Source organism: Streptomyces sp. DF42 (assembly GCF_058267695.1).
The window spans coordinates 8,047,309-8,160,770 of record NZ_CM177859.1 but is presented as its reverse complement, the minus strand read 5'-3'; the positions used below and the strand labels follow the sequence as shown (position 1 = coordinate 8,160,770).

Annotated in this window: 121 protein-coding genes and 5 pseudogenes (2 of these 126 only partly in view); 77 read left to right on the top strand and 49 right to left on the bottom strand. The window is 69.8% G+C overall.

The window, feature by feature from the left end; translation table 11 throughout:
• Positions 1-289, top strand: partial view of an NADP-dependent oxidoreductase gene (locus ACYUED_RS37435; protein ID WP_050399393.1) — the end only. Its footprint begins 800 nt before the window's first position; the window shows 289 of its 1,089 coding nt (coding positions 801-1,089); its start codon lies beyond the left edge, outside the window; the stop codon is at positions 287-289.
• A 126-nt stretch (positions 290-415) separates the two neighbouring features.
• Here ACYUED_RS37435 and ACYUED_RS37430 read toward each other — a convergent pair whose 3' ends face one another.
• The 3 genes from ACYUED_RS37430 to folD form a co-directional block, all read right to left on the bottom strand.
• Positions 416-1,480, bottom strand: coding sequence for a maleylacetate reductase (locus ACYUED_RS37430; protein ID WP_233443629.1), 1,065 nt, complete (start codon positions 1,478-1,480; stop codon positions 416-418).
• A gap of 2 nt (positions 1,481-1,482) precedes the next feature.
• On the bottom strand, positions 1,483-2,319 hold the full coding sequence (locus ACYUED_RS37425) for a dioxygenase family protein (protein ID WP_233443630.1): 837 nt from the start codon (positions 2,317-2,319) through the stop codon (positions 1,483-1,485).
• Positions 2,320-2,380: 61 nt separating this feature from the next.
• Positions 2,381-3,238: a bifunctional methylenetetrahydrofolate dehydrogenase/methenyltetrahydrofolate cyclohydrolase FolD gene (gene folD / locus ACYUED_RS37420; protein ID WP_046915465.1), complete on the bottom strand. Its 858-nt coding sequence runs from the start codon at positions 3,236-3,238 to the stop codon at positions 2,381-2,383.
• Positions 3,239-3,482: 244 nt separating this feature from the next.
• On the opposite strand from folD, the gene ACYUED_RS37415 reads away from it, so the two are divergent.
• The 7 genes from ACYUED_RS37415 to ACYUED_RS37385 all read left to right on the top strand — a co-directional run bounded on the left by ACYUED_RS37415 (position 3,483) and on the right by ACYUED_RS37385 (position 11,016).
• Positions 3,483-4,952: a hypothetical protein gene (locus ACYUED_RS37415; protein WP_050399394.1), complete on the top strand. Its 1,470-nt coding sequence runs from the start codon at positions 3,483-3,485 to the stop codon at positions 4,950-4,952.
• A gap of 72 nt (positions 4,953-5,024) precedes the next feature.
• On the top strand, positions 5,025-5,864 hold the full coding sequence (locus ACYUED_RS37410; RefSeq protein ID WP_046915464.1) for an SDR family NAD(P)-dependent oxidoreductase: 840 nt from the start codon (positions 5,025-5,027) through the stop codon (positions 5,862-5,864).
• Entirely contained in the window at positions 5,861-6,805 is a 945-nt protein-coding gene (locus ACYUED_RS37405; protein WP_046915501.1) for a PDR/VanB family oxidoreductase, read from the top strand. The genes ACYUED_RS37410 and ACYUED_RS37405 overlap by 4 nt, the downstream gene beginning before the upstream one ends.
• Before the next feature lie 30 nt (positions 6,806-6,835).
• Positions 6,836-7,987, top strand: coding sequence for a serine hydrolase domain-containing protein (locus ACYUED_RS37400; RefSeq protein WP_046915463.1), 1,152 nt, complete (start codon positions 6,836-6,838; stop codon positions 7,985-7,987).
• Between the two features lie 14 nt (positions 7,988-8,001).
• Positions 8,002-9,180, top strand: a complete 1,179-nt coding sequence (locus ACYUED_RS37395; protein WP_050399396.1) for a cytochrome P450 — start codon at positions 8,002-8,004, stop codon at positions 9,178-9,180.
• 39 nt (positions 9,181-9,219) lie between these two features.
• Positions 9,220-9,966, top strand: coding sequence for an SDR family NAD(P)-dependent oxidoreductase (locus ACYUED_RS37390; RefSeq protein WP_046915462.1), 747 nt, complete (start codon positions 9,220-9,222; stop codon positions 9,964-9,966).
• Positions 9,967-10,008: 42 nt separating this feature from the next.
• Complete coding sequence (locus ACYUED_RS37385) at positions 10,009-11,016, top strand: NADP-dependent oxidoreductase (protein ID WP_063778526.1); 1,008 nt, start codon at positions 10,009-10,011, stop codon at positions 11,014-11,016.
• A 247-nt stretch (positions 11,017-11,263) separates the two neighbouring features.
• Here ACYUED_RS37385 and ACYUED_RS37380 read toward each other — a convergent pair whose 3' ends face one another.
• Together ACYUED_RS37380 and ACYUED_RS37375 are read right to left on the bottom strand one after the other, a co-directional pair.
• On the bottom strand, positions 11,264-11,935 hold the full coding sequence (locus ACYUED_RS37380; protein WP_159026150.1) for an alpha/beta fold hydrolase: 672 nt from the start codon (positions 11,933-11,935) through the stop codon (positions 11,264-11,266).
• A 388-nt stretch (positions 11,936-12,323) separates the two neighbouring features.
• Positions 12,324-13,175, bottom strand: a complete 852-nt coding sequence (locus ACYUED_RS37375; RefSeq protein ID WP_046915459.1) for an oxidoreductase — start codon at positions 13,173-13,175, stop codon at positions 12,324-12,326.
• A 186-nt stretch (positions 13,176-13,361) separates the two neighbouring features.
• Here ACYUED_RS37375 and ACYUED_RS37370 point away from each other — a divergent pair, with 186 nt between their 5' ends.
• Positions 13,362-14,360: an AraC family transcriptional regulator gene (locus tag ACYUED_RS37370; RefSeq protein ID WP_046915458.1), complete on the top strand. Its 999-nt coding sequence runs from the start codon at positions 13,362-13,364 to the stop codon at positions 14,358-14,360.
• Between the two features lie 183 nt (positions 14,361-14,543).
• Here ACYUED_RS37370 and ACYUED_RS37365 read toward each other — a convergent pair whose 3' ends face one another.
• Positions 14,544-14,735, bottom strand: a complete 192-nt coding sequence (locus ACYUED_RS37365; RefSeq protein WP_050399397.1) for a hypothetical protein — start codon at positions 14,733-14,735, stop codon at positions 14,544-14,546.
• A gap of 69 nt (positions 14,736-14,804) precedes the next feature.
• Positions 14,805-15,038 (bottom strand): TetR/AcrR family transcriptional regulator, encoded by a 234-nt coding sequence (locus tag ACYUED_RS37360; RefSeq protein WP_225966545.1) that lies wholly within the window; start codon positions 15,036-15,038, stop codon positions 14,805-14,807.
• Between the two features lie 10 nt (positions 15,039-15,048).
• Between ACYUED_RS37360 and ACYUED_RS37355 the strand changes: the two genes are divergently transcribed.
• Together ACYUED_RS37355 and ACYUED_RS37350 are read left to right on the top strand one after the other, a co-directional pair.
• Positions 15,049-15,474: a hypothetical protein gene (locus ACYUED_RS37355; RefSeq protein WP_159026149.1), complete on the top strand. Its 426-nt coding sequence runs from the start codon at positions 15,049-15,051 to the stop codon at positions 15,472-15,474.
• 132 nt (positions 15,475-15,606) lie between these two features.
• Positions 15,607-17,031: an FAD-binding protein gene (locus ACYUED_RS37350; protein WP_046915457.1), complete on the top strand. Its 1,425-nt coding sequence runs from the start codon at positions 15,607-15,609 to the stop codon at positions 17,029-17,031.
• 68 nt (positions 17,032-17,099) lie between these two features.
• Here the strand turns inward: ACYUED_RS37350 and ACYUED_RS37345 are convergent, their stop codons facing one another.
• Positions 17,100-17,294, bottom strand: coding sequence for a hypothetical protein (locus tag ACYUED_RS37345; RefSeq protein WP_491288939.1), 195 nt, complete (start codon positions 17,292-17,294; stop codon positions 17,100-17,102).
• A 20-nt stretch (positions 17,295-17,314) separates the two neighbouring features.
• Complete coding sequence (locus ACYUED_RS37340) at positions 17,315-18,037, bottom strand: MFS transporter (RefSeq protein WP_078907533.1); 723 nt, start codon at positions 18,035-18,037, stop codon at positions 17,315-17,317.
• Positions 18,038-18,238: 201 nt separating this feature from the next.
• Between ACYUED_RS37340 and ACYUED_RS37335 the strand changes: the two genes are divergently transcribed.
• Positions 18,239-19,741 (top strand): aldehyde dehydrogenase family protein, encoded by a 1,503-nt coding sequence (locus tag ACYUED_RS37335; protein WP_050399425.1) that lies wholly within the window; start codon positions 18,239-18,241, stop codon positions 19,739-19,741.
• Here ACYUED_RS37335 and ACYUED_RS37330 read toward each other — a convergent pair.
• A complete protein-coding gene (locus ACYUED_RS37330) occupies positions 19,714-20,361 on the bottom strand; it encodes a TetR/AcrR family transcriptional regulator (RefSeq protein WP_078907534.1) in 648 nt (215 codons plus the stop codon). The two genes, ACYUED_RS37335 and ACYUED_RS37330, sit on opposite strands and share 28 nt — an antisense overlap.
• 114 nt (positions 20,362-20,475) lie before the next feature.
• On the opposite strand from ACYUED_RS37330, the gene ACYUED_RS37325 reads away from it, so the two are divergent.
• The 7 genes from ACYUED_RS37325 to ACYUED_RS37295 are packed head-to-tail and all read left to right on the top strand — an operon-like array spanning position 20,476 to position 27,542.
• Positions 20,476-21,285: an enoyl-CoA hydratase/isomerase family protein gene (locus ACYUED_RS37325; RefSeq protein ID WP_491288938.1), complete on the top strand. Its 810-nt coding sequence runs from the start codon at positions 20,476-20,478 to the stop codon at positions 21,283-21,285.
• Complete coding sequence (locus ACYUED_RS37320; RefSeq protein ID WP_491288937.1) at positions 21,282-22,400, top strand: CoA transferase; 1,119 nt, start codon at positions 21,282-21,284, stop codon at positions 22,398-22,400. Before ACYUED_RS37325 ends, ACYUED_RS37320 begins: the two co-directional genes overlap by 4 nt.
• The gene (locus tag ACYUED_RS37315; RefSeq protein WP_491288936.1) at positions 22,397-23,596 is read left to right on the top strand and encodes a CaiB/BaiF CoA transferase family protein; all 1,200 of its coding nucleotides are present in this window, start codon (positions 22,397-22,399) and stop codon (positions 23,594-23,596) included. The genes ACYUED_RS37320 and ACYUED_RS37315 overlap by 4 nt, the downstream gene beginning before the upstream one ends.
• A 14-nt stretch (positions 23,597-23,610) precedes the next feature.
• Positions 23,611-24,738, top strand: a complete 1,128-nt coding sequence (locus ACYUED_RS37310; protein WP_491288935.1) for a thiolase family protein — start codon at positions 23,611-23,613, stop codon at positions 24,736-24,738.
• Positions 24,735-25,160: a Zn-ribbon domain-containing OB-fold protein gene (locus ACYUED_RS37305; protein WP_491288934.1), complete on the top strand. Its 426-nt coding sequence runs from the start codon at positions 24,735-24,737 to the stop codon at positions 25,158-25,160. Before ACYUED_RS37310 ends, ACYUED_RS37305 begins: the two co-directional genes overlap by 4 nt.
• 10 nt (positions 25,161-25,170) lie before the next feature.
• Positions 25,171-26,070 (top strand): alpha/beta fold hydrolase, encoded by a 900-nt coding sequence (locus ACYUED_RS37300; RefSeq protein WP_491288933.1) that lies wholly within the window; start codon positions 25,171-25,173, stop codon positions 26,068-26,070.
• 2 nt (positions 26,071-26,072) lie between these two features.
• Positions 26,073-27,542: a CoA transferase gene (locus ACYUED_RS37295; RefSeq protein WP_063778529.1), complete on the top strand. Its 1,470-nt coding sequence runs from the start codon at positions 26,073-26,075 to the stop codon at positions 27,540-27,542.
• 210 nt (positions 27,543-27,752) lie between these two features.
• Here ACYUED_RS37295 and ACYUED_RS37290 read toward each other — a convergent pair whose 3' ends face one another.
• Positions 27,753-28,022: a site-specific integrase gene (locus ACYUED_RS37290; protein ID WP_046915449.1), complete on the bottom strand. Its 270-nt coding sequence runs from the start codon at positions 28,020-28,022 to the stop codon at positions 27,753-27,755.
• A gap of 454 nt (positions 28,023-28,476) precedes the next feature.
• Between ACYUED_RS37290 and ACYUED_RS37285 the strand changes: the two genes are divergently transcribed.
• From ACYUED_RS37285 to ACYUED_RS37270, 4 genes are read left to right on the top strand one after another with little or no spacing between them, the layout of a single operon-like run.
• The gene (locus tag ACYUED_RS37285) at positions 28,477-29,700 is read left to right on the top strand and encodes a cytochrome P450 (protein WP_078907539.1); all 1,224 of its coding nucleotides are present in this window, start codon (positions 28,477-28,479) and stop codon (positions 29,698-29,700) included.
• Complete coding sequence (locus tag ACYUED_RS37280) at positions 29,697-30,584, top strand: SDR family NAD(P)-dependent oxidoreductase (RefSeq protein ID WP_078907540.1); 888 nt, start codon at positions 29,697-29,699, stop codon at positions 30,582-30,584. The genes ACYUED_RS37285 and ACYUED_RS37280 overlap by 4 nt, the downstream gene beginning before the upstream one ends.
• A gap of 32 nt (positions 30,585-30,616) precedes the next feature.
• Positions 30,617-30,940, top strand: a complete 324-nt coding sequence (locus ACYUED_RS37275; protein ID WP_046915446.1) for a 2Fe-2S iron-sulfur cluster-binding protein — start codon at positions 30,617-30,619, stop codon at positions 30,938-30,940.
• The gene (locus ACYUED_RS37270; protein WP_046915445.1) at positions 30,937-32,190 is read left to right on the top strand and encodes an NAD(P)/FAD-dependent oxidoreductase; all 1,254 of its coding nucleotides are present in this window, start codon (positions 30,937-30,939) and stop codon (positions 32,188-32,190) included. The genes ACYUED_RS37275 and ACYUED_RS37270 overlap by 4 nt, the downstream gene beginning before the upstream one ends.
• 269 nt (positions 32,191-32,459) lie before the next feature.
• On the opposite strand, the gene ACYUED_RS37265 is transcribed toward ACYUED_RS37270, so the two are convergent.
• The 14 genes from ACYUED_RS37265 to ACYUED_RS37200 form a co-directional block, all read right to left on the bottom strand.
• On the bottom strand, positions 32,460-32,615 hold the full coding sequence (locus ACYUED_RS37265; protein WP_225966546.1) for a hypothetical protein: 156 nt from the start codon (positions 32,613-32,615) through the stop codon (positions 32,460-32,462).
• Between the two features lie 352 nt (positions 32,616-32,967).
• A complete protein-coding gene (gene ltrA / locus ACYUED_RS37260; protein WP_046915444.1) occupies positions 32,968-34,434 on the bottom strand; it encodes a group II intron reverse transcriptase/maturase in 1,467 nt (488 codons plus the stop codon).
• 627 nt (positions 34,435-35,061) lie between these two features.
• Positions 35,062-36,069, bottom strand: a complete 1,008-nt coding sequence (locus tag ACYUED_RS37255) for an IS3 family transposase (RefSeq protein WP_491288932.1) — start codon at positions 36,067-36,069, stop codon at positions 35,062-35,064.
• 17 nt (positions 36,070-36,086) lie between these two features.
• Entirely contained in the window at positions 36,087-36,470 is a 384-nt protein-coding gene (locus ACYUED_RS37250) for a hypothetical protein (protein WP_046915442.1), read from the bottom strand.
• Between the two features lie 297 nt (positions 36,471-36,767).
• The gene (locus ACYUED_RS37245; protein WP_046915441.1) at positions 36,768-37,748 is read right to left on the bottom strand and encodes an aldo/keto reductase; all 981 of its coding nucleotides are present in this window, start codon (positions 37,746-37,748) and stop codon (positions 36,768-36,770) included.
• Positions 37,749-37,770: 22 nt separating this feature from the next.
• Positions 37,771-38,598, bottom strand: a complete 828-nt coding sequence (locus ACYUED_RS37240) for an MBL fold metallo-hydrolase (protein WP_050399403.1) — start codon at positions 38,596-38,598, stop codon at positions 37,771-37,773.
• A gap of 190 nt (positions 38,599-38,788) precedes the next feature.
• Complete coding sequence (locus ACYUED_RS37235) at positions 38,789-39,895, bottom strand: zinc-binding dehydrogenase (RefSeq protein ID WP_046915440.1); 1,107 nt, start codon at positions 39,893-39,895, stop codon at positions 38,789-38,791.
• Between the two features lie 90 nt (positions 39,896-39,985).
• Positions 39,986-41,005, bottom strand: a complete 1,020-nt coding sequence (locus ACYUED_RS37230; RefSeq protein ID WP_046915439.1) for an alcohol dehydrogenase catalytic domain-containing protein — start codon at positions 41,003-41,005, stop codon at positions 39,986-39,988.
• A gap of 52 nt (positions 41,006-41,057) precedes the next feature.
• Positions 41,058-42,134 (bottom strand): hypothetical protein, encoded by a 1,077-nt coding sequence (locus ACYUED_RS37225; protein WP_046915438.1) that lies wholly within the window; start codon positions 42,132-42,134, stop codon positions 41,058-41,060.
• Positions 42,131-42,652 carry an HtaA domain-containing protein gene (locus tag ACYUED_RS37220; protein ID WP_046915437.1) on the bottom strand — a complete coding sequence of 174 codons (522 nt, stop codon included), beginning with the start codon at positions 42,650-42,652 and terminating at the stop codon, positions 42,131-42,133. Before ACYUED_RS37220 ends, ACYUED_RS37225 begins: the two co-directional genes overlap by 4 nt.
• Positions 42,649-43,941 (bottom strand): NAD(P)/FAD-dependent oxidoreductase, encoded by a 1,293-nt coding sequence (locus ACYUED_RS37215; RefSeq protein ID WP_046915436.1) that lies wholly within the window; start codon positions 43,939-43,941, stop codon positions 42,649-42,651. The genes ACYUED_RS37220 and ACYUED_RS37215 overlap by 4 nt, the downstream gene beginning before the upstream one ends.
• Positions 43,942-43,947: 6 nt before the next feature.
• Positions 43,948-44,271 (bottom strand): 2Fe-2S iron-sulfur cluster-binding protein, encoded by a 324-nt coding sequence (locus ACYUED_RS37210; protein WP_046915492.1) that lies wholly within the window; start codon positions 44,269-44,271, stop codon positions 43,948-43,950.
• A gap of 5 nt (positions 44,272-44,276) precedes the next feature.
• Positions 44,277-45,539: a cytochrome P450 gene (locus tag ACYUED_RS37205; protein ID WP_050399405.1), complete on the bottom strand. Its 1,263-nt coding sequence runs from the start codon at positions 45,537-45,539 to the stop codon at positions 44,277-44,279.
• Between the two features lie 31 nt (positions 45,540-45,570).
• Positions 45,571-46,866: an alpha/beta fold hydrolase gene (locus tag ACYUED_RS37200; RefSeq protein ID WP_050399406.1), complete on the bottom strand. Its 1,296-nt coding sequence runs from the start codon at positions 46,864-46,866 to the stop codon at positions 45,571-45,573.
• A gap of 212 nt (positions 46,867-47,078) precedes the next feature.
• Here ACYUED_RS37200 and ACYUED_RS37195 point away from each other — a divergent pair, with 212 nt between their 5' ends.
• Positions 47,079-47,780 carry a TetR/AcrR family transcriptional regulator gene (locus ACYUED_RS37195; RefSeq protein WP_020276842.1) on the top strand — a complete coding sequence of 234 codons (702 nt, stop codon included), beginning with the start codon at positions 47,079-47,081 and terminating at the stop codon, positions 47,778-47,780.
• A 16-nt stretch (positions 47,781-47,796) separates the two neighbouring features.
• On the opposite strand, the gene ACYUED_RS37190 is transcribed toward ACYUED_RS37195, so the two are convergent.
• From ACYUED_RS37190 to ACYUED_RS37100, 19 genes and pseudogenes are all read right to left on the bottom strand, one after another.
• On the bottom strand, positions 47,797-48,432 hold the full coding sequence (locus ACYUED_RS37190; RefSeq protein ID WP_020276841.1) for a TetR/AcrR family transcriptional regulator: 636 nt from the start codon (positions 48,430-48,432) through the stop codon (positions 47,797-47,799).
• 188 nt (positions 48,433-48,620) lie between these two features.
• Entirely contained in the window at positions 48,621-50,165 is a 1,545-nt protein-coding gene (locus ACYUED_RS37185; RefSeq protein ID WP_225967069.1) for an MFS transporter, read from the bottom strand.
• Between the two features lie 246 nt (positions 50,166-50,411).
• Complete coding sequence (locus ACYUED_RS37180; protein ID WP_491288931.1) at positions 50,412-50,612, bottom strand: hypothetical protein; 201 nt, start codon at positions 50,610-50,612, stop codon at positions 50,412-50,414.
• Between the two features lie 281 nt (positions 50,613-50,893).
• Complete coding sequence (locus ACYUED_RS37175; protein WP_234317464.1) at positions 50,894-51,265, bottom strand: helicase associated domain-containing protein; 372 nt, start codon at positions 51,263-51,265, stop codon at positions 50,894-50,896.
• Between the two features lie 200 nt (positions 51,266-51,465).
• Positions 51,466-51,591: pseudogene (locus tag ACYUED_RS37170) on the bottom strand (MFS transporter); the annotation flags it as partial.
• The gene (locus ACYUED_RS37165) at positions 51,588-52,841 is read right to left on the bottom strand and encodes an ATP-grasp domain-containing protein (protein WP_107446558.1); all 1,254 of its coding nucleotides are present in this window, start codon (positions 52,839-52,841) and stop codon (positions 51,588-51,590) included. The pseudogene ACYUED_RS37170 and the gene ACYUED_RS37165, both read right to left, overlap by 4 nt.
• Before the next feature lie 55 nt (positions 52,842-52,896).
• Positions 52,897-53,199 carry a hypothetical protein gene (locus ACYUED_RS37160; protein ID WP_307047082.1) on the bottom strand — a complete coding sequence of 101 codons (303 nt, stop codon included), beginning with the start codon at positions 53,197-53,199 and terminating at the stop codon, positions 52,897-52,899.
• Positions 53,200-53,233: 34 nt separating this feature from the next.
• Positions 53,234-54,469: an MFS transporter gene (locus ACYUED_RS37155; protein WP_491288930.1), complete on the bottom strand. Its 1,236-nt coding sequence runs from the start codon at positions 54,467-54,469 to the stop codon at positions 53,234-53,236.
• The gene (locus tag ACYUED_RS37150; protein ID WP_061334519.1) at positions 54,466-54,987 is read right to left on the bottom strand and encodes a hypothetical protein; all 522 of its coding nucleotides are present in this window, start codon (positions 54,985-54,987) and stop codon (positions 54,466-54,468) included. The genes ACYUED_RS37155 and ACYUED_RS37150 overlap by 4 nt, the downstream gene beginning before the upstream one ends.
• Complete coding sequence (locus tag ACYUED_RS37145) at positions 54,984-55,826, bottom strand: winged helix-turn-helix transcriptional regulator (RefSeq protein WP_061334517.1); 843 nt, start codon at positions 55,824-55,826, stop codon at positions 54,984-54,986. Before ACYUED_RS37145 ends, ACYUED_RS37150 begins: the two co-directional genes overlap by 4 nt.
• Before the next feature lie 42 nt (positions 55,827-55,868).
• Positions 55,869-56,282 (bottom strand): hypothetical protein, encoded by a 414-nt coding sequence (locus ACYUED_RS37140; RefSeq protein WP_173985779.1) that lies wholly within the window; start codon positions 56,280-56,282, stop codon positions 55,869-55,871.
• A 10-nt stretch (positions 56,283-56,292) separates the two neighbouring features.
• A complete protein-coding gene (locus ACYUED_RS37135; RefSeq protein ID WP_061334513.1) occupies positions 56,293-56,736 on the bottom strand; it encodes a hypothetical protein in 444 nt (147 codons plus the stop codon).
• The gene (locus ACYUED_RS37130) at positions 56,733-57,215 is read right to left on the bottom strand and encodes a hypothetical protein (RefSeq protein ID WP_491288929.1); all 483 of its coding nucleotides are present in this window, start codon (positions 57,213-57,215) and stop codon (positions 56,733-56,735) included. Before ACYUED_RS37130 ends, ACYUED_RS37135 begins: the two co-directional genes overlap by 4 nt.
• A 101-nt stretch (positions 57,216-57,316) precedes the next feature.
• Positions 57,317-57,631 carry an SH3 domain-containing protein gene (locus ACYUED_RS37125; protein WP_491294607.1) on the bottom strand — a complete coding sequence of 105 codons (315 nt, stop codon included), beginning with the start codon at positions 57,629-57,631 and terminating at the stop codon, positions 57,317-57,319.
• Positions 57,632-57,812: 181 nt separating this feature from the next.
• Positions 57,813-58,560, bottom strand: a pseudogene (locus ACYUED_RS37120) (hypothetical protein).
• A 17-nt stretch (positions 58,561-58,577) separates the two neighbouring features.
• Positions 58,578-59,276 carry a helix-turn-helix domain-containing protein gene (locus ACYUED_RS37115; RefSeq protein WP_307047077.1) on the bottom strand — a complete coding sequence of 233 codons (699 nt, stop codon included), beginning with the start codon at positions 59,274-59,276 and terminating at the stop codon, positions 58,578-58,580.
• 18 nt (positions 59,277-59,294) lie between these two features.
• Positions 59,295-59,780, bottom strand: coding sequence for a hypothetical protein (locus ACYUED_RS37110; RefSeq protein WP_061334895.1), 486 nt, complete (start codon positions 59,778-59,780; stop codon positions 59,295-59,297).
• Positions 59,777-60,316, bottom strand: coding sequence for a DUF4913 domain-containing protein (locus tag ACYUED_RS37105; protein WP_061334896.1), 540 nt, complete (start codon positions 60,314-60,316; stop codon positions 59,777-59,779). Before ACYUED_RS37105 ends, ACYUED_RS37110 begins: the two co-directional genes overlap by 4 nt.
• Positions 60,317-60,555: 239 nt before the next feature.
• Positions 60,556-61,311, bottom strand: a complete 756-nt coding sequence (locus tag ACYUED_RS37100) for a DNA-methyltransferase (RefSeq protein WP_061334897.1) — start codon at positions 61,309-61,311, stop codon at positions 60,556-60,558.
• 513 nt (positions 61,312-61,824) lie between these two features.
• On the opposite strand from ACYUED_RS37100, the gene ACYUED_RS37095 reads away from it, so the two are divergent.
• From ACYUED_RS37095 to ACYUED_RS37020, 16 genes are all read left to right on the top strand, one after another.
• Complete coding sequence (locus ACYUED_RS37095; RefSeq protein ID WP_491288928.1) at positions 61,825-62,958, top strand: C40 family peptidase; 1,134 nt, start codon at positions 61,825-61,827, stop codon at positions 62,956-62,958.
• A 72-nt stretch (positions 62,959-63,030) separates the two neighbouring features.
• Positions 63,031-63,399: a hypothetical protein gene (locus ACYUED_RS37090; RefSeq protein ID WP_107446550.1), complete on the top strand. Its 369-nt coding sequence runs from the start codon at positions 63,031-63,033 to the stop codon at positions 63,397-63,399.
• 245 nt (positions 63,400-63,644) lie between these two features.
• Positions 63,645-63,953, top strand: a complete 309-nt coding sequence (locus tag ACYUED_RS37085) for a DUF6112 family protein (protein WP_061334899.1) — start codon at positions 63,645-63,647, stop codon at positions 63,951-63,953.
• A complete protein-coding gene (locus ACYUED_RS37080) occupies positions 63,953-64,639 on the top strand; it encodes a hypothetical protein (protein WP_061334900.1) in 687 nt (228 codons plus the stop codon). Before ACYUED_RS37085 ends, ACYUED_RS37080 begins: the two co-directional genes overlap by 1 nt.
• A 36-nt stretch (positions 64,640-64,675) precedes the next feature.
• Positions 64,676-66,049 (top strand): SCO6881 family protein, encoded by a 1,374-nt coding sequence (locus tag ACYUED_RS37075; protein WP_210594868.1) that lies wholly within the window; start codon positions 64,676-64,678, stop codon positions 66,047-66,049.
• An 80-nt stretch (positions 66,050-66,129) separates the two neighbouring features.
• Complete coding sequence (locus tag ACYUED_RS37070; protein ID WP_491288927.1) at positions 66,130-67,602, top strand: SCO6880 family protein; 1,473 nt, start codon at positions 66,130-66,132, stop codon at positions 67,600-67,602.
• Between the two features lie 94 nt (positions 67,603-67,696).
• On the top strand, positions 67,697-68,158 hold the full coding sequence (locus ACYUED_RS37065) for a DUF6238 family protein (protein ID WP_319648392.1): 462 nt from the start codon (positions 67,697-67,699) through the stop codon (positions 68,156-68,158).
• Positions 68,159-68,186: 28 nt separating this feature from the next.
• On the top strand, positions 68,187-69,722 hold the full coding sequence (locus tag ACYUED_RS37060; RefSeq protein ID WP_491288926.1) for a VirB4 family type IV secretion system protein: 1,536 nt from the start codon (positions 68,187-68,189) through the stop codon (positions 69,720-69,722).
• Positions 69,719-70,285: a hypothetical protein gene (locus ACYUED_RS37055; protein WP_491288925.1), complete on the top strand. Its 567-nt coding sequence runs from the start codon at positions 69,719-69,721 to the stop codon at positions 70,283-70,285. Before ACYUED_RS37060 ends, ACYUED_RS37055 begins: the two co-directional genes overlap by 4 nt.
• Positions 70,286-70,552: 267 nt before the next feature.
• Complete coding sequence (locus ACYUED_RS37050; protein ID WP_491288924.1) at positions 70,553-71,470, top strand: hypothetical protein; 918 nt, start codon at positions 70,553-70,555, stop codon at positions 71,468-71,470.
• A 213-nt stretch (positions 71,471-71,683) separates the two neighbouring features.
• Positions 71,684-72,457: a hypothetical protein gene (locus ACYUED_RS37045; protein WP_491288923.1), complete on the top strand. Its 774-nt coding sequence runs from the start codon at positions 71,684-71,686 to the stop codon at positions 72,455-72,457.
• Positions 72,441-73,412 (top strand): hypothetical protein, encoded by a 972-nt coding sequence (locus tag ACYUED_RS37040; protein WP_491288922.1) that lies wholly within the window; start codon positions 72,441-72,443, stop codon positions 73,410-73,412. The genes ACYUED_RS37045 and ACYUED_RS37040 overlap by 17 nt, the downstream gene beginning before the upstream one ends.
• Before the next feature lie 158 nt (positions 73,413-73,570).
• Complete coding sequence (locus ACYUED_RS37035; protein ID WP_319320048.1) at positions 73,571-74,080, top strand: hypothetical protein; 510 nt, start codon at positions 73,571-73,573, stop codon at positions 74,078-74,080.
• 6 nt (positions 74,081-74,086) lie between these two features.
• Positions 74,087-75,163, top strand: coding sequence for a DUF8094 domain-containing protein (locus ACYUED_RS37030; protein WP_491294606.1), 1,077 nt, complete (start codon positions 74,087-74,089; stop codon positions 75,161-75,163).
• Between the two features lie 237 nt (positions 75,164-75,400).
• Positions 75,401-75,847: a hypothetical protein gene (locus ACYUED_RS37025; protein WP_319320057.1), complete on the top strand. Its 447-nt coding sequence runs from the start codon at positions 75,401-75,403 to the stop codon at positions 75,845-75,847.
• 47 nt (positions 75,848-75,894) lie between these two features.
• Complete coding sequence (locus ACYUED_RS37020) at positions 75,895-76,644, top strand: glycosyltransferase (RefSeq protein ID WP_319320065.1); 750 nt, start codon at positions 75,895-75,897, stop codon at positions 76,642-76,644.
• A gap of 83 nt (positions 76,645-76,727) precedes the next feature.
• On the opposite strand, the gene ACYUED_RS37015 is transcribed toward ACYUED_RS37020, so the two are convergent.
• Positions 76,728-77,087 carry a hypothetical protein gene (locus ACYUED_RS37015; protein WP_319320060.1) on the bottom strand — a complete coding sequence of 120 codons (360 nt, stop codon included), beginning with the start codon at positions 77,085-77,087 and terminating at the stop codon, positions 76,728-76,730.
• A gap of 297 nt (positions 77,088-77,384) precedes the next feature.
• Here ACYUED_RS37015 and ACYUED_RS37010 point away from each other — a divergent pair, with 297 nt between their 5' ends.
• The 29 genes and pseudogenes from ACYUED_RS37010 to ACYUED_RS36870 all read left to right on the top strand — a co-directional run bounded on the left by ACYUED_RS37010 (position 77,385) and on the right by ACYUED_RS36870 (position 99,818).
• Positions 77,385-77,918 (top strand): hypothetical protein, encoded by a 534-nt coding sequence (locus tag ACYUED_RS37010; RefSeq protein ID WP_491288921.1) that lies wholly within the window; start codon positions 77,385-77,387, stop codon positions 77,916-77,918.
• A 276-nt stretch (positions 77,919-78,194) separates the two neighbouring features.
• On the top strand, positions 78,195-78,647 hold the full coding sequence (locus tag ACYUED_RS37005) for a hypothetical protein (protein ID WP_319648467.1): 453 nt from the start codon (positions 78,195-78,197) through the stop codon (positions 78,645-78,647).
• Positions 78,644-79,831, top strand: coding sequence for a hypothetical protein (locus ACYUED_RS37000; RefSeq protein ID WP_491288920.1), 1,188 nt, complete (start codon positions 78,644-78,646; stop codon positions 79,829-79,831). Before ACYUED_RS37005 ends, ACYUED_RS37000 begins: the two co-directional genes overlap by 4 nt.
• 18 nt (positions 79,832-79,849) lie before the next feature.
• Positions 79,850-80,470: a hypothetical protein gene (locus ACYUED_RS36995; protein ID WP_491288919.1), complete on the top strand. Its 621-nt coding sequence runs from the start codon at positions 79,850-79,852 to the stop codon at positions 80,468-80,470.
• 235 nt (positions 80,471-80,705) lie between these two features.
• The gene (locus ACYUED_RS36990) at positions 80,706-81,200 is read left to right on the top strand and encodes a hypothetical protein (RefSeq protein ID WP_173985775.1); all 495 of its coding nucleotides are present in this window, start codon (positions 80,706-80,708) and stop codon (positions 81,198-81,200) included.
• Positions 81,201-81,299: 99 nt separating this feature from the next.
• Positions 81,300-81,725, top strand: a complete 426-nt coding sequence (locus ACYUED_RS36985) for a hypothetical protein (protein ID WP_329407325.1) — start codon at positions 81,300-81,302, stop codon at positions 81,723-81,725.
• Complete coding sequence (locus tag ACYUED_RS36980) at positions 81,722-82,567, top strand: relaxase/mobilization nuclease (RefSeq protein ID WP_491288918.1); 846 nt, start codon at positions 81,722-81,724, stop codon at positions 82,565-82,567. Before ACYUED_RS36985 ends, ACYUED_RS36980 begins: the two co-directional genes overlap by 4 nt.
• Positions 82,568-82,580: 13 nt before the next feature.
• Positions 82,581-83,276, top strand: coding sequence for a hypothetical protein (locus ACYUED_RS36975; protein ID WP_491288917.1), 696 nt, complete (start codon positions 82,581-82,583; stop codon positions 83,274-83,276).
• 22 nt (positions 83,277-83,298) lie between these two features.
• Complete coding sequence (locus tag ACYUED_RS36970; RefSeq protein ID WP_491288916.1) at positions 83,299-84,057, top strand: hypothetical protein; 759 nt, start codon at positions 83,299-83,301, stop codon at positions 84,055-84,057.
• A complete protein-coding gene (locus ACYUED_RS36965; RefSeq protein WP_491288915.1) occupies positions 84,054-84,701 on the top strand; it encodes a hypothetical protein in 648 nt (215 codons plus the stop codon). Before ACYUED_RS36970 ends, ACYUED_RS36965 begins: the two co-directional genes overlap by 4 nt.
• Before the next feature lie 16 nt (positions 84,702-84,717).
• On the top strand, positions 84,718-85,125 hold the full coding sequence (locus ACYUED_RS36960; protein WP_319322155.1) for a hypothetical protein: 408 nt from the start codon (positions 84,718-84,720) through the stop codon (positions 85,123-85,125).
• Positions 85,126-85,134: 9 nt separating this feature from the next.
• Positions 85,135-85,377: a hypothetical protein gene (locus ACYUED_RS36955; protein ID WP_200747325.1), complete on the top strand. Its 243-nt coding sequence runs from the start codon at positions 85,135-85,137 to the stop codon at positions 85,375-85,377.
• Positions 85,378-85,400: 23 nt separating this feature from the next.
• A complete protein-coding gene (locus ACYUED_RS36950; protein WP_107446532.1) occupies positions 85,401-85,784 on the top strand; it encodes a hypothetical protein in 384 nt (127 codons plus the stop codon).
• A complete protein-coding gene (locus ACYUED_RS36945; RefSeq protein ID WP_491288914.1) occupies positions 85,781-86,584 on the top strand; it encodes an SPDY domain-containing protein in 804 nt (267 codons plus the stop codon). The genes ACYUED_RS36950 and ACYUED_RS36945 overlap by 4 nt, the downstream gene beginning before the upstream one ends.
• Before the next feature lie 27 nt (positions 86,585-86,611).
• Positions 86,612-86,968, top strand: coding sequence for a hypothetical protein (locus ACYUED_RS36940; RefSeq protein WP_491288913.1), 357 nt, complete (start codon positions 86,612-86,614; stop codon positions 86,966-86,968).
• Positions 86,959-87,780: an SPDY domain-containing protein gene (locus tag ACYUED_RS36935; protein WP_491288912.1), complete on the top strand. Its 822-nt coding sequence runs from the start codon at positions 86,959-86,961 to the stop codon at positions 87,778-87,780. The genes ACYUED_RS36940 and ACYUED_RS36935 overlap by 10 nt, the downstream gene beginning before the upstream one ends.
• A 74-nt stretch (positions 87,781-87,854) precedes the next feature.
• Positions 87,855-88,373: a hypothetical protein gene (locus ACYUED_RS36930; RefSeq protein WP_491288911.1), complete on the top strand. Its 519-nt coding sequence runs from the start codon at positions 87,855-87,857 to the stop codon at positions 88,371-88,373.
• 2 nt (positions 88,374-88,375) lie between these two features.
• Positions 88,376-89,155, top strand: a complete 780-nt coding sequence (locus ACYUED_RS36925; protein WP_491288910.1) for an SPDY domain-containing protein — start codon at positions 88,376-88,378, stop codon at positions 89,153-89,155.
• Between the two features lie 38 nt (positions 89,156-89,193).
• Positions 89,194-90,987, top strand: coding sequence for a type IV secretory system conjugative DNA transfer family protein (locus ACYUED_RS36920; protein ID WP_491288909.1), 1,794 nt, complete (start codon positions 89,194-89,196; stop codon positions 90,985-90,987).
• Positions 90,984-91,440: pseudogene (locus ACYUED_RS36915) on the top strand (XF1762 family protein). Before ACYUED_RS36920 ends, ACYUED_RS36915 begins: the two are co-directional and overlap by 4 nt.
• A gap of 5 nt (positions 91,441-91,445) precedes the next feature.
• A complete protein-coding gene (locus ACYUED_RS36910; protein WP_491288908.1) occupies positions 91,446-91,955 on the top strand; it encodes a hypothetical protein in 510 nt (169 codons plus the stop codon).
• A gap of 65 nt (positions 91,956-92,020) precedes the next feature.
• A complete protein-coding gene (locus ACYUED_RS36905; protein WP_491288907.1) occupies positions 92,021-92,710 on the top strand; it encodes a hypothetical protein in 690 nt (229 codons plus the stop codon).
• A gap of 26 nt (positions 92,711-92,736) precedes the next feature.
• On the top strand, positions 92,737-93,585 hold the full coding sequence (locus ACYUED_RS36900; protein ID WP_491288906.1) for a hypothetical protein: 849 nt from the start codon (positions 92,737-92,739) through the stop codon (positions 93,583-93,585).
• Positions 93,582-93,761 (top strand): hypothetical protein, encoded by a 180-nt coding sequence (locus ACYUED_RS36895; protein ID WP_491288905.1) that lies wholly within the window; start codon positions 93,582-93,584, stop codon positions 93,759-93,761. The genes ACYUED_RS36900 and ACYUED_RS36895 overlap by 4 nt, the downstream gene beginning before the upstream one ends.
• A 339-nt stretch (positions 93,762-94,100) precedes the next feature.
• Positions 94,101-94,700, top strand: coding sequence for a hypothetical protein (locus ACYUED_RS36890; protein WP_491288904.1), 600 nt, complete (start codon positions 94,101-94,103; stop codon positions 94,698-94,700).
• 349 nt (positions 94,701-95,049) lie between these two features.
• The gene (locus ACYUED_RS36885; RefSeq protein WP_307047040.1) at positions 95,050-96,015 is read left to right on the top strand and encodes an alpha/beta fold hydrolase; all 966 of its coding nucleotides are present in this window, start codon (positions 95,050-95,052) and stop codon (positions 96,013-96,015) included.
• 23 nt (positions 96,016-96,038) lie between these two features.
• Positions 96,039-96,566 (top strand): annotated as a pseudogene (locus tag ACYUED_RS36880) (adenine nucleotide alpha hydrolase family protein); the annotation flags it as partial.
• Positions 96,567-96,600: 34 nt separating this feature from the next.
• Complete coding sequence (locus tag ACYUED_RS36875; RefSeq protein ID WP_491288903.1) at positions 96,601-97,644, top strand: tyrosine-type recombinase/integrase; 1,044 nt, start codon at positions 96,601-96,603, stop codon at positions 97,642-97,644.
• Positions 97,641-99,818, top strand: a complete 2,178-nt coding sequence (locus ACYUED_RS36870) for a tyrosine-type recombinase/integrase (RefSeq protein WP_491288902.1) — start codon at positions 97,641-97,643, stop codon at positions 99,816-99,818. Before ACYUED_RS36875 ends, ACYUED_RS36870 begins: the two co-directional genes overlap by 4 nt.
• 6 nt (positions 99,819-99,824) lie before the next feature.
• Here ACYUED_RS36870 and ACYUED_RS36865 read toward each other — a convergent pair whose 3' ends face one another.
• A complete protein-coding gene (locus ACYUED_RS36865) occupies positions 99,825-100,628 on the bottom strand; it encodes a GNAT family N-acetyltransferase (protein WP_491288901.1) in 804 nt (267 codons plus the stop codon).
• Positions 100,629-100,756: 128 nt separating this feature from the next.
• Here ACYUED_RS36865 and ACYUED_RS36860 point away from each other — a divergent pair, with 128 nt between their 5' ends.
• From ACYUED_RS36860 to ACYUED_RS36825, 8 genes and pseudogenes are all read left to right on the top strand, one after another.
• A complete protein-coding gene (locus tag ACYUED_RS36860) occupies positions 100,757-101,038 on the top strand; it encodes a hypothetical protein (RefSeq protein ID WP_491288900.1) in 282 nt (93 codons plus the stop codon).
• Positions 101,035-102,309, top strand: a complete 1,275-nt coding sequence (locus ACYUED_RS36855) for a DNA cytosine methyltransferase (RefSeq protein ID WP_491288899.1) — start codon at positions 101,035-101,037, stop codon at positions 102,307-102,309. Before ACYUED_RS36860 ends, ACYUED_RS36855 begins: the two co-directional genes overlap by 4 nt.
• Positions 102,309-103,439 carry a DnaB-like helicase N-terminal domain-containing protein gene (locus ACYUED_RS36850; RefSeq protein WP_491288898.1) on the top strand — a complete coding sequence of 377 codons (1,131 nt, stop codon included), beginning with the start codon at positions 102,309-102,311 and terminating at the stop codon, positions 103,437-103,439. Before ACYUED_RS36855 ends, ACYUED_RS36850 begins: the two co-directional genes overlap by 1 nt.
• Before the next feature lie 67 nt (positions 103,440-103,506).
• Positions 103,507-104,268, top strand: a pseudogene (locus ACYUED_RS36845) (DUF317 domain-containing protein); the annotation flags it as partial.
• Positions 104,269-104,282: 14 nt separating this feature from the next.
• Positions 104,283-105,890, top strand: coding sequence for a site-specific integrase (locus ACYUED_RS36840; RefSeq protein ID WP_491288897.1), 1,608 nt, complete (start codon positions 104,283-104,285; stop codon positions 105,888-105,890).
• A 59-nt stretch (positions 105,891-105,949) separates the two neighbouring features.
• Positions 105,950-107,641, top strand: coding sequence for a hypothetical protein (locus tag ACYUED_RS36835; protein WP_491288896.1), 1,692 nt, complete (start codon positions 105,950-105,952; stop codon positions 107,639-107,641).
• Positions 107,638-109,749 carry an integrase gene (locus ACYUED_RS36830; protein WP_491288895.1) on the top strand — a complete coding sequence of 704 codons (2,112 nt, stop codon included), beginning with the start codon at positions 107,638-107,640 and terminating at the stop codon, positions 109,747-109,749. The genes ACYUED_RS36835 and ACYUED_RS36830 overlap by 4 nt, the downstream gene beginning before the upstream one ends.
• Complete coding sequence (locus tag ACYUED_RS36825; protein ID WP_491288894.1) at positions 109,746-110,144, top strand: hypothetical protein; 399 nt, start codon at positions 109,746-109,748, stop codon at positions 110,142-110,144. The genes ACYUED_RS36830 and ACYUED_RS36825 overlap by 4 nt, the downstream gene beginning before the upstream one ends.
• 248 nt (positions 110,145-110,392) lie before the next feature.
• On the opposite strand, the gene ACYUED_RS36820 is transcribed toward ACYUED_RS36825, so the two are convergent.
• The 3 genes in view from ACYUED_RS36820 to ACYUED_RS36810 are tightly spaced (each overlapping or abutting the next) and all read right to left on the bottom strand, a layout consistent with a single transcriptional unit that may run on beyond the window.
• Positions 110,393-112,690, bottom strand: a complete 2,298-nt coding sequence (locus tag ACYUED_RS36820) for an FtsX-like permease family protein (protein ID WP_491288893.1) — start codon at positions 112,688-112,690, stop codon at positions 110,393-110,395.
• Positions 112,687-113,385 (bottom strand): ABC transporter ATP-binding protein, encoded by a 699-nt coding sequence (locus ACYUED_RS36815; RefSeq protein ID WP_491288892.1) that lies wholly within the window; start codon positions 113,383-113,385, stop codon positions 112,687-112,689. Before ACYUED_RS36815 ends, ACYUED_RS36820 begins: the two co-directional genes overlap by 4 nt.
• Positions 113,382-113,462 carry the 3' end of a PadR family transcriptional regulator gene (locus ACYUED_RS36810; protein WP_069762004.1) on the bottom strand. 444 nt of this gene lie beyond the right edge of the window, so the window shows 81 of its 525 coding nt (coding positions 445-525); its start codon lies off the right edge, out of view; the stop codon is at positions 113,382-113,384. Before ACYUED_RS36810 ends, ACYUED_RS36815 begins: the two co-directional genes overlap by 4 nt.

Below are 113,462 nucleotides of genomic sequence, written 5' to 3'. Positions count from 1 at the left end.
CGACCTTCCCGATCCGTCCCAGCACTACGGGCTGAAGAACACGTTCCGCCTCGTGCTGGCCAGTGCCCGGATGGAGGGCTTCATCCCGCCGGACCACGTCGACCGCTACGAGGCGATCTTCGGTGAGCTGGGTCGGCTGTCCATGACCGGGGCCGTCCGGCACCGTCCGCACGTCGTGGCCGGCATGGAGCAGGTGGCGTCCGCGCTGCAGCTGCTCCTCACCGGCGGCAACCAGGGCAAGCTCATGGTTCAGGTGTCGCACGACCCGTGGGATGGCGTCTCCGGCTGACTTGGCGCGAACACAAGTTGCGCACTGAGGCGCCGCTGACCAACGGAGAGATGACCCGGGTGGTCAGCGGCGCCTCTACCTGTCCGTCACACGGGTGTGTCCGGCACACGGGTTCGGCGGCCGCGGTCACAGACTGCCGGGAACGGAACCGCGCCACGCGCGTTCGAGAAGGGCGCGCACCGCCGTCTCCTCCACGGGGGCCGGATTGGCGTAGGGGGAGGCCAGCACGCCGCGGGCCACGTCGTCGAGGGCGTCGTGGCGCAGTCCGAGATCGCGCAGCCGGGTCGGTGCCGCCATGGTCACGGCGAGCTCGTGCAGCGCGAGACCGGCCTCCGCGCCCGGCCTGCCCAGGGCCGTTGCGACCACGTCCGCGGCCTGCGGGGCGGCGCCGGCGTTGTAGGCGAGCACGTGCGGCAGCACGACTGTGTGCGCCGAGGCGTGCGACAGGCCGAGCCCACCGAGTACATGACACAGCTTGTGGTGCAGGGACATCGTGGTCGAGTCCAGGGCGGCCCCGGACAGCCACGCTCCGCGAAGGGCCTCCGACCGGGCCTCTGGATCGGTCGCGAGTCGTGGCAGGGCACCGATGATCCGCCGTACCGCCTCCCCCGCAACCAGGTCGGTCATGGGCGTGCGGTCCGGGGCGTAGAGCGCTTCCACCGCGTGCGCGAGGGCATTGAAGGCCGAGGGGACCGCCAGTACGGCCGGGAACGTGGCGAACAGGGCCGGGTCGTACAGGACGGTGCGCGGCGCGACCACGGGGTCGCGGCCGGTGCGCTTGACGCCGTCCCGGGATATGCCCCACACCCGGGTCATCTCAGAGCCCGAGTACGTCGTCGGAACGGCCACGATCGGGATGCCCAGGGTGAGCGCGACGGCCTTGGCCAGGCCGACCGCCGAGCCGCCGCCCACGGCCACGAGTCCGTCGGCCTCCGCGTCGGCACACTGGGCCCGCACCGCCTCGGCCTGCTCCACGGGAACGTGCATACGCGCGTCCTCGACGGCGGTCACCAGCCGGGAACTGAGAACGTCCGCCGTGCGCCCGGCATGGCGGGGGCCGGCGATTGCCGCCACCCTGGTCAGTCCGAGCCGGTCCGTCTCGGCCGCGAGGTCGTCGAGCGCGCCGTCACGGAAGACCACCCGGCCCGCTCGCTGCTCGTGGACGAACACGTCCTTCGGGAGGTCAGGCACCCTCATCCCTCCTCGGGTCGCAGGGCGATCTCGACATGCGCGTGCCGGAACGGCACGGGGAGGTCGTGCGCGGCGGCCAACTCGCCTCCGCTCACCTCCTCGAAGTCCAGCACCAGACTCTCTTTGACCCCGAACACCGCGTCGGAGTCCAGGTAGTCGGAGCCCGCGACGAACACATGGGTGGTCAGCGGCTGGTGGCCCTCGGCGCCGACGATGAAGTGGATGTGCGCCGGTCGGTAGGGATGCCGGGCAGTGGCTTCGAGCAGCTGCCCGACCGGGCCGTCGTCGGGGATCGGGTAAGCCGCGGGCAGGATCGTCCGGAAGTGGAACCGGCCCTGCTCGTCGCAGGTGAACAGGCCGCGCAGATTGCGGTCCGGGACCTCGCCGGGACGCTGGACGTCGTAGAACCCCTTCTCATCCGCCTGCCACACGTCGATGAGCGCCCCTCCGAGCGGGCGGCCGTCGGGACCGAGGACCTGGCCGGTGACCAGGGTGGGTTCGCCGCCCTCGGCGAGGGAGATGGAGTCGCCGAGGGCGCGCGGCGGGGAGTCGACCATGTGGAACGGGCCGAGCACCGTCGACTCGGTCGTCGTCGGGCCGGGGCCTGCGTGGTCGAGGGAGTCGACGAGCATCGACATGCCGAGGACGTCGGAGAGCAGTTGGAACTCCTGCCGTACGTCGGTGCAGGCGTGGCCGGTCCGGGTCAGGAAGTCGATCGCGGTGTCCAGTTCCGCCTGAGTGAGGTCGACTTCCTTCGCGAAGGCATGCAGGTGCTCGACCAGTGCGGTGATCACCGTACGCAGTCGTGCATCCGGCGTGTCGCTGAAGGCCTGGGTCACGACCTCGGCGGATCGCTCTGCGGAGAACAACGGGCGGCTACGGGGCGCTGGGGGCACGATGTCAGTCCCTCGGGTGTGCGGCGGTCGCGGCCGCCAGGGTGTTGGACAGCAGCATGGCGATGGTCATCGGGCCGACTCCGCCGGGCACGGGGGTCAGCAGGCCAGCGACCTCGGCGACGGCCGGTGCGTCCACGTCGCCGATCAGACCGTCGGGGGCGCGGTGGATGCCGACGTCGATCACGGTGGTGCCCGGGGCGACCGCATCGGCGCCGATGATCCCCGGCTTGCCGGCGGCCACCACGAGGACGTCGGCCGACCGGCACATCCCCACAAGATCGCGGGTGCGCGAGTGACACACGGTGACCGTGGCGTTCCGCTGCTGGAGCAGCTGTGCCATGGGCTGCCCCACGAGCACCGACCGGCCCACGACCACGGCGTGGGTTCCCTCCAGGGGAACGTCGTACGCGTCGAGGATCCGCATCACGCCGGCCGGGGTGCAGGGGCGCAGGCCTGGGCGCCCCTGGGCCAGAAGGCCGGCGCTCGTCGTGGTCAGGCCGTCGACGTCCTTGGCCGCCGGGATGCGCTCGACCAGCGTCGGTGCGTCCAGGTGCGCCGGGAGCGGCAGCTGGAGCAGGATGCCGGAGACGGCCGGGTCCGCCGCCAACTCGTCGATGAGCGCTGCGACTTCGGCCTGCTCGGCAGTGGCGGGAAGACGGCGGTGCAGGTCGAGCATGCCCGCCTCGACGCACAGCCGACGCTTGTTGCGGACGTACACCTCCGATGCCGGGTCGTCGCCCACGAGCACGGTGGCGAGTCCGGGCGTCGTACCGCCCGCGGCCCGGAACGCCGCCACTCCCTTCGCGACCTCTTCGCTCACCTGGCGGGCCAGGGCGGTGCCGTCGAGTCTTCCTGCAGTCATGCGTCGTCCTTCGAAGTGTCCCCGCGTCGGTCTGCCCAGCGGCCCGCAAAGATGTCTGACAGCTGACAGCCGACGATTGTCTGCCGTCGCACGCTAACCGACGCCTGCGTCCCGCGGCGGGCCTCGTACCTGGAGCAGGTACCGCTAACGCGTAGTTCTGCCCTATCTGGCGGTCCTGGGCCGGGCGCAGCATCCACGGGACTTCTCCGCAGGACTTCATCCAGGGAGAGGGAGCCGTTCACCGGTGCCGACCACAGCGTCGTACCGCACCGAGCCAGAGAGGTTCGACATGGCCGAGATGCCGCAGAGCAAGACCTTTCCCCACACCCCGTTCGTGCCGTACGACCCCATCGTCCAGTTCCACGAGACGGCGGCCTGGTGCTTCGGCGGCGACGCGGAGGCGTGGGAGTACACGGGCTGGCGGGACGAGGTGCTGGCCGCGACGACGACCGTGTCGCTGCACGGCCACCTGAACCCCTCGCCGACGCTGCGGCTGACCGGACCGGACGCGCTGGCCTTCCTGTCCAGTGTGTGCGTCAACAGCCTCGCCACCTTCCGGGTGGGCGCGTCCCGGCACGCGATCATGACGGACGATCAGGGCCGGGTCGCCGCGCACGGGATGCTGCTGCGGCTGGCCGAGGACGACTTCGTCACGTACTGGCTCTCGCCCTACCTGGGCTACCGGCTGGCGCAGCGCCCCGACCTCGATGTGACCGCCGAGGACCTCACCGGCCGGGTCTTCCTCTTCCAGCTCAGCGGCCCGCGTTCGCTGGAGGTGCTGGAGGGCGCCGCCGAGGAGAACCTGCACGACATCAAGTTCCTCCGGCACCGCCTGGCGACGATCGCCGGCGCGGAGGTCCGGGTCATCCGGATTGGCATGTCGGGCACCCTCGCCTACGAGGTGCACGGTCCGGTGGAACACGCCATCCCCGTGTACGAGGCGCTGATGGCGGCCGGCGAGGAGTACGGGATCCGCAAGATGGGCGTGCAGGCCTACATGTGCCAGCACACCCAAGGCGGCTTCGGGCAGATGTACTACCACTTCCCGCTGCCCTGGGGCGAGGACGAGAACCTCCAGGCGTTCTTCGCAGGCCTCGGCTTCCCGCCGATCGGCAAGGACCTGCGGCTGCACGGCAGCGCGGGTAAGGACCTGGACCGCCGGTACCGGACCCCGTACGAGCTGGGCTGGGGGCACATGGTCAAGTTCGACCACGACTTCATCGGGTGCGAGGCGCTGGCGCGGGAGGCCGCGGCGGCGGCCAGGACCATGGTCACCCTGGTCTGGAACCCCGAGGACATCGCCGATGTGTACCAGTCGCAGTTCCGCAAGGGCGCGGAGCACCCGTACATGAACATGCCCAATCACTTCATGTACGAGGTCGGCGACCGCGAGCACCAGCAGAGCCTGTGGGCGGACCGCGTCCTGGTGGGCGGGCGGGACGTCGGCACGTCGTCCGGCCGGTGCTTCAGCGTGCACTCCGGCGAGATGCTCTCGCTCGCCACGGTGGAGACCGCCGTCGCCGACGAGGGCACCGAGGTCGTCGTGCTGTGGGGCGATCCCGGCACCCGCCAGAAGGAAATCCGGGCCACCGTCGCCCGCTTCCCGTACCTCGTCGATCCGGTCCGCAACGAGAAGTTCGACGTGTCGACGATCCCGAGCAAGTACGAGCCGGCGGCGGCCGCCGCGGGCGAAACGCGTACTGCCAACGCGTAGTTCTGCGCTACGGCGCCATGCGGCAGGAATTCGAGGATCACCTCACCACCGGGTAATGACGGAAGGAAGACGATGAAGTCGTTGCGGGGCAAGGTCGCCGTCGTGACAGGAGCCGCGAGTGGTGTGGGCCTGGGCCTGGCCGAGAGGTTCGCGAAGGAGGGGATGAAGGTCGTCCTCGCCGATGTCGAGGACACGCCCCTGCAGGAGGCCGTCGAGCGGATCCGTGCCCGGGGCAGCGAGGCGATCGCGGTCCGTACGGACGTGCGCTTTGAGGAGGAGGTCCAGCGGCTGGCCGACGCGGCCGTGGAGGCGTTCGGCGGCGTGCACGTCCTGTGCAACAACGCGGGCGTCGAGACCGGCGCCGAGTTCTCCGCCATCGCGGCGGAGAGCTGGAAGTGGGTCCTGGACGTCAACCTCTGGGGCGTCATCCACGGCTGCCGGGTCTTCCTGCCCCTGCTGCGGCAGCAGGAGGAGGCGCACATCGTCAACACCGGTTCCGGTGCCTCCTTCTCGGCCCAGCTGCCGACCTTTGCCCCGTACATCACGTCGAAGTTCGCCGTCCTCGGTCTGAGCGAGAGCCTCGACATGGAGCTGCGGGCCAACAACGAATCCGTGCGGGTGTCGTTCCTCGCGCCGATCGCCAAGACCCGGATGCCGGAGGCGGAGCGCAACCGGCCCGAGAACGTTCCCTCCAGCGAGGGAGACGCGCTGCGCGGCAAGGTGCTGGACACGATTCGCGCGGTCACCGCCCAGATCGGGCTGGAGCCCGCGGAGTTCGCCGAGCTGGTCGTGGACGCTCTTCACGAGAACCGGTTCTTCGTCGTCGTACGCCCTGAGGACTCCGTAGCAGCGCTGGAGCAGCGCATCGCATGGCTGAAGGGCGGCCCGGCACCCGAGCAGGCCAGGCCGTGACCATCGACAAACTGCGCCTGCGGGTACGGGACCGCTTCGCCGCCTCGTCGACGGTGGCCGGGATCGTGCTGGAGCACCCGGAGGACGCCGCGTTGCCGGCCTGGGCTCCCGGCGCTCACCTGACGCTGCATCTGCCGACCGGTCTGGAACGCCAGTACTCGCTGTGCGGAGACCCGTCCGACCCCACCACGTACCGCCTCGGCGTGCTCCTCGAACCGGCCGGGCGCGGCGGGTCGGCCTGGGTGCACGAGCACCTGCACCTCGGTGAGCACATCACCGTCAGCGGGCCGCGCAACAACTTCGAGCTGGTCCCGGCCGCCCGCCACCACTTCATGGCGGGCGGCGTCGGGATCACACCGATCCTGCCGATGGTGCGGGAGTGCGTGGAGCGCGGAACGGACTGGCGGCTCACCTATCTGGGCCGGTCCCGTGAATCGATGGCGTTCCTCGACGAGTTGGGCCCGTTCGACGGGCATGTGCGTGTGCACGTCGACGAGGAGTCCGGCGTCGCCGACATCGAAAAGCTCCTCGACGGCGTCGACGAGGACTGTCTCATGTACGCCTGTGGGCCGGAAGGCCTGCTGCGGGCCGTGGAGGCCGCCATGACCTCTCGGCCGGCGGGGAGCCTGCGCGTCGAACGGTTCGCGCCCCGGGAGCCCGGCCCCTCCGTCGACCGGCCCTTCACCGTGACCTTCGCGAGCTCCGGGATCACGGCGGAGGTGCCCGCCGACGCGTCGATCCTCGACGTGGCCGAGCGGCACGGGCTGCCCGTCGACTACTCGTGCCGCGAGGGCACGTGCGGCACCTGCGAGACGGCGATCCTCCGCGGTCGGGCGGACCACCGGGATTCGGTGCTGTCGGCCGAGGAGAAGGGAATCGGCGAGACGATGCTGATCTGCGTCTCCAGGGCCCTGACCGCCGAGATCGCACTCGATCTCTAGTTCCGGAACTTGTGAGGAGAACACCCACCGATGGGCCAGACAGGTTTCGCCCAGGACCGCCTAGACCACTTCTGCGAGGTCGTCGAACGTGATGTGCGGTCAGGGCTCTACTACGGCGGCGCCTTCCGCATCGCGCGGGGCGGGGAGACCGCCCTGGACGTCGCGATCGGCCACGGCGATGCCGACGGCACCGTCCCGGTCCGCACGGACTCCGTCTTCTCAGTGTTCTCGGTGACGAAGGCGTTCATCAATGTCCTCGTGCTACGGGCCGTCGAGCGGGGCCAGTTCGGGCTGACCACCAAGATGGTCGACCTGGTGCCCGAGTTCGCCGGCCCGCCCCGGGACCGGGCCACGATCCTGCACTTCCTCACTCACACCACCGGCATGCCGGGTGTCTGGGAGCCGAAGGCCGGGCAGCCCTGGGACCGTCTGGACGAGACGTTCGCCGCCGTGTGCGAGCTGATCCACGGCACCAGCGAGCCCGGCACCCGGTGCGACTACGCGCCCATGGCCAACCACGCCCTGCTCGCCACGGCCCTGGTCCGCACCGACCCGCAGCAACGCTCCATCACCGAGATCCTGCACCAGGACCTCTTCGACCCGCTGGACATGCGCGACACGACTCTGGGCATCCGCCCCGAGTCCCGGGCCCGGCACCTCGTCCCCGACACGCGCGGCACCGTCCCGATCAAGGTGCTGTCCCACGAGAACGACGACGAGTTCGGGCTCTTCACCGCGGAGCGCAACGAGTGCACCTGGGCGGGCGCCTCTTCCACCTCGGGCGACCTGTTCCGTCTCGCCGAGATGCTGCGGGGCGAGGGCGCCCTCGGGGAGGCGCGCATCCTCTCCCCCCGGACCGTGCGCATGGCCCGTCGGGTGTGGACCGGGGACCTGCCCAACGAGCTGTACAAGGCGGTCGCCCTGCGCGCGGGCTACCCGCCGCCCCCGGCCAACATGGGCCTGGGCTTCAACGTCCGCGGCTCCGAGCTCGTCAACCACCAGCTCGGCACGCTCACTTCGCCGGAGACCTTCGGCAACTACGGTGCGGGCAGCATGGTCTTCTGGATCGATCCCGAGCTGGACATCACGTTCGTCGGCCTGACCGCCGGTCTGCTGCCCCAGGCCCGCAACATCGAACGCTTCGAACGACTCGCCGACATCGTCGTCGGCGCCGCCCTGTGACCCGGGAGCCACCGATGACCCTCACCGACGTGCCCTGGATCACCGCGGGCACCACCGATCTGCGCGAACTGGAAAAGGCCCGTGTCAAGAGTTGGATCGCGCGCAGCGACCGGGGTTACGAGGTGCTCAGGTACGGCCCCGGCCTGGGCGTCCTGGAGCACCCGTCCCTCCTCAAGGGCCCCTCGTTCCTGAAGCGGCTCGACGACCTGGGCATCGTCGACGGTGAGCTCCGCAGGTTCTGGAACCAGGTCGTCACCACCACCGAGGGCGATCAGCGCAAGCGGATGCGGGTGCCGCTGGCGAAACTCCTGCGGCCGATGCAGATCTCGAAGCTCAAGGACACCGTCCGGCAGACCGTCCACGACATCCTCGACGAGGTCGACGACCCCACCGACGTCGCTCTGCTCGACGGGCTCGCGTGGAAGATCCCCTCCCGCCTCTACTGCCACCTGGTCTCGGCCCCCGTCGAGCTGGCCCCGACGGTGGCCCGGCTCTCGGACAGCGTGCTCGGCCCGCTACTCAACAACGAACTCGACCGCAGGCAGGAGTTCATCGACGCCACCTGGGAGGCGATCGCTCTCGCCCGTGACCACATCGGGGCCCGGCGCCGGGACCTCGGGGACGACTTCACCTCGGCGATGATCAGGCAGGAGGAGGCCGGTGATCTGACCGAGGAGGAGGTCCACGCAGAAGCGGTGGCCATCCTGACGGCCAGCATCGACAACACGGTCCACCAGATCGGCATCACCTTCGGCAAGCTCCTCGAAGAGCCCTCCCGCTGGCAGGACGTCGTCGCCGATCCGGCGAAGATCCCCGCCGCCACCGAAGAGGCCATCCGACTGCGCCCGCGCTTCAACACGATCTTCCGGCTCGCCGCCGAGGACGTGGAGATCGACGGGTTCCCGATCGAAGCCGGCGCCTGGGTGTACGTGTCGGTCCGCGCCTCGCAACGGGACCCCGAGGTGTTCAACGACCCCGGGACCTGGCGCCTGGACCGTCCGACCGTGCGGCAGATGATGTTCGGCGCCGGCCCTTACAACTGCCTGGGCCAACACCTGGCGCGCCTGGAGATCAACGAAGCGGTGCTGGCCGTTGCCCAGCGCTTCCCGGGACTACGGCTCACCGAGGACTTCACGACCCGGGAGAACAACGCGGTTACGGAGGTCACACGTCTCCAGGTCTCGCTCGTCTGACTCCCCACTCCGTCAAAGATCTCCTCAAGGAAACGATCAATGACCATCACTTCCAAGGTCGCCGTGGTGACCGGTGCCGGACGCGGGATCGGCCGAGCCGTCGCCGCTCGGCTGTCCAAGGACGGCTTCCACGTCGTCGCGGCGGACCTCGACGCACAGGGCGCGCACGACTGCGCCGAAAGGGTACGGGATTCGGGCGGACAGGCCGAGGCCCTGGCCCTGGACGTCACCGACCGCACCGCCGTCCGGGCCGCGTTCGCCGACATCCACCAGCGCCTGGGACGTATCGACGCGCTGGTCAACAACGCCATGTGGATCAAGTACGCACCCCTCGTCGACTTCGACGAGGACGCCGTCGACGCGATGTTCGGCATCGGGGTGAAGTCCTCGATCTGGACCATGCAGGCCGCCATCCCCGTCATGAAGGCACAGGGCGGCGGAGCGATCGTCAACCTGTCCTCCCCAGCCGCCATACGCAGTGTTCCCGGCGGCGCCCTGTACTCGGCGGTCAAGGGCGCGGTCACCAGCCTGACCCTGCAGTCGGCGGGCGAACTGGGCCGGGACGGGATACGGGTCAACGCCGTCATGCCCGGCTCCGTGCCCACCGAGGGAGCCAGGGCCGTGGTCGACGACTCCGGGTTCGAACTCCGCAAGACCCGCACACCGGTGGGCCGCCTCGGCCGCCCCGAGGACATCGCCGCCGCCATCGCGTTCATCGTCTCCCCCGACGCCGACTTCGTCACCGGGCACGTGCTGGCGGCGGACGGCGGATTCAGCGTCACCTGAGCCAGGCGTCAACGGTGACGCCCACGAAGAAAGCAGATACTCATGAAGACTCATGCCTGGGTTGTCGCGGAAGCTTCCGTGGGCAAGTACGACCCCAAGTGCCTGCGCTGGGAGGAACGCGAAGTGCCTGAGCTGGCCGACGGTCAAGTCCTGGTCAGAACCACCCTGCTCTCCATCGACCCCACCTCCCGCAACTGGCTCAAGCTCGACCCCGAAACGACGCTCATCCCGATCGGCGTGGGCGACGTCATGATCGGCGCGGCCGTGGGAGAGGTGGTCGCATCACGCGTCGCGGGGTTCGAGCGGGGTGACCTGGTCAGCGGTCTGTGGGGCTGGGCGCGGTACTCCCTCGCCGACCCCCGGTACATCCAGCGCCACGACCGGGACGAACGCATCCCCGAAGAGGCGTATCTGTCCGTCTTCTCCCACGTCGGCCGGGCGGCCGCGATCGGCCTCGTCGAGATCGGCCGGCTCAAGCCCTCGGACACGGTCGTCGTCTCCGCGGCGGCGGGGGCGACCGGGTCGCTCGCAGTGCAGATCGCCAAGGCGAGGGGCTGCCGGGTCATCGGCATCGCCGGCGGGGAGCGCAAGTGCCGCCAGATCGTGGAGGAGTTCGGAGCCGACGACGCCATCGACTACCGGACGGCGGACGTGCGAGCGGCTATCGCCGAGAAGTGCCCGCAGGGTGTGGATCTCTTCTTCGACAACGTCGGCGGCCCGATCCTCGACGCTGTTCTGGCGAACATGGCGTGGAACTGCCGGATCGTCGTCTGCGGCGCGATGTCGCAGTACGACCTCTCGGGCCCCGAAGCGGCGTACGGCCTCACCAACGTCCCGCTCCTGCTGTACAAGTGCGCCCGCATGGAGGGCTACGTGGCCGCCGCGTACGCCGACCGCTACGAGGAGTTCGACGCCGTCCTGCGCACTCTGTACCTCGACGGTTCCCTCACCGCCCGCTCTCACATGATCCAGGGCTTGGAGAACGCACCGGACTCGATCTCTCTGCTGCTTGACGGCAGCAATGAGGGAAAGCTCATGGTGAAGGTCTAGAAGCCCACCGCGGCGGGGCCAGTCCGCTGTCCCCGCCGCCTGGTTGCTACGGCTCATCTCCGGCTCACCCGCCCCAGTAACCCTGCCAGACGGTCAGCGCTCTGCGGCGTTTCGGTGGCGCCCTCCCTTCTTGGCATTGCCGAAGCGGACCCGCAAGGTCTCGAGGAGCTACCGATAGGTGGGCGTCATCGTTCTACGCCCGCCGAGCGAAGCGCGACGTTGGTGACGAACTTTGCGATCGAGTCGTTCACGACCGCCTCTGCCTCGTCCATGATGAAGTGCCCGGCATCGCGAATGAGAACGGCTCGGAAGTCCGCGATGCGACCGGCAAGATCGTCCAGGTATGGCGTGGAGGTCTCGTCGCTGCGAACACGACGCATCGGGGTTGCGGCGTCGACGTAGGTCGCCTGCAGGGCGAGTACGGGAACGGTCGGCCCGATGCGGTCGATCGCAGCGTCGAACTGGTTGAGTCCCAGTGCTCGATGGCCTGACCGTAGCTCATGAACTCCGGGGCGGGCGTGCGGTCCATTTCCGCGAGCATCTTGGCGCGGCCCTTCGCGTCCGGGTCGGTGTGCAAGGCAGCGAAGGCGCTGCGCACGAAGCCCTTGAACTGCTCGTCCGTAAGATCAGACACGTCAGTGAGATCGGCCATCCTGCTCCCATCGAGGAGAACGACCCCGAGCGTGCGATCCGGCCGGTCTGCGGCTATCTGCAGCGCAACGCGGGAACCGAGGCTGTGACCGGCCACAACGACATCTCTGAGGTCGAGCGTGTCGATGAGGTCCTCGATGTCACGCGCCGACTGGTCGACGCTGAAGTCCACATACTCGCCTGAGGATTCGCCATGACAGCGCTGATGCGCGGCGATCACGGTGAACCGATCGCTCAGCCTCGTCTCCCGAGCCGTCGTCGTCGCCACCGGCATCACCGAAGACGGCAATCGCGAGGTCCTAGGGCGGCCTCCGACTACCTCAGTGATGAGGACTATGACCAGCTCGCTGATGACTGGGCCGAGAAGGCAAGAACCGCTCCTACCTGAAGATATGAGGGCCGGGCCCCCTTCCGTGCTAAGCCCGGTGGATTCTGTATCCGGGTCCCATGCGAACTCGGGAAGGAGGCCCGGGAGCCGACCAAGGCGGTGGGATCAACGTCAACAGGAAGCCGTCAGCCGGTCCTGTTTTGCCAGGGCGGTGTGCGGCGAGTTGTGCCCGCACAGGTACACGTGCTCGGCAAGGCGTAGGGGAAAGGGATCAAGTGCCGGGGGCGGTCCGCGCGTGCCGTGCCGGATCGATCGGGTGTGGCATACGTCAGTTGTTCGCGGGCACGTAGTTCGCGGGCACGCCGGTGGCGCGGCGCATGAAGGCGTCGAAGGTGCGGTTGGGCAGCGTGTTGTGCAGGAAGATCATGGGCTTGGCGCCGAAGCCGACGGCGTAGCGCGTCTTGGGCCGGCGTGCCCGGACGGACTTGACGATGGTCTTGGCGATCAAGTCCGGCGAGGACAGGCGGCGTTCGTTGGCCTCCGAACTGAGCGAGTCGGCCACGGCGTTGGCCTGCGGGGCGTACGGGCCGGTGCCGGAGACGGCCCGGGCCTTCTGCGCGGCGATGCCGCCCCACTCGGACTTGACCCCGCCCGGTTCGATCACCACGACGTCGATCCCGAAGGGCTTGAGCTCCATGCGCAGGCAGTCGCTGAGCGCTTCCAGCGCGTACTTCGTGGCGTGGTACCAGCCTCCCAGTGAGGTGCACATGCGGCCACCCACCGAGGTGATGTTGACGATGGTTCCCGAGCGCTGCGCCCGCATGTGCGGCAGGACAAGCTGGGTCAGGCGCGCCGCGCCGAACACGTTGACCTCGAACTGTTCCCTGGCCTCCTGCAGGGGGACGTCCTCGACGGCGCCGTAGGAACCGTAGCCGGCGTTGTTGACGAGGACGTCGAGCCGGCCGGTGTCGGCGATGAGCTTCTCGACGCCTTCCCGCATGGAAGTGTCGTCGGTGACGTCCATGGCCAGCAGCCGGATCCCCTGCTCGGTCAGGTGTTGCATGCGCTGCACACGCCGCGCCGCGCCGTAGACGGTGTAGCCGGCCTCGCGCAGCTTGAGCGCGGTGGCCTCGCCGATCCCCGACGAAGCTCCGGTGACGAGTGCGACCTTGCGGGTCATGGTGGCGATCCTTTCGGTGGACGTGGTGACCTTTCGCCGTGAACGCTAGAAGTGGATCTGCGGCCAGGCACTAGCGTGGTGCGCCAACTCACTTGCATATGACGCCAGCTTTCGGCGGCGCGTTTGGCGAGAGGAATGGCGCCATCTGTTGGTGACAGGCCTGTCGGCGGCCGTTACGCTCCCGTCGTGAGCACCGGACGATTCACCCTGGATCCCAGCATCAAAGCCCTGCTGAAGGACCTCGGCGTGTCATCCACCCGGGTGCTCCGGCGCGCCCAGCTGCCTGCCGACCTGTTCGGCCGCGGCCCGGTCGACCTCCCCCTCGAGGAGTACTTCCGGCTGTGGGAGGCGCTCGACGCCGAGAGTGGCGATCCGGACCTGGCTGTCGCGATCGGCCGGTCGATCTCGGTCGAGATGTTCAACCCGCCGATCTTCGCCGCCCTGTGCAGCCCCGACCTGCGGACCGCAGCTGAGCGCATCGCCCTCTACAAGCCCCTCATCGGCCCCCTGCACCTGCGGCTCGACAACGGCGACGAAGGCTTGACGATCAGCTTCCGGTGGCCGCCGGACACGCCCCCGCCGCCCCAGCTGGCCGCCGCCGAGATGGTGTTCTGGGTCGCTCTGGCCCGGATCGCGACCCGCCACGACGTCCGGCCGGTCCGGGCCGTCGATCCCTGGCTGCCTGCCGAGCACGCCGGCCTGGACGACTACCTCGGCGTAGAAGTCCACAAGGGACAGACGCACGCGATCACCTTCGCGCCCGCCGACGCGAACCGCCCGTTCCTCACCGAGAACGAGCAACTCTGGCGGTTCTTCGCCCCGGAACTCCGCCGACGCCTGTCCGACCTGCAGGCGACGGCCAGCGTCGCCGAGCGGGTGCGGGCCGCGCTGCACGAAACACTTCCCGCCGGCGGCAGCTCCATGACCGCGGTCACCCGTCACCTCGCCGTCAGCAACCGCACCCTGCAACGACAACTGCAGCTCGAAGGAACCAGCTTCCAGGAAATCCTCGCCACGACCCGCGAAAACCTGGCCCGCCACTACCTCGGCAACAGCACCATGCGCATCGCCGAAATCGCCTACCTACTCGGCTACGACGACACCAACTCCTTCTACCGCGCCTTCCGCACCTGGACCGGAACCACCCCCGACGCCCTCCGGACCGCAGCAGTCGCCGGAGTCTGAATGGGCCGTCGCGGGACCTCGACCGGCTCGCTCATGCGGCCCATCGGATCGCGAGCGACGAGATGGCGGCGGAGTCATCAACGAGTACAGGCACGCCGCGTGAGGTGCCGCGATGACTTATCGAGCGGCGCATGATCGGGCGACCTCGTCCACCTTCCGGGAGCAGGGTGCCGACCTGGCCTGTCACTCCGCGGGGCTCGGAACCTCCGGTACCGGGAGCAGGCGTCGCAGCAAGGACTCCTCCAGTTCGATCAGGATGGCCTCATTGCCGGCGGCGGAACTCGGCAGGGTGCGCCACAGAACGAGCTGACCGTGCAGGGCGGTCCACAGGTGGACACCCAGGTCCTGCGCCTCGGCCCGACGGCCGGGGACCACTTCGGCGAGGTAGGCGTGGTCGGTGGTCGGTGGTCGGTGGCCGGTCGGGCTCGTACTCCAGGCTGAACATCAGCCGGTAGCGGCCGACCCGCCGGCCTCGCTCATCACGACGGCCAGTGCGCGGTAGGTGACGTCGAGCACTGTGGTCACCAGTTCGGCCTTGTTCTTGAAGTGCCGGTAGACGCTGGGTGCGGAAATGCCGACCTCGCGGGCGCCTCCCCCGCAGGGAGAGCGCTTCCTCGCAACCCCGGGCTGGTCAGGGCTGGAACCCCTCCCTGGTCGGGGCTGGTTCCCGCGGCACAAGCCAAGGCGGTTGCGGGCGACCTACCACCGCACCCGCGGTGTTCGGCACCTGCTCGGTGTGCTGGATCTGGCTACCGGGAAGATCCACTACCGGATCCGTGATCGTAAGCGGCGTCAGGAGTTCCTCGGGTTGTTGAAGTCGCTGCGAGTCCGCTGGCCCGACGACAAGCTCTACGTCATCGCCAACACCTTCTCGGCCGATGTCCGGGACTGGGCCGCAACTCATGACGTGGAACTGGTGTTAACGACTCCCGATGCACCTGGGGGCGGGGAGGCCGAGTGCGGCGGCCTCGTCGCGAACGGCGACGAACTCGTCGCGCAGGAGGCGCGCGTGTCGTTCGGCAATGCTGTGGTCGAGCTGGCTCATGAAATCCCTCGGGTCGGCGGCGCAGTGCGTCGAGCCTCGCACGCGAGCGACACGCGGTCAACTATCTAGTTGATTTCAATCAACTAGATAGTTGTAGTCGCGCTCGAGCGGCCTTATGGTCGCCGCACAGGCTCGATCGTGCGACGTGCCCGACCTCGAAGTCACCTGTGCTTTTGTCAGCGACGACAAGAAAGAGTGATCATGGGGATCATCGATGAACTGAAGGGTCCGTGGGACCTGGTCGTGGTGGGACACGGTTTCGCCGGTCTGTCCGCCGCGCGCGCCGCCCTCGAGGACGCGGCAGCCGAGGGGCGGTCGCTCCGGGTCGCGGTGCTCGAGCGTGCCGCCGCGGCGGACCGCGGCGGCTCGACGGCGTGGACGCACGCGTACCTGCGACTCACCGGCGACGGAGAGCTGGACCCGTCGTGGCAGCGGAACGTGCGGGAGAACGCCGGTGCCCGCGCCAACGAGGACTACATCGAGGCGTTCGGCAGCAACGTGCCCACCACGCTGCGGTGGCTGCGCGAGGCGGGGGTGCGTACCCCGAGCTCGCCGAGCCCCTTCTCGCCGTCGGGTCACAGCTGGAACATCGAGGGCGGCGGCCGGGCGGTCATCGAGGCGTACGTGCCCCGAATCACCGCCGCGGGCGGTTCGTTCTTCTACGAGACGACCGCGCGCGAGCTCGTCGTGGCCGAAGACGGCTCGATCGCCGGTCTCGTCGTGACGGCCCTCAACGGCGCCATCGTCACGATGGAGTCCCGCGCCGTCGTGCTGGCGTGCGGCGGATTCGAGGGCAACCCGGAGATGCTGACCCGCTACCTTCCCAATGCACACCAGCTCACGACGGTGTCGCCGGGAACCGACAACAACCGCGGCGACGGCATCCGGATGGCGGTCGGGGCGGGAGCGGACACGGCCGGACAGTTCGACGGTGCGCACATCGAGCCGTGCGACCCGCGGGTCACCGGTCCGGAACCGCTCGTGGGTGCGTGGTACTACGGCATCCTCGTCGACGGCGACGGCCGTCGGTTCATGGACGAGGCTTGCCAGGGGTACGACCTGCAGTTCGACCGGGTGGCCAACGAGATCTTCCGCAAGCAGATCGGCACCGCGTACGCCATCATCGACGTCGGCGCCCAGCGCACCGTGCCCTGGGCGACCGCGATGAACGACGGCGCGGCGGAACCCGTCGTGGCCGAGACGATCGCGGAGCTCGCGACGCAGCTGGGCATCGACGCCGCCGCCCTCACGCAGACGGTGGAGGAGTTCAACGCGGCGGTCCAGGGGAACATCATCAACCCGTTCACGCCCCTGGACGGCATCGGCACGCGCGGCCTGTCGCCGGCCAAGAGCAACTTCGCCGCGCCTCTCACCGAGGGGCCCTACTCGGCGTGGCCGATCGCCCCGCGCATCTGCTTCACCTACGGGGGGCTCCGCGTCGACGGCTCGAGCCGCGTGCTCACCCCGGCGGGCAAGCCGGTCCCCGGCCTGTACGCGGCGGGGGAGATCGCCGGCATCTTCTACAACGAGTACCCCGCGGGCAGCTCGGGCCTGCGGTCGATGACCTTCGGGCGCCTCGCGGGCAAAGCGGTCGTCAGTGACGCCGCCGTCGCGCTGACGGTCTGAGCCGTCGCGCGAGGGGTCGGGTGCGAAAGCGCCCGGCCCCTCGTCTTTCCGCGGCTCGCGCCGCACCGCTATTCCCGAGTCGCCGCGTTGCGCGCCGCCCGGTCTCTGTCAAGGATGACTCCCGGCGGCATCGTGACCACGCCGGCCCCGATGAGCGACAGGCCGAAACCTCCGACGCTCTGGGGCCTCTCGAGCAGCTGCGGATGGACGATGCTCGAGGCGAAGAGCGAGAACCCGACCGCGAACGAGGTCAGATCGGTCACGACCCACCCGGCCAGCACCATCAGCGCCGCCGCGGACGTGAGGAAGGTGGCCGGCGAGGTCCAACCCCACGTGGCCCCGTAGGACAGCAGCACCAGGAGCGCACTGGTGACGAGGGCCAACCCCGCCGCGTCCAGGGCGTCGAACCGTCCGCCGCTGCGCCGCGCGCTCTCGGGGACGGCCGCCACCACGAGCGCCGCGAAACCGCGGTCGCCCCGAACGTCCAGCGCCAGCCGGTGAGCTGATTGACGATCGCGCTGATCGGCAGTCCGAGGACGCCTCCGACGCCGAGCGTCGCGCTCATCAGAGCGATCGAGGTGTCGAGGCGGCGCGCGGGAACGGTGTCGCGGAGGATGGCGATCCTCACCGGGATGATGCCGGTCGTCGCCCCCTGCAGTCCGCGGCCGAGGACGAGCATCCACAGCTCTTGTGCGCCCGCCAACACGACGACGGAGCCGAGGGCCAGCAGCGCGAGGAGCGCGAGCACGACGCGGCGTTTGCCGATCATGCCGGCCAGACGCCCCGAGATCGGGGTGAGGACCGCCGCGACGAGGAGCGTCGCCGTGACGGCCCACGCGGTCTCTTCGCGTCCCGACGCGAAGAGGTCGAGCAGGTGCGCCTGGATGGGGGTGATCGCGGTGAAGGCGAACGACGATCCGAGGCCCGCCACGGCGAGCAAGGCGACCACCCTACCCGGGTGCGGGTGATGGTCATCCGCTCGGCGCGCATCGAACGGCTCGTCCACGGTGGCTCCTCTGTGTCGGCGTCGGCCGCGCGCGACCCGGCTTGGCGGGTGCGACCGCCGAGCAGGTCCTTGAGGGCGCGTCCTCGACGATCGACCACCGCGAGACTCGACGGTGTCGAATGACGGCCCTAGTATGAAGAAATCAACTAAGCGGTTGAAGTGGCCGTGGTGGCCCTCGCCGCATCGAAGAAAGGCCGGTCGATGACGACTTCACCCGCCACCGCCCCGACCCGCTTCCCGGAGATGGACCCGGAACGGCGATACGGAATGATCATCGACGGTCGCAGCACGCAGGCCGCCGACGGCGCCGTCTTCCGCTGCTTCGACCCGTACGAGGAAGCCGAGTGGGGGTACGTCCCGGAAGCGTCGGCGCACGACGTCGACCGCGCCGTCGCGGCTGCCCGTGCCGCCCAACCCGCGTGGGCGGCGACCTCCCCGTTCCAGCGCCTCGCGCTGTTCCAGCGCTGGGCGGCTCTCGTGCGCGAGCATGTGGCGGAGATCGCGCGCATCCAGGTGCACGAGAACGGCAAGACGCTGACCGAGATGACCCTGGCGATGGGCTCGATCGCCAACGCGATCGAGTTCTGCGCGCACTACGCCACGACGCTCCACGGCGACACGGTGACCCCGATGATGCCGGGGCACCGGGCGTGGACGACGAAGGTGCCCGTCGGCGTCGTCGCGGCGATCACCCCGTGGAACAACCCCATCGGTCTGCTCGGGTGGAAGCTGTTCCCGGCCCTGGCGGTCGGCAACGCGGTGATCGTGAAGCCGAGCGAGGTCACTCCGGTCTCGACGGTCCGGCTCGTCGAGCTCGCCGTCGAGGCGGGCTTCCCCCCGGGCGTCATCAGTGTCGTCACCGGCGCTGGCGCGGCGGGCGCGGCGCTCGTCGAGCACGAGGGGATCGACAAGATCGCCTTCACCGGCTCGACCGCGACCGGTCGCCGGATCGCGCAGGCCGCCTCCGGCCGTCTCGTTCGCACGACCCTCGAGCTGGGCGGCAAGGGGGCCAACATCGTCTTCGCGGATGCCGACCTGGATCGCGCCGTCGAGGGTATCGTCGTCGGCCTCACCGCGGGGACCGGTCAGGCCTGCAACGCGGGCTCGCGCGTCCTAGTCCACGAAGACGTCAAGGACGAGGTGCTCGAGCGGCTCACGAAGGCCCTGGCGGCGCTACCCATCGGCGACCCGCTCGACCCCGGCACAGCGATCGGGCCGATCGCGTCGCGCCCTCAGTACGCGAAGGTGTGCGGCTACCTTGACGTCGCCGAGTCGGAGTCCACGACGCGGCTCGTCGCCGGTGGGCGCCGCGGAGCGGAGCCGTTCGGTATCGCCCGGGGGCTCTTCGTGGAACCCACGCTGTACGAGACCCCGGACGAGCAGTCGCGCCTGCGGCGGGAGGAGATCTTCGGCCCCGTCGGTTCGCTCATCACCTTCGCCACCGATGACGAGGCCGTGCGCATCGCGAACGAGAGCGAGTACGGCCTCGTGGGCGGACTGTGGACCACGGACGTGGACCGGGCGCGCCGCGTGTCGGAGCGACTCGACGTCGGCGTCGTGTGGATCAACACCTGGCGCGCCTTCAGCGGAAACGTGCCGTTCGGGGGACGCAAGAACAGCGGTGTCGGTCACGAGATGGGCCTCGACCTGTTCGACGAGTACACCCATGTCAAGGCCTACTGGCTGGGGCCGGAGGGGCGCTGATCCTCTGAGGTGCGCGCCAGCAGCGCAGCGATGACCTGATCGACCCCGTCGGCGACCGCGGGGTCGTCGGGCTCGAGCCCCGTCACGAGCTTGGTGATCTGGGGGAAGGCGGCGGAGCCCAACGAGGCGAAGATCAGCAGCAGCGAGGCGAAGCGCGCATCGACGTCGGCGGGGAACGCGCCGCTCTGCTGCGCGCGCTCCAGCACTTCCCGCTGATTGTCGTACGCGGCCTTGCGGATGTCTTCGCGATGCACCGGACTGTCGCGGTTCTCCCAGTACTCCAGGCCTTCCCAGGCCAAGAGGCGCCGCCACATGATGCCGTCGCGCGCGTGCTGGGCGCGCAGGCGGATCATGTCGTCGAGGCTGCCCTCGCGCATCGCGGCCCACATCGGTCGATACGTGTCGACGAGCCGATCGAGGACGGCGTCGTACAGGCCCGACTTCGACGAGAAGTAGTAGTAGATCAGCTGCTTGTTCGCGTTGGCCCGCGCAGCGATCGAGTCGATGCGCACCGCCGCGAACCCCTTCGAGGAAAACTCCTCTACGGCCACGTCCAGGATGCGCTCGCGCGCGGAGGCGTTTTCCGATTCCGTGGACGCGCGTGTCGAAGAAGAAGACATGAGGTCATTCAACCATCGGGTTGGACGGTTCCGTGTCGCCAGGGGCCTCGTCGTTGCGGAACTTTCGCTGCTCCACTATGTTTCAACTATCTAGTTGATTGACCGAGGATGATCATGACTGAAGCTCCCTTGTCTGCACAGACGCAGAATCCCGACGAGCCGCTGGTGCTCATCGATGACCACGACGGGTACGCCGTGCTGACCCTGAACCGCCCGGCCAAGCGCAACGCGATGAGCCGCGAGGCGGTGCGACAGCTGCGCGAAGCCCTGGCCGTGGTCCGCGACAAGCAGGCCGTCGTGCTGACGGGTGCCGGGCCGGCCTTCTGCGCCGGAGTCGACCTCAGTGAGCAGACGGGAGACGGGTTCTCCTCGCGCTCGAGCCAGCAGACGCACTACTGGACCGAGGTGCAAGCCGACATCCGCTCGCATCCCGCGATCTTCATCGCCGCCGTCAACGGCTACGCCCTCGGCGGAGGATCGACGCTCATCCACAGCTGCGACCTCGCCATCGCGGCGGAATCGGCGCAGATCGGCGCACCAGAGATGGGCTTCGGCGGATTCCCCTCTCACGCCGGCCCGGCGGCGGTGAAGCGGCTCGCGCCCAAGCACGCGGCACAGATCATCTTGCTGGCGCGCCGGGTCGACGCCCACGAGGCCCTTCGTATGGCGATCGTCAACAAGGTCGTGCCCGACGACCAACTGCTGGCCGAGGCCACGGACTGGGCCAAGCAGCTCGCGACGTTCAACCCGGTGGCGCTGGACTGGGGCAAGCGCACCATCCAGGCGATGGAGAACCTCTCGTGGGACGACGCGGTCGCCTACACCGAGATGACGGGTCGCATCGTCAGCGGTCAGACGCCGGCCTCCCGCGACGGCATCGAGGCGTTCCTCCGCGGTCACCGAGGAGTGGGGCAGGGAGCGTGAGCACCGCCGACTCGACGCGTGTCACCGGGCTGTTCCCGGCCTCCACCCGTGTCGTCGAGCTGGGGGAGACCTTCTCGACGGCTCTCGCCGGGCGTCTCCTCGAGCGACTGGGCGCCCACGTGACGCGCGTCGTGCCCACCGGCGAGGAGGCCGAACTCGACACCCTCGGGCCGCGGCTCGGCGACGATGAGCACGGCCCGTCGGCGGCCGGAGTCTGGCTGCGCCAGAACAAGGACACCATCAACCTCGATCCGCGCGCGCCCGAGGCGCGCGCTCGCCTCGACGACCTGCTGGACGACGCTGACGTCGTGCTCATCGCCGGGACTACCTCGCGGTGGAGCGAGAGAGGGATCGACCTCGACGACGTGCGTCGACGGGCCAGTGGGGCCGTCATCGGCCATGTGACGGCGTGGGGCGATGACGGACCGCGCACGCACCTGCGCTCGAACGAACTCCTCCTGCAGGCAGCGGGCGGCTTCATGAACCTCATCGGCTCGGCGAGCCGCGAGCCGGTGCGCCTGGGCAGTCACCCCCTGCAGGCGACGGCGGGACTGCTCGTCCTGGACGGCGTGATGATCGGACTCTTCCACCGTCAGTCGACCGGCCAGGCCACGTCGTTCGAGACGTCGGAGTTCGAAGCGGCGACGCACGTGGAGTGGAAGATCGCCAGCACCTTTCAGACCGGCCGGCCCATCGAACGGCGGGGCGACGAAGGCGGGGGACCGCTGGTCGCGCGCACGCGCGACGGGCACTTCGGCTTGTTCTTCACCCCCCGCGACTGGGACGGCGTGAAGGAGATGCTGGGCGACCCGCGCCTCGACGATCCCCGTTTCGCGACCAGCCGTTCTCGAGCGCTCCACGAGAGAGAGCTCAAAGAGTTCGTCGAGGAGACCACCCTTCCGATGTCGAAGAAAGAGCTGTACGCCCACACACAGGCGAGGAGCATCCCGTCGGGGTACGTCGCGACGATGTCGGATCTGCTGGATTCTCCCCAGTACCGCGCGCGCGACTTCTTCCAGCGGGTCGAGGTGCCCGGGGTGGGATCGGGGGAGATCCCGGACGCCCCGTGGATGGTTCGGACCATCGACGATCTCGACGAGGAGGATGCCGTATGAGCGGGCTGTTGCAGGGGCTGAAGGTCGCCGATCTCTCGATCGTCACCGCGGGAGCGGCGGCCACGCAGGTGCTCGCCGACTTCGGAGCGGACGTCGTGAAGATCGAGAGCGGGAACCGGCCGGATCTCTACCGGCTGGGCTTCACCGGCGACAAGGGCGGCTCGAGCGACCTCGCTTTCCCCCCCTTCCGCGTCGCCAACCGCAACAAGCGGGGCCTTGCGGTGGATCTGAAGACCGAGGAGGGGCACGGGATCGCCCGCCGGCTCATCAGTCGCAGTGATGTCGTGGTCGAGAACTTCCGCCGGGGAGCGATCGAGCGGCTCGGGTTGGGATTCGCCGATCTGGTTGCTCTGCGCCCCGACATCGTTCTCGTCTCGATCTCCAGCCAGGGCGCCACCGGCCCCAATCGGGGCTTCACCTCGTTCGGCACGACCCTGGACTCCCTCGGTGGCATCCAATCGCTCAGCGGATACGACGCGAACACTCCGACGTGGTCGAGTGGCCGGATCAACTATCCCGACCAAACGGCCAACTCCCTCGCGCCCGCGGTGATCCTGGCGGCCGTGATGGCCGCCCGGGCCGACGGTCGAGCCCGGTGGGTCGACATGTCGCAGCGTGAGACCGTGACCAGCCTGCTCGGAGACCACATCCTCGCCACGTCGCTCGGCGCCCCGAACCCGCAGCCCGACGCCAACAATGCGCAGGGCGCACCGGGATGGCTCTCGCGCTGCCTCGGCGACGACCAGTGGGTCGCGGTCTCGCTGGAGACCCGCGAGGACCGTTCGCGCCTGCACGCGGTCGTCGGTGACGCCGACGAGGGCGACGACGAGGCGCTGCGCCGTGCCACGGATGCGTGGGCCGCCGGACGCACCCGGGAGGAGGCCGCCGCGGAACTGCAGGCGGCGGGCCTGGCGGCCGCAGCGGTCGTCAGCGGTCACGAACTGCTCGCGGATCCCGACCTGCACGAGCGGGGCTGGTGGCAGACGGTCGAGCTCGCCGAGGGGGGAACCGAGAGGCAACGCGGACCGGTCGTGCGCTTCGCCGCGAACGACCCGCTCATCCGGAGGCGTGCCCCCCACGTCGGAGAGCACACCGCCGAGGTGCTCGCCGAGCTCGAGTACACCGCAGACGAGATCGATGCGCTGCTCGCGCGGGGCATCGTGTCGGCACCGCAGGCGACGACAACACCGAACTGAGAGACGAAGACACGGTGGAAGACATCCGCGGCAAAGTCGCGATCGTCGGAGTGGGACACTCCGACCAGGGCACATTCCCGGGAAAGAGCGCCGAACGGCTGTCGATCGAGGCCATCACGGCCGCGCTGGCCGACGCGGGCATCACGCGGGAGCAGGTCGACGGCCTCATCACGTGCAAGTCCATCCAGGGCGGGAACGCGGACGTTTCCGTCGGGCCGCTGTTCGGAATGAGTCCGAAGTACGCCCAGACGCTCGACTACGGCACGTGCAACTTCTCGCTGCACCTGGCGGTACAGGCGATCCTCACCGGGCTCGCCGAGACGATCGTCCTGGTCTACGGCGCCAACGCTCGCTCGTCGAAGGTCAACTTCGCCGCCCCCACGCCGTCTCTCGAGGGGGCGTCGGGCTTCGTGCACATCGCCGGGCAGGCGGGCATGGCGTTGCAGCGCCACAAAGCGCTCTACGGGACGACGGATGAGGAGTTCGGCTGGTTCGCCGTATCGGAACGCGAGTGGGCGCAGCGCAATCCCCTGGCGATCTTCCGCGATCCGCTCACGATCGAGGACTACCTGGCCAAGCCGTATCTCGTCGAGCCGCTGCGGCGCGAAGACGTCACGATGATCTCCGACGGCGGGGTTGCGCTGATCGTCACCAGCGCCGAGCGAGCAAAGGACTACCCGAACAAGCCGGTGTACATCCTCGGCATGGCCGAGGGGACGGAAATCATCGGTGATCGCTTCGCCGACTTCCCCTCCCGGCCCAACATCGGGGGCACCGCCGCCCGCATCTGGCAGAACACCGGGTTCACTCCGTCGGACATCGACATCCTCTACATCCAGAACCCCACCGCCGTGTGGAACCTGCAGATGGTCGAGTACTACGGATTCGCGCCGGTCGGCGAGGGCGGGCGCTGGGTGGCCGAGGGGCACACCCGGCCCGGGGGAGACATGCCGCTCAACACCAACGGCGGTCAGCTCTCCGAGAGCTACATGTGGGGCTGGCTCCACATGGTCGAAGCCGTTCGCCAACTGCGCGGGACGGTCGAGCCCGACCGCCAGGTGCCCGACCCCGAACTCGCCCTGTATTGCTCCACCATGGCGTTCTTCAAGAGCGCCGCCTCGATCATCGGGACTTCGCAATGACCTACGCGCCGACCTCGAACGCGACGCCGCAGAACCTTCCGGACGTCACCGACCCCGCCACCGCCGCCTTCTGGGAGGCGGGACGCGAGCACCGGCTTCTGGCACAGAAATGCGACGCGTGCGGCGACCTGCGCTATCCGGCGACCGAGATCTGCCCCCGGTGCTGGTCGGACTCGCAGTCGTGGGTGCCGATCGCGCCGACCGGCGAGCTCTACAGCTACGTCGTCTACCACCGCGCACTCGACCCCTCGATGAAGGACGAGATCCCCTACGTCGTCGGACGCGTGCTCACCGACGACGGCGTGGTCTTCACGGTCCGTCTCGACGTCGAGCCCGAAGAGGCGCGAGTGGGGATGCGACTGGTGGCGTCGTGGAACGACGTCACCGATGCCGTGACCCTCCTCCGATTCGCGGCACCGTGACATGCCCGTCATGACGGCGCCCGGCGGCACGCTCGACTGGATCGAGCGGAACCTCGCCGTGCCGGCCCGTGAGTACCGGGTCGCCGTGGGCGGCGCTCAGATCGCCTACTGCGTCTGGGGTCCGCGAGAGGCGGACGGAATCCTGCTCGTGCACGGCGGGCTGGCACACGCGCGGTGGTGGGACCACATCGGGCCGACTCTCACCGGCTCCCGGGTGGTGGCCATCGACCTCTCCGGCAACGGCGACAGCACGCACCGCGACGCCTATGCGATCGACGGGTGGGCCGACGAGGTGGCGGCCGTCGCGCGAGCCGCCGGGCTCCGCCGCACCGTGCTGGTCGGGCACAGCATGGGCGGTGTTGTCGGCGTCGCCGCGGCCATACGTCATCCGCGGCTGTTCCGGACGGTCGTGACGGTCGACACCCGCTTCAACGATGCCGGTTGGCCGGGGCGCGACAAGCCCAGTCCGCGCTTCGATTCGGCGGAAGAGGGCATCGCCCGATTCTCGACTGGCCATTCGCGCACCGACGCGCCCCTCCCCGAGGTGCTGCGCCGCCATCTGGCGCAGACGTCCCTCCGGCGCGAGGGCGACGGGTGGCGGTGGAAACGTTCCGATCGCCTGTGGATCGAGAACGCGTCGCTGCGCGACCTCCTCCGTCGGCTCGTTGTGCCCCTCGCCATCATCCGCACCGACGGGGGAGTGCTCGACGCGGATGCCGCGGCCGAGATGCGGGCCCTCACCCCGGCTCCATCCGCGGAAGCCGTCATCGCGGTATCCGGTCACAACCCGTTCCTGGATCAGCCGGTGGCCTTCGTCGCGGTGCTGCAGGCCCTGATGACCACTTGGCTGCCCGCGATCGAGCAGCTGGAACCGCAGAACACTTCCCGTACCCACAGAGGAATCGGATGATCATGTCCCATACCTTCCCCGAAACCCACCGCCTGCTGAGCCACTTGTGGAGCGCTCTGGGCGGCGACGCCGAGCTCACGAGCAACGTCACCTTCACCGGCGAGGGGGCCATGCCCTCGCCCTTCGCGTTGACCGATCTCGCGGGCGCGTCCAACGCCCTTGTCGCCACCGCCGTGGGCGAACTCCTCGGCGAGGTGGGTGAGCCGCACCCCGCGATAGAGGTCGACCGCTACATCGCCAGCGGCTGGTTCCGCCTGCCCCTCGGGCCCTCGCAGCCGCTGGGCGAACCGCTCATCGTCCCCATGCCGGCGAACCTCGACTTCTTCACCGAACTGCCCACGGCCGACGACCGGTGGCTGCGTCTGCACGGCATTTTCCCCTCGGCCCGCGCGCGGATCGTCAAGGCCCTCGGTGTCGCCGACGACATCGACGCCGTCGCGGCCGTCGTGAAGGCGGCCCCGGCCGACGAGATCGAGCAGCGGCTCGTCGACGGCAACGCCATCGTCGCCGCGAGCCGGACGCCCGAAGAGTGGCTCGAGACGCCGGCGGGGCGCGCGGTCGACGCCGAGCCGCTGGCGGCGTACACCGAGCACCCGGCGTCGGGTTCCCTGTGGCGGCCCACTCCGGGCCGGCCCCTGGCGGGGATCAAGGTCCTCGACATGACCCGTGTGATCGCGGGCCCGGTGGGAACGCGGTGGCTCGCCGCGCTCGGCGCGGAGGTGCTGCGCATCGAGCGGCCCGGCTCCGACGAGGCCATCAGCCACGGGGGCCGCGGCGCAGAGATGGTGCTCGGCAAGCGCTGGGCCTTCCTCGACATCAAGACGCCCGAGGGCCTGGAGCAGTTCAAGCGTCTGCTCGCCGAAGCCGACGTCTTCGTCCACGGCTACCGGCCCGGGGCGATCGACGCGATCATCAGCGAGGAGGAGCGGCGCGTGATCAAGCCCGATCTCGTCGAGGTGGCCGTGCGTGCCTACGGCTGGACGGGCCCGTGGGCCCTGCGCCGCGGCTTCGACACCGTGGTGCAGTTCAGCGTCGGGCTGGCGAACGAGACGCAGCGGTGGGCGCTGGAAGACCCCGAGACGCGCGTGCCGATCTCGGTGAACGGGCTGATGGTCGACGCCTCGCGTCCCCGGCACACCACGGTCGAGGGGCTCGATTTCACCACGGGCCACATGATGGCCGCTGCGGCGATTCGCGGCCTGACCACGCGCGCCCGCACGGGCGCCGGATCGACGTGGAAGTTCTCGCTGGCGCGAACGGCCTCGCTGGTCATCAAGGACGCACGGTCGACGGCGGATCCGGGCCCGGCCATCCAGATCCCCATCGACGGGCCGTGGGAGGACCGCATCTACGCGGGTCCGTTCGGCCCGGTCAAGCGGCTCGTGTTCCCGGTGCGGATCGAGGGGACTCCCCTGTTCTGGGAGCGCCCGGCCGAGCGCGTGGGCTCCGCGACACCGAATTGGGCCTTCTGAACCGGGCACGCGATGCAGGAGGGGATGCCATGAGCATCACGTCATCACCGGTCCGGCGCCCTCTCGAGCAGTAGTCGAAGCTGAGGAACGTCCTGCACGGGATCCGTGGGAAGGCAGTCGTCGCTGCGCAGTCCGGAGAACAGCCAGGTCAGCGTGAGCGCCGAACCAAGTCCATTAAGGCAGTAGCTGCCGGCGGGGTCACCAGGTAGGTCAGCGGCTTGCAGGTTCAGCCCAGCCCAGCTCGGCCCACACCTCGTCGGCGATCCCCCTGGGGTCGGCGCCGATCAGCGCGGCGACGCGGCGCGGCACTGCCAGCGCGCGGGCCGGGTCGAACCGGCGGGGAATCCACTCCCACTCCTGCAGATCGCGGAAGATTGCGCGGACGGCCATCAGATTGTGGGACTTGGTGCGCGGAGAGATCGGTTTGCCGACACGGCCGCGCAAGTGGTCGCGCCGCTGCACGTAGTCACCGACGCTCATGCGGCCCACCGCCGCGACCCGGGCGGCGCAGGTCGCCCACGTCCACTGCGCCGGTTCGTGGATCTCTGGGTGCTCGGCGGCCGGCTAGCGGCCTGCCTTGGCCACGACTGTGCGGATGATCGAGCGGACCTTGGGCGTCAGCGTCGAGGTGTCGTGTCAGCGCTGGATCCAATCCGCCCAGGCAGGATCGGTGCCCGCAATGGCAGGAGCAGGGTTGAAACCCGGCCGCGTGGGCACGGGACCTGTCCCGGACTCCTCTCCGCAGCGATCGACGCCTCAGGCCAGGTGTCCGGGAATCCGGCCGGGCCCCTGGATCCCTCGCGCTCGACTGATCGCATGGCGCGATCAGTCGCTTACGCAACCTGCTCGGTGTTCCCGATTGCGGTAACCAACTAGTTGATTTACTGTGTGCGCGAGGTCTACGCCGACCTCCCGTCGCCTCAAGGAGGATGCGATGTCGACGACCGCTCAGGCCCTGTTGCCTGATCTGACCGACCCCGCAAGTTTTCAGGATGCAGTGCCGTTCGACGCCTTCGACCACATGCGAAGCCAGCCTGGCTTCTACTGGCAGGACGCATCGATCGGCGTCGCGAACGGTGGCTTCTGGGCCGTCACACGGTTCCAGGACATTCTCGACATCGAAGCGCGGCCCGACCTCTTCAGCTCCGTCCCGGGCGCGGCTTGGCCGGGCACCAACCTGCCTGCCGATCCGCAGCTCAACCCCAACATCGACCTGTTGATGCACATGGACCCGCCCCGCCACAGCTCGGTGCGTCGCGTCGCGGCGAAGGCGTTCGGTCCCCGGGTCGTGAAGAACTTCGACCCGTGGGTCCGCGAGATCGTGGTCGAGACGCTGGATCACATCGGCACGCTCACGTCCTTCGACTACATCACGGAGGTCGCTCAAGTCGTTCCGGCCCTGGTGATCGCGCAGATCCAAGGGGTGCCGCGTGAGCAGCGGCAGTGGATCGTCGATCGCACGCTCGACGCGTTCGCTGCACAGGGGACGGGTGACCTCGCCCAGACGGCAGAAGCGATCGAGAAGACGATGGCGTACTACCGCGAGGAGCTCATCCCTCTGAAGCTCAGGGAGCCGCAGGACGACATGACGACCGTGATCGCCCACGCGATCGAGCGAGGCGACGTCACGATCGACGAGGGCCACAGCTTTCTGAACCTGCTGCAGGGCGCCGGCTTCGAGACGACGCACACGTTGATCGGTCAATCGATGCGGCTATTCCTCGAGGATCCGGAGGTCGCGGAGAGGACGGTGCGTGGCATCGACGAACTGGGCCCCGACAAGGTAGTCGACGAGTTCCTGCGCATTATCACGCCAGCCATGTTCATGTCACGGACGGCGACCGAGGACACCGTGGTCGGCGGCCAGGAGGTGCGCAAGAACGACCTCTTCAACCTGTACTTCATCGCGGCGAACCGCGACGAAAGGGTGTTCGATCGCCCCGATGAGTTCGACCCGTGGCGCACGGAGACGGCATCGCTGACGTTCGGTTCGGGAACACATCGCTGTATCGGCAACGCGCTCGCGAAGCTGGAGTTGCGGATCCTCTTCGAGGAGATGTCGAAGCGCGGGTTCTCGCTCAGGCTGGACGGTGAGCCGCAACGCGGCCGGTCCGTCTTCATCAATCAGATCCGATCCCTTCCGGTGGCCTGGTCATGAGCGCGGTGGAGACGAGCCTGGACGGCCAGACGGCTCTCGTGACCGGAGCCGCCACCGGCGTCGGCAAGGCCATTGCGACAGAGCTGGCGCGCCGTGGAGCGTTCGTGGTCGTGAGCGACATCGACGACGAGGGCGGACGGAGGGCGGCCGCGGACATCAACGGGTCCGGTGGACGCGCAACGTACGTCCACGCCGACGTGACGTCGACCACCGACCTGGCGGGCGTGCTGAAGGCGGCCGGAGTAGCCCAGGACGGCCTCAATATCGTGGTGGCCAACGTCATGGGGGGAGGCGCTTCCGGCTCAATCTGGGAGACGGATCCGGAGACCGCCCGACGCACCTTCGACATCATGGTGTTCGGTGTCTACAACGTGATCCGCGCATTCGCGCCGGCTCTGATCGGCACGTCCCGTTCCGGGTCCCCGGCCCGCCTCCTGGTCGTGGGGTCCGAGCACTCACTCGGCGTGCCGCCGCATGTCTTCCCCGCCAGCGTTTATACGGTGGCGAAGTATGCGTCGCTCGGGCTGGTGGATACGGCCCGGCGCGACTTCGCCGACTCGGGGGTCTCAGTGACTCTGCTCGCCCCGAGCTGGGTGAGGACCGAGAAGCTGGTCGAGCTGATCCACTCATCGCGCGAACTCGCCGAAGCCATCGAGCCGAACGCTCAGAACGCCGACGAGGTCGCCCGGCAAGCGGTTGACGGCCTGATGAAGGGCGACTACATCACCGCCACCAACCCCGTGACCCGGGAGTTCGCTCTCGAGCGTGCGCGTCAGGTCATGGCGTCGGTCCAAACGTTGCCCGTCGTCGGTCCTTCCGACGATGCGTCTGTGCACGACGGCACCGGTGATACCGCGAAGTGTCCTGTCGCCGGGCACATGTGACGTCCTGACGGCACCGATAGGGAAGTAGCGAAATGCCCGAAGTTACCTTCACGCAGCCCAGCGGGGAACGCATCACCGTCTCGGCCGATGTGGGCCGAAGCTTGATGAAAGTGGCGGTCGAGAATCTCGTAGCTGGCATCGTCGGTGAGTGCGGAGGAGACCTGTCCTGCGCTACGTGTCACGTCTTCGTCGACGATCCGTGGCTGGCGAAGCTGCCCCCGATGACGGCGGAAGAGGAGCAGATGCTCGACGTGACCGCGGAGGAGCCGACTGCCGCCAGCAGGCTCTGCTGCCAGATCACCCTGACGGAGGACCTGGACGGCTTGTCGCTCCACGTCCCCGAGACGCAGCGATGACCGCCGACAGCGACCTCCTGATCATCGGCGGGGGGCAGGCTGCCGGAGAGCTGGCCGCCGCCCTGCGATCTCGCGATTGGGGTGGCAGCATCGCCATCGTCGGGGAGGAGGACCACGTCCCCTATACCCGACCGCCGCTGTCGAAGGCATACCTCCGAGGGGAGGTCGAAGCGGCCGACCTCTACCTGCGCCGGCCCGATTTCTACGATCGCCACGGTATCGCGGTCTCGGCCGGTGTCGCCGTGGCCGACGTCGACGTCGAGGCTCAGACCGTGACCCTCGACGACGGACGTGTCCGGACCTGGCGGAAGCTGGTCTTCGCGACCGGCGGCCGACCGCGACGGCTGCCGGACTCCATCCTGCGATCGGCGCCCAACGTTCACTACATCCGCACGTTGGCCGACGTCGACAGGCTGAAGGCGGTGCGAACGGACGGCGCGTCCTTCGTGGTCGTCGGCGGGGGCTATGTCGGACTCGAGATCGCATCGGTGCTCCGCTCCCTCGACGCTCAGGTGACGCTTGTCGAGGCTGCAGATCGCCTGTTGGGCCGGGTCACATCGCCCGTCGTGTCGGAATTCTTCCGGCGCCTCCATCGCGACCGAGGCGTCGACGTGCGCGTCGGCACGGCGGTCGTCGAGTACCAGTACTCCGACGCCGGGAACGTGATCGGAGCCGTCCTGAGTGACGGCTCGCGGGTTGCCGTGGATCAGCTCCTCGTGGGAATCGGAATGGTTCCCAACGACGAGTTGGCGGCGCGCGCCGGGATCGACGTGGACGGTGGCATCCTGGTCGACCGCTTCTGCCGGACCAGCGCGAACGACGTGTTCGCGGTCGGCGACGTCGCGAAGGTCACCGATCTCGACGGCCAAGCGCCGAGGAGACTGGAATCGATGCCGAACGCGGTCTCCCACGCCCGCGTCCTCGCCGATTACCTCTCGGGAGTGGAACAGCCGGCCGTCGACCCGCCCTGGTTCTGGAGCGACCAGTACGATATCAAGCTTCAGGCCGCCGGCCTCGTCGTCCCGGACGACGAGCTGGTCATCCGGGGCAACCCCGACGAGCGCAGGTTCTCGGTTTTGTACCTGTGCGATGGAGTCGTCACAGCCGTAGACGCGATCGGCTCGCCTGCCGACTACGCGGCGGCGCGGAAACTCATCGCGCAGCGCGTCCCGGTGGACGCCGGCATCGCCGCGGATCCGGGCCGCCGCCTTCTCGAGGCTGCGCTGGCGAGTGCCGGCACCACGGACTGAGGGTACAGCCGAGCCGACCGTTGAGACCAGTTCTCATGCCGACCAGGGCTGACGGGTCGGGGAGGCTTCTCCCTGACCCGTCACTTATGCCGGCGTGGCAATACCGAGCACACTCAGCACGAGGCCGAGCACGCCGAGGACGAGTACCACGGCGTCCGCCCTGACACCCGGATTGCGCTGAACACTCCCGTTGTCGGCGTACACCTGAACGTGGCCCGGCAAGATTTCCGTGAAGCAGGCGCATGCCACCGTGCGCCGGTGACGCTCCGTCACACATAGCGGCGTCGGAGCAGGGCCATGAGGATGACACGGTGGCGGAGCAGCGGGACTCCCGCGCGTCCGGCCATGATCCGCTTCTGGAGCTTCAGATCGGTGATGCGGCCTTCATCGACGCCGGAGTTGAACCGGGTGGTGATGCCCTGCACGACTGCGGCTGGTGCTCGCGGATGGCTTTGGCCAGGCTGGCCAGGGCCGGGATATCACGCCACAACTGATCCCCACCGTGCCCGACTCGAGTGCCGCACCAACGCGCAGCGCCCGTTCCAGATCACGGGTGTAAATCTCGGCACGCTCGCGAGCCGGGGTGGCGGCCCACTCGGGCTGCGCCTTCGCTGCGGCATCCAGCGTGCGGACGCCATCGGCGGAGCCGGCCGGTTGAGTCGGCCTGGAGCGCGGTGCCAGTGTTGCCACCGGCCCGTTTCTCCAGGCCGCTCGCCGAACCCGGCGTACCCGTTACCGAGTACCGGGCTCTCCACAGTTCCTGCCGTGGGCTGTTCGTCAGGCGGTCGTCCAGGGGGTGGGAATTGTGTCGCCCCGGTAGCGGTATCGCGTGATCGCGGGTGTCCGCGCCGGGTTGATCAGTTCCACCCCGTCCACCGCGATCGGCAGCCAGGACCCGTTGGGGCCGAGGAGCCATCTGCGGATGTCCTTCCACGACCAGCGGTGCAGCGTCTTCAACCACATGATCACTCGATGCCAGAGGAAGATCCCCAACATCCGGAACGTGTGTTTCGCGACGGCGTGCCGGAAGTAGTTGGTCCAGCCGTGCACGATCTGGTTGAGCCGGATCAGCACGTCTGCGGGACTGGCCTGTGATGTCCTGCGGGTCAGGGCACGGATCTTGTCCTTCACCGAGCGGATGGGCCGCGCGGCGACGAAGAAGTAGACGTACCACTTGTCGGTTCCCCGCTTGCGTTTCCACTGGATGCGGAAGCCGAGGAAGTCGAACCCGTCCTCCATGTGCACGATCCGGGTTTTGGCTGGCGCCAGCCGCAGCCCCAGGGGTTCGAGTACGGAGGTCACTTCGTCCTGGAGTGCGCGGGCGTCGTCGGCGGAGCCGTGCACCAAGATCGCGAAATCGTCCGCGTAGCGGGCGGTTCGCCAGTTGGGCAGGCCGTGGCGACGACGCTTCTTGCGTGGGTACTGGCCATCCATCCGCCCGCCGGGCTTCCAGTCGCGGTGCAGGTGCTCGTCGAGCGCCGACAGCGCGATGTTGAAGATCAGCGGGGAGAGGATGCCGCCTTGCGGGGTGCCGGTGTGGGTGTCCCTTCGTCGGTCGTCCTCAGTGAGGATGCCCGACTTCAAGAACGCCTTTACCAGCGCCAGGACGCGCTTGTCTTTGACCCGTGCCCGCACCGCGTCCATGACGGCGCAGTGTGAGACGTTGTCAAAGGCCGCCTCGATGTCGGCGTCCAGCACCCATCGGTAGCCCTTGGTGCCGAACCGCTGGATCTCGGCGATCGCGTCCTGGGCCCGCCTCTTGGGCCGGAACCCGTAGGAGACCGGCAGGAAGTCGGCCTCGAATATGGGCTCCAGCACCAGCTTCCGCGCGGCCTGAGCGGTCCGGTCAGCCACGGAAGGAATCCCGAGGCTTCTGACCTTCCCGGACCCGCCCGGCTTGGGGATCTTGCGTTCCCTCACCGGAAGCGGCCGAAACGATCCGGACTTCAGATCCGCGCGCAAAGCCTCCAGGAACCCGGGCGCTCCCGGAGCCGACTCGACATCGGCGACCGTCAGGCCGTCCACGCCGGCGGTCCGGGAACCCTGGTTGCCCGCGACCCGGTCGAACGCCACCATCAGCGTCGCCGGGTCGTGCACGAAGTTGAACAAGTCGTCGAACCGGCGGCCAGGTTCGGCCACCGCCCAACGGTGAAGCTTGGTCTGCATCTCCAGTACCCGGCCCGACGGTCCCAGCGGGGCCGATCCGGCCGGAGCACTGCCGTTCGGCGGTGCGTCTTCTGGCATTGCAGTCTCCATCCCTTCCCGTAACTGCTGCCGCCCTTCCCCCTGTTCCGGGCTCTCCCCGGCTCCGAGTACTACGGCGGCTCCGCCCCGTCCCGAACCGATCGGCCGACGATGGGCCCAGCCGCCGTGCCGCGCTGGCCGCGCGGCACGGCGGCAGATCCGGGACGGTTCCCGTGTTCACTGCTGACCGTTCGTCGCAGTAGGCGCCCGACTCTGCCCCGGCGGCCTCGCCGTGGTTACGCCGCAGGCATTCTCCACAGCCACCCGGACCTGCAAATACAAACCTGCCCAGAAGTTCCCCATCTCCTGAAGGGAGTTGGGTACGCACCGCATCCGGCCCAGATCCGCCAGGTTCGAGCCGGTGACTCATTTCGGGGCGTAAACGCCGGTTCCTCTCGTACACCTCTGCGTCTCGCTCGCCGGACCCGACCCATCTGGCAGTACTGGGTCGTCCCGGCTTTGTCGCGGCTGCTCCCGCCCTCCCCGGCACCTCCCGGCTCAGGCTGCCGCCAGCTACGCTCACCCCGCTGCGACGGGGCGAGCGGTGCAGGTCTTCCACCTCCACTCGGTCAAACAGCGCTTTCCACGGCGCACGAAGATTTCAAGTCCAGTGAGACGGTTGTGATGCTATGAGGTTTGTGGTGCGGGTTCGCGGCGCTTGGCCGGGTCGTTGATCCACGCCTGCTGGGGTATCTCGGGTAGTCGGGGTCGGCGGCCGAAGCGTTCGGGGTGGCGGGTGTATGCCTCGGCGAGGGTGACGGCCCGCTGGTCGCGGACCTCCTCGGCGGTGCCGAAGTGGACGGAGGCGGGTGTGTGCCAGCCGATGCCCGAGTGCCGGTGCTCATGGTTGTAGTAGGCGGTGAAGGCGTCGAACCATTCGCGGGCGTGGGCCAGGGAGTCGAACCGTTCGGGATAGTCGGACATGTACTTCGTGGTCTTGAACTGGGCCTCGCTGTAGGGGTTGTCGTTGGAGACCTTCGGCCGCGAGTGCGATCTCGTCACCCCCAGATCGATGAGCAGCTGGGAGACCTTCTTGCTCGTCATCGAGGTGCCGCGGTCGGCGTGCACGGTCTCGGGCACGATGCCGTTGCGGATGATGGTCTCGCGGATCAGCTCCTCGGCCCGTTCGGCGGATTCGGCTGCTTCGACGGTGTGGCCGACGATGTAGCGGCTGAAGATGTCGATGATGACGTAGGCGTGGTACCAGATGCCCTTGGCCGGTCCGGCCGCCTTGGTGATGTCCCAGGTGAACACCTGCGACGGGCCGGTGGCCACCAGCTCGGGCACCGTCCTGGCGGGGTGGGCGGCCTGTCTTCGGCGCTCGCCGTTCTGCCCCTTTTCGCGCAGGATCCGGTACATCGTGGAGACGGAGCAGTGGTAGCGCCCGGCATCCAGCTCGCGGGCCCAGATCTGTGCGGGCGGGAGCTCGGCGTACTCGCCCGAGTTCATCAACTCCAGTACCGCAGCCCGCTCTTCGGCCGTCAGAGCCGAGGGCTGAACCTGCGGCGAGCGGGGCCCTGGCGGTGGCGCCGGCCGCAGCCGACGGTAGTGGGTCGCCCGGGAACGGCCGGTCAGCCGGCACGCGGCTGTAATGCCCAGCTCGCCCTCGACGCCGGTGAACGCGTCATCGACCACCGGGTCGGCGGCAGCCTTCAGTCCGCGCCCTCGGAGATCATTTCCAAGAGCGCGGAAGCTTTTCCCATAACCTCCAACGCGGCCTTGTTCCCGGCCAGTTCCTTCTCCAGCCGTTCCACCTGGCGGCGCAGCTTCTCGTTCTCCGCCTCGGCGGACGACTTCTTCGGCCTCGCCGGGCTGGTGCGCTTGTCGACCAGCTTCTCCAGGGCCCCGGCATCCCGCGCGGCCCGCCACTCCTTCATGTGCGAGTGGTACAGCCGCTCGCGGCGCAGGATCGCGCCCTTCTCGTTCTTCGGCGCGGCGTCGTACTCGGCCACGATCCGCAGCTTGTAGTCGGGGCTGAAAGTGCGGCGCTTCGGCCGGGGAGCCGGGTCGGATCCGGCAGGCTTGGTGCTGGTCATGAGGGGATGGTTCTCCTGTCGTGCCCTCTCAGGCTAACCCGCCGAAGCGGGACGTCTCACCCAAGGCTGACAGAGAGGGGGCCGCGGCGGCCTCGTTCAGTACCTGGCCATCGGCCGGATCGAACACCGGAAATGTGCGTCCGTCGATGGCCGGCACCTGTTCACCACCGACCTACAGCCCGGTCGGAACCGATGCGATGACTGTGTCCCTGCCGGGAGTATCTTCTTCTCCTGGTCGGATGATCACCGAATGGATGGTGTTGTGGTGCGCGGCCCGGCGGGGCAGCGGCGGAGGACTCAGATGATTCCGTTGCGGACCAAGGTGTTCGCCGCTTCGAGCTTGGTGATCTCCTCGGTGGTGAGTTCGAGTTCGAGACCGGCGACGGCGTCGTCGATATGGCGTTCCTTCGTGGCACCCACAATCGGCGCGGCCACCGGGGATTTATTCGCCACCCAGGACACCGCGACCTGCGCCATCGGCACCCCGCGAGCCTCGGCGACTTCCTGCACAGCGGTCACGACCCGCTTGTGCGATTCCTCGTCACGGGTATACAGCTGTGGAGACAGTGTGTCGTTGGCTTCACGCCCGGACCCTTCCGCGCCCCACGGCCGGGTGAGCCGTCCGCGTGCGAGCGGGCTCCAGGGCAGAATTCCCATGCCTGTGGCTTCGGCATAGGGCGCGACCTCGCGTTCCAGCTCCCGCGCCAGCAAGTTGTAGTGCAGCTGATTCGACACGAACTGGGTCCACCCGTGTCGGTCTGCCGCGTTCTGCATGAGCGCGAGCTGCCACATCAGGAGATTGCATGCGCCGATATAGCGGGCTTTGCCAGCCTTGACCACGTCGTGCAGTGCTTCCATCGTCTCTTCGATCGGTGTATTCGGATCGAAAGCATGGATTTGATAAAGGTCGACGTAGTCGGTACCAAGGCGGCGCAGCGAGGCGTCGATCTCGTGCATGATGGCGACCCGGCTCAGGCCGGAGCCGTTGCGAGACGGGCGCTGATGCCCGTACACCTTCGTCGCGATCTGGAACTCTTCGCGTGGACCCAACTCTCTGGTCAGCGTGCCCAGGATTTCCTCACTTGTGCCGCTGGAATATACGTTGGAGGTGTCGAAGGTCGTGATACCCGCCTCGTAGGCGCGGCGGACGAACGGACGGGCCTCATCGAGGCCGATGGTCCACGACGGGTAGCCCTGCTCGGGGTCACCGTAGGTCATCATGCCCAGGATGAGGCCGCTCATCTCCAGGCCGCTCTTGCCCAGTCGGACAGTTTTCACCTGTGATTCCTTTCATGTGCGTTCAGTTCGTGTGGATTCGGTTGCTCGGGATCGGCTGCCACTGCCGTGCGCCCTGCTTGTCACGGATGATGCGACCGCCCTGGGTCCCCGGGAAATGTGCGCCGAGACCGATAGCTCCGGTACGTTCCATCTCCTGCGCGAGCCGGTCGCGGGCCCTGGCCGCCGCGGCGCGATCTTCGTCCAGGCGGTCGGTCCACCCATCCTCGACCAGGAGTGCGGGGTGATGCGCGGTGTCCCCCAGCAGCAATACTCGTGCTTCGCCGGTCTCGATCTCGCCGACGCAGTTGCCGGGCGTGTGACCGGCGAACAGCCGCAGCGCGACCGAATCCGCGATCTCCGTTCGCTCCCCCTCGGCCAGGTCGAGAAGGTCGGAAACGGCACGGATGGTATCGGTCACCCGGGCCGTGGCAGGGTTGCTGCCGGGATCAGCACGCATCCAGTCGTAATCAGCGCGGTGGCAGTGGTGCCGGGCGTGAGTGAAGATCGGTTCACCCGCAGGAGCGACCCAGCCGACGTGGTCCAAGTGCAGGTGGGTGAGCACGACATCGGTGATCTGCTCGGGTGTGACGCCAAGATCGGCGAGCGAGTCGAACAGCTTTCCGCGCGTTTCGACGATATCGATGTTCGGTCCCAGTCCCGCGTCGACCAGGATCGTCCGGTCTCCCGAACGCAGCAGGAAACCGCCCATCGGCATGATCCAGCCCGCACCGTCGAACCACGGTGGCGCGGTCTGCCAATCCTGGCCCGCGCTGGGCGGCGGGTCGAAGAATTCGCCCGGCGGTACGGGATGCTGAGCATCGAGTACGGGATCGATGCTGGTAACGACCACAAGGTCCTCCTCGGCGTTGTGTGGCGTGCACCGTGGGCGCCGGCTGTCGGCGGTGCAGCGGCGACAGCACAGCCTTGGACGGCCTCATCGGTTCGCAGGTCGCCCCGCGGTGACGTCGTCGCGGTTTTGTCGGGTGCAGTGCTGCGGGTCCTCCGTGCCCGCGACGAGGGGTGGAGCCGGATGAGGGGGCTCAGAAGGTGAAGACGGTTCGCAGGCCGGTGCCCGACTTCAGGTCGGCGATGGCCTCGTTGATCTCGGCCAGGGGACGACGCCGGGTGATGAGCTCGTCGAGCTTGAGGGTCCCTTCGAGGTACTCGCGCACCAGAACGGGGAAGTCGCGGGCCGAGTAGCCGCTGCCCATCAGCGAGCCGGTGATCACCTTCTCCTGGAGGATGATGTCGGCGATGTTGTCGAGGGCGAGTGCGGAGCAGCCGGGTGCCATGCCCAGGAGGACCGCGGTTCCGCCTGGGCGGGCCGCGGAGACGACCTGCGCCATGCAGTCCGTCAGACCGGTGCTCTCGAACGTGAAGTGGGCGCCGAAGGGGCCGGTGACGGCGCGGACGGCGTCGGGTACCTGCACGTGGCGGGCGTCGATGACGTGGGTCGCGCCGAACGCGGTCGCGGCCGCCAGCTTCTCCTCACTGACGTCGACGGCGATCACGCTGCCGGCGCCCGCCCGTCGTGCCGCCTGGACGATGTTCAGGCCCACTCCGCCGCAGCCGAGGACCGCGACGTGGTCGCCGGGCCGTACCGTGACCCGATTGCGGACGGCACCCACTCCCGTGGAGACCGCGCAGCCGATGAGGCACGCGAGGTCCAGCGGCATGGCCTTGTCGATGGCGATGGCGCATTCCGCGGGCACGATCGTCTCCTCGGTGAACGTGCCGAGGGGGCCGAAGGGGGTCACCGGGGTGCCGTCGACCGACAGGGCGGGGCCGTTCCCCGTGCGCGGGTCCGCCAGCTGAAGGCTCCGCAGGCACAACGAGGGATGACCGTCCGTACAGAACTCGCACGTGCCATCGTGCCCCAGGGCGGAGAGGATCACGTGGTCGCCGACGGTGGGGCCCAAGACGTCCGGGCCGACCTCGGTCACCACGCCGGCGCCCTCGTGTCCGGCGACCGCCGGTGGCGGCATGGTCATGCTGGCGACGCCGCCGTAGAGGGCCTGCACGTCCGTGTGGCACAGGCCGGCGGCGGCCATCCGGACACGGACTTCTCCAGGACCTGGCGGCCGGACGTCGACCTCGATGAATTCGACGGGGCCGTCTGCCTTTAATTGCACGGCTGCCTTGGTCATGTCTGTTTCCTTTCGTGTTGCTGATGTTGCTGGTGATCTCGTCGGCTGGGGTGCCGCGCTCCCGGCAGCGCGGGAGCGCGGCGGGAGGGTTCAGGGCCGCAGCATGGTCTTGACGAAGTCGCGTGCCATGAACGACTGGTAGGTCTCGGCGGCGGCAGACAGGGGGGCTTCGTGGTCGATGACGATGCCCGGCTCGATCCTCCCCGCGGTGATCATGGTGGTGAGGCTGTCGTTGGCCGCGTACGGGTTGCCGGTGACCGGCACGATGGTCACCTGGCGTCCGAACAGGTTCTGCGCGGTGACCGGCAGGTCGCCGTCGAGCAGGACACCGACGAGACCGACGGTGCCGCCGAGAGCCACACACGCCAGGGCGGTGCTGATCGCAGGGATGGCGCCGACGGCGTCGATGGCCACGTCGACGCCGTTCCCACCGGTCAGTTCGAGAACGCGCTCGGCGGCACCCTCACCGCCGGGCACCGGCACCGCGCCGAGCTTCTCCGCCTGCTTCAGGCGACGCTGGTCCAGGTCCACGAGGTAGACGGCGGCCGCGCCGCGGGCGAGGGCCAGTTGCGCGATGAGGAGGCCGACCGGGCCGGAGCCGACGACGCCCACGGTCGCACCGCTCTGGAAGCCGGTCTTGACGAGCGCCTCCCAGGCGGTGGGGAGGATGTCGGTGAGGACGAGCGCGTCCTGGTCGGACACGGAGGCGTCGAGTTCGCTGAGTGTGAAGTCGGCGCGCGGGACGCGGACGTACTCGGCCTGGCCTCCGTCGAGGATGCCTCCGCCGAAGAGCCGGTATTCGGCGCACCGGGGCTGGTTCGCGGTGCGGCAGGGTTTGCACCGTCCGCAGGCGACGAACATCTTCGACAGCACCCGCTGCCCCTCGGTCACATGGTGTACCTGGGGGCCCGTCTCGACGACGGTGCCGATGAACTCGTGCCCCAGCGTGAGGGTGGGCAGCAGGAACGGGCGCCGGACGAAGTGCAGATCCGTCCCGCACACGGCGGCCGCGCTCACCTTGACGATCACGTCATCGGGTTCCACGACAGTGGGCTTGGGAGCATCCGTCACTTCGACGGTGCCATTGCCCTCGGTAACGACAGCGAGCATTCCTGGTTCCTTTGCCGACGCACGTCCGTCCTTGGCCGTGCGCATCAATTCGTCAGGCGGAGGTGGTGCCGGCGCTCGTGGAGCGCAGGGCGTGCTCGATGTAGGACAGTTCCATCACGTGCTCGGCCGTCTTCCAGTACAGGTCGAGCATTCCGGGCCTCGGGGTCGCGAACGACGACGGTGCCCAGGCGCCGTCGTGGCGCTGGCGCTGTACGAACCACTCGCCCATCCGGACCGTCCAGGGGAGGTGGCCGCCGTCCGGGTCGGCCGTGAGCATGGCGGCGGCGCCCCAGCCGAACTTGCAGATCTGCACCGACGTCGGGTCGTCGTACTGCTCCTCGGTGCCGCCTGTGGTGAGGGTGAGGTACTCACGGCCCAGCCGGAGCGCGGAGGCGTCGCTGGTCTGTCGTGCGTATCCGGCGAGGAAGGCGGCGGCGATGCCGGGGTGGAAGTACGCCTGCCGGGGCGCCCGGAAGTCGACCACGCGGAGGAAGGCCGTCTCGTCCGGGAAGTCGGTGACCAGGGTGTCGCCGCGGCGGCTGGTGAACAGCCGGTGGGGCGCGTCGGGCTGGTCGGCGAGGTTGCGACTCAGCCACCGGTGGACGCCGTCGGCTGTGTCACGGTCACCGGTGACCAGCGCGGAGAAGCCCAGTTGGGCGGTCTTGAGGTTGTCCTCCAGGGGGTCCTGCGCGAAGTCGCGAAGGTCGTAGGCTCCGCCGGTGTCGGGGTTCTGGAAGCGCGCGAGCGTGGTGTTGATCGCGATCGCGGTGTCGTAGCGGCCGAGCAGCCAGGAGGCGATCGCGAGGGGGGAGAGGTGGTACACGGGGCTGCCGCCGCCGGGGGCGTCGTAAGGGCCGGAGCGGAGGTCGCCTTCGTCGGTGAGGGCCTCGCGTTCGGCCCAGCCCATCATCGCGGCGGCGGCGTCCGGGGCTCCGCCGACGCACAGGGCCCAAGGGGCGCGCCACCACGAGTTGGCGGTCTCGGCGCCTTCGGGGCGGCCGTCGTCGGCAATGCGGTCGCGCAGCCAGGCCACCCCTTTGGCCCGTGCCTGGCTGATCCGGGTCAGCAGGTCGGGGGTGGGTTCGGTCGGCCAGGGGGCCGTTTCCGTGTCCGACGCGAGGGTCGTCATGGTGTCTTCTCCAGGGCGGTTGTGGAGGACGGAGTGAGGAGGATGGTCAGGTCGTCGAATGGTTCGTCCACGGGGTAGACCCCGTTGAAGAGTTCGGATCCCTGAGCCGTCAGCCGGACGTGCGTGCCGAGGCAAAAGCCGGTGCGGTCCGTCGGATCGGCGGTCCGCAGGTGGAGGGTGGTCAGAGGGATGCGCTCGGGTGACTGGCCGGGCGGTGCCGCGATGGTCAGGGTTCCCACGCCGGCGGTGACGGACAGCCAGGGGTCGGCGATGCGGAGGAAGAGCAGCCCGTGGTGGGCGGCGAAGCGTACGTCTCCCCGGAACTTCAGCAGGCCGGTGACCGTGTCGGCGTTGAATGCCGACGCATCGTCCGGGCTGAAGAGGAACATGTGCTCGTCGACGACCGAGGCGCCGTCGGTGACCGAGCAGCGGCCCTCTGGAGAGCGGGCGATGTAGCGCAGGAACGGGACTTTGACGCTCCATCGCAGTCCGGGCAGGGTGGCCGGGCCGGCGGTCATGCCACTGCCTGCCGGGGATTGTCGGCGATGAGCTTCTTCAACGGCACCGTGGTGTCAGTGGCCGCTTCGGGCGGGATGGTCCGGCCCGCGGCCAAGGCGGAGCGTACGGCGAGGAAGTCGGCCGCCCGGTTGACGAAGTCACCGGCGACCAGATGTCCGCCGCGGTAGTAGAGGACGGCGAACTTCTCCGTGTCCGGCTCGCCGCGTACGACGTACCGGTCATGGCCGGTCGACAGGCCCGCGACCTGGAGCTTGAGGTCGTACTGGTCGGACCAGAACCAGGGCACGGCCCAGTAGGGGACCGGCCTGTCGGCGAGCAGGGCGGCGGCGGTCTTCGCCTGTTCGACGGCGGTGTTCACCGACTCGAAGCGGACCCGGTCCGGGCCGTCGGGGAGGTCCACCGGCGGGGGGCAGGCGACGCAGTCGCCCGCGGCGACCGTGGTGCCGTCGGAGGTGAGGCCGTACTCGTTGACGACGATGCCGTTGTCGACGGTCAGTCCGAGCTGCTCGGCGAGTTCGGTGCGGGGCACGGCGCCGATCCCGACGACCACCAGATCGGCCGACAGCGCGCTGCCGTCGGGGAGTTCGGCGCCACGGACGCGCCCGTGACCGTCGTCCAGGAGGCGTACGGGCGGCGCTCCGAGGTGCACCCGCACCCCGCGCCGGATGTGGGCGTCGAGGAAGAACTCGCTGGTCGGAACCCCTACGGCACGTTCGAGCAGTCGGTTGTCGGCGAGGGCGACGGTGACCTCGCAGCCGAGCCCCCGGGCACTGGCCGCGACTTCGAGTCCGATGAAGCCACCGCCGATGACCAGGACGTCGCCCCCCTCTGCCAGGGCCGCACGCAGGGCGAGCGCGTCGTCGGCGTCCCGGAGGTAGTGGACGCCGGCCAGATCGGCGCCGGGGACGGGCAGTCGGCGCGGGCGGGCGCCCACAGTGAGCGCGAGCCGGTCGAACGCGAAGCTACGGCCGGAGTGCGCGTACGCGACCCCCGCACCGCCGTCGCCCCGGTCGACCCGGATGATGCGTTCCCCGAGCACCAGCCGGATGCCGTGGTCGGCGTAGAACGCCTCCGATCGCAGTGCGATCGCGTCGGGCGACGTCTCCGCGTGCAGGAGGGTCTTGGAGAGCGGTGGACGCTGGTAGGGCGCGTGCCGTTCGGCGCCGACCACGGTGATCGGGGCCGTGTAGCCGTACTCGCGGAGGGAACAGGCCAGCTGGATGCCGGCCTGACAGGCGCCCACCACGAGCACGCCGGTGTCGCGCGGGGCGACGGCGGTGCTGTTCATGAGGAGCTACTCCTGGGCTTCCGGGGTGGTCACGCGCAGATCGCCGAGCCCTTCGGAGAGCTTGATCTGGCAGGACAGCCGGGAGTTGGGGCAGCGGTCGACGACCGTGCCGTCGAGCATCTCGTCCTCCAGGCCGCTGACCGGTTCCAGGCGATCCAGGTCGGCTTCGTCCACGAAGACGTGACAGGTGGCGCAGGACAGGACGCCGCCGCATTCGCCGGTGATGCCGGGGACGCCGTTGCGGACTGCGGTCTGCATCACCGAGTCGCCGACCAGGCCGTCGACGACGCGGACCTCACCGGCGTCGGACACGTAAGTGACCTTGGGCATGTTCGTCACACCTCCGTCGGGGTCGAAGTGGGAGTGAAGGTCGCGGGGACCGAGATGTAGCCGTGCGCGCCCCCGATGCTCGGGTAGCCGACCACGGCGTCCGGGTCGATGCGCAGGCCGGGCAGCCGGGTGAGGATCGTCTCCAGCATGGCGTCGAGTTCGGCCTTGGCCAGGGGCGAGCCGAGGCAGCGGTGGTTTCCGGTGCTGAAGGAGACGTGGTCGCGCGCGTTGTCCCGCTCCAGGTCGAGCCGGTCCGGGTCGGGGAACTTCAGCGGGTCGCGGTTGGCGCCGGCCAGCCACATGTAGACGCTCTCCCCACGGGCGATCGGCTGCCCGAGGATCTCGGTGTCCCGTACGGCGGTACGGGCGATGCCGGTCCCCGGTGGCCAGAACCGCAGGAATTCCTCGATGGCGTTCTTCCGGTACGCGGCGTCCGTGCGCACCCGCTCCGCCTGGTCCGGGTGCTGAGTGAGATGGATCAGCGCACTCGCGGTCGCGGCGGTAGTGGTGTCGAAGCCGCCGAAGACCAGCGCGTTCACCATGCTCTCGGCCACCTCGAGACCGAGCGGTTCGCCCTGCACCGTACCGGTGGCCAGGGCCGAGAGGACGTCACCGGCCGGGTTCTGGCTGCGGGCGGCCAGCATGTCGCGGAAGCGGACCCGGAGCCGTGCCTGTGCCTCGTGCGGGTAGCGGGGATCGTCCGGCAGCAGGTACACACCCTCGTGCGCGGCGTAGGCGGCGTCGTGCCAGTCGTCGGCGTCGTATCCGAGGACGTAGAGCGTGGTGCGTGCCGTGGTCGGGATGATCACGTCGTCGATCAGCTCGGCTTGCCCCCGCCCCGCCACCTTGTCGAGGGCCTCGTCGAGGTACTGCCGGGCGACGGGAGCCCACTGGCGCAGGGCTTTCGGGGTGAAGAACGGCGCTTCGATGCGGCGGCGTTCGGTGTGCAGCGGCGGGTCGGACTCCCCGAGGTGCAGCCGGTAGGGCATCTGGGGGATGAGCTGGCCCTTGCCGCCGTTCTCGGTGCCGGTCAGGTCGTTGACGGAGGTGAAGGTCTCCCAGTCGGAGCCGATGCGCTGCACCTCCTCCCACGAGGCCACCACCCAGTAGCCGCCGTGGTGTTCGGTCCAGGCGATGGGGCTGCCGGTGGCGTGGAACCGGGCGGCGAGTTGCTTCCAGGTGTCGCGGTAGGCGGGCGAGTGGTGGTCGAAGTCGATGACCGGCCTGCCGGTGGCCGACCGCCGGACGAGGTCGTGGGTGACACTCATGTCGTACGGGCCTTTCTTCGCGGGAGCGGCATCAGGACTGGCCGGCGGAGGCAGCTTTGGCGATGACCTCGTCGAGGATCGGGACGATGGCGTCGCCGAACCCGATGGGGTCGTCGCAGGGGGCGAAGTGCCCGAGCCCGGCGACCTTGATGAACTTGGCGCCGGGGATGAACTTCTCCACGGCCGGGCCGCCGTTGACGTCGTCGTCGCTGGCCGGGTCGTACTCGCCGGTGACGACGTAGACGGGCTTCGCGTGGGCGTCGATCTTGTGCCCGTTCTCCTTGAGGTCGTGCTCGTAGGCGAAGTAGTCGTTGTCGCCCGCGTAGATGCCGGGGAACGCCGAGCGGTAGATCCAGTACGTCTCGTGCGCGTTCGGCTCGGGTGCCTGGGGCGCGGTCGCACCGAAGTTGAGCGCGGGGGCATAGCTGTCGGCGATCGACGGGGTACGGAACATGTCGTTGGAGAAGCCGTCGAACAGCGGCGGGTTGCCGTACCAGCCGTTGAGGGAGATGAACGCGCCGAAGCGGTCGCCGCGTTCGGCCGCGAGGTCGAGGGCGAGCTGGCCGCCGACCGAGCAGCCCATGAAGTACGGGTTGTCCAGGCCCAGGGTGTCGGCGATCGCGACCACCCAGTTGATCAGGCCGTCGCGGCCGGGGCGGTAGGTCTCCTCCCACCAGCGCACCCCGATCGGAGGCAGCGACTTGCCGTGGTAGGGCAGGTCGTAGGCGTACATCGTGAAGCGTTCCTGCATCCGCGGGTCGGCCAGCAGGTGGCGGTATTGGCGGCCGTCGGCGCCTGCGGTCGCCTGCAGCAGCAGCGGGATCGGGCCGTGGCCGGAGGTCTCGTAGTAAATCCGTGCCTCCTGGCCGTTCGCGGAGACGTAGACGTACCGTCCGACGGCGTTGTCCGTCTCGCGGAAGGGGTCCTGGAAGGGCTTGCGGACCGGCGCGCCGGCCACCGTCTCGCGCACCACCTGGTACAGGCGGGCCCAGCCGCTCTGCCAGGGGGCGACGGTGCCGCCGAAGTCGCCGACGATCCTCAGACCGCGGGTCATGCCGACGACGCAGCTCTCGTAGCCGGCCGGGGGGACAGCAGCGGAGAACGCGGTCGACCAGAACTCGGCCGGCGCGGAGAAGGTCACATCGGCGGCGAGGTCCGCGTGCACCTCCTCGGCCCTGGCGGGGACACCGTCCTCGACCACCAGGTCGAACGCCCCCTCGGGCAGATCGAACCGGACGCGGCCGGAGTAGGTGCGCAGCTTGTAGGCCAGTTCCTTGTCGGAACCGGCCGCCGCGAGGATCTTCTGTCGATCGACGAGAGCAGTCATGGGAGCCCGCTTCCTTGCGTGCCGGGAGGGGAGAGAAGCGGCCGACGGGCCATGCCGTACGGCCGTCCATTTCGTGTCACACTGTGACTCGAAGTCGGTGTCACCGTATGACACGAACCTGGGTGTGGCAAGAGGTGGGGAAACGTGATGGAAATCAATGGCGGTCGAACGCCTGAACAGTCGCCTGTCGCCGGATTCGCTAGCCTGGCCCGGTGAGGGACGAGAGCTGGGCCACCGGAGCGAGCGCCGCGCTGCTCGCCGCCGTACAAGGAGTCGCGGCGGTCACCGAGGAGCGGCGCGGAACGACCCTGCGCGACACCAGGAGCATCGCGCGCAGGCTCGGCACGAGCGCAGTCGCGCTCTTCGCCCAACGGGGCTTCGACGACGTGAAGGTCAGCGAGATCGCCGCGCACGCGGGGGTCACGTCACGGACGTTCTTCCGGTACTTCCCGTCGAAGGAAACCGTGATCCTCGACATCTGGGACCAGACGAACGCACGTCTCATGGAGCTGATCGAGACGGTGGGGCAACCCGAGGCCGAGGTGCTGCCGACGCTCACCGAAGCCGTCGTGGCCTGGTGTCGCGAATACGGGGACCTCTTCCGCGCCCTGGCTCCGATGACCGAGCAGTCCGAGACCCTCATGGCGGCTGTCAACCTCCGCACTGTCGTCTGGGAGGACCATCTCGCGGACGCGCTGCGTGTGCGGTACCCGGAACTCGACGAAATGGACGCCAAGGTGTGGAGTTCCACGACGATGGCCCTGCTCCGCCTCTTCCAACGCAACGCCGTCGCCCACGGCCTCAGTTACGCGGAGGCCGCCCAGGACGTCTTCGACCGGCTCGCCGCCCTGACGTCAAGGAGCTCGTCGCATCGGATCACAGCCGGCTCCCGTCGCCCCAGCGACATCGCCTGACGCCTCGACTCCGAGCTCAGCCCTCCCGCCAGTGACGGTCGAGGGGCTCGTTCAAGATCTGCAGGGCCTGCTCACGCAGCCGGGCCAGATCCTCCGCCGTGCCCTGGGGAAGAGCCGCCCAGCGGTGATGGGCGGCGCGCAGGGCCGTGCCGACCGCGCCGACGGCGAGAAAGGGGCGCAGGTCGGTGTCCGGGTCCACACCCTCGCGCTCGGCGAGCTTGCGCGCGAGACGGTCCTCGATCGACAGGAGGCGCTGGAAATAGGCGGCTAGCAGCGGCGGGGAGTTCTCCAGCAGCCACACGATGCGCGTCCACAGTTCGCCGGTGCCGTCGTCGGCCTCCATCAGCTGCTCCACGACGGTACGGGCCGCGTTGGCGAACGCGGTAACCGGCGGCTCCTCGGCCGGGCGTGCCTCCAGGGCGGGAAAGATGGCCTCGTCGGCCTCGGTGATCAGGGCCAGGGCGACCTCGTCCTTGGTCGCGAAGTAGCGGAAGAAGGTGCGGGGAGCAACCTCGGCGGCTTCGGCGATCTCGGCGACGGTGGTCTCGTCGTAACCGCGTTCCACGAACAGGGTTACGGCGGTCGAGATGATCGCATACCGGGTGCGCATCTTCTTGCGCTCCCGCAGACCGGGCTTCGCCTCAGCCGTCATGTCGTCCTGCCTCCGCTCTTTCCGCTGGAAGTCTGCCACAGGGCAGAAGGAGAGGCCGGGGCCCGCCGTCCCCACGAGGGCCCCGGCCGAGCGGGGAGTGTTTCGTGGCCCTCCGTCCGGCACCGCTCAAAGCCGGGCGGCGCGCTCCCCGCGCCTGCGGGCGGACCGCCGGCCCGCCTGGCAGGACGTCAGATGTGCACGGCGGCGCCTTCGACCTTGCGGCCCTGCTTGGTCAGCAGACCGATCGCGGCGCCCACGAGGGCGACGACGCCGGCGACGACGAACGCGAGATGCATGCCGTCCATGAAGGCGCTGTGCGTCATGTTCGTGATGACCTCGGCGACGGGCGCCGGGGTCTTGGGGGCGACCGGGGCGACGCCGACGGAGACCGCCTCCTTGGCCTGGGCGAGCTGCTCGCCGCTGAGGGGCGGCAGGTGGGCGGCCGACCAGCGTTCGGCGAAGACGTCGTTGAGCTTGGCCGTCATCACCGCGCCCAGGACCGCGGTGCCGAGGGTACCGCCGACCTGCATGGCGGTGGACTGCAGACCGCCGGCCACACCGGCCAGCTCGACCTCGGCGTTGCCGACGATGACCTCGGTGGCGCCGACCATGATCGGGGCCAGGCCGAGGCCCAGCATGCCGAACCACACCAGGGTGTCGTTGGCGCCCGAACCGGTGTTGAGGCCGGCGAGACCGAACAGGGCTCCGGCCGTCAGGAGCATGCCGGCGACCATCGGCGGCCGCGGACCGAACCGATTGATGAGCGCGCCGGCCAGCGGTGCGCCGACAACCATCAGGCCCGTCAGGGGAAGCATCCGCACGGCGGCGTCGACGGCGCTCATGCCGTGCACATTCTGCAGGTAGAAGGTCATGTAGAACATGGCCCCGAACAGGCAGAACGACAGCATCAGCATCAGTACGGCGCCCGCCGACAGGGGCAGGGAGCGGAACAGTCGCAGCGGCAGAAGCGGCTCCTTCGTGCGGCGCTCACGCAGCACGAACAGCAGGCCCACGACCAGGGTGGCGCCGAGGAAGCCAAGGGTCCTGGTGTCGCCCCAGCCGTAGTCGGGGGCCTTGATCAGGGCCCACACCAGCAGGAACAGGGTGCCGGACAGCAGCACGATCCCGGGGACGTCGAAGGACTTGGAGTTCTGGTCGCGCTCGGTGTCCTTCAGGAACAGCAGACCCATGACGACGGCGACGATGCCGACGGGCACGTTGATGTAGAAGCAGGACTCCCAGTTCACGTGCTCGACCAGCAGACCGCCGACGATCGGGCCGGCCGCGGTGGACGCGGCGACCACCGCGCCCCAGATGCCGATCGCGGAGTTCAGCTTCTCGGCCGGGAACGTGGAGCGGATGATGCCGAGCGCGGTCGGCTGGAGCATCGCGCCGAACAAGCCCTGCACCACGCGCAGGCCGATCATGACCTTGATGTCGTCGGTCAGGCCGATGCCGGCGGAGGAGGCGACGAAGCCGACCGCACCTATCAGGAAGATCTTCGTGTGCCCGAAGCGGTCGCCGAGCTTGCCGACGGTGATCAGGCTGACCGCGAGGGCCAGCAGGTAGGCGTTGGTCACCCACTGGATGTCGGAGAGTGAGGCGTCCAGGTCCTTCTGGATGGCCGGGCTGGCGATGGCGACGATCGTCCCGTCCAGCGCGACGAGCATCACGCCGAGCGCGACGGCCAGCAACGACAGCCACGGATGGCCACGCAGTCGGCGGATGCCCAGGGCTGCTGGGACCGGCTTCTGGACGGGAGCTTCGGCAACGGTGGACTTGCTCACGGTGAGGGTTCTCCTGAACTCACGGTTCGATCGGATGAACCCACGTTATGGCATCAAGTGCCATGTGGCAGTCAAGTGCCAAGTTAATTCCAAGTGACATATGGCACGTGGCGTCGGCAGCTGGTAGGAGGCTCGGCGGCTGTCCGCGGCCCGTTCCCCGACTCCAGGCCGGCAGTTGTCGGAGTGGAGCTCTCAAGCCGGATTAACGGATGTCGAACCGGCCTGGTCTGCCCGCTCAGAGGTATCCGGCGCAGTCAGGAGAACCGCTGTGCGGCGGATGGGGTGGCGGGGGTCGTTGGTGTGCTGGGCTTCGTTGAGGATGCGGTCCAGGCGCAGGCGGCCGGTCTGGTGGCCGTAGGGGCGCAGGGTTTTGGTGATCGCTTGGATCGACACCAGGCTGGGTGGAGGGCAGCGGGCTGGAGGGGCCAGTGCCCCGAGGTGAACGCGTCGTCGCGGGGCGGCACGGCGGAACTGGGCCGGCCCCGCATGCAGGCGGCTACGGCCGTAGACGCGTGAACTCGCTTGGCAGCGGCCACAGTTCCCCAAGCGGCCCATGTGCACCCGCCGCGCGTGCACTGCCACGGCCCGGGCTGACTCCCCGCTGACTCAGGCCCGTCCGTTCACCGTGTGCGAGGCCGACGCCCACCACGGCCCAGCTGACCCCTTTCCCCGACTCACTGCCAGCGCATACCAACAGCGGACAGCTCCTCCACTCGTTCGGGAGCAAGACTCGCTTTGCGAGTACGGGCGTTGGCGATGAACACACCGAGGGCCAGCTCCGCCCCGTCAACAGTTTCGATGTGCGATCGAGGTACGTTCAGATGCCCCTCCCGGGTGCGGTACTGGCGGGACGCCGCCAAGTTCGCCTCCCATTTCTGCGCCCGGCTGCGCCGCGGAGAGACCGCGGGGACGGGCGGTCGCTCCGGAAGAGGCTCGATGCCCAGCACCTCGCCGAGCAGCCACTGCTGCAGACCGCTGGGGACTGTGGTCGGCGCGGTGCACCGCAGGGAGACACAGGATGTGCGTGGTGTGAGGCCATTCGCCACTGCTCCTCGGGCCGCAGGCCGGATCTGGGGTGCGCTGCAGCGCTGCTGGCCGGGGACAGCTGACTCGGACACGTGGCGGGACGTTGGGACCTTCAGCCACACCACGATGCTAGGTATGGCACTGAACAGTTCACCGCGCTACTGAACTGACCGCTGAACTGTTTCGTGCGCAACTGAACTCTTCAGTGCCGTTCAACAGCCTTGGCGGCGTTCTGGACGGCGGGCATGCGCGCGCCCCAGACGGCCATCACCACACCCAGTCCGGCGAAGTACCCGGTCAGCAGGCGGCGGCTGCGCACCAGCTCGGGTACTGCGGTCTGTCTCACGCGGCGCCCTGGCCGGTAGTAAGGGCCGTCGGCGGGACCGGGGCGACCTGGACGTCGAGGTTGCGGTACGCCTCCTGGGCGCGGGCTTCGGCGATAGTGGCGGTCGGCCCGGTGGTGATCAGGAAGCCGATGCGGGCGGTGTACAGGTCGCCGCCGTCCTGTGGCAGTACGAGCGGGTCGCCGGCCTGTCGCTGAAAGCGCACGCGCTCCACTCCCCCGACGTGTGCCGTCAGGCGGCGGGCGGTGAGGGTGCCGGAGTAGGCGGGGTAGATGAAGCGGATCGCCGCCCCCTGGTGGCGGTTGGGCGTCAGGTCGGGGGTATGGCCGCAGGCGATGTCGGCGGCGGCACGGGCGAGGTCGACGCCGGTGGCCAGGTGGACGAGGTGTCCGATCATGTCGCCGCCCAGGCGTGCGTTGACCTCGATCAGGCGGGGCCGGTCGCCGATCAGGCGCATCTCGACGTGCTGCACGCCGTCGGTGATTCCCAGGGCCTTGATGGCAGCAGCGGCGGTCGGCGCCACCGTTGAAAGGAGCGGATCGGCGGCGTCGACGGTGTGACCTGTCTCGTCGAAGTAGGGGGCGGGGCCCAGGCGCTTGCGGGTCACGGCGACGGCGGTGGTGGTGCCGCGGTGGGTGACGCATTCGACGGAGACCTCCGGTCCGTCGAGGTACTCCTCGACCAGGACGCCACTGTCCTCGCGGCTGCGGCGTGCGCCGGCCGAGGCGAACTCGAAGGCTGCGGGCAGCTCTTCGGGCCGGTCGATGCGGATCACGCCGATGCTGCCGGCCGCTGCGGCGGGCTTGATGACGGCGGGGAAGCCGAGGGTCCTCGTCGCCCGTTCAGCCTCCTGCAGGGTCCGGGCGGTCATCGAGGCTGCCGACGGCACTCCGTGGCGGGCGAACAACGTGCGGGCGGTGGCCTTGTTGCGGCAGGCCCTCATCACCTCGACGGAGTTCGCGGCCAGACCGAGCGCGCGGGCGAGGCGGGCGGTGGGGACGAGGTTCCATTCGTCCCAGGTGACGACGCCGGCAAGGTCGTGTCGTTCCGCCAGAGCCCGGCCGGCGGAGAGGAGCGCGGTGGTGTCGTTCAGATCGGCGACGGCGTGGTCGACGATGTGCGGCTTCTCCCACGAGGGCTCGGTGCCGGTCAGCAGGACGATGTCGTACGCGGCGGCGACCTGCTCAAGGCAGTAGCCGCGATCCGCCTCATCGCCCGGGGAGACGACGAGTACGAGGGGGCGAGCGGACAAGAAGGGGTTCTCCGAGTCGGTAGGCGGCAGGACGCGGGAAGGGAAAGGGGGTGTTTCAGGCGGCGCGGCGTCGGCGCAGCTCGAACACGCCGGCCCAGTGGGGGTGGTCGTCGATCAGGCGGCGGGCGTAGAGGGCGGTGTAGTTGTTGTTCAGCCCGGCGACCCCGTACGGGAGTTGGCGACGCAGGTCTTCGAAGAGGTCCTTGAGGCTGACCCGTGTGGCACCGGCGGCAAGGCGGCGGGCGGCCATGCGTTCCAGCGCGCGGTAGACGTGCGGGTTGTGCGCGTCGAAGGCGTGGAACTGTTCGGTGATGGTGCGACCGCTCGCGCGGTTCGTCCCGAGGACGGCGGTGGGCATGAGGTTCTCCACAGGAGGGGAAAGCGCGGCAGGGTCAGGTGCGCAGGGCGGGATCGGTGCGCAGGCGGGCGAACGCGTACAACAGGCCGAGGGCCTGCAGACCGGCGCAGACGGTGATGACGTGGCCCAGCGCGTCGGGCGGGGTGAGCGCGGTGAGTACGCCGGCGACGGGGAAGGGCAGCAGGAGGACGAGGATGGTCGCCGACAGGGTGCTGCCGAACTTCTCCGGGGGGATCAGGCGGGAGCGCAGGGTGCGCAGGACCACCGTCATGCCGCCGTCGGCCGCCATGAGGACCGCGACCAGGACCAGGTAGGACAGGTAGTCGGGGGCCTGGGCGGCGGCGAGGCAGGCGAGCGAGGCGAGGGCGGCGCAGGCGGCGCCGACCGGCCACAGGCCCAGGCGGTCGAGCGCGAACCGGCAGATGGTGACGGCCAAGAGGGTGGCCGCCGCGGCGGCGGACCAGACCAGGCCGACGGCCGTGGTGGACTGCCCGAAGTGCTTGACAACGATTACCGGACCGGCCGCTTGGAGGAGTCCGGTGGCCAGGTTGGACAGGGTCAGCCCGGTCACGAGCCAGCCGAGCGCCGGAAGAGAGCGGATGGTGCGCCACCCGGTGAGTAGTCCGGCGCCGGACTGTCCCTTCGGCGCGCGGGCCGGGGCAACGGGTGAGGGGGGTGTGCGCAGGGCGAGCATCGAGGCGAGAAGTGAGAGCACCGTGATCACCGCGAGCATCGTCGGCGGCCCGGCGAGCAGGAGCAGTCCGGCGAGGGCGGGGCCGGCCAGGGTCGCGGTCTGGTCGATGCCGAGCAGGGCCGCCTGGACGCGGTGGGCCCGCTTTCCTGCCCGTCGGCCGGCGGCGGCGCCCGCGGTCTCGGCCGCGATGTAACTGAACTCGGTGAGCACGCCGGTCGTAGCCGCCAGCACCAACACCGTTGCGGTCGCCACGGTGCCGGACGGGTGGCAGTGGAGCAAGACCGCGCCGGCGGCGAGGGCCAGCGCGCGCCCCAGGGAGGCAAGATGGAAGACGACTGCCGCCCCGCGCCGGTCGACGATGGATCCGGCCCACCCGAACGCCGCCAGCCGCGGGATCCACTCCAGGGCGAACGCGGCGCCCGTCAGCGCGGCGGAGCGCGTGGTGGCCAGGACCAGCAGCGGGATGCCGTAGGTGGACATCGCAAACGCGAGAGCGTCCGCCGTGCGCGGCAGGTAGATGCTGCGCATCAGCCCGGCGGTGTGGCGTGCATTCCGGGGTGCAGCCGCTGTGCTCACGCGGCCGGCTCGGGCTCGGACACCTGGGTGATCTGGGGGTTGCCGGCCAGCCACTGGATCAGGAGGATGCGGGGACGGACAAGGTCCGCTTCGGCCTCGTCGCTGGGCAGCCGCGCGGCGGCGGCCCGCTGCGGCAGGCCGTCGGCGCGCTCGGTCGCGAGCGAGGGCGCCAGGAGGTCGAGGACGTGGCGGACACGACTGCTGAACTCGCAAACCGGTGCCGGGTAGGCATGGCGTCGAGCCCAGCGCGCAGCCGCGTCGTACAGGTCGGCCAACTCCGAACCCGACTCGGTGAGTTCCAGACCGGCGCCGGGCGCGGTCCGGACGAGACCGTGGGCGCGGGCCGCTTCGGCAGCGCGGCGCAGTTGGTGCGAGGAGAGGTCGGGGAGGGTACCGGCCAGCCGTCGCGGCGGTATCGCCCCGTTGTCGTCGATCTCGGTGACCAGGCGGATCAAGGAACGCGAAGCCAGCAGCTCGACCGCGTTGCGTACTTCGGCAGAGGTGAAAAAGGTAGTCATCGGCGCGGACCTCCCGCCGGGATGGCTGCCTTCGGCCGGGCGGCCGTGGCATGGGAGAAGAGATCGCGGTTGTGCCACGCCGGAGAGGACTCACCCGTCCGGGCCTGCGGGAGGGTTACGGGGGCCGGCCGGGACTGGCTGCTGACCCACGGCCTCGGCGCGAGCTTCGCCTGCGGATGCCCCCAGACCGGGTGCTGGGCCGCCTGGTTGAGGGGCTGTCCGGCACACCATGCGGACAGGGCGCCGAGAACGGGACTCAGGCCGTCGCCCGCCGCGGACAGCCGGTAGGGCAGGCCGAGGCCCTCGGTGTCGACCAGGCCGTCGGCGACGAGCTGTCGCAGCGGCGGGTAGATGTTGGTCCAGTCGCTGCTGGGCATCACGATCCGGGCCAGGGCCCGCCCGCTGACCTCCTCGCGGGACTTCAGCACCCACAGGATGGCGGCGGCGTGCCGCCGGGTGAGCAGGGTGAGGCTGTCCTCGATCTGCTCGATCGCGGGCAGCGGGCGGTCCGCCTTCTCCAGATGCTCCTCGGCCCAGGTGACGATCACCGGCAGGACCGGCAGCAGGGCGACCCCACGCTCGGTGTGGCCGTAGGTCACATGCCGTGCGGTGTGTTCGGTGCGCTCGATGAGCCCGGCGTCGCACAGCGACTTGAGCTTGGGATGGAGCTGGCCGTTCTGCAACCAGGACACCTTGGCCGCCAGCTCGCTATAACGCTGTGGCGGGCCGGAGAGTGCCAGCAGGATCCTCACGTTCCAGCGCGGGGTGATCATAGCGAGGGCCTCGGTGACCCGGGCGATGTCGGCATCGGTGTCGGGAGGCAGCGCGGTGATGGCCAAGGGGAGGAACTCCTGGGTGAGTAAAGGGAAATCGCCAGCGGATCAGCGGCTGTGTGCGGTGCTCTGGGCCGGAAGTGGTGGAGCCGGAACGGGTGGCGAGGGAGTCGGCGGGGTCGGGGCTGGGGCCGGGACGCGGGCCAGGCTCTGCAGAACGGCGGCGACCGACTTGGCCTGGACGTCGCGGACTGCGACGGCTTCGGCGAGCCGGCGGGAGCCATCGAGGAGATGGGAGACCTCGTGTCGGCCGATCTGCCGCTCGGGGTGGATGAGCCGGGCGAGGTGGTCGCGGTGGAAGTCGATGCTCCGCTCGGCGAGGGCGAGGTCGTGGTGCATGCCGAGCAGGGCGGAGAGCATGCCGGGCGGCTGGTCCTGGGCGTGGGCTTCGAGGTCGGCGAGCGGCGCGCCGTAGAGGTCCTCGATCCGTCCGGCTATCTCGGTGGACGTGAGGTGAGACAAGCGGGGGCTTTCACGGTCGGCGGGCCCGGGCCACCCCGGCACGCTGAGGTGCCGGGGCGGCGGACGGGGGCAGGGCTGCGGTGACCCTGAGTTGTGCCGTACGGACGGGACGGGCCCGCTGGTCGGGCGGAGGCATGGTGCGCAGCAGCTCGCCGAGGGCGGCGCGGTAGCCGTCGCGGGCATCCAGCGCCGCCTCCAGCCACCGCGCGTCGAAGCGGAGCTTGTCCGCCGACAGCTCGCCCATGTCGCGGTCCGGATCCATGTCCGCGCACACGCGGTCGCGGACGCGGGCGACCTGCTCCTCGGTCAGAGCCAGAAAGGAACGCAGTTCCAGGGCACGGGCGAGGGCGGGAGAGGCATCGTGGCCCACTGCCGCCTCGTACAGCTTCGAAACGGGGCTCCCGAAGACTTTCTCCAGGTCGCCGTCCATCGTGCTGGACTTGACCCTCCTCAACGGACGGGCCTTCCTGTCCGCCCCGCCGACGCCGGCGCGGGTGTACCCGCGGGTCGGTGGGGAGCGCTGGTCTGCACCGCGGGCCCGGTTCGGGGGCGAAGGCGGGCGAGCCGTTCGGCGGCGAGGTCCTTCTTGCCCGGAGCGTCCGGGTCGAGGAGCCACCGCACGACCAGAGCCCGGCCGTCGCGTGCGGTGACAGCCGCGTTCACGCTGTGGGCAAGGCCCATCGTCGGGTCGTCGACCTCGCTGGGCTGGGTTTCCAGCGCGGCGAGGAGGTCGTCCTCCGCGCGCTCGAGCAGGGACTGGGCCTCGACGAGAAGGCCGTGCCACTTGACGACGTCGGTGGCGTCAGGGTTCACGGGCGGCGCGGCGGCGACCGCGGCCTTCAACTGGTCCATGTCCATGGCGAAGCGCGCTTCGATCCGTTCGGTGAGCACGCCCACGACATCCTCAGCCTCATCGGATATGCCGTCGGACAAAAGAGAAACTCCTTTTCTAGAAAGACCGGTGCCTGGGGGGAATGCGAGGGGGCGGCCGTACCCGGCGGCTCAGCCGCTTACGGGCACCTGCTGAATACCTGTCAGTCCAGGCACATACGGGTATCGCGGTAGACGTAGGTTCCGGACACCCAGCCCTTGACGCCGGTCGACCTGTCCGTGATGTAGAGCCAGTTGCCGCTCTTCTTGTGCACGGTGAACCTGTGGCTCTTGTAAAGCACGCCGAGCGCGGTGGACTTCGTGGTGGCCTTGGACCGGATGGTCGCAGCCGACGCGTGGACCTTGTACGGCAGCGGCGGCAGGGACGAACAGCTGCTCGCGGGGGCCGCAGATACCGCGGCGGGTGCCGCACTGGCGGTGGTGGCGCAGAGCACCGGCAGGGCGAGCGTGCCGAGCATCGCCGCGGATATGGCAATTCGTGTGGAGCGCATGCGGAAGAAACCTCCGTGAAGGCATAGGGATTGCGTGGAATGGCGCCGCGGGAGTTGTCCCGGCGGCTGTATAAGAGTCCGGAGAATCGCCGGTTTGGCTAACCGGCGATCGTCGGCTATGTTGCGCCGCCAGCGTCGGCTTTGGCGCTCAGCGCGAGCGGCCGGGCGGGCGTGGAGCAGGGGCCTTCGGCAGGACGGCCGGGCGGCTGGCTGCGGCTGCCGGGCGGACCGGCGGCAGGGGGCTGGCCTCGCCGGTGAGCCGGTCGTCGCACCACTGCAGGGCTTCGCCCACGGTGTCGAAGCCGCCCTCGCGCAGGGTGTGCGTCCACGCGTCGGTGTCGACCTCCTCGACCACGACGCGGAAGGGGCTGGGGGCTCGCTCGTCCAGGGCGCGCAGTGCCACGACGGTGACCATGTCGTCCGGGTCGTCGCGGGTGTAGGAGTAGCCCATGGCGTAGTGGTCGCCGTCGCCCGCAAGGCGTCGCTCCAGCGCACGAGTCGCCTCGTCTGCCGGCGGTGGCCCCAGCTCGGGGTCGAGGCCGATGGCGTCCTGCGGGCAGCCGCGGTGGACGAGCCAGGACTGCGCCATCGCGGGCAGTGGCACGCCGGCCTGCTCGAAGGTGAACGTCCGCTTCTCTCGGTCCCGTTGCAGATGCACGGCGAGCAGCTGCGGCATACCAGGGTGTCCCCAGGTGGCGGTGCGGTCGAAGAGGACGTAGTAGCTGTGCGCGCCGTTGGGAGTGTGGTGTGGCGAGGGGGACGAGCATGTCCTCGTGGACGGCGACCTGGCGGTAGAAGTCGAGGTACATCTCCTCGTTGGCATCGAAGTCGTCCAGCTCGAAGTCGACTTGGGGGATGGGCTTCCGGGCCGGCGCCGGTTCGGTAGGGGGCAACAAGGGCCTTTCGGTGGAGTTCAGCGCCGCTGCACCGGCGTGGACGGCGACGTGCCGGGGCGAGCCGGGAGCGTGGGTGCCCGTGTCGTGGGGGTCCGACGGGCGGCGAACAGCGCGGCGCGTCCGGCGTCGGTGAGTGCGACCGGCTGGCCGGCGTGCACGGGGTGGCCGGTATCCCTCACGACCAGGCCGGCGTCCTCCAGTCGCTGCAGCTTGGCGTGTGGGATGCGGGTACCGGAGGCGGCGGTGACGGACATCCGGCCGGTCAGCAGGTGTTCGTAGAGCTTGGCGCCACCGGCGATGGCGAGCAGGGCGGCGTGGTCGTCCGTCGCGAGTGGCTGCGCTTCGGGCGCCGGGGCCGCTGCGGCGGCCTCGATGGGCTCCAGGGCGGCGAGTACCTTCCCGGCGGCGGCGTTCCGTGCGTCGGCGGCCTCCTCCAGTTGGTCCACGGTGCGGTGGATGCGCGTGAACAGGGCGTCGTTGACGTCGAACTCGCCGCTGGAAAGGCGGTTCAGGAGGCGGCGGTAGAAGGTGACGCCGGTCTGGGTCTTGGCCAGCTCGCGGTGTCGATCGACCAGGTGGGCGTGTGGCTCGTCGAGGATGCCGCGGTCGCGGTAGGCCCACAGGGTGTCGATGTCGTGGGCGGTGGCGGCTTCGAGGCGGTGGTCGAGCGGGGAGACCGCACGCCGGGCTGGTGTCGGCGCGGGTTCAGGGGGCATAGGCGAGGTTCCGTGCGTTCAGCGGGTGTGGTGGTGCGCGGGGTTGTGTGCGGGACGGGGCAGACCCGGCGTTGCGGTGGACGGTGGACCGGGCCGGGGCGTCGGAGTGCGGGTGGTCAGCTGCGGGGAGCGGGAGCGGGCCGCGTGGGTGCGGGCGCTCAGCGGCCGGCGGGTCATCCCCAGGCGGCGGCCGACCTCGTCGTAGACGTCGTTGCCCGCACGCGGCCGGATGGCGACGACGTGGATCTCCTTTGAGTGCGCGGACTCCGCGGGGGCCGGGCGGACGCCGTAGACGACGCGCCAGTCCTTGCGCGAGTCCACGAAGAGCTTTCGGTAGCCCTCCAGGTCACCGTCGAGGCGCAGTCCGAAGCGCTGTGCGTTCACGACTTCTTGCAGGTAGGCGAGGGTGAGGTCGCGGATATCGCTGGGGGCTTGGAGGAGATCGGTCAGCGCGCGGGGGTCGAAGCTCAGTCCGAAGGCGGGCTGTCCCTGTCCCGCGGTCATGACGTCGGCTCTGCGGGCCCGTCGGCTTCCGCCGCCGCCGTCTCCGTGCGCGCGGACGGCGGCGGGCCGGGCAGAAGACGGTGCGCTGGCCGGTCGGGAGAGGTCATGCAGGCCGACAGCGGCCCGCCCGGTGCGCGGACGGCCGCAAGGGCGTGGGTGAGGAAGTCCCGGTGCCACACGAACAGGCCGCTCAATCCGGCTTCGGGGTCCTTGTGTTGCTGGTAGGCGAGCCACAGGGCGTGGAGCCAGGCCACGACGTCGTCGTGCTCCTGCCACTGCAGGCACCAGGGCGCTGCGGTGGTGACCTCCGCCCCGTACACCGGGAGGAAGAAGTCGTCGATCCAGTCCGACAAGGCGTCGAGTTCGTCTTCGCGTTCCTCCCCGTCGAGTTCCAGGATCGGGCGGGGCTCCGGCGGAGCGGCGGCAGGCGGCCCGCCGAGCCCCGGCATGCCGAACGCGGCGAACGGCGATCCGCTCGGCTCAGGGGCGGACGCGAGGTGGTCGAGTTGCTGCGCCTGTTGCGCCGACTGCTCCATGAGCCGTCGGACGCTCGCCTCGATTCCTTCCAGCTGTGGATCGGGAATGCGTACCGGCTCCAACTCCCCATCGTCAGGGGGTTTTATGGGTTCGGGCATGAAGAAGTTGGGCCTCCTACGAGACGCGGAATGTAAGGAAGACGGAAGCGGCAATGCTCGGACCGCCGACGGGTGACAAGTCCACTTCGCCGGATTGCCACTAGGGCGCCGGTCGCCTTGACGGGAAGCGCGCTCGCGGCTCAGGCGGTGAGAACCACGTCGTCTTGCGTGAGGGTCTCGCGGATCGTCTCGGTGAGCCGGTCAGCCGCGATCGCCGCGTAGTGCTCGGTCTTCTCCACGCCGATGAAGTCCCTGCCTTCCAGCAGTGCGGCCACCCCCGTGGAGCCGGAGCCGGCACAGAAGTCGAGCACCGTACCGTCCTCAGGACTGATCTTGACCAGCTCGCGCATCACCTCGACGGGCTTCTGCGTGATGTGCTGACGCTTCGCCCCCGAGGGCTGCGAGGCCGAGTACATGCCGGGCAGATAGACGGGGTTCCGGGAGCCGTCGATCGCCCCCTTGCTGGCCCAGACGATGAATTCACAGTTCTGGGTGAACCGGCCCTTCTGGGGCCTGGCCTGCGGCTTGTGCCAGGCCAGTACCCCGCGCCACAGCCACCCTGCCGCCTGGATCGCATCCGTCGTGATCGGGAGTTGACGCCAGTCGGTGAACAGCAGAGCGGTCCCGCCGGTCTTGGTGAGGCGGTGGGCCTCGGTCATGATCTGCGTCAGCCAGAACCCGTAGCTTCGCTGGTCCATGTTCTCGCCGGTGAAGTCCGGCAGGGTGTGCTGGGCGTCGGCGGAGGTGTACTTCTGCTTCGCGGAGCGGGTGGTGCGCTCCTTCGCGGTCCTACCGCCCGAGTTGTACGGCGGATCGGTAATGACGGAGTCGACGCAGCCGTCCGGAAGGCCGGCGAGAACACTGAGGGCGTCGCCCTGGTGCAGAGAAAAAGGCAAAGAGGAACCCCTATTCGGGTGCGGAGTCGCGGAGAGAACTCACCGCCTCGCACACAAATCCTCGCGGGCCGGAAGTGGGCATGCAGAAGCCCAGGGCCACAGACCGAGGAAGGCGAGGGGGAGTCCAAAAACTGTAGAGGCGAAAGCGCCGACGACCAAAAAGCTGGCGTGAGGTGCCGGATTCCGATACCTCACGCCAGCTTTTTGGTCAACCGCCGATCTGGGCCTACTGTTTTTGAACCGCCCGGCGCACACCGCCGCTGACTACTCCCTGCCCCACCTCACGGAGGTACCCCCTTGCCCCGGCACACCTAGCTCACCGCCCGGCCACGCGGAGCGAGCGGCAACTCGCCCACACCGGCCCGCCTTGATCGCCCACCCCGGCCGCCGCGCCCTTCCCATCACGCCTCTCGCACGCGGCACGGCCGGACACTGCACCCCGAAGGACACGCTCATGACGTCTCGCCACCCACCCACGCCCGAAAGCCCTGGCCGGCGAGCGATCCGCTCCGGTTGAAGGCGCTCGCCGCCGGCATCGGCGTCGTCTTCCTCTCCCCAATCCTGATCGCCGGCACCGGCATGATGCTGGCCTCCTCCGCCGACGCCGTGCAGAGCAGCAGCTCCTTCAGCAGCTGCCTCACCGACATCGACACCGACGAGGTCGCCGAGCAGGTCACCAAGATTCTCGACGGCGCGTCCGGCAAGAACGTCCACGTCGAGGGCCTGGACCTGTCCGCCGAACAAGTCCCCAACGCGGCGACGATCGTGGCCGCCGGCCTCTCGCTCGACGTCCCCAGGAAGGGACAGATCATCGCGCTCGCCACCGCGATGCAGGAGAGCCGGCTGCGCAACCTCAACTACGGGGACCGGGACTCGCTCGGCCTGTTCCAGCAGCGTCCCTCCCAGGGCTGGGGCAGTGCCCAGCAGATCCGCGATCCGGTCTACGCCTCCGAGCAGTTCTACAAGCACTTGCTCAAGGTGAGCGGCTGGCAGCAGATGACCGTCGCCCAGGCCGCCCAAGCCGTGCAGAGATCCGCCTACCCCGACGCCTATGCGCAGTGGGAGAGCCTGGCCACCGCGCTGCAGGATGCCATCGCCAAGACCTTCCCGGGCGGCGGCACCGACGCGGACAACAAGGACGCAGACCAGGGCGAGCAAGCATCGACCGGCACGAGCGGCTGTGCTCCGGGCCAGGACGGTTCCGGCTTCGGCCGTATCCCCGAGGGAAGCGTCCCGAAGGGCTACGCGATCCCAAAGGACGCCGATCCGAAGGCACGCAAGGCCATCGAGTGGGCGATGCACCAGCTCGGCACGCTCTACCAGTGGGGCGGCACCTGCACCAACGCTCACGGCCCCGACCCCATGGGCCGCTGCGACTGCTCCAGCCTCATGCAGCAGGCGTACGCCCACGCCAACGTCACGCTCACCCGCACCACGTACACGCAGGTCAACGAGGGCAAGGCGGTCTCGCCAGCCCAACTCAAGCCCGGCGACCTGATCTTCAGCCGCGGCACCGCCGCCCGCCCTGAGCACGTCGGCATGTACATGGGCGACGGCCTCGTGATCGAGGCGCCGCGCACCACCAAGCCGGTCCGGATCACTCCGATCAAGGACTGGACGATCCTCGCCGCCCGCCGCGTCCGGTGACACCGGCCGGGGCGCAAGGGGCCCCGGCGCACATCTCTGACCGAGATTCCCTCAACCGTACGGAGCATCTTCTTGATAACCCGCCCCCGCGCCCAGCGTGCCATCGCGGCAGCCTCTCTGGGCCTGGCCGTCGTCGCCGGCGGCCTCGCCACCGCCACCGCAGCACAGGCGTACGACACCGACACCACCACCATCAGCTGCAGTGCGGTCAAGGTGCGCAAGGCACCGTCGAAGACGTCCACGGTCTTGGGCATCGGCTACAGGCACGACAAGGTCGTCTACGACCAGTGGGTCTACAAGAAGGCCGAGAAGACCTGGTACACGCGCGGCACCGTCACCCGGAAGTCGGACGGCAAGAAAATCGGCCGCGGTTACATGATCTACAACTGCGCGAACCCGTACAAGACCAACCCCGCTCCGAAGCCGCCGGTCCCGAAGTAGGGGTCTTCCACGGCCGGTTCGGCCCCTGAGCCGGCGCCTTCGCCGGGAGCACTGGCTCGGTCCGCAGCCTCGGCGCGGCACCTGCTGCGTCCTCGTGCGAGCGATGCCGTCTCTTCGCGGACGCCGCCCGGGCCAGCCCGTGCCTCCACGGTGTCTGCCCTCCCTTTCTACGAGGCGCTGCCTCGTTCCTCCCTTTCCTTCTGTGATTCCCGCGCGCCAAATTTCGGCGCGCCCAAGGAGCTTCCTTGCCCCTACTCGAAACCGTGCAGTACCTGGCCTACGATCCCGGCATCACGCCGTCGGGCGGTGGCCTGCCCGGCCTGAGCGTGCTGAAGAACGTCGTCAACTCGATCAACCTGTTCGGCATCATCGCCGTCGTCGGCGCCCTCGCTGTGTCGCTCGGCGTGTGGGCTTGGGGACACCACACGGGCGGTCACCAGGCCGAGGCCAACGGGAAGAAGGGCGCGGTCGTGGCCGCGGGCGCCGCCCTGGGCCTGGGCGCCGCGAACGGCATCGTCGCGTTCTTCTCGACCCTCGGGTCGCAGGTGCACTGATGAAGAAACGACTCCCCTCCCTGTCTTCGTATGGCAGTGGCTGGTCGGCCAACCGGCGCATCGCGATCGTCGCCTCCGCCGTCGCAGTCCTGCTCGCCGTCGCCGGGATCGTCGCCCTGCTGACCGGCGGCGGCAACGGCCACCAGGCCCCGGGCACCGCCGCGCCTACCCCGAGTGGCAGCCCGTCCTCCTCCGAGGCCGCCCCCAAGCCTTCCTCCGGATCCGGGTCGGTGTCCCAGCCTCCGCAGATCGCCGAACCGGTCGCCTACGCCAAGGCGGCGGCCCAGATGCTGTGGTCCTACGACACCCGCGACACCAGCCGCGACCAACAACTCGCCGGCATGCGCGCCTGGATGACCACGGAGACCAAGTACGCCGACTGGGCCTCGGTCTCTGGCCAAGTGCCCGATCCGGTGCTGTGGTCGCGGATGGCCGACCAGGACCAGCACGCCACCGCCAGCGTCACCGAGGGCCACTACCCCTCCGCGTTCAAGCAGGCGCTGGCCGACGACCCGTCCGCGATCACCGAGGCGTACATCTACGTCGTCACCGTCAACGGCACGCAGCAGATCGCCTGGAAAAAGGGCGGCGGCGGAGCCGAGGAACGGGCCGTGACCCTCGCCGTCCAGTGCCGCCCGAATCACGACTGCACCCTGGCCGCCATCGCCCCGAGCGTCACGCAGTGACCCGCGCCTGAGACAAGAAAGGAGGAGTAACTCCTCGTGGGTTTCTGTGATTTCCCCCTGGCAGACAAGCTGTGCGCCGTCGGCGACGCAGTCGATTTCGCCTCGGACCCCGGCAAGGCCATCGGTGACTGGATGGCGAAGTCCGCCGGTGAACTGGCCGCCGCCGCAGCCGATCTGGCCGCCGAGGCCGTCAACACCACCACGAAGGTCGACCTCAACGCGTCGTGGTTCGTCGACAACTACGAGATGCTGCTGCCTCTGGGCCTGGTCCTGCTGGTCGCCACATTCTGCGCACAACTGGTCCGGGCCGCCATCCGACGCGACGGACAAGCCCTGGCACAAGCGTTCACCGGCACCATGAGCGGCGTCCTGTTCGCCTTCTGCGCCATCGCCTTCACCACGGTCGCCGTCGAAGTGGTCGATGCCGTCAGCGACGGCCTGTTCAAGACCGCCCACCTGAACATCGAGTCGGCCGTGCGACGCATCGTGAAGGTCAACCAGATCGCGGGCCTGTCCGGGATGGGCTGGCTCGTTGCGGTTGTCGCCGGCCTTGGTGCCGCCGTCGGTGCCTTCCTCTACTGGTGCGTGATGATGGTCCGCAAGGTCGGCATCCTCGTCATGGTCACGCTGGCTGTCTTCGCGTCCGCCGGCGGCGGGTGGGAGGTCGCGCGGCGCTGGCGCAAGGGCTGGATCGAGGCCACCGCCACCCTCGTCGTCTCCAAGCTCCTGATGACCGTGATCTTCGTCCTCGGTATCGCCGCCATGGGCAAAACCGAGGCCAAGGACGGCATCGCCGCTCTGGCCGACGTCATGTCCGGCATCGTGATCATGATCCTGGTGCTGCTGTGCCCCTACGCCGTCTTCAAGTTCGTGCACTGGGCGGCCGACGGGACCGACGGCGAGTCCATCCACCGTGCCGGTGGCGCCGGAGCGCAGATCGCCAAGGCGCATGCCGAGAACGCCGCCCGTAAGGCCGCCGCGGCTGCGGCCACTGCCGGAACCGGTGGCGCTGCAGCCGGAGCAGGCGCCGCACCGCAGGGGCCCGACGCCGCTGGCGGTGGCGGTTTCCCCGGCGACGTCGCCGCCAACCCGACCGGCGGCGGAGGGGGCAAGGAAGGTTCGCAGGACGGCGGTACGGGCATCTCGCCCGGTGGCGACGCGGTCAAGTCCGGTCTGGAGAAAGCCGTCCAGCCCGCGCCGACGAGCGTGTCCGACGACACCAGCGGCCAAGTGGGCGGCAGCCCAGGGCCGGGCGGGCCCGGAGCGAACGCCGCCTCCGGCCAGGGCAGCGGATGGCAGTCCGCGCCGCCGACCACCACCGCGCCGCAGGGCGCACCTCCGCCCTCCGGCTCACAGAACGCCACGTCCAGCGGGTCGGCCTCACCCTCTCCGCCGCCGACCGGCCTCTGATCCCCTGCCCGTCCACCGGGGGCGGGACGTGCGCTGCACCTCCCGCCCCGGGTTCCCCCGCGTCTCCAGGACCCGCCCCTTTGACTGATCTCTCCGTCGCCCCGGTCACGGTGAAGTTCCCGCACCGGTCCCGCCGCGGCATCCTCCTCGGCCTCTCCCTGCCCCAACTCATCCTCGTCTCCTGCACACTGGCGCTCCTGCTGATGACGGTGGTCTCCACCGGACTGCTCGGCGCCGTCGCCCTGGCCCCGCTGTGGGCGGCATCCGGTGCGCTCGTCACAATCCGCCGGCACGGCCGCTCCCTCATCGACTGGGCGCCGATCGTCGCCCGCTACGCACACCGCCGCCGTACCGGGCAGACCCTCTGGCTCGCCCGGCCCGTCACCCGGCCCCGGCAGGACGGCATCCTCCACCTGCCCGGCACCACCGCCTCCCTCAAAGTGGTCACCCCCGGCGATTCCGCCAACGGCGCCGCGGCCGTGCACGACCCGCAACAGCAGACCCTGACCGCCATCGCCCGTGTCACCAGCCGCGCCTTCGCCCTCCTCGACCCCGCCACCCAGAACCACAACGTGAGCAGTTGGGGACGCGCGCTCGCGGGTATCGCCCGCACCGGGCACGTCGCCACTGTGCAGGTGCTGGAACGCACCGTCCCCGACTCGGGCGACACCCTCACCCGCCACTGGACCCACAACGGGCAGCCCCAGACTCCCGTCGCCGGACAGATCTACTCCGAGCTGGTCTCCTCGGCCGGCCCTGCCGCCGCCCCGCACGAGACCTACCTCGCCATCTCCCTCGACCTCAAGGCCGCCCGGCGCCTGATCAACCAGGCCGGCGGAGGGCTGCCCGGCGCGTTCACCGTCATGGAGCAGACCAGCGCATCCATCGCCCAGGCCGCGCGCAACGCCGGACTCCAGGTCACCGGATGGCTGACCGCGAGGGAGATCGCCGCCGTCATCCGCACCGCCTACGACCCAAAGGCGCTCGCCGCCCTCCAGCAGTGGTCCAAGACCGGCCGCGCCGAGGCCGACCCCGCAGCCGCCGGGCCCGTCGTCCAGTTCGAGGAGTACGACCGGCTCGCCACCGACAGCGCACGGCACGCGACGTACTGGGTGGAGAACTGGCCGAGGACGGAGATGGGGGCCGGGTTCCTGCACGGGATCATGTTCACGGCCGGCGTGCGGCGCAGCCTCTCCCTTATATACGTGCCGCAGGGACTCGAGTCCGCGCTGCGAGACGTCCAGCGGAAGAAGGCGGCTATCATCGCCGACGCCAACGAGAGGGCCCGCCGGGGGCAGGTCGACAGCGAGGAAGACTCCGTCGAGTACGCCGACGTCAAGCAGCGTGAGCGCCAGCTCATCGCCGGACATGCCGACGTGGCCCTGACCGGCCTGGTCACCGTCACCGCCGAGACCGATGCCCTCCTGGACGCCGCCTGCGCACAGATCGAGACCCACGCCGTCACCTCTGGGGTCGATCTGCGACGGCTCAACTATCAGCAGCCGGACGCCTTCGCCCTCACCGCGCTCCCGCTCGCCCGGACCGCCCTGTGAGCCGGGCCTGTCCCCGCCGGTCAGCGCCGTGGCGCCCGCCGCTCTTCGATCATCCGTCACCGCCCCTGCCTGCCGGCAGGAAGGACCACCACCTTTGACCTCGCCCACACCTCCGGACGACGCGCACCCCTATCTTCGCGCCGCGAGCGCCGGCGTCCGCCATCACACCCGGGCCCTGGCACCGTCGGACGCGAACCCGCCCCGGCCGGCGGACCGGCTGCACCTTGACGTGCTGCACGCCCACCTCACCGCCCTGCACCAGCTCGTGGACCGGCTTGCCGAAAACACCCGGCCTGCGCACCCCGCCGCCGGCCGCCACCTCGCCACCGCGCACACCCGCCTCTGGCAGGCCACCAGTGAGGTCCACTCCGCCTTCCACCTGCTGCCCAACAGCGCAGCAGCAGAAGCCGAGTCGAGCGCATGCCACCCGGAGCGGCTTCCTGAGGGACCGCCCGTGCTCACGATCTGCCAGCGCCACCTCGCCGCCGGGCATGTCATCCGCCGCAAGACCACCCCCACCGACCTCCGCCCGCACACCACAGCCTGCGTGCGATGAGCACTACCCGCAGAAACGAGGGCCACCGATGAACCACCGGCCCGCACGGCGCGCCCGCCGCGCCTCCGCCAGCCCGCTCTTCACCCCCCACGGCACCGACCGCGCCAGCCGCAAGGCCGCCCGTCGCCAGCTCGCCGAGGCCACCGCCAGGGCCCGCGCGAAAGCCAGTGCCCACCAGAGCGAGACCGCGTCCGCCGCGCACGAGATGCCCGCCGCGCTCTACCCGGCGAACGGACGTCCCGGACCCGCCTCCGCGCGGGGGAACCGGCTGAAACTGCCCGCCCACCGCATGACCACCGCGGTCGCGGCCGGTGCCTATCCCTTCCTCGCCGAAGGCGGACTCGGCGCCGAGGGCATCTACATCGGGCGCGACGTACACGCGGAAGCGTCCTTCGTCTTCGATCCGTTCGCGCTGTACGGCAAGGTCGAGGGATTCACCAACCCCAACCTCCTGCTCGCCGGGGTCATCGGCCAGGGCAAGAGCGCGCTCGCCAAGTCCTTCGCGCTGCGTTCGGTGGCCTTCGGATACCGCGTCTACGTCCCGTGTGACCCGAAGGGCGAGTGGACGCCGGTGGCGCAAGCCCTCGGCGGCCGGTCTGTCGCTCTTGGCCCCGGACTGCCTGGCAGGTTGAACCCCCTGGACGCGGCCCCGCGCCCGCAGAGCGTCTCCGAGGACGACTGGGTCGGCGAGATCCGCAAGCGTCGTCTGCTCCTGCTCGGCTCCCTGGCCCGGACGGTCCTGGGCCGGGACCTGATGCCCATGGAGCACACCGCCCTGGACGTCGCCCTGGACGCCGTCGTCACCCGCTCCGTCCACACTGGCCGTACCCCGCTGCTCGGCGAGGTCGCCGCCACCCTCAACAATCCCAGCGCGCTCGACGAGGCCGCCGGGATGATGTCGGGCCAACTCGGCGACGCCGCACGCGACCTGGCCCACGCCATGCGCCGCCTCGTCCACGGTGATCTGGCCGGGATGTTCGACGCCCCTTCCACCGTCGCCTTCGACCCGAACGCGCCCATGCTCACCATCGACCTCTCCCGGCTCGGCGGATCCGGCGACGACACTGCCCTCGTCCTGGCGATGACCTGCGCGAGTGCCTGGATGGAGTCCGCCCTCTCCGACCCGTCCGGCGGCCGGCGCTGGATCGTGTACGACGAGGCGTGGCGGTTGATGCGGCACGTCGGCCTGCTGCAGCGCATGCAGGCCCAGTGGAAGCTCTCACGCGGCCTCGGCATCGCCAACCTCATGGTGATCCACCGGTTGTCCGACCTGCTCACCGCCGGCGACGCCGGATCACAGGGCCGGGTCTTGGCCGAGGGCCTCCTCGCCGACTGCAGCACCCGCATCATCTACCGCCAGGAGACCGACCAACTCCACGCCGCGGCCTCGCTGCTCGGCCTGACCTCCGTCGAAATGGACGCCATCGCCCACCTGAACCGAGGGCGTGGCCTGTGGAAAGTCGCCGGACGATCTTTCATCGTGCAGCACCTCCTGCACGCGTACGAGCTGGCGCTCTTCGACACCGACGCCCGAATGCATAAAAAAGCCGCAAAAGACTCATGAAACCTGATACCCGGCGTGAACTGATCCCGCGCGCCACCACGCTCCACCTCATCGACGCGCTCAACGCCGTGAGGGGCAAACTCTCCGGCGCGTTCGAGCAGTGGGAGCTGCTGGACGACACCGGTCGCGTCCCGGCCTCGCCGTCCTACACCGCGCTTCTCCAGCACGTCACCGGCGCACAGACGCTCGCCCGTGATGTCGTCCAGCTGACCGCGGACTTCGCCCGGACCACCTCCAGTACGAACCGTGCCGGCAGCGCCGTCCTCGCCCATCTGGCGTCGGCGGTCACCCTGTCGAGCCAGGCCGTACCGCACTTCGCCGAGACCGCACAGACCGCGCTCTCACCGCCCCGGCCGCACAGCGAGAACGACAGCTACGTCCGTGACAACCGCATGGTCGTCGAACACGCGACGGCGCGTGCCTGTCTGCGGCGCGCGGCACAGGCGCTCGGTGACGCAGTCCAGGAACTCACCGACCACCTCGACTTCCACCGCTTCTTCCTCACGCCCTCCCACCGCCCAAGCCCGGTACCGCCGCCCAAACCGCGCGGTCGCCACTGCTGACCCGGACCGGCCCCACCCTTTCAAGGAGCCCTCTGAACCGCCCCGCCCACCTAAGCGACGCCGACTGGGCCGACTACCAGCAGTGCCAGGCCGAGCACGACGACCTCATCGCACAAGTCGCCGAACGCGAAGCCCAAATGGAACACGACCTGATCGCCGCCTACGACGACTACGAACTCGATTTCACTCCCGTGCCGAAGCCCGAAGCCGACCCCGCACGCCGGACACCTCCGTCCCACCACGCGCCAGCCTCCCGCAGGAGGAACCGTGGCCGCTGACCAGGAGAACACTCCAGAGGCCCGCCGCGCGGCTGCGCTGGCACCGCTTCCCGACCACCGCAACGTGGACACGCCGTGGTGGCAGGAGCTGTGGCGCCGCCACGCGCACATCACCACGCCACTGCGAGAGCGCGGGCTGGAGTGCGACATCGAGTTCGGCCTCAGCGCCTACATCGTGCGCGTATCCCTCCCCGACGGCAGTCACCTGATCATCGGTCCGCCGCAGGAGCCCCCCTCCGACCGCCCGCCGGGAAATCCGGAGGGCTGGATCGCGACCCGCGAGCACCCCGACGACCCGTCGCTGTCCGAGGTCCTCTACGACTCGGCACCCTCCGACGACCCCGGTGCACCCCAGCGGCCCGAAGCCCGGCACGGCGGCAGCGCCCAGCCCCTGATCGAGGCGATCGACCATCGCCTCGATCAGCTCGGACTGCTGCCAACTCCCTCCTCGCCCACCGCCCGTACGCCCGTGTCCGCAGCCGAGCCGGCGCCCCGCACCCCCGAGCCCGCGGACGTCTCCGGCAACGCGGACCGCACCTTCGTCTACGGCGACGTACTCCTCGCTCTCACCGACCGGCTCAACGCCACCGAGTCACCTGCGGACGCCGCCGCCCTGCTGCACCAGATCCTGGACCCCACCAGCGGCCTGCTGGAACGGCTCGGCGAGTTCTTCGAAGCAGCCGCGGAAAAGGCCAAGGAATCCGAGCAGGACGACGGATTCGACCTCCACTACGACCTTCAGGACGCGGCGGCCACCCTGCGCAATCTCGGCGAGGACCTGCACACCGCTGTCGACCGCATGCGTGCCCTGGCCCCCGCGCGCCGGACCACCCGGGCCGGTCTCCCGCCGGGCCCGAGCCCGGGGCCACCGACGGCGACCACCCCCGTGCCCGGCCGCACCCGGTGAACCAGGCACACCCGACGCTCACTGCGCCCTCGCCCGGCTCAAAGACCAGGAATGTGCCGCCTTCCCGAAATGGCGAGGTCCACCAGCCGCAGGCCCCACTTCGTGGACTTCCGCCCGGCAGGCACGTGGCACGGACGGCGGTCGGCGTCGCCTCCGGGGAGGTACACGGTGCGCTATCTCGGCACTCCCTCGGGGCCTGAGATTCGGGCTGCGATGAGCGCCGGACGCATCGGCTGTATGACCACCCCGGCGCAAGGCAGCCGGATCCCCGAGGGTGCGCTGTATGCCTGTGACAACTCCAAGTTCGGCAGCGACGGCAAGGGCCGCTACTGGCCCGGAGCCCAAGCGTGGTTCGCCTGGCTGCACCGGACCGTTGAACGGTACGGACCGGATCGCTGCCTGTGGGCGCTCGCCCCGGACCAGCCGTTCGACGCCGCCGGCACCCTCACCGAGTCCCTGCCGTGGCTGGCCCGCATCCGTAACCTGGGCGTGCCCGCGGCCTACGCGGCCCAGGACGGCTGCGATGCACCCGGGCTGCTGCCCTGGGACGACTTCGACGTCCTGTTCCTGGCCGGATCGACCGAGTGGAAACTCGGCCCCGTCACCGAACGGCTGGCCCGCGAGGCGAAGGCCCGCGGCAAAGGCGTGCACATGGGCCGCGTCAACTCCCGGATCAGGCTGGGGATAGCCGAGTGGTTCGGCTGCGACAGTGCCGACGGCACCTACCTCGCGTTCGGGCCCGACAAGAACCTGCCCAAACTTCTGAGCTGGCTCGACGAACTCGACGGCCGCCCCTCCCTCGTCGGCGGCACACACCCCTTCGCCGCCCCCGACGCTCCGTCGACGGCTCCGCGTGCAGACCTCCGACGACGTGTACTGCCAGGTCACGAGGCTGCCATGAGATCGAAGAAATACCCGCCCACGGCGACAAGCGATGTAGCCCCCGCCCTCCCGACACCACGAGGCCCCCGTGCCAGAACCCACTGAACAGTCGACGCCGCACCGGTCGCAGCAGCAGCACCTCGAACTGCGCAGTACCTCCGAGCCCCTCGAACTGCTCGACCACACCGGCCACGTCCCGGACGATGGCGGGTCACCGGCCGGAGCTTCATCGTCCGACATCAACTCCATTCGCACGAGCCTGGCGTTGTTCGACACTGACGGACCTGCAGACAAGCCCATGCCCGCCATTAGCCTCGGCGATCACGACCAGATCGGTGTCATCGCCCTCACCAGCAACGACGCCCCCGCGGCAGCCCACACCCTCCTTACCGACCACGGCTTCTGGCGCCCACGAGGCGTCTTCGGCTCCATCCTGATCCACGACAGGTACGACCACGACGTTCCGGCCCGCCTCACGCGGTTCCTCGCCGATGCCGACCGGCAAGGCATCGGCGTGGAATACCACCTGCCCCGCATCTTCGCGGACGCCGGTTCTCCCGCTGCGGGCAAGCGCGTCGAAGAACTGTGGTGCGACAACCAGCAACGGGAGTACCGCCGTTCACAGCGTGAGGCCGTCCGCATCGCCACCTCCGGCAGCGATCTGGAGTCCCTCGCCCATGGCCTGTGTCACCGTCTTCCCGGCGAATGGGTTTCCTGCATCACCGACTTCGCCGATCCGGACAGCCAGCTCGACTTCTTCGACGACCTGTGGGACAACGCGTCTTTGGCCAGTGCCTGGATGCAATTCCGCGTTCCTCGCGCCGCGATTCTCACCGGCCCCAGCCGCCTTGAGCTCGTCGTGATCGACCGCCCGCTGCATCGCGGGCAGGTCCTCGTCGGCGCGCGATCTCTGCACGGCATCACCCACGACTACTTCGGCGACGACAACGCCCCGCACGCGATCGCAGTCCCCGCCGAGGCAGTCCGCGCCGCGCACACGGTCTCCCGGCGGCTCCTGCCCCGCTACCGCCAGGCCGCCCGGCGCCTCAGGAACCCATGACCGCGTCCCGCACCGATCTGTCCGCCTCCGAGGGCCCACCGACCCGCCCGCCCACAGCAGCGCCTGGCGTACAGCCGGCGGCGGGCACTTCGTCCTCAGCACGGGGGTAGACGCCCCCGCCCATCCTGGAGTTCCCGCTGTCCGATCCTGACCAGCGGATGCTGCTGCACGACGTGGCCGACCGGCTCAACGCCGTGGCCGACCACCTCCCGCTCCCCGACCAGATCCAACCGGACCCGGCCCTGAGCGAGATCCTGGACGACGAAGTCCGCCACCTGGCCAGCCTGCTGACCTACCTCGTCGGCGAGAGCGCCTTCCGCCACCGGGCCGCCGCCCGCTACCCGACCCGCGTCACGGCCACCCACCGTCGCACCACGCTCGCGCTCGCCCAAGCTGCCGAGCCCACCAGTGCCGCGCTCGCCGCCCTCGGCTCGGCCGTGCACCACCTCGGCGTCCTCGCCGACCTCACCCACCAAGCACCTGGTCCCGCCCGCACCCGGGCGATCGCCTCCACGTACCCGGGTCTCGTGGACCGGCTCGGTGAGAGCCGCACCTGCCTCGCCCGCGCCGCGAAGCAACTACGTGCCGCCGCGGATACACGGGCGGCACCGGCCGTGACCGCGCCGTCCCCGCTGGCGGCATCCGCCACCGCATCCCGTACCCGCTAACCCGCTATTTCCCGGAGCCTCCTGATTCCCCTGCACACCTCCGCACGCCGCATCGCCCCCCTGCTCACTGCCGTATCCGTCGCGCTGACCACGTCCGCCTGCGCCGCTTCCGGCAGCCCGGACGCCGACACCACAGCCAGGGCCACCCGCAGCAGCGCCTCCCCCACCCCGACCGCCGAGCCGGCGCTGACGAAGAAGGAGGCCCTCGCCCAGATCTCCCACTACTCCAAGATCAACAACGAGGCTAACACCGACCGCGACCGGCGCCTGCTCGACACGGTCGAGGACGGCCCGCTGTACGCGATGTCCATCTCGGACTACACCGAGACCGAAGGGCTTCCCGCAGCGGACCGCAACCCGTACAAGCCGTGGTCCTACGACTCGGCAAACGCCGAGCTGTACATCCCGCGCCTGGAAGCGAGGCAGGACCGCTGGTTCGCCGCCGCGCTCTCGGATCAGAAGGGCAAGGCGCCCTCGCGTCTGGCAGTGTTCGCCGAACGCCCCCAGCACAAGCGCTGGGAGATGGTCTCCGTCGTCGACCTGGACAGCCAGAAGCGGCCGGACATCGCCCTCGACCGGGACGGGTACGCGACGGCCGTTCCCGCCGCCGGCAACAAGCGGCTGGCAGCGGACGCCGACCTGCTGCGCGCAGCCGTGCTCGACAACTTCGCCACCGGAGGCACGGACACCGGGACGAAGGTCTTCGCGCCGACCAAGGCAAGCAAGCGGCAGATCGAGGTTCACGACAAGACCGGCACCCGCTACGGGAACCAGGGCACCACCGTCTTCGCCGGCGCCGCCAACCGCTACACGGACGCCTACGCCCTCAGGACCACCGACGGCGGCGCGTTGATCCTCTTCTCCCACACGCACACCCAGACCGACGCCGTCGCGCACTCCGGTCTGCAGATCAACCCCGGCAAGGACGAACGGGCCTGGCTCCACGACGTGCCCCGCACCTCCATCACCTACACGTTCGTGTGCAACGACGCCGCCATCGTCCCCGCGAAGGCCGAGACGTCCCGACTGATCGGCTACACCTGCGCCCGCACCGACGCCTCCGGCCCCCCGGTCGCCTCCTGACCGGACCGCGTGAAAACGCACCACCCCTGACGGGCCGCGCGCCCCTGATGGCCGCCCGACGTCCCCGCTCCCCTGCTCGATCCGGAGAACTCCCTGTCCACACGTTCCTTCATCGCCCGCCCCACCACCGGTACGGGATACAGCGGCATCCACGTCCAGCTCGACGGCGTACCCAGCCACCACCTGCCGCTGCTCCTGGCCGCCTACCAGTACAAGTTCGGACGCGACGTGGAAGCCATGTCCCGTCACCTCATCGACGACGTCGCCATCGGCTGGGACGAGCTGGGCACCGACCTCCTCGACGGCGCCCCGCCCTCGCTCGTGGCCGCGCTGACCGGCGGCGAGCAGTGGCCCAGCCGTAACCTCGGCCACCTGATCACCCCGGACGGCTCCCCGCCGCGGCGCATGTCGGTCACCGACGAGACCGCAGACGAGCAGGACATGCAGTGGGGGTACATCCTGCACAAGGAGGGCATCGAGGTGATCAGCCTCCTCCACGAGGACATTGGCCCGGTCGTGGACTGGGCCATCGACCCGCGCACCGCCTTCAACGACCACCCGGCGGCCTGGTCCTCCCTCGACCCCGCACCGGTTATCCGGGCATCGCGCAGCACGCCGCCCCCGGGCGCTCCCGCCGCATCCCCGGCGAAGGCCCACGCCCCGCGTCCCGCCACCCGCCGCTAGTTCACTCTCGCTTCCCGGAGCCTCCCCTGCCCTCGCACACCCCGCCCCTGATCACCGTCGTCATCGCCAGCCGCCTGCGCGAAGACCGGCTCGACTACCTGACCGCCATGCACGCCAGCCTCACCCGGCAGTCCGTGCCGTGGGAGGCCGTGATCGCGCTCGACGGTGCCTCGCCGGACCGCCTGCCGGACCCGCTCGCGCAGGACTCCCGCGTCCGCACGTTTGCTCTGCCGCGCCCGGTCGGCGCCGCCTGCGCCCGGAACCTGGCCCTCGCCCATGTCCGCACCCGGTACACCAACTGGGCAGATGACGATGATGAGTTCACCGACGACGCCATGTCCGTGCGGCTGAACATCCTGGAATCGACGGGGGTCGGCTGGTGTGCGGGATGGAGCGAGGACCTGCACCCCGACGGCTCGACCACCCTGTGGCGCTGCCCCGCCCCGCCCGGCCGGCACGAGGCCGGCGACGTGTGGACGTACTGGAAGTCACCGGCGGACACCATCCCCATCGGGCCGACCACTATCCTCGCCCGCACCTACCTGGTGCGCGCCGCTCCGATGGGCGGGCTCGTCCAGGGCGAGGACTACTGCGCCGCCCTCGGCGTCACCAGCCTCGCCCCCGGGATCCTGCTTCCCCTGCCGGTCTACCGGTACCGCAAACACCCTGGCCAGATGACCCGCCAGGACGCCCATGACGTCCTGGAGCCGGAGGCTCGGCGGCATGCGTGGAACTACGGACGCAGCCTGCGAGCCGCCCTCCGCGCCCGGGAGACTCTAGGATCCGCGAATTCGTGAGCATTTCCGCGTGATCATGAGCACTGTCCGAGCAAATCCAGGTGATCATGAGCATTGGCAACGTTCAGTAGTTGCCACTTGCCTCAAGCCCGGATGTCAGCGCGGGCGCGGCCGACCTCCTCCTGGATGCGGTCGCGCAACCAGGGCGGCATGTCCACCGGGGCACCCTCTGCGTCAGTGAGATAGATGCAGAGTTGCCCACGCATCTCGTCCTGGCGCGGATGACCGAAAGCTTCGACGACCCGACGACCCACCTCATTGAGATCTTGGTGTGGAGCATCCACGTCCGACTGGTCATAGAACATGTGCAGGCCGGGAACACCGGGCAGGGGTCGAGTCACCTTCGGCCCCGCGTCCCCGACAATCCGGCTCTCGGCGTCCCAGTACCGGATGAAGCGCAGGTTGTACGCGCTAACGACGGCCACCATCGCCAGGTCGCTCATAGCCAATCTCCTGCCTCGCAAGGGAGTTTGGACTCTAGCCGCCGCGCCGACCTGCTGGGCCGAGAACGACGTGGTCCACCAGCGTCAAGGCCGACCCTGGTTACCGGAACCAACGTTCACCGCGGCCATTAGTACCTCACTCGCTGTTACCTATCCGAGCTAGGAGAACCACCGATTGCTCAATCTCCACCTACAGCGCCACTGCTCACTGCGTGCGGATTTCGATGTTTCCGCAAGAGCCCGTGCTCACGAAGTCGCGCTCCCTACAGAGACAAGCGCTGCGGCGGGGGTGATCTGATGTCTTCCTCCGTCACTCCGGCCACATTCGACTATCTGGCCAGGCGTCTGGAGGAACTGGCCTCCTCATTCCCCACCAGCCCCGACGCCGTCGACCTGGTCACGCTCACCGACGACATCGGCGTGCTGGCCCACCATCTGCAGCACACCATCGAACACGCGCAGGAACGGTTCACCACACCGCAGACGGTCTGCCTGCCCGAACGCGTCGCCCTGGTCCAGCTCGCCCGGGCCGCCGCCGGTATTACGCGAGGTCTGGACACACTCGCCGAAGCCCTGACCTACGCCACGACCGGCTTCCAGCGCGAGGCCGTGGAGGATCTCGCCCACTCGCCTCTGCGCAACGACCCCGAAGTCCTGCGGATCATGACGGCCGAGAAGTACGTGCCGGCCCGCGCACGCCTGCACCACACCGCCGCGGCCCTGCGCGCGACCTCCACCCCGGCACCGTCTGGGCCGTCCACACCGCGCACGACCGGCCCACGGACCCAGCCAGCTGCCGCCGCCCAGTCACGGCAGCCGAACCGCCACTGAACGACGCCAGCAGGCCCCGGGATGCCCCCGAACCCTCTTGCCGAGATCCGGCTCGCCTACAGCCGCGCCGCCGCCCTGGCCGCCATCGCCCACGGCGAGCAGTACCAGTGGGCCAACACCGCCTTGGACCAGGCCGGATTCACCGAACGGGACGACGGAAGCGACAGCACGCCCGGCCCTCCCCCGGCGGAGCCGCCCCCCTTGAGACCAGCCCGGCGTACCACGACCCATCCGCCGTCCCCCCGACGCTGCCCAGCAGAAAGAAGGAATCCTTCTCTGTCCGACCACTTCCGCTTCCGTGCCCATCCCGAACACGGTTTCGTCGCCACCGCCGCACCGAGCTTCACCCCTCACCTTGCCGAGTGGTTCCTCGTCCGCGAGCAGTTCGAGCCCGTCCCCTTTTCGCCGGGCCTGTACCGGCTCACCGAGCCGGAACGCGATGGGCTGCGCCGTACCCGCCAGGCCGTCCATGACCTGCGCAGTCTCGGCTACAGCGTGCAGGCCGACATTCGCCCCGACCCGTCCCTCTCCGCCGGCCCACCACGCCCGGACCGGCCGAACGGGCTCCAGGAACGCCGTAGCCGTCTCGCCCAAGCCGCAGCCGGCCGAACGACGCAGCGCGCCACACCGCCCACCACTTCCCCGCCCTCAGCCCGACCGATCCCACCGAAGCCCACCTACGCACCGACCGTCCACCTGACGGCCTCGGGCAGTGGACGGTCCCGATGACGCCCGCGAGCAATCCGCCCCCAGACGACTCCGTCCCGGTGACACCGGAACTCACGGACAGTGCACGCAACTTCCGGCTGCGGATGGCGGTCATCGACCGCGAGAGCGAGGCCGCGCTCGACATGACATGCGACCGCTACGGTCGCACCGTCCACGCAGGCGCCGCGGCAGCCGCACGAGCCCACCGCAACAGGGCGGCGGTGGAGGCGTACACCACACACCTCGCCCCGCACGCCGACACTCTGCTCGACGCCGCCCGCCGTGCGCTCGACGAACTGCCACCCGCCCGGCACGTTGCCGGATGGCGGGCCGTGCTGGACGGCCTGGCCGCCTCCGCCGCCGAGATCCACCGGGCCCTCGACCGGCCGGACACCCCCGGCTCCCCGGCCGAACGCGCACAGCACTCCGCCCTGTGGCCGCACCTCGCGGCCTGGGCGGATCACAGCTTCATCGCCAGCGACCTCGCCGACCAGAACAAGCACCACCACAGGGCCCCGCTGACCGACGAGGAACAGCAGACGTGGTCGGAGAGGGCCCAGGCCGCGCAGAAGCGAGGCGAGCTGGAGCTGACCGAGTCGTGGTATGCCGCCGACGGGCAGCCGATCACCCTCGCCCACCTCATCGAGAACGATGACTCGACGCTGGTCGCGCTGCGAGGCGACCCGGACGCACCGGGCTGGCAGGTGATCGGGCACTACGCCCACGAATACGAGGCAGGGAAGGTACTACCTGCCCCGGTCCCGCCCGGTGTGCTGCGCGCGGACGTCTCCCGGTTCAACCGCCCGGCGCCCGCCCCGGAGGTGTCGCTGCAGGAACTCATCCGCGACGTCGTCGAAGGCCAGACCGCAGGAGACGCCTCCGAAGCTCTCCTCGGCGCCGTCCAGCGCGGCTACACCCCGGGCCCGATGGTCCGTCTCCAGGAACTCCTGGAAACAAGCAGCCAGTTCGCCAGCGCGCTGGAGACCGTGCAGGGCCGCCAGATCGCCGCCCGCCTCTCGGCGCTGGGCCGGCAGATCGAGTTCCTCGCCCGCGAAGTCGAGGAGGCGGCCGAGGACCTCGGCGCGACCGTCGCCGTCCTGCCGCCGCACCGCACCCCCGTGCTGCGCGTCCGCCCGCGTCCGGCCGTGGACACCGCACCACCCACGCCGCCGCCCCGCGCCAGCACGCCCGCCCGCCACCGCTAAGCACCGAGAAAGCACCCGTTGTCCCTGACCGCATCCCCGGCCCCGGCCCCGCGCATCTCCTACGGCGCGGTGCTGGGCAGCCCGTACGTCGCCCGCCTTCTCGGCGGCAGCCTCACCGGCCGACTTCCCAACGGCATGGCGCCCGTCGCCATCCTTCTGTTGGCCACCGCGAGTGGCAGCAGCATCGCCTTCGGCGGGCTGCTCAGCGCCCTGTACGGGCTGTCCTCCGCGCTGTCCCAGCCGGTCAAGGGACGCCTCATGGACCGCCACGGCCAGAGCGCGGTGCACCTTCCGGCAGCCCTGCTCAACTCGGCCCTCCTGGTGGCTCTGCCCCTGGCCGGACCGTACGGCGGACCGGGCCTCGCCACGGCCATCGTCGTCGTCGGCGGCCTGACCACGCCTCCCCTGGAGGCCGGACTCCGGGCGCTGTGGCCGAGCGTGCTGCCAGACCCCCGGCTGCGGCACGCCGCGCTCGCGCTCGACACCGGAACGCAGGGCCTGCTGTACATCGTCGGCCCCTGCTCTCCGCCGCGCTCGCCTCCGCGTACAACCCCGCCGCCGCGTTCTCCACCGGCGCCTTCCTCGGCGGCCTCATCTACGGAAGCCGCACCTGGACCGGCACCACCACCAGACGACTGATCATCGCCACAGCCGCGTTCCTGGCCGGGTGGCTCCCGATCCTTGCTCTTCCGGCCCCGTATGCGGCCACCGCCGCGGTCACCGTGCCCGGTGCGTTCCTGACCATCGTGGTCGCCTGCGCCTACGTCACCACCGACGCCTTCACCCCGGCAGGCCGCACCAGCGAGGCCGGCACAAGACGCCCTTCTCCGGGCGCAACACCCCCACTTTCCAACCCTTTTGAGGAGATCCATTTATGGCCGTCCGTACCCATTGGACAGTGGAGCACGCGTGCTCCCACCAGGTGGTTCATGACCTGTCCGGCCGTCCTGCCGACAAGCGGGCAGGGTTCGCCCGCTGGCTCTCAGCCAAGGACTGCGCCGACTGCTGGAAGGCAACGCGCGACGCCGACACCGAGTCCAAGGAGTGGCTCGCGGCCAAGCGCGCCGCTGAGCAGGAGGCTGCCGTCGCGTGGGCGAAGCAGTTCGACATGCCGCAGTTGGAAGGCCCGGCCAAGGCCCTGGACTGGGGCGAGCGCTCCCGCCACCAGCTGATGACGGCCGCGCACACCGCGCTTGTCATGGAGGGGAGTTGGGACGAGGCTGACTGGGCGGAGCTGGAGGAGAAGGCCCGCGCCATCACCGCCGCCGGATGGTGGATCGACCAGCGCGACGCCGAGGGCACTGACCTGCTCGAACTTCTCGACGCTGCAGGCGAGAACGACCGCGGTACGGAGAACCCGTTCCGCTGACGGCGGGGGAACATAGCCGGGAAACGCCGGTTAGCCAAACCGGCGTTCCTCCGGACCATTGTTCCTCCCACCCCGCCACCGATTGCGTGGAAGGAACCCATGTCCCAGCCCCCGCCCACGTCGGCCTTCGCGCCTACGCCCGACCCGCTCACCCCCGCCCGGGACATCACGCACCAGCACTTCCAGGCCGGTGACACCGTCGTCGTCCTGAAGGGGGTGGCCGGCGGGGAACTGTGGGGCGACGCGATGCGCATCGTTGCCCCGTCCTGGCACACCCCGACCGACGAGAACGGGTGGCGGCTGCGTGATGCGACCGGCGGCGCCCAGTCCTACGTCACCGGCCACCCCCGCTACCTCGTACACCTCTCGCGCCGCTGCCCGGACTGCCTGATCTACCTGCGGGCCATGGAAGACGCCCTCCTGCCGCGGTACGCCGACCGCAACGAGCTGATCGACTGCGGCTGGTACACCACCACCGCCCTCAACCAGTTGGTGCACATCGCCGACGTTCGGGGCGGCCGGTGATTCCCCGCCTGCACGAGCGGACCCACACGCCGCACGGCCCGCTCGCCGAGGCGCTGGGGCGGCCGGTCTCGCCTCACGAGGGCCTGACGGAATACACGATCGTCGCCCACTGTCCGGGCCTGGATTACTTCACCCTGGACGACGAGCAGAGGATCTGGACGTCCGTCCGGTGGGCCGAGCACCTCGAAGACCCGTATCTGGAGCATCCGTTCGCCGCCAGCCCGGACGACGACCGGCGGGCGATCCTCCACCTTGACATCCGGCTTCACCCGGACGACCGGGAGCTGACCGGCCCCGAGTGGGCTGAAATCGCTCACCGGCTCGCGCGGGCCGCCGACATCGAGATTCCCGGCAAGGAGCGCGGCTGCCGGTGGATTGCCGTTCAGGCGCAGCCCGGACGCCTCGATTTGATCGCCAATCTGATCAGCCTCGACGGCGCGTGGCACGCACCGCCCGCCGACATCCTGCGGCGCCTTGCGGACGAGGCGCGCCGCATCGAGCAGGACCTCCGCCTGATTCCCGTGCGCTCCGTCCCCACGGCGCGGCCCGCCCTCCGGCCGGCGCCCACGGCATCGGCCCAGCTCGCGAGCGTCCTCACGCAGCTCGCCGACGAGCAAGTCGGTCCGCTGGCCACGGTCCGCGGACTCATCGAGCACACCGCGCACCGAGTCGCACGCCAGCCCGGCGCCGCCGGCACCGACACGGCGCACCGCCTGGAGCTGATCGCCCGCCGCCTCCACGCCATCCAGCAGGACCTGGACACCACCGCGGCCCACCTGGTCCAGCACCGGGTCGCCGCCGCACCACCCGCCGCCCGGTACACCGCCCACCGATCGCCGTAGGAGAAACGTCTCCTTGCCCCGTACCGACCGCTTCCTGGACATTCGCCGTGACCCGCACTCCGCCGAACTCCTCGCCCGCGGCGGCGACTCCGAGGCGCACAGCGTCCTGCAGCGCGCGGGTTTCATCGCCGTTGTCCGCGTCCACGAGACCTACCACCGCGCCCCCACCGGCCTCACCGAGGACGGCGAGTCCGATCTCGCCATCGACGCCGTCGCCCGCCTCCGGGCCGCCCGGTACCACGTCGACTGCGACGAGGACTTCGACACTGACTACCGGCCGGCAAGTTACCTCCCGCTGGGCTCCTCCGTAGCCCACATCGCCGAGCGCATACGCGAAGCCACCACCACGGAAGAGGCGGCCGACGCCCTGACCGAGCTGACCGCAGCCCACGACGGCATCCTCGCCGCGCTGGAGGAAGTGCTCATCGCCACCGCCGACTTCCACGACGGGCTCGGCCAGGCGGCCGACCCCTACATCGCACGGCGGTTGCGCTACCTCGTCGACGAGCACCTGCACGTCATCCGCACCGACGTCGCCCACACCCGCAACGCCCTCGCCGACCGGAACGCCCCGCACCCGGGCCGCAGCACCTGCACCGGGGAGGTCCCCGCCCCCGAACGCGAACGCTCCGCCGTGTGCGCCTGCCCGCCCCCGCCGCGCACGCTCCCGGTCCCGCCGCCCCCCGTGGCCGCCGGACTGCGCCGCTGACCCTACTTCGCCCAAGGACACCATGCACGACTACGACACCTCCGAGCGCCTCGCCTCGTACGCCGACGTCCTCGCCGGCGAACTCCCCGACACCTGGACCAGCACTCATTTCCCGCCGGAGGCCAAGGACGACCTCGCCGAACTGGCCGACCGCATCTGGGACTTGGACCTAGTCGCCGCGTCCCTCGCCGAGCACCCGCTGCGGCAGGCAGCCGTCCTGAGCCGCCCCGACGGTGCCCAGCTCGTCCTTGTGGACCGGCACGACGAACGCGACGGATTCCTCATCGCCGCCGTCGCCCCCCGCGCCCTGCCCGACGAGGCGTACCGCGGCGTCCCCGAGCCCAACGGCATCGCCCTGGCGGACGACCCGTTCCTGAGCGCGGAGCAGATAGCCGGCGACCTGCTCGCCCGCTACGACAGCGCCCTCGCCCAGGTCCGGCACAACGCCCTGGGTGGCATCCAGCCCTCCCAGCCGGGCCGGGTCGTCCTGACCTGGCAGCCGGACGGCAGCGTCGCCACCGCCCCCGTCGACGACCGTGCCGGCGCGATCCTCGTCGCCCACGGCTTCGTCCAGGACCCGCAGAGCGGCATCTACCGCCTCAGCGGCGACGACACCAGAGCGCAGGCGCGCGCCCTGCGCGAACTCGGCCCGCAACTCGACGCACTCGGCATCGGCACCGCCCTCCAGCACCCCGCAGGCCGGACCGCGCCCACCTCCGCCCCAGCCTCCATGCCGCCCTCCCCGGCCGGCAGTCGTGCGCCGGCCACCAGGGCTCGATGAAGCAGACGGAGCCCGAGTTCTGGGTGCTGGAGTACATCACCATCACCAAGGACCCCCGCACCGGCCTGGTCGTCGCCATCGGCGGCACCGAGAAGGCGGCTTACATTCTCCAGCGAACCGGCGGCTTCCTCTCCGCTCCCGGACCGAGCGGGGACTACCACCGGCTTCCCCACGGCCTGCCCGTCGAGCACCAGCGCCTGAAGGCGACCGCTGCCTCGCACGCCCTGCTTGCCGCCGGTCACAGCGTCCACCTCGACCCCGCCCTGAATGCGCTGGTCACACCGGACAGCGAACACAACGCGGCCCTGCGCTTCCTCACCCAGCTCGCCGAGCGGGCCTCTGCCGCCAAGACCAGCAGTGCGGTGGCCGAGGTGCTGACCGAGATCGCCGCCCCGGTCAATGGGCTGCTGCCCCTTACCAGGGAAGTGGTCGTCCGGGCCTGGATCGCTGCCAGTGCCCTCCAGGGGGCGGCCCCCGGCGAGGAACCCGAACCCCTCGCACGGCTCAAGGACACCGCGAACTCCATGAGCCAGGCCGCGTGCGTGATCCTCCACGCCCGCAACCACGCCGCCCGGGCTCCGCAGCCGGCGGCCCTCACACCGCCGCCGAGCTCTGCCCACCCCTCGGCCTCCCGCCACCGTTGATCCCAGAGGGAAACACATGGCCAACCTGGCCGACGAGTACGGCACGGACGTCGAGATCTACATCAAGGCCCTGACGACCACCCTCCACGCCGACACCCCCACCGGCGCCCCCGCCCAGCTCCATGACCTGCTGGAACAGCTCGGCCTCGAACGCCACGAATACCCCACGGGCGCGCCGCTGTACATCTGGCACACGGTGCCCGAACACCTCGGTGCCGACGAGCAGAAACGCCTGGCGACCCGCGCCATCCCTGCCCTGCTCCTGGCCGGGTACGACGTCAACTGCACGCCCGACGTCTTCGAGGAAGCCACCTACCGGCAGGCCGTGCACGACATACGTACCCGCGCGGCCCGCCCTGCCGCACAGCACCCGGCACCGGCCGGCTCCCCCTCGCGCCCCGCACAGGCCCGGCGCGCCCCGTAAAACCCCTGGGTGGCCCCGGCACCTCGCCGGGGCCACCCACCGCACCGCTCGATCCCGGAGAAACCCGTAGCAGCCCGCACACCCCCACCCATCAGCAACCGGCTCCAACCCCGACTCGCGACAGCCCTGTTCCGCCGCTACCTGCGCGCCTGCATCCCGACCGGCCCCGACCGCACCACCCTGCTGGCCGGCGCCCGCCCGGAGGCCGTCCTCGCCGAGACCCAGCGCGTCGGCCACCGGCACCACCACTGACCGCACCCCCGCCCCGGAGGAGCATGTCCCACCCCGCCCCCTACCCGGTGAGACTGGCCGACGAGATCACCCGCCAGCTCGGCCAGCTCGCCGACCACCTCTCTCAGCTTCCCCCTCCCCAGGCCGCGCAGGTCATCGCCCGCGTCCTCGACCCTGACACCGGAGTCCTCGGCGGCATCACCCACCTCGTCGCCACCGGCAGCGTGTTCGCCAAGGACCAGGCCGAACGAGGCACCATCCCCGCAGAGGTGTGGCTCGCCCTGGGCCGCGCCTCGAACGAACTGCACGACATCACCCTCGACCTAGACGAACACAAGGACACCCTGCAGCACGTCGGCACCCAGCCCGCCACCACCGCGGCGAAGCCTCCGGCCCCGGCACCGCTCGTCGTCCGGCGGCACCGGTGAAGAAGAAGCAATGGCAGGGCTGGGGGCCAGGCGAGCAGGCCGAGCAGCACTACCTCGTCCAGCCCCGTGCCCTCGCCGGCGGCGGAGACGTCCGGCACGTCTCGGAGTTCCTGCGCGCCTCGGGCTGGCGGGACAAGTCCAAGACGGGCGGCCCGCTACTCATGGAGAGCCCCGACCGCACCGTCCGTGTCGCCTACGACCCCTACATCCTGTCCGGCGGGTGGACCATCCACGGCCAAGCGGACGGCCTGAACGGCGAATGGACGGCGAACCTGGACCGGCAGACGCCGGTGGAGATCGTCGCCGGTATGACCGACGCCCTCACCCGACCCTGCTCCGCCCACGCCCCCAACGTCTGGGCGCCCCTGCAGGAGCAGAACTGGCACACGCGTTCCGAGGGCGAGCACTATACGGCGACCAGCCCCGACGGCACCGCGTGGATGCAGTACCACCACAGCCCCGACGGCACGGCGATGTGGTGGACCGGAGCGAAGGACCAGCAGGGCAACGGCTGGACGGCCAACTTCACGCCCAACACCCCGATGCACCTGGTACAAGCCCTCTCGGCCGAACTCGCCAATCCCGATCCCGTGATGCGTCCGCGCGGGCGCGTCCCGCACAGCGCACAGATCCGCACATGGTCGGTCTCCGTCGAGCCCTCCCAGCTCAGTGCGTGGCAACAGGCCCGGATCACGGCCGCCCGCGCCGCCACCTGGGCCCAGGGCAGCGCTCGAAGCACACGGCCACGCACCACCGCCCGTACCCATACCCCGGCCGGCGGCGCCCGGACTCGCCGCTGACCCGACGCACCCGTCCCAAGGAGCCCGATGCCCGCACTCACCCCGGACCCCATCCACGCCGCGACCGAAACCCTGTCTGACCTCACCGACTACCTGCGCGAGAACCCTGACCCCGTGGAAGCCCTCGCCCTCGTCGAGCCCCTCCTCGATGAGTACACGGGCCTGCCCGTCCAGCTCGCCGACATCCTGCGCGCCCTCGCCCGGACCCTGCAGGAACACCCGGACACGCCGCGCACCGCACAGGTCGACCTTCTGATCACCAAGTTGCGCACGGCCGCGTGGGAGCAGGCCGACCAGCACACCCTCCACTACATCCTGGACGACCTCCGCGACCTGTACGGCAGCACCGCCGCGAACGGGCAGGGGTACGGCCGGTGCCGCTGAGCGAACGGCAGCTCGCCGCGTTCGCCGACAAGCACGCCAGGCAGATCCCCTTCGACACCAGCCCCCGCCACCTCGCCGGCCCCGGAGACGCCCGCCACGTCACCCACGGCCTGGCCGCCGCCGGATGGAGCGCCGTCTCCGACCCGTTGAGTGCCGAGATCGTGCTGCGCAGCCCCGACCTGCGCCACCGCCTCCAGTTCGACCCGCAGTCCACCACCTCCGCATGGTGGCGGCTGCGTGCCGAGCCCACCGACACCGAGCCGGGCTGGTACGCCGAGTTCGGCGAACTCGTGCCCGCCGAGGTCCTCGCCAGCTTCACCGACGCCCTCATCGCCCCGCCGCCACAACAGCCAGAGCCGTGGCAGCCGGTGACGTCGGCGAACTGGCGCCGCGACGCAGACGGCACGGCGCACTCGCCCGACTCCATGTGCCACATCGAACTGCGCCCGTTGAGCGAATTCAGCGACCGGCCGTCCTGGCACGTCGAGACCCGTGAGCCCGGCCACGGAGAGTTCCCCGGCCCGCGCATCTGGCACGCCTACTTCGACGAGCGCACCCCCGCCCACCTCGTCGGATCGTTCCTCACCGCGCTGGTCGACGCTAGCCCCCTCCAACGCGGCATGTACGACCGCACCGGCCACTACACCGCCGTGCAGGAGCCCAGCCCGCTGCGCCCGCAGCAGGTGGTCGACGCGCACACCGCGCGTATCGAGTCGCTCCGCGCCCGGGCACGCTCCGCCCGCAGACAGCTGACGAGACCCGCACCGACCCCGGCGAAGGCCCACACCGCCCAGCCAGCCGCCCGCCGCTGAACCGACAGGACTCCTTCCCCATTTCCGCCGATCACCGCGCACACCGCGACTTCCTCCGTCACCTCGACCGCTACGTGAGCGACAGCAAGAAGATCCTCGATGCCTGGGACGCCTACTCCGACGAGCACACCGACCTCGACGGATGGCCCTACGACGACCACGCCTACGGCCTGCGCGCGAGCCAGCGCGACGCCGACACCGCCGAGGCGTTCGAATCGCTCCGCTACGGCGCCCGTCACCTGCTGGCCACAGCGGAGACGCAACTAGGCCGCCTGCCGGAAGGTACCGTGCAGAGCCGCTGGGTCTACCAGTTGGGCGTTCTGCACGCCGCCCTCGACCGGCTCGAGCAGCTGCACGAGCAGTGGCTGGAAACCCGAGACGCCCTTCCCGCCACCGCCAAGCCCGGCACCACGGCCTTCGCCGACGCCCTCGCCGAGTACCACGCCGAATCGTGGAGCTACCTCGACGACTGGGCCACCCATGGCAAGACACTCCGCGAGATCAACGCCGCTGCCCGCAAAGCCCCCTCACCGCTGGCACCTGCACCATCGCCGGCTCCCACGGCCGACCGGCGAACCCCGGCACGGAAGTGACCATGCCCCTGACTCCCGAGACCGTCGAGGTCGACTTCATCGCCCCGCGCCACCTGGCCGGTGGCGGTGACCCCGCCTGGATCACCATCCCCCTCCACCGCGCCTGCGGCTGGAGCCACGGCAACGACCCCCTGATGGCGCGCGTCCTGCTCTCCAGCCCCGACCAGAAAGCCCTCCTGCGCCTGGAGCCCGAACCCGACGGCCAGTGGTGGACCCTTCACCATGCTGCGGAGCCGGACCGGCCAGCGTGGTACGCGAGTTTCGGCGCCCTCACCCCGGTCGAACTGATCGCCGCCGTTACCGACGCCCTCACCGATCCGGCCGCAACCGCGAGCACACCATCCGATCCGTACGAGCCACTCCAACAGATCGGCTGGTCGCCCGCCTCCGCGGACAACGGCCTCGTGTCACCCGACGGCACCGCGTACGTCCAGCGGCTGGGCAGCGCGGAGGAACCGGGCGCCTGGTTCGTCACCGCCGCACTCGGCCCGGACCGGCCGGTGTGGCAGGCCCGCTTCGGCGCGCACACTCCTGCGTACATGGTCGCCGCGTTCACCGCTGCGCTCGCCGATCCGAAGCCCGTACCGCGCATCGACAGCGGGCGCAGTCTCCCGACCTACGAACCGAACGTCGTCACCTGTAGGACCACGGACGTGCTCGCGGTGTACGTGGCCGGGGCGCTGGAAGAACGCGTCCACTCCCTCGCTGCCCGGCAGGCCACCTCGCCGACGAATCCGATCCGCTCGCGACAGCCGCCGGCCAAGAACCACCGCAGCCGCTGATCCCTCCGCCCCCGTCCCCGCCCGGAAGCACGTAGCCCTTGCCCCCTTCCTCCTCCAACAGCAACACGGACGGGTACGACCTCGTCCTGCGCCTCCTGATCGGCGTACTCGCCGTCGTCGTCCCCCTCGCCCACCTCGCCTGGCTGTCCGGCAACGTCACCGCCTACCTCACCGGCGCCGACTGGGCCCCCTACCAGCCGACCAGCGCCCTGCTCCACCCCGATCAGCTGTGGCCCAAAGCGGGAGAGACGTCCCTGCTGATCGGTGCCCGCGTCGTCCCTGTTGTCCTGCTCCTGGCCCTCGGTGTGGGGGTGGGCGTCCTGTGGGCCCGGCACAAGAACCGCAGCGGCGGCCGGAAGAAGAAGATCACCGGCATGGCCAAGGCGCGGGATATCGAGCCGCTGATGGCCAAGGCGATCACCGACAAGGCCCGCTCTCTGCGCCCGAGCCTGAAGAACGCCAAGCACATCGAGGCCCGCGACACCGGCATCCTGCTCGGCAACCTGCAGGGCACCAAGCACGAGGTGCGCATGGGCTACGAGGACGTGGCCGTCGCCATCATGGCGCCCCGCTCGGGCAAGACCACCAGCCTCGCGATCCCCTCCATTCTCGCCGCGCCCGGCCCGGTCCTGCTGACCTCGAACAAAGCCGCCGGCGACGCCTTCACCGCCACCTACGACGCCCGCGCCCGCGTCGGACAGGTGTGGTCGATGGACCCGCAGCAGATCGCGCACGCCGCACGCGAGATGTGGTGGAACCCCTTGGCGGACGCCAAAACCCTGGACGGCGCCGGGCGGTTGGCCGGCCACTTCCTCGCCGCCTCGGTGGACGCGAGCCAGCAGGGCGACTTCTGGTCCAAGGCCGGATCCAACATCCTCGCTCAACTCTTCCTCGCCGCGGCCCTCGACGAGCGGCCGATCACCGACGTCATGCAGTGGCTGGCCTTCCCCGCCGACCGCACCCCGCTCGACATCCTCCGCGACCACCAATTCGCCGCCGTCGCCGCCCAGCTCAAGGGCACCGTGGAGGGACCGCCGGAAACCCGGGACGGCATCTACGAGACCGCCCGCCAGTACGCCGCCGCGCTGCTGAACAGCGAGATCGCCGCCTGGGTCACCGCGCAGAAGGACACCGCCGAGTTCAAGCCGTCCGCGTTCGTGACCTCCACAGACACGCTCTTCCTGCTCAGCAAGGACGGTGGCGGCGGCGCCTCGGCGCTGATCGCCGCGTGCGCGGACTCGGTGATGCGGGCAGCGACTGCGCAGGCCGAACGAGCCGGCGGACGGCTCGACCCGCCCATGCTCGCGATCCTCGACGAGGCCGCCAACGTCTGCAAGATCAGCGACTTGCCGGACCTGTACTCGCACCTTGGGTCGCGCGGGATCATCCCGATCACGATCCTGCAGTCCTACCGCCAGGGCCAGAAAGTGTGGTCGGACGCCGGCATGGACGCCATGTGGTCCGCCTCGACCGTCAAGGTCATCGGCTCCGGTATCGACGACCCCGACTTCGCCGACAAGCTCAGCCGTTTGATCGGCGACCACGACGTCGAGACCACCTCCACCTCGCACTCGGAGTCCGGGAAGTCGACCTCGGTGTCGATGCGGCAGGAGCGGATCCTTCCCGCCGACGCCATCCGCGCCCTACCCAAGGGCACCGCGCTCTGCTTCGCCACCGGCATGAGGGCCGCCATGCTGGACCTGCGCCCGTGGTACCTGGAGCCCGGAGCGGAGGAGCTGTCCACAGCGTCGGCCCGCGCGTCCAAGGCGATCACCGCCCGCGCCGTCGCGAAGCACGCGCCGACGCAGTCCGACTTCGGGAAGGCCGTGTGAGCGCCGTCCGGCTGCACCTGGTGCCGGTCCGCTCACGTGCGGTGAAGGACTTCGTGCACGCCTGGCACCGCCACCACCCGCCGCCCGCAGGTCAGATCTTCACCGCCGGCGCCGCCGACGAGACCGGCACGCTGCGCGCCGTGGCCATCGTCGGCCGGCCGGTTGCCCGACACCTTGATGACGGCACCACCCTCGAAGTCACCCGGACCGCCAGCGACAGCGCGCAACGCCAACTCCCTGCTGTACGGAGCATCGTGGCGCGCGGCGAAAGCCCTCGGTTACCAGCGTCTGATCACCTTTACCCAGGCGGGCGAGAGCGGCGCGTCCCTGGGCGGCGCGGGATGGCACCTGATCGCCAGCCGCCCGCCCCAGGCCGGATGGCACACCCCCTCCCGGCCCCGGGCCGGCCACGGCAACGACCACATCGCCCGCTTCCTGTGCCAAGCCCCCTGAACCACATGTCCGGAGACGCCCTGCACACTTACGAACCCACCGGCCTCGACGAGATGTCCCCGCGCCAAGCCGTAGACGCCGTGACCGCGGACATCCGCGACCACCACATCACCGTGGACGGCACCGGCCTGTTCAACGCCACGCGGCACATCGACCTGCTGTGCCACCTCGCCGCCCGCATGGCCGCCGACGTCGAATACCATCTCGCCCCGCATATCGCCGGCCTACCGCCCGCCGAGACCCTCGGCGAGAGCGCCAGCCACGTCGGGCGAGCCATCGCCCACTACACCCAGGCCCTCGCCCCGCTCATCACCCTCACCACCACGGCGCAGGACACGCTCCAGCAAAAGCTCGACTCGCTCGACCACCACAGCCGCCTGCGGATCCACCTCGACGACGCCAGGCGGGCCCTGGCCGCAGCCCGCACCGCGCTGGAGGTACCGCGGACCCCCGCTGCTGCGAGCGCACCCACCCCAGCCCCGTTGCCCGCCCCGGCTATCCGGCGCCCGGCATGACGACACCGCCCACCGATGGCCTTCTCTTTGAAGTGGCCCCGCCCCCGACGCCGGTTGAACGGCTCATGCTGCTCGCAGACCAGTACGTGCAGCACAACGACACGCTCGACCGCCTCCTGCGAGCCGGATCGCAATCCGAACCCGACGCCCACGTCGCCTCTGCCCAGCGACTCGCCTCCGCAACCCGCACCGCCATCAAAGCGGTCACCGACGAACGCCTCTACGAAAGTCACGAGCTGTCGGACGCGGTGGTCCGTCTCCAACAGCTCGCCTTCCTGAGCAGCGCCTCCACGGACCACCGTCTTCCCATGGCGCGCACCCTGACCGCCCTGGCCCCCGAAGCCGCCATGAGCTGCGCCGACATCATCGCCCACGAAATCCGACGCCGCCGCTGGAGCACCACCGATGCTCCAGACCACCAGCTGACCGCCACGCAGCGCACCGCCCTGTGGGAGATCGCCTGCGGGCACGTCGTGGCCACCCGCTCCCTGGGACGGCAGTACGTCCACTACCGCGACGAGCGCGTACTCATCGGCACCCTGCGCTCGCTCGAGGCGAACGCTCTGGCCGAGCGCGTCCCGAACTCCGCGTCCCCCGCCTACACAGGCGGACCGCTTCAAGACCGAGTCCGTCTCACCGCCGCCGGCACCACCGCCCTGGCCGCCGCCATAAGCCGCCCGACCACCGCCAGGCCACCCGGCACGACACCCGCGCCCGCCCCCACCGCCGCGACGACGGCCACCCGAAGCCACTGACCGACCCTCCGGAGCCACACCACCCCATGCCCCTGCTCGACCTGGCAGAACACGCACAACAACTCCGCACTTTGGCGCGCGACTTCGAGACCCTGCACGCTCGCGTTCGGGACGTCTCCTACACCCCCGGCACCGACGCGCTGCGCCAGATCAGCCCGCTTCTGCTCATGACCCAGGACCTGACGGCCACCGTCCTCGTCCGCCTGGGCGCGCTCGACTCCAGCACGTACACCAGCGTCGCCGGCAGCCGCGCGAGCCTGGAGTGCCTGGCCTCGGTCGTGGTCGCCTCCTCCCTGGCCGGCAACGACCTCGCCAGCGCGCTGCACGCCAACCCCTACGAAGGTGCGCCGTTCCCCGGCTATCCGGCAGGCGACGCGTCGGTGCGCACCGCTCGCCACGCCGAGGCCATCCCGAAGATGACCGGCCACCTCGCTGACGCCGCCCACCAGCTCGACCTGAGTGCGACCGGGTGCCACTACGTCGCCACCGGCATCACCCGCGACCTCGCCGCCACACGGGAGGGAGCGGCCACCGCGCAGCGATCTGCCGGCCCTCCGCTGACCAGCGCCCAGTACGACGCCCTCAAGGCACTCGCCCTCGGCGGAGGGCGGCTGTATGAGAGTTCGCAGCGGGGGCTGGGCGTGACCCGTGTCGCCACCGACGACGGCACCCGCATCTCGATCGCCACCTTCCGGGCCCTGAACAAGCGCGGGCTCGTCGACTGGGACACCAGCACCTCCCTGTTCCACGGGCAGAAGATCACCGTCACCGAGCACGGGCGGCAGGCCCTGGCCAATCCGCGCCCCGCAGCCACTGCGACCACCCCCGCGAGAGCCGTCCCCAGGACTCCTGCGGTACAGGGAGCGCGCCGGTGACGCACTTCAAGCCCCAGGACCGCGTCCTGGTCTCCCCTCGCCATCTGCCGGGCGCCGGGACCAACCAGCTCGCCCACGCGATCCACCCGCTGATCCGCCTCCTCGGCTGGCCGAACGAGCACGAGCGTGACCGGACGCATCACCGTCAGCAGCCTTCGAGGGCACCCTGTTCGTGAGCTTCACCTCCCGCCGCACCAGAGGCAATGGTGACCAGTCGCGCACCACGAGCCCTTCTGGAAGGCGCAGTTCACTCGGCAGCCCGCGATCAAGGCCATCGCCGACGTCACCCAGACTCTGCCTCAGCTGATCGGCGACCAGGTCCGCGCCGCCGCGCAATCCCCGGACGCGAAGCCCGCACCACGCTGCGCACCCCGCCACTGAACACCCTGCGTTCCCAGCCACTCCGTCCCCGCTAGCCCGCGAAGTACGGCGATAGCGGCACAGGAAGCCGTACCGGTTCGTCACCCCGCCACCCCCCGCCCGGCACACCGCCCACCGAAAACCCCTGGACCACCTTGTCTCTTCTGGACATCCCCGATGTGTTCATCGGGTCCACCGACGACGGGCACACCTTCGTCGTCCTCAACCGCCGCATCCGCGACACCGACCGGCTGCTGACCGAGGCCGGGTTCCTCACCCGAGAACACCTCGGCCGCACGCTCTACCTGCTGCCACCGAGCACCGCGCAGGACGCGCACGAGCGCGCCGGAATCGCGATGTACGGGCTCCTGGCCCACACCCACGACCTCGTCGACCTCGCCTGGACCACGCGCCAGGACGGTGCAACCCCGTCACACGAGCCCGACGTGGCCATCCGCTTCACCGACCACGCGGTCACGGCGACCGCGGCCACGGGCCGGGCCGACGCCGTTCTCGTCCAGCACGGCTTCATACCAGCGGGGGCGAAGCAGCAGTACGCACTGACACCCGGACTCGGTGATCGCGAAGTACTCAGTGCCGTTGTCCGCGCCGAGGCCCACCTCTACGCCGACGGCATCAGCGTGCGCATCGGCCTAGGCATCGCGACCCCGCAGGACATCCCACCGGCATCGTCCCGTCCCGGTGCCGCCCCCGCACCGCCGCCCACCACACAGGTCCAGCGGCGCAGCCACTGACCACCACCCGCTTCCACCCGGAGCACTGCACCATGCGCAAGCGCGGCCTGCCCTTTTTGACCATTCGCTCTGCGGCGGCCGGCCCCCGAACTCAAGCTGCCCGCGCCGCCGCCCGGTCATCGGTCAGCGCTGTACCCGTGGCCCGAACGCGGACGCACCTGCGCCTTCCCAACCCCACACGATCACGCCGCTGACTTTCCCGCCCGGCCGCTGGGCGTCGCCTCCCCGATATCCGCCCGCCCCCTGTACGGCGGCAAGCGCAGTGAGGTGCCGAACGGCCAATTCCACCAACCCGGCCCGGACGGCGAACGGCTGCCCCCGACTGATCCCCCCTTTGGAAGTCCTACCTGTGCGCAACCCGCCTTCTGCCACCGAGGTGTTGTCGGTCTCCGCCGCGGACGGCACGCGCCTGTCCGCCTACCGCGACACCCCTGCGCGCCCGTGTCCCGGCGGCGCGACGGTCGTGCTGGTGCACGGCGCGTCCGTCACCGCGGACCTGTGGCGCGTCCACGCCCGGCACCTGACCAGCCTGGGCCTGACCGTCGTGCGCTACGACCAGCGCGCGCACGGTCACACCCCGTGCGGCCAGGCACCGCTGACGATCCGGCAGCTCGCCGACGACCTGCACCAGATCCTGACCCACGTCGTCCCCGCCGGGCCGCTCGTGCTTGCCGGCCATTCCCTGGGCGCCCTCGTCCTGCAGGAACTCTCCGCCCTGCACCCCCAACACCAGGCCCGCATCTGGGGCATGGTGCTGCTGTCGGCCTCCGCACGCGGTGCGACCGTGCTGCCCGGACGCGACCCGCGCGCCTGGCTCCTGGCCGCCGGACGCAGCCTCGCCGCTCTGGCCTGCACCCGGGCGCCCCGCACGGTGGACTTCCTGCGGCGCCGGCTGCCCACCACACACCCCTACAGTCTCGCGCCCCACCCCGACCGGCCGGCCGACGGGCCACCGCGGTGCCGCCACGGCATCCGCCACACCCACACCCGCGATCTCGCCGACCTGTGGCAGTGCCTGCGCCGCTACCAGCCGCGCGACGCCACCGTGCTCAACCAGTTCGGCGAGCGGCTGCTGCTGATGGCCGGCGCGGACGACCGGCACATCCCCGCCGCCCACACCAAGCAACTGGCCGCCCAACTCCCTGCCGCTCGCCTGGAGATCCTCCCCCGCACCACGCACGCGCTGCCCATCCGCCACCCCGCGCTCATCAGCGACCGCATCGCCCGCCTCGCCGCCGAACCGAGCCCCCACCACCCTCCTCACCCCCAGGACCGATCATTTCCGAACTCCCTGCCTTCCGGGCAATTTCACTAGGTGCCGGTATCCAGTCCAGCGCCATGCTCGCCCTCTCCGCACACGGCATACTCCCGAAGGTCGACTACGCAATTTTCGCCGACACGGGCTGGGAACCGAGAGCCGTTCATTCCCATCTCGACCGGCTGGAGCGAGAAATAGCCAGACCCGCAGGCATACCCGTTCTCCGCGTATCGTCCGGAAACATACGCAACGATGCCCTGGACCCCGACCACAGGTTTGCGTCGATGCCGCTCTACGTCCTGAACAAGGACGGAAATCCGGGTATGACCAGGCGCCAATGTACCGGGGAATATAAAATTAAGCCGATCAAGAAAAAGGTCCGCGAACTACTCGGCTACCCCTATCCCACACGCATCCCCAAGAGCGTCTTCGTCGAGCAGTGGGTCGGCATCTCCACCGACGAATTCCACCGGGCCAAGGACGCCGACGTCAAGTACATGCGCAACTGGCACCCGCTCATAGACATGGGCTGGTCACGGTCCGACTGCGTCCGCTACCTGGCGTCGCTCGGCCTGGCCGACACCCCGAAATCGAGCTGCTTGGGTTGCCTTATGTGGAATCGGGCGGGTCTATCCTGCAGTCATGGCCCCGATCCCGTGGGGCAAGTTCCCCACTGTCGCAGAGCATCAACTGGCTCGCCGGTGGCTGCAGTTCACCGCCAACATCGGACGAGCCCCCAACACGGTCGACGCGTACGGGCGGGCGGTCGAGGACCACCTGCGGTTCTGTGCCGCGGAAGGCACGGACCCGCTACTGGCCCGCGCGGACACCGTCGCCGCCTGGATCAGGAACATGCTGGACCGGCCATCGCGTCGGCCGTCGAAGGCTCCATCTCGGACCGAGACGGGTTTGGCGAACGCAACCATCCAACAGCGCCTGGTCGCGGTCCGGTCCTTCTACGAGTACCTGGTGGAGGACGGTCTGCGCGAGCAGAACCCGGTGCGCCGAGGGCAGGCAGGCCGTGGCGGCCGCAGACCCCGCCAGGGCCTCGTACGGCATATCGAGCAAGCTCCCTGGATCCCCAACGAGGATGTCTGGCAACGGATCCTGGCCGTCTGCGCCGCGGAATCACTGCGCAACCGGCTGATGGTCACGCTCGCCTACGACGGTGCTCTGCGCCGCGAAGAGCTTGTCCAGCTCGACGTCGAGGACTTCGAGCCCGCGCACCGTCTGATCCACCTGCGGGCGGAGACCACCAAGTCCCAGAGGGCCCGGGAAGTGGCCTTCGGCACCACCTCGTCGCAGCTGTTCGTGGCCTATCTCCGCGAACGCCGCCTGCTGTTCGGCCGCATCGACGGGCCGCTGTTCCGGTCGACGTCGAACCGCAACTGCGGCGCCCCGTTGGGCGCTTCCAGCTGGTCGAAGACCGTCGAAGGCATCGCCCGCAGCGCCGGGGCCGCCCGGCTGTCCACGCACACCTTCCGGCATCTACGGCTGACCGACCTGGCCCGGGCCGACTGGACCATCGACCAGATCGCCCAGTACGCCGGCCACCGCGACTTGGCGACCACCATGCGCTACATCCACCTGTCCGGCCGTGAACTGGCCGCCCGTTTCCACCGCGCGAACACCACCATCCACGCCGACCGCGAGCGACTGCTCGCCTCACTGCTGGAGGAGCGATGAACCAAGCCGACATCGGCCAACCCCCCACGCTGGCGACGGCACGTGAGGCCCTGCTCGACCTGATGCGCCCGGTCGACGAAGCCGTACGGGAATGGCCCCGCAAAACCGGCCGCGCCGCACGCAACCGGGTACTTGACGCAGTCCGCGCCCGCGACCTCTCGTACCAGTCGTGGGACGAAACCACCTGGGCCGAAGTGTCCCGCACGGCCGGCCCGGCCCGTCTGCACATCGTCGCCCTCGGGCACCGCCTCGGCGGGCATCACCGCCTGCACCACACCGCCGGAATCAACCAGTTGCACAGGCTCGCGGACCTGGTCTTCGGCCCCGAACTCACCGAGCCCGCACTGCGTGAGGTCGAACAGACGCTGAGTTCGTGGCAGACCTCTCCGCACCTGCTGGAGTGGCAGGTCGGCAACGCGGTCCTCGATGCCCTCCTCAGTGCCGGAAGCCCTCGGCTGGAAGACCTCACCGACACCCTGGTGCGCCAACTGGTGGCCGAGTACGACAAGGTGTCCGGCCTGAACAGCCGACGACGCGGTCTGATCAAGCTCTCCCGGGTGCTCGCGGGCAAGGGCATCATCCCCGCCCCGCTGCACAGCAACGAGGGCAAGGCCGGCCCCCGTTCCGACATGCTCTCCACCGTCCCACCGGAGTGGGCCGACTGGGCCCTGCGCTGGCGGAAGTTCTCCACGCACGAGCCCGGCACCATCCGCTCGATGTTCTCCGTCATCCTCATCGCCGGACGCTGGGCTGCTGAAAAGCACCCCGACGTCATCGCACCGGACCAGTGGACCAGGGACATGGCAGCCGAGTACATCGCCGACACCATGCAGGCCACCGTCGGCCAGTGGGCCGGCCACAACCGCAACCGCAGCCGCTTCGGCCAGCCCATCTCCGCCGCCGGACGGGCCATGCGCATCGACAGCATCCGCGGGTTCTTCTGCGACCTCATCGAATGGGAATGGATCAAACCGCGCTTCGACCCGCGCCGCGTGATGAGCATGCCCCTGTCCCTGCGCGCCCAGATGGGACCAAACCCCAGGATCATCGACGACGCGTCATGGGCCAAACTCATGGCCGCCGGGCTGACCCTGAACGCCGAGGACCTCAAGCCCTACGGCTCTGGCCGGGCCCGAAAAGCCGGCTGGAAGGCCACCTACTACCCCGTCGAGATGGTCCGCGCGATGGTCGGCGTCTGGCTGTTCGGCGGCTGCCGCGTCGACGAGATCCGCCGCCTCGAACTGGACTGCGTCACCTGGGACAAAGGAACCGACGACACCACCGGCGATCCCTTCACCATCTGCCTGCTGCACATCCCGCAGAACAAAACCTCGCGGCCGTTCAACAAGCCGGTCGACCCCGTCGTCGGCCAGCTCATCGACGCCTGGAAACTCATCCGGCCGCCCCAGCCCGACCTGATCGACCGCAAGACCGGGCAGAAGCGACCGCACCTGTTCTGCCACCGCGGCCAGCTCGTCGGCAAGGACTACCTAAACCACAACATCCTCCCGGCCCTCTGCCACAAGTCCGGCGTCCCGCAGACCGACTCCCGCGGCGCGCTGACCAGCCACCGCGCCCGCGCCACCATCGCCACCCAACTCCTCAACGCCCGCGAGCCGCTAACCCTCAACGACCTGCAGCAATGGCTCGGACACAAACACCCCGCCAGCACCCGCTACTACGCCGCGATCCTGCAACGCACCCTCACCGCCGCCTACAAGAAAGCTGACTACTTCGCCCGCAACGTCCGCACCATCCAGGTCCTCATCGACCGCGAGTCCATCCTCACCGGCGCCGCCGCCGGCGGCGAACAGCCCTGGAAGTACTACGACCTGGGCGACGGCTACTGCAGCTACGACTTCTTCGCCAAATGCCCCCACCGCCTGGCCTGCGCACGCTGCCCCTTCTACGTCCCCAAACAGTCCACCCGCGGCCAGCTCCTGGCCGTCAAGGACGGCATCGATCAGATGCTCGAGCAACTCGACCTCACCAATGACGAGCGCGAAGCCCTCGAAGGAGACCGCGAGGCCGTCACTGCACTCGCCGAACGGCTCGCAGACACTCCCACTCCCGCTGGACCGACACCACGTGAACTCGGAACAAGTGACAGCTTCATCCCCTTGACCCAGCTGATCAAGACCATCACGCCACCGAACGAGGAAGACCCCCAGTAACTGCACTCACCCGCCCAGGCGCACACTCAGCTGACCGCCCATCGCCCGAAACCCGAGCGCAGCCGCCACTCGCCGGGAAGCCGGGGGACGCGCCCGCCACTGAGGCAGCAGACCAGCATCAAGTGCGTGCGCCACCGCAGCGGAGGCCACCTGCCGCGCCAGACCGCGCCCCCGCCGCTGCGGAACCGTCAGCACACACAGGTGCGCAGTCGAGGACGGCCACAACTCGTACCCCGCCGCGGCCAGGACCTCCGAGCCGTCACGCACGACGAACACCGGAGAGTCGATCTCCTCGATACCGCTCTCGCCCGCATCGTCCGACCCCACTGACTCCACCAGCCTACGGATGTCCCCATGGCCCGGGGGCAGGCTCGTGATCCGTGCACCGTCCAGACCAGGGCGGAAGTCGTCTCTTGAGAGATAGGCCAGCGCAGCCGGGCCGAGCACATCAGTAACAGCCACCCTCGCGCGAAGCTCGCTGGAGCACACAAGAGAAGGCACCGGCACCTGCTCCAGAGCCTGGCGCAGCAGGCCAGCCTGCGCCTCACCCGGCGCCGTGACGATCGCCGCGTCGCCCAACTGCACAATCCCTGCCCAGGAGGGCGGGCACAGCCGCGAACCGGGAGAGGCGGCAATCGCTATTCCCCCGCTCGACGGAAACGACAGCGGCACAGCCGCCAACTGCTCCCACAGGCCGCGCGCACGGGCCATCACCCGGTCATCAGTCATGACCAGATCCTGCCACTCAGCGATCACCGCATGTCCGGACGTCAGGCAACGCACCCCCACCCCGCTGACCTCCAGATACACCGACCAACCCCGTCAGCGCCTACAGAAGAAAGGACACGACCCTGTCTCAATTCTCAATAACTTGCCCTTTCCACGGAAACGCCCAGTGGCGCAACATCCGCGACAACTCTCCGGGGGAATGGGAAGACGTGGTGGAGTTCGACGCGGCCATCCGCAAGGGAAATGCCCGCGCGAACGCCACCGGCAACCGGCTGCTTGGCGAGGCGTTTCTCCACCGCTCCCGCGTGCCTCTCAGCGAGGCCCCCATCGATCACGTCACCGCCGCCGAATGGGCAGCGATGCAGCAAGAACTCACCGACAGCGGACCTGACCTTCAGGAGCTGGAGCAAGGAGTCGCCGACGGCTGCTCCCCGTGGGCGTGCCGCGGTGAAGTCGAGTCGGCACAGGACGACTTCGGACTGGCCTCTTGACCATCCTGGACCTGTTTGCAGGACCGGGCGGATGGAGCCACTCACTTGACGTCCTCGGCGCACGGGACGTGGGCCTCGAATGGGATGAGTGGGCCTGCAAGACCCGTGCGGCGGCAGGGCAGCTGACCATTCGCACCGACGTGGCGCGATATCCCGTCTGGCCCTTCCTCGGCAAGACCGCCGGGCTCATCGCGAGCCCGCCCTGCCAGGCATGGTCCATGGCCGGCAAGCGCCTCGGCCTGGTGGACCAGCCGCTCGTGCACCAGGCAGTGGCGGACCTCGCCGCCGGACGCGACACCCGCGAGAAGCTGCTGACCGCCTGCCGGGACGAGCGCTCGCTGCTGGCCGCCGAGCCCATGCGCTACCTCCACGCCCTCAACACCGTCGGCGAGCCCGACTGGGTCGCCATGGAAGAAGTGCCGGACGTCCTGCCGCTGTGGAAGCAGTACGCCTCCGTGCTGCGCGGATGGGGGTTCTCGGTCTGGTGCGGGATCCTCAACGCCGCCAACTTCGGCGTACCGCAAACCAGGCGGCGGGCAATCCTGCTCGCCTCCCGCGTCCGCACCGCCCAGCCCCCACCACCCACGCACGCCCAGACCGCCGAGCCGGAGAGCCTGTTCGGGCCAGGCCGTGACCGATGGGTGTCGATGGCCGAGGCCCTCGGCTGGGGCGCCACCGACCGACCCGTCCCCACCGTCTGCGCCGGCGGCGGACCCGGCGGCGGGCCCGAACCGTTCCCTTCAGGCTCCCGCAAGACGCTCTCCGACGCCCGGGAGCGCGGCACCTGGATGCCGCGACCGGAGGCTGTGGTCCTGCAGTCCCGCCGCGAAGGAGCCGGATGGGCCGCCCGGCACGGCACCCGCGAGAACCGGACCGCTACTGCCCCGGCACCGACGTTCACCGCCGAGGCGCACCGCTGGTCCTGGTCCCTGCGCAGCAACAACCAGGCCAACGCCACCATCCGTCCGCTGTCCGAGCCGGCAGGCACGCTGTTCTTCGGTCACCGGGCGAACGAGTGCACCTGGGTCGCCGCACCGGCCCTCGCGCCGACGGAGGACACGGACGCGCCAGCGGTGCCGGAGCCGATCCGGATCACCGCCCGCGAGGCCGGCCTCCTGCAGACTTTCCCCGCCGACTACCCGTGGGCCGGCAACAAAGGCCAGCAGTTCTCCCAGATCGGCAACGCCGTACCGCCGTTGCTCGCCGGCCACCTCCTCGCCCCGCACCTCGGCGTCACCCTCGACCCCAACGACTTCACCCTCACCGCCTGATGCCCCGCACCCCCGAACCTGACGAGGACGGCGACCTCGACGACCTGCCCGACACGCATCCGCCGCCGCCTGTGCACTACGTCGAGCAGGCCCTCCTCGGCGCCCTCCTCCTCGATCCGCACCGTCTCGCCGACGTGACCGGCATCGCCGGCAACTCGTTCTCCACTGCCGCGCACTCCGCCTTGTACGCAGCGATCAGCACGCAGCCCCCGCCCGACCCGGCCGAGCACGCCAAAAACACCAAGTGGCTCGACCAGGTGCTCGCCACAGGGCGCGAGCAGGCGCGCGGACTGACCGCCTCCTACCTGCACACCCTCATCCAGGTCTGCCCCCGGCCCCGCCACGCACCGGCCTACGCACGGATGGTCGAGGCCGAACACGCCCGCCGACGCCTACAGACGGCCGCCGAACTCCTCGTCCAGACCGTCCACGATGCCTCCCTCCCACACCCCGTCCAGACGGTGCTCGCCGAGGCCGACGCGCTCGCCGCGGTCGTGGACGACATCGCGAGCCGGTTCCCACCGCGCGCCGGCGTCCTGCCCCGCACCCCCGCACCGCCGCCAGCCATCCCGCCCGACTACATCGAGGCAGTCGAGGAGGAGCGGCTGCTGCTCGCAACCGCCACCGCCCACCCATCCGAAATCGAGTCCGTCCGATGGCTGCTCCCCGACGACCTCACCCTGCCCTTGCACGCCGGCCTGTGGCAGTGCCTGACCGCCCTGGCCCGCCGCCGCGAGCCCGTCGACCCCGTCACCGTCCTGTGGGAGGCCCAACAGCGCGGACTGCTCGACGACGGGAGCGAACCGGGCGAGGTGCTCCACCTGCTGGCCGAACCGGCCGGTTCCGTGGAGCACTGGGGCGAGCGCGCCCTGCAGCGCTCCCTCCTGGCCACCGCCGATCGCACCGGCCGACGCATCGAGGCATACGCCGGCGACCCGGCGAACACCCCGTTCCAGCTCGTCGCCGGCGCCCGCCGATCCCTCGCCGACATCGGCGCCGTCCGCACCCGCTGGCAGCACGCCACCGGAACGGTCCCGCCGCAGCGACCGCGGCCCGCGCCCACCACTCGCGCCGGACCGCCGACCACCACGGCCGCCCACACCGCCCGCGCCGCGCGAGCAACCCGATAGCACCCCGCATACGCCGGTGGCCGGACCCGAAGACCCGGCCACCGGCAGAAGAGACGACCACCTCAACGTGACCACCACACTCCCCATCGACGCCCACGTCCACCTCGACACCCACCCCACCCATCCCAGCGCCGTGACCGCCGCCCTGACCGGCACCCAGGCCCACATCGCCCACCTGAGCCTGGAGGCAGTCGGCTGGACCGTCGTCGCCGACAACGTCCTGGTCCTGGTCCGCATCGACCACGAGGAGCCCTACTGGGCCCAGGACGCAGCCCAGCACCTGACCGCCGAAGGCATCACCGCCGAGATCACCCCTCGCCTCCAAGAGGCCATGGACGAGGAATGGACCTGGGCCAACTACCCAATGCCCTGGTGCACCCGCAGCGAAATCCGAGAGGTCTCCAACGAGGCCCAGAAGATCCATGACGACATCCGCCACGGCCAGCTCCTCATCCACGCCCACGCCCACGACGGCCACACCACCGTCGCCGTCGGCACCTACCTCGGCCGCAACGGCAAATCCGTCTACCTCCACGGCGAGGACCACCTGCGGCAAGTCGCAGACACCTTCGACTCACCCGCCCAAGCCCTGCTCGCCTTCGAGAAGGTTCACGCTGCAGACATGCGCCCCGGCCCAGCACCCCTGACCGACACCGAACGCGCCGCCGCCGAAGCCCGCACCCCGCTCGCCCTCACCGCAGCCAAGCCCGAACCGGCCCGCCCGGAGCCCGAGACAGTTGCGGCCTACCTGGCCGATGCCGGCAACCACGACGCCCTCCTCGACACCTTCCTCACCGCACACAGCGAATGGGAGAAGTGGCGCACCTTCCCTATTCAATCGGCGTGTTGAAGCCGATCTGCGAGGGTGGCGTGATGAGCAAGTGGCGTGTGTTCTGGGTTCCCAAGACGGCGCCGAGCATGTCGCCACACGTGCCCGCGTTGGCGGGGTGGGCAGACCTGGCGGAGCGCGAAGAGTCGACCGGTATCCGACCCGGTGATCCGATTCTGCTTTCGCCGGACTACCGCGTCGACGAGCTCCTCAGCCTGTACACGCGCAGTAGTCCGTTCCGGGGCTACACGAGGGAGACGAAGCGGAACTACATCACGGACGTCTGCCTGTTCCTCAACTTCCTGTGGCTGCGCGGGAGGGTCTGGACTCAGGCGGCGGAGTCGAACGTGGACGACTTCCAGTTCTGGCGACGGACGTCGCCCGACAACCCGGTGCGGGTAGGCGGGAACAAGTGGAATCGGGAACTGGCCGCGCTGATGAACTTGTACACGTGGGCGACGAAGCCGGGGAACGAGTTCGTGCCGCGCAATCCGGTGCCGATGCATCAGGTGGTGGGCCGTCATGGGCAGCTCGTCGCGGTGCCGGATGGGAAGGCGAAAGACGCCCGGGGCAGCAACGTTCACTGGCTGACGCCTCGGACGTTCCGGCTCTGGATGGATGTGGGGCTGCGCGGGTACGGCGCTGATGGGCTGCCCGCGCCGGGCTGGGTAGGCCGGCTAGAGGACCGCAACGTTGCATTTGTGCGCTTGCTGACCTCTTCGGGGGTGCGGCGGTTGGAGGGTGCCTCGCTGTTGACGTTCGAGGTGCCGTCACTGCGCCTGGAGGGCGGCCGTTACTACACGGGGCGGCTGGCGTCGGCGGTCACTCGTTCCAAGAAGGCCCGTACCTACTACGTCGAGGCCGGTGTGGTGGGCGACATCGAGAGCTACGTTGAGTCCTCGCGCGCCGAGGTCATCAGCAGGGCCCAGGTCCGGGGCCGGTACGACAGTGTGCGGGATATGCGTCTGGTCACCAGGGTGAGCCGAGGGCCGAAACCGACGGTGTACTGGTGCGACCGCCAGGGCGTCACAGGCCGCATCGCGCTGACGGAGGCTGACGCGGACGAGCGGATGACGTGGTATGCCGAAGGTCCTGCGGGGCCGGAGCCGTTGTGGCTGTGGCTGAACGAGATCGGTCTGCCATTCCAGCCGCATTCGTGGAACAACGTCTTCACGGCGGCGAACAGGCGGTGCCGGGCGGTGCTGGATCCGGAGCCGGAGCGGAGGCTGGACCCGCACCGCAGCCTGGCCCCGTATGCGACTCCGCATTTCTGCCGGCACAGTTTCGCCCTCTACATGCTTGTGGTCCTGCACCATTTGATGGACCGGCGGTTCGGTCTGACCCCCGAGGAGCGGCGGGACTACCGGCTGCTGTACGGGGATCCGTGGCGGATGGTGCAGGACCTGTTGGGCCATGCATTCCTTGAGACGACCCGCGAGCGGTATCTGGCCCCGGTCGCCGACCTTCAGCTGCGGTCGTTGTTGGCCACCACGCCCCCCTTCCACGACGGTGAGCGGCCGGCACGAGAGATGGATGAGGTGTTCGCGCGACTGGCGCGTGAAGCCGAGGGCATCCAGGACATCGAGGCCAAGCTGCAGGTCACACCGCGAGCAGCGGTATGAGCCGGCGTGGGCGCACGGCGCCGCTGCCGTCAACGCCATTGCGTAGGACACCGGTTGTGGTGGGTGACGGGCTCGTCGTCGAGCACCGCGACCAGGCGGGGGCCGTCGCGGTCTACGACTTCCGTGCTCTGCCCGTCGAGGATGCCCTGCGCCGGTCGCTGGCCCGGCTGTTCGCCGCGCGGTGCGTGCCGAGCCGGTGGACCTCGCACCACAGCAGCAGGTATTTCTGGCTTCCCTTGCAGGCGTTCACCGCGTACCTCGCCGCGCTGGACGCACCGGTTGCCGACCTCGACCAGTTGACGGCGGGAGTGTGGAAGCAGTGGAGGCTCAGCCGGCCGAACACTCTGTTCGGCTACCGCCAGATCACCACGGTGCGGGGGCTGCTGCTGGACGATCCGCGACTGTCAGCGGCGACACGTGAAGCTCTCTCCCAACGTGTCCTGGCGCCCAAGGCGAAGGAAGTCTCCTTCCATGGTGCCGAGTTCGACGCGATCGTCACGACGGCGCGGCGGATGTTCCGCACCGCGCATCTGCGGATCACGGATAACGCTCGCCACCTTGCCCAATGGCAGTCGGGGGCGTTCGCTCGCGGCAGCGAGGCGTGGCTGCTGGGTGAGGCCCTGGACTGTCTGGCGCGGACCGGTGAGGCACCCCACGACACCAGGGTTCGCCAGCGCGGCAGGGTCCTCGCCCGTTATACACGGGTGCTGGGCGGGGAACGGCCCGAGCATACGTGGCAGCGTCTGTTTTTGACCCGGATGGAGACGGTCGCGCTAGGGGTACTGCTGCTGGCCGAGCACGGCTGGAACCTGTCGGTGATCAACCGTCTGAAGGTGCCACGGGCGGCTCCGGACGCGGGCAGCGACGGCACGCGGATCTACCGGGTCGAGCTGGAGAAGCACAAGCGCGGCATGGGGCGGTATTTCGAGACCCGCAACCTCACCGACGACGGAGCCGCCTCCCCGGGCCGGCTCATCACGCAGGCTCTGGAGGCCACCGTGTTCGCCCGTGCCGCTGTCCACACCCTGAGTCCCGGCACGGACCGATTCCTGATCTGGCGCTCCGCCAGGGCCCCACTGGACGGCTATCCGCAGGACGAGGCGAGCAGGAAGTCGGGCATCGGAGTGTTCGGGTTCGGTGTCTCCGGCTGTACGGCCAAGACCTGGGCAACCCAACAGGGCTTCTCCTCCTCACCGTTCCGCAGGGGCCGACGGACGGTGAACACGCTGCACCGACGCGAGCCCGGACAGAACAGCCAGGCCACCCACGACCGCGTCTACGCGCTGACCGACCCCCAGGTCCGCCGGGCTGCGATCCCGGTCATCGCCGAGGCGGCCGAGGCCGTCGTGGCCAAGGCCCGCGAAACCGTGTTCGCCGCCGAACAGCGCCAAAGAGCCGATCCGGCCGATCAGCCGACAGCAACCGCCGACTGCCATGACTACGACAACGGCCCCTATCCCGGCCCCAACGGGGGCTGCGGGGCATCGTTCCTGATGTGTCTGGCGTGCACCAACGCCCGGATCCACCCCGCACACCACAGCCGCCTGGCCCATCTCCATCACGCACTGGACAACCTGCGCACCGTCATGGACCCAAGCCGGTGGCAGAGCGACTGGGGCGACGCGCACGCCCGCCTGGAACACCTCAAGGGCCTGCTCGGCGCCGCGGTGTGGACCCGCGCCCTGGCCGAAGTCACCGCCACCGACCGCGACCTCATCGCCCTGCTGCTCAACGGAGACCTCGACCAGTGACGCCCGCCGAAGCCCCTGCTCCGCCCCTTGTCCTTCCCGGACCGGACACCCCCGTCATCCCCGCCCACCGGATCGTCGACGGCTACATGGGCCCGGTCGCCCGCTACGCGGCGCCAGCCTGGCCGCTGATCCCCATGAACGCCAACCCGGGCGTCACGCACAGCACCATCCACTGGCCCCTGCTCCCCGACGCATTCCGGGAGGAGATGCGGTTGGCGGCCTGGACCTTGGTCAACGGCGAACTGCCCTCGGTGTTCCTGCGCGAGCGCCACCCCACGTGGCGCTCGCGACAGGCGCCCAAAGCGCTCTGCCAGACGATCGGGACCTGGGCGCGGCTGGCCGTGTGGCTCACCGACCGCGGCATCACCACGCTGGGCGACTGCACGACGAAGGTGCTGGGTGAGTACGGCCGTCACGTTCGCGACAGCGGGGCGGCCCGCATCACGGTGCACAGCGGGCTGTCAGCGCTGACGCGACTGTGGGTCTTCGATCAGCTCAGCGGTCGGCCCAGCGGAATCAGCTGCCCTCCCTGGGAGACGGAAGGGGTGGACGACTACCTGCCGCCAGCGACGGCGGGTGGCGAGAACGCCACCGAGGCGATCGCCGAGCAGACCATGGGCCCCCTGCTCGTGTGGGCGATCCGCACGGTCGAGGAGTTCAGCGACGACATCCTGGCCGCCTGGGCCGAAAGGAACCGTCTGCGCGAAGCGGCCACCGCTAACGTCGCCACGCCCGCCTCACGGGCCGCGCTCAGGGCCTTCATGGACCGAATCGACGCCAGCCAACTGCCCATTCCGACCACAAATTGGCTGGGCAGAACCACGCCCGCGGGCGCCTACATCGCCGCGCTCACCGGCGCCTCGCTCAACCAGGTCTACAACGCCTCCCGTGATCGAGGATGGCGTCAGGCCGCCCTGCGCCGGCCCGGCCCCTGCCCGCTCAGTGTCCCGATCTCCGGACTGTTCGGCGGGACCGCGTGGCGAGAGGCCATCGACTACACCGAAGCAGCCTTCCTGATGCGCCAGTTGGGCACGGCGTGCTTCATCGTCATCGCCTACCTGACCGGGATGCGCCCCGGCGAGGCGGCCGGACTACGCAGCGGCTGCTGCCCCGACGCGGAGCCGGACAGTGCAGAGCCGCATGGGCGCCACTTGATCACGAGCACCGTATACAAGACCGCCCGGGACGCGGACGGCAACCACCGCTCCGAGGGTGAACTCCGTGATGTTCCCTGGGTGGCCATCGCCCCGGTCGTGAACGCCATCCGTGTCCTGGAGCGCATGGTCCCCTACGGCGAACTGCTCTTCGACCACCACGCCCACGACCTGCGCGGCACCCGGGCCGGCACCGGCTCCCTCACCGTCCACACGCTGGGTATCCGGGTGGAGGACTTCGTCACCTGGGCCAACGAGGAGGCAGCCTCCCATGGGCTGGTTCATGAAGTCATCCCGCCGGATCCGCACGGCAAGATCGGTACGGAGCGATTCCGCAGGAGCCTGGCCTGGCACATCGCCCGTCGGCCCGGCGGGCTGGTCGCTCTCGCGATTCAGTACGGCCATCTGCGGACTTCCGTATCAGCCGGCTACGCCGCGCGCAGCCGGGACGGCATCCACGACCTCCTCGACGTCGAGACTGCCCGCGCCACCATCGACACCGTCGCCGACCTGAACGCCGATCTCGAGGACGGCATCGGCATCTCCGGGCCCGCTGCCCGCCGGGCCATCAAGGCCGCCGCCACCGCTCACCAGTACACCGGCAACGTCATCACCGCCCGGCAGGCCCGCCAGATCCTCGCCAACCCTCAACTGGCCGTCTACGACAACCCCAACACCCTGCTGATGTGCGTCTACAAGCGCGACAAGGCCCTGTGCCACCGCGGCATCAAGGACACCCCCAGTCTCGACCAGTGCGTCCCCACCTGCGCGAACATCGCCCGCACCGATCGGCACGCTGCCGGTCTGCGTCGCCGCGCCACCGTTCTTGATCGGCGGGCTGCCCAGGTTCCTGGCCCGTTGGGCGAGCGGCTGCGCAGCAACGCCGGGCGTCTGCGCGACCTTGCCGACGCCCATCGCCGCACCCGCATCACTGTCCAGGAAGGCACCGGATGAGCCCCGCACCCGACGAACGCGACCGAATCCGCGCGGCCATGGAGCGCATCCTGCAGGGCACACCGCAGTACTCGAGTGGTGCTCTGACGATTGTCGCCCTGGCCGAGGAAGCCGGCGTACCCCGCAACGCGCTCACCCAGCGCCACCCCGACCTCAAAAGCGACTTCTACGCGCAGGTCAGGGCCCGCGGACAGATGCCGGACTCCGAGATCCGCCTGCGCAAGCAGATCGTCAAGCTGAAGGAACTCCGTGCCAAGGACGCCGCAGAATTGGCGCAGCTGCGGGCCGACGTCGATCACCTCGTCCGCGCCGTCAACCAACTGACCGCGGAGAACCGGCAACTGCGCGGCGCACTGTCACAGCCCAGCTCCCCGGTCAGAGCACTGCCACCGTAGGCGCGGCCCAATGAGCGTGATGCAACTTGAAAGCCGCTGGTCATCTGGGCTGCTGTGAGGTTGCGATCGGATGCTCGGGCTGGTCACGGCCGGATGCCTTCAGCGAAGTTCATCCGTCAGTAGCCGATCCTCGGTGTTCGTCAGCACGAGCAGGACTCACAGCAGTGAGCTCGCGATCCAGGCCGCCCTGAACGACGGACGGCTCGGACAGGCTGCGGTCAGCCGGTCCGAGCCGTCCGTCGTTCCTGCTACTCGTTGCGTGCCGTTTCGGGTCCCGTGATCCGCCTGAGCAGCGGCATCGTGGACGCGATGACCCCCAGCGAGGCGACGAGCCCGGCGAGCACGATCGCGTAGTACTGGATCCCCGGTGCCTGGATCGAGTACCTGAACTGTGCCTGTACGAACAGCTGGGCGGCCAGGAAGCCCATCCCGATCGCCACCACGGCGACCACCAGGAGCGGGACCGCGCTCTCCAGAAGCACTATCCGCCGCAGTACCCCGAGATGTGTGCCGGTCAGCCGCAGCAGGCTGAACGGGCGCTTGCGGTCGCGTAGGCCCCCGGCCACGCTCGCCGCCAGGCTGCAGCCGGCGATGGGGAAGCTGACCAGGATGACCACGTTGGCCAGTTGCTGGTATCCGGCGAGCTGTGCGCCACTTTGGGCATGGTCCTCGCGGACGGTCCATGGGACGTCGCGGTCTGGATACGTGTTCGCGAGGATGGTGCGCGCACGTTCGATCGCCGACGTCGACCCGTTGGTGGCCACGACGATCTCCTGGACGGGGAGGTGGGCGAGGCGCTGGGCGGAGATGTCGGCGGCGGGCCATGCCGTGGGCCAGTGCATCCAGTAGTACGTGCCGAAACTGCCGTAGTTCTGGGTGACCGACGCCGCTTGTGCTCCGGAGGCGCATGCGCTGTGGGCCGGCATCTTTGCGAGCTCGATACACAAGGCCAGGCCGGCCACCGGCGGTTTCCCGGTGCCCTGGGGGCCGTGATAGGCCGGGTCCGTGGTGCCGAGCGGGTTCGTGTGGATCATGAGCACGCCTGTGACGCCCGGTACGGAGTTCAGGTCGCCGAGCGCGGCCTCCGGGAGCGGGGGCACGCTGCCGATCTGACGCCCGGTAGTGGGGTTGAAGCCTTCGGTGTAGTTGCCGTCCAGAGCGCCGGCGACCGTCCGGCTGGCTTGCGGGATGCTGCGCTCGGCGTTCAGCGAGCCGATGATCCCGACGGCTGCACTGGTGACACACAGGGCGAGGACCAGCCCGCTGACCGCACGGAAGCCGGCTTTCGGGTCGTCCGCGAGGCGCCGGCCCGCGATGAGAAGCGCGGGGCGGCTGGTCTGTCGGGCCAGGAGGCGGGATCCGATCATGGTCAGCCAGGGTCCGGCGATGACGAGTCCGGTCAGGACCAGCAGGATCCCCGGGACGAAGACCCAGATCTGGCCGTTGGTGCTCCTGGGCACCCGGCCGATGGTGTACGAGAGTTCGGCGATGCCGGCGGCCAGGGGGATCAGCCGGTAGACCCGGGGCGGGCGTGGCGTGATGCGCCGGGTGACCCCGAGCGGGGAGACCTGCACGCGGCGCAGAGCAATCCGGGCCGCGATGGCCGCCCCCACCGGGACGGCGATAGAAACGAGCAGGATGTCGCCGGTCCGCAGCGTGAGGTCGTCGGCGAAGTACGGAGTACTCGTGAGGTTGACCAACGCCAGCTGCGTACGGAACACGTAGAAGAGGCCGAAGCCGACAGCCGTGCCAACGAGCGCGGCGAGGGTCGACTCGACGGCGGAGAGCATCGAGATCTGTCGCGGTGTGGCGCCCACCAGGCGCATCGCGGCGAAGCGCTGCTCGCGGCGGGCGGCTGCCAGGCGGGTGGCCGTGCCGATGAGGATGAGCACGGGGAAGATCAGGGCGGTGCCCGCGACGGAGAGGATGAGCTTGATGCCCCTGTTGTCGATGCCCACCCTGACCGTGCAGTTGGTGCCGTTGCAGCTGCTGGGGGTCGCGGTGGTGATCGTGGTGACCTGGGTGGCGTCGTGCTGCTTCGCGAGCTGGTCGGGGCGGTGGCCGATGACGATGACCAGGGAGTCGGGGCCCGGGAGCGCCGCGTTGCCGACCGTGCCGATCTGGTGGCCGGGGTAGCGGTCGGCGAGTTCGGCGGCCGGGGTGGCGTGGAGGAGCTTGCTAAGGGCCGGTGAGGCGTAGTACTCGCCCGGTCCGGGGAGGCGTGAGAGTCCTGGTGGGATGGGGGAGTTCGGGCCGGTGGCGGCGACGTCGACGCGGCCGATGGTTTTGCCGTCGAAGTGGTCCGCCCGAAGCAGCCACCACAGCGGGTCGGTCTCCGCCTTCGCCGCCGACTGGCTCGATGTCGTGGTGCCGGAGCCGGTGTTGAGCCAGGCGTTGCGGCTGTTCTGGGTGGCGGTGGCGTTGATGGCCGCCAGAATGCTCAGCAGCAAACCGACGCCCAGGGCGACGGCGGCCGCGATGACGGCGAGACGGGCGGCAGCCTCCCTGCCGCCGCTCACGGTGAGGCGCAGGCCGAGGCGGATCACGAGGTGAGCCGTTCGACGAACAGCGGCGTGACCTTGCCGTCGCGGACGACGACTTCACGCTTCGCGAAGGCAGCCACCCGCGGCTCGTGGGTGACGAGGACGACGGTGGTGCCCTCCTCCCGTGCGGAGGCGACCAGCAAATCCATCACATGCTCGCCGGTGAGCGAGTCGAGCGACCCGGTCGGCTCGTCGGCGAACAGCACCTTGGGCCGGGAGACCAGGGCGCGGGCCAGGGCTACACGCTGTGCCTGTCCGCCGGAGAGTTCGCCGGACCGGCGCCCCTCGAGACCGTCCAGACCGAGCCGCCCGAACCACGATCGGGCCTCGGCCAGCGCGCTCGCCCTGCGGGACTTGGCCAGCAGCAGCGGCAGGGCGACATTCTCCTCGGCGGTCAGTTCGGGGACGAGCTGACCGAACTGGAAGACGAAACCGAACCGGTCCCGGCGCAGCGCGCTGCGCTCGGGCTCGCCCTGGGTGTCGACGCGCCGGCCGTCGAACCAGATCTCGCCGGAGTCGGGGACGAGGATCCCGGCCAGGCAGTGCAACAGCGTGGACTTGCCGGAGCCACTCGGCCCGGTGACGGCAAGGATCTCGCCGGCACGGGCACAGAGGTTCGCACCCTGCAGCGCGGGCGTCTTCCCGAACGACAGGACAACATCCCGCGCCTCCACCAGGAAGCCATCATCCGAACTCATGAACGCACCTCCGCTGTCAGAGCCGCGAGCCGCGCCACGGTCTGGTCCATCCACCGCAGATCGGCCTCCAGGTGGAA

Coding starts and splice junctions, on each gene's coding strand:
- ACYUED_RS37230 (WP_046915439.1), bottom strand. CDS start 41,005: ATGCTCGCTGTCGTTACCGAGGGCAATGGCACCGTCGAAGTGACGGAT.
- ACYUED_RS37080 (WP_061334900.1), top strand. CDS start 63,953: ATGAAGAAACGACTCCCCTCCCTGTCTTCGTATGGCAGTGGCTGGTCG.
- ACYUED_RS36875 (WP_491288903.1), top strand. CDS start 96,601: ATGGCCCCGATCCCGTGGGGCAAGTTCCCCACTGTCGCAGAGCATCAA.
- ACYUED_RS36965 (WP_491288915.1), top strand. CDS start 84,054: ATGAAGCAGACGGAGCCCGAGTTCTGGGTGCTGGAGTACATCACCATC.
- ACYUED_RS36905 (WP_491288907.1), top strand. CDS start 92,021: ATGCTGCTCGCAGACCAGTACGTGCAGCACAACGACACGCTCGACCGC.
- ACYUED_RS37190 (WP_020276841.1), bottom strand. CDS start 48,432: ATGACGGCTGAGGCGAAGCCCGGTCTGCGGGAGCGCAAGAAGATGCGC.
- ACYUED_RS37275 (WP_046915446.1), top strand. CDS start 30,617: ATGCCCGAAGTTACCTTCACGCAGCCCAGCGGGGAACGCATCACCGTC.
- ACYUED_RS37115 (WP_307047077.1), bottom strand. CDS start 59,276: ATGCCCCCTGAACCCGCGCCGACACCAGCCCGGCGTGCGGTCTCCCCG.
- ACYUED_RS36970 (WP_491288916.1), top strand. CDS start 83,299: ATGCACGACTACGACACCTCCGAGCGCCTCGCCTCGTACGCCGACGTC.
- ACYUED_RS37205 (WP_050399405.1), bottom strand. CDS start 45,539: ATGAGTGTCACCCACGACCTCGTCCGGCGGTCGGCCACCGGCAGGCCG.
- ACYUED_RS36990 (WP_173985775.1), top strand. CDS start 80,706: ATGGCCGTCCGTACCCATTGGACAGTGGAGCACGCGTGCTCCCACCAG.
- ACYUED_RS37410 (WP_046915464.1), top strand. CDS start 5,025: ATGAAGTCGTTGCGGGGCAAGGTCGCCGTCGTGACAGGAGCCGCGAGT.
- ACYUED_RS37285 (WP_078907539.1), top strand. CDS start 28,477: ATGTCGACGACCGCTCAGGCCCTGTTGCCTGATCTGACCGACCCCGCA.
- ACYUED_RS37060 (WP_491288926.1), top strand. CDS start 68,187: ATGAACCACCGGCCCGCACGGCGCGCCCGCCGCGCCTCCGCCAGCCCG.
- ACYUED_RS36900 (WP_491288906.1), top strand. CDS start 92,737: ATGCCCCTGCTCGACCTGGCAGAACACGCACAACAACTCCGCACTTTG.
- ACYUED_RS37160 (WP_307047082.1), bottom strand. CDS start 53,199: ATGCCCACCGCCGTCCTCGGGACGAACCGCGCGAGCGGTCGCACCATC.
- ACYUED_RS36825 (WP_491288894.1), top strand. CDS start 109,746: ATGAGCCCCGCACCCGACGAACGCGACCGAATCCGCGCGGCCATGGAG.
- ACYUED_RS37225 (WP_046915438.1), bottom strand. CDS start 42,134: ATGACGACCCTCGCGTCGGACACGGAAACGGCCCCCTGGCCGACCGAA.
- ACYUED_RS37220 (WP_046915437.1), bottom strand. CDS start 42,652: ATGACCGCCGGCCCGGCCACCCTGCCCGGACTGCGATGGAGCGTCAAA.
- ACYUED_RS37280 (WP_078907540.1), top strand. CDS start 29,697: ATGAGCGCGGTGGAGACGAGCCTGGACGGCCAGACGGCTCTCGTGACC.
- ACYUED_RS37375 (WP_046915459.1), bottom strand. CDS start 13,175: ATGACCCGCAAGGTCGCACTCGTCACCGGAGCTTCGTCGGGGATCGGC.
- ACYUED_RS36815 (WP_491288892.1), bottom strand. CDS start 113,385: ATGAGTTCGGATGATGGCTTCCTGGTGGAGGCGCGGGATGTTGTCCTG.
- ACYUED_RS37390 (WP_046915462.1), top strand. CDS start 9,220: ATGACCATCACTTCCAAGGTCGCCGTGGTGACCGGTGCCGGACGCGGG.
- ACYUED_RS37200 (WP_050399406.1), bottom strand. CDS start 46,866: ATGACTGCTCTCGTCGATCGACAGAAGATCCTCGCGGCGGCCGGTTCC.
- ACYUED_RS36985 (WP_329407325.1), top strand. CDS start 81,300: ATGTCCCAGCCCCCGCCCACGTCGGCCTTCGCGCCTACGCCCGACCCG.
- ACYUED_RS36870 (WP_491288902.1), top strand. CDS start 97,641: ATGAACCAAGCCGACATCGGCCAACCCCCCACGCTGGCGACGGCACGT.
- ACYUED_RS37015 (WP_319320060.1), bottom strand. CDS start 77,087: ATGAGCGACCTGGCGATGGTGGCCGTCGTTAGCGCGTACAACCTGCGC.
- ACYUED_RS37395 (WP_050399396.1), top strand. CDS start 8,002: ATGACCCTCACCGACGTGCCCTGGATCACCGCGGGCACCACCGATCTG.
- ACYUED_RS36960 (WP_319322155.1), top strand. CDS start 84,718: ATGGCCAACCTGGCCGACGAGTACGGCACGGACGTCGAGATCTACATC.
- ACYUED_RS37350 (WP_046915457.1), top strand. CDS start 15,607: ATGGGGATCATCGATGAACTGAAGGGTCCGTGGGACCTGGTCGTGGTG.
- ACYUED_RS36925 (WP_491288910.1), top strand. CDS start 88,376: ATGCCCCTGACTCCCGAGACCGTCGAGGTCGACTTCATCGCCCCGCGC.
- ACYUED_RS37315 (WP_491288936.1), top strand. CDS start 22,397: ATGAGCGGGCTGTTGCAGGGGCTGAAGGTCGCCGATCTCTCGATCGTC.
- ACYUED_RS36910 (WP_491288908.1), top strand. CDS start 91,446: ATGTCCGGAGACGCCCTGCACACTTACGAACCCACCGGCCTCGACGAG.
- ACYUED_RS37045 (WP_491288923.1), top strand. CDS start 71,684: ATGAGCGCCGGACGCATCGGCTGTATGACCACCCCGGCGCAAGGCAGC.
- ACYUED_RS37400 (WP_046915463.1), top strand. CDS start 6,836: ATGGGCCAGACAGGTTTCGCCCAGGACCGCCTAGACCACTTCTGCGAG.
- ACYUED_RS37235 (WP_046915440.1), bottom strand. CDS start 39,895: ATGACCAAGGCAGCCGTGCAATTAAAGGCAGACGGCCCCGTCGAATTC.
- ACYUED_RS37105 (WP_061334896.1), bottom strand. CDS start 60,316: ATGGAGCAGTCGGCGCAACAGGCGCAGCAACTCGACCACCTCGCGTCC.
- ltrA (WP_046915444.1), bottom strand. CDS start 34,434: ATGCCAGAAGACGCACCGCCGAACGGCAGTGCTCCGGCCGGATCGGCC.
- ACYUED_RS36950 (WP_107446532.1), top strand. CDS start 85,401: ATGTCCCACCCCGCCCCCTACCCGGTGAGACTGGCCGACGAGATCACC.
- ACYUED_RS37010 (WP_491288921.1), top strand. CDS start 77,385: ATGTCTTCCTCCGTCACTCCGGCCACATTCGACTATCTGGCCAGGCGT.
- folD (WP_046915465.1), bottom strand. CDS start 3,238: ATGACTGCAGGAAGACTCGACGGCACCGCCCTGGCCCGCCAGGTGAGC.
- ACYUED_RS37110 (WP_061334895.1), bottom strand. CDS start 59,780: ATGACCGCGGGACAGGGACAGCCCGCCTTCGGACTGAGCTTCGACCCC.
- ACYUED_RS37335 (WP_050399425.1), top strand. CDS start 18,239: ATGACGACTTCACCCGCCACCGCCCCGACCCGCTTCCCGGAGATGGAC.
- ACYUED_RS37215 (WP_046915436.1), bottom strand. CDS start 43,941: ATGAACAGCACCGCCGTCGCCCCGCGCGACACCGGCGTGCTCGTGGTG.
- ACYUED_RS37150 (WP_061334519.1), bottom strand. CDS start 54,987: ATGACTACCTTTTTCACCTCTGCCGAAGTACGCAACGCGGTCGAGCTG.
- ACYUED_RS37125 (WP_491294607.1), bottom strand. CDS start 57,631: ATGCTCGGCACGCTCGCCCTGCCGGTGCTCTGCGCCACCACCGCCAGT.
- ACYUED_RS37300 (WP_491288933.1), top strand. CDS start 25,171: ATGACGGCGCCCGGCGGCACGCTCGACTGGATCGAGCGGAACCTCGCC.
- ACYUED_RS37025 (WP_319320057.1), top strand. CDS start 75,401: ATGTCCCGTCACCTCATCGACGACGTCGCCATCGGCTGGGACGAGCTG.
- ACYUED_RS37305 (WP_491288934.1), top strand. CDS start 24,735: ATGACCTACGCGCCGACCTCGAACGCGACGCCGCAGAACCTTCCGGAC.
- ACYUED_RS37035 (WP_319320048.1), top strand. CDS start 73,571: ATGCTGCTGCACGACGTGGCCGACCGGCTCAACGCCGTGGCCGACCAC.
- ACYUED_RS37385 (WP_063778526.1), top strand. CDS start 10,009: ATGAAGACTCATGCCTGGGTTGTCGCGGAAGCTTCCGTGGGCAAGTAC.
- ACYUED_RS37250 (WP_046915442.1), bottom strand. CDS start 36,470: ATGACCAGCACCAAGCCTGCCGGATCCGACCCGGCTCCCCGGCCGAAG.
- ACYUED_RS37055 (WP_491288925.1), top strand. CDS start 69,719: ATGAAACCTGATACCCGGCGTGAACTGATCCCGCGCGCCACCACGCTC.
- ACYUED_RS37000 (WP_491288920.1), top strand. CDS start 78,644: ATGACGCCCGCGAGCAATCCGCCCCCAGACGACTCCGTCCCGGTGACA.
- ACYUED_RS37295 (WP_063778529.1), top strand. CDS start 26,073: ATGTCCCATACCTTCCCCGAAACCCACCGCCTGCTGAGCCACTTGTGG.
- ACYUED_RS36850 (WP_491288898.1), top strand. CDS start 102,309: ATGCCCCGCACCCCCGAACCTGACGAGGACGGCGACCTCGACGACCTG.
- ACYUED_RS36940 (WP_491288913.1), top strand. CDS start 86,612: ATGCCCGCACTCACCCCGGACCCCATCCACGCCGCGACCGAAACCCTG.
- ACYUED_RS37210 (WP_046915492.1), bottom strand. CDS start 44,271: ATGCCCAAGGTCACTTACGTGTCCGACGCCGGTGAGGTCCGCGTCGTC.
- ACYUED_RS37325 (WP_491288938.1), top strand. CDS start 20,476: ATGACTGAAGCTCCCTTGTCTGCACAGACGCAGAATCCCGACGAGCCG.
- ACYUED_RS37290 (WP_046915449.1), bottom strand. CDS start 28,022: ATGAGCGTCGGTGACTACGTGCAGCGGCGCGACCACTTGCGCGGCCGT.
- ACYUED_RS37330 (WP_078907534.1), bottom strand. CDS start 20,361: ATGTCTTCTTCTTCGACACGCGCGTCCACGGAATCGGAAAACGCCTCC.
- ACYUED_RS37270 (WP_046915445.1), top strand. CDS start 30,937: ATGACCGCCGACAGCGACCTCCTGATCATCGGCGGGGGGCAGGCTGCC.